General features: G+C 63.3%; 108 protein-coding genes and 1 pseudogene (1 of these 109 running past the window's edge). 53 read left to right on the top strand and 56 right to left on the bottom strand.

Annotated features, from left to right (window positions below):
- The 4 genes and pseudogenes from ACL9RJ_RS00005 to ACL9RJ_RS00020 form a co-directional block, all read right to left on the bottom strand.
- Nucleotides 1–159: pseudogene (locus ACL9RJ_RS00005) on the bottom strand (ribonucleotide-diphosphate reductase subunit beta); the annotation flags it as partial.
- A gap of 278 nt (nt 160–437) precedes the next feature.
- Nucleotides 438–812, bottom strand: a complete 375-nt coding sequence (locus ACL9RJ_RS00010; protein ID WP_103032773.1) for a DUF2784 domain-containing protein — start codon at nt 810–812, stop codon at nt 438–440.
- Between the two features lie 65 nt (nt 813–877).
- A complete protein-coding gene (gene dapA / locus ACL9RJ_RS00015) occupies nt 878–1753 on the bottom strand; it encodes a 4-hydroxy-tetrahydrodipicolinate synthase (protein ID WP_017126118.1) in 876 nt (291 codons plus the stop codon).
- 262 nt (nt 1754–2015) lie between these two features.
- Nucleotides 2016–3164, bottom strand: coding sequence for an FAD-dependent oxidoreductase (locus ACL9RJ_RS00020; protein WP_017126116.1), 1149 nt, complete (start codon nt 3162–3164; stop codon nt 2016–2018).
- A 77-nt stretch (nt 3165–3241) separates the two neighbouring features.
- On the opposite strand from ACL9RJ_RS00020, the gene ACL9RJ_RS00025 reads away from it, so the two are divergent.
- The gene (locus ACL9RJ_RS00025) at nt 3242–3679 is read left to right on the top strand and encodes a MarR family winged helix-turn-helix transcriptional regulator (protein WP_017126115.1); all 438 of its coding nucleotides are present in this window, start codon (nt 3242–3244) and stop codon (nt 3677–3679) included.
- Nucleotides 3680–3752: 73 nt separating this feature from the next.
- Here the strand turns inward: ACL9RJ_RS00025 and ACL9RJ_RS00030 are convergent, their stop codons facing one another.
- Complete coding sequence (locus tag ACL9RJ_RS00030) at nt 3753–4655, bottom strand: LysR substrate-binding domain-containing protein (RefSeq protein ID WP_177118079.1); 903 nt, start codon at nt 4653–4655, stop codon at nt 3753–3755.
- Nucleotides 4656–4765: 110 nt separating this feature from the next.
- Here ACL9RJ_RS00030 and ACL9RJ_RS00035 point away from each other — a divergent pair, with 110 nt between their 5' ends.
- A complete protein-coding gene (locus tag ACL9RJ_RS00035) occupies nt 4766–5140 on the top strand; it encodes a tautomerase family protein (RefSeq protein ID WP_177118078.1) in 375 nt (124 codons plus the stop codon).
- A 119-nt stretch (nt 5141–5259) separates the two neighbouring features.
- Here ACL9RJ_RS00035 and ACL9RJ_RS00040 read toward each other — a convergent pair whose 3' ends face one another.
- Nucleotides 5260–6168: a LysR family transcriptional regulator gene (locus ACL9RJ_RS00040; RefSeq protein WP_422764709.1), complete on the bottom strand. Its 909-nt coding sequence runs from the start codon at nt 6166–6168 to the stop codon at nt 5260–5262.
- 101 nt (nt 6169–6269) lie between these two features.
- Between ACL9RJ_RS00040 and tam the strand changes: the two genes are divergently transcribed.
- The 4 genes from tam (at nt 6270) to ACL9RJ_RS00060 (ending at nt 9395) form a co-directional block, all read left to right on the top strand.
- The gene (tam, locus tag ACL9RJ_RS00045; RefSeq protein WP_017126111.1) at nt 6270–7034 is read left to right on the top strand and encodes a trans-aconitate 2-methyltransferase; all 765 of its coding nucleotides are present in this window, start codon (nt 6270–6272) and stop codon (nt 7032–7034) included.
- A 103-nt stretch (nt 7035–7137) separates the two neighbouring features.
- The gene (locus ACL9RJ_RS00050) at nt 7138–7692 is read left to right on the top strand and encodes a DUF3455 domain-containing protein (RefSeq protein WP_017126110.1); all 555 of its coding nucleotides are present in this window, start codon (nt 7138–7140) and stop codon (nt 7690–7692) included.
- A gap of 149 nt (nt 7693–7841) precedes the next feature.
- Nucleotides 7842–8630 carry an outer membrane protein gene (locus ACL9RJ_RS00055; RefSeq protein WP_017126109.1) on the top strand — a complete coding sequence of 263 codons (789 nt, stop codon included), beginning with the start codon at nt 7842–7844 and terminating at the stop codon, nt 8628–8630.
- Between the two features lie 129 nt (nt 8631–8759).
- Nucleotides 8760–9395 carry a DNA-3-methyladenine glycosylase I gene (locus ACL9RJ_RS00060; RefSeq protein ID WP_017126108.1) on the top strand — a complete coding sequence of 212 codons (636 nt, stop codon included), beginning with the start codon at nt 8760–8762 and terminating at the stop codon, nt 9393–9395.
- Between the two features lies 1 nt (nt 9396).
- Here the strand turns inward: ACL9RJ_RS00060 and ACL9RJ_RS00065 are convergent, their stop codons facing one another.
- The 7 genes from ACL9RJ_RS00065 to ACL9RJ_RS00095 all read right to left on the bottom strand — a co-directional run bounded on the left by ACL9RJ_RS00065 (nt 9397) and on the right by ACL9RJ_RS00095 (nt 15325).
- Nucleotides 9397–9726 (bottom strand): type II toxin-antitoxin system HicB family antitoxin, encoded by a 330-nt coding sequence (locus ACL9RJ_RS00065; RefSeq protein ID WP_218169225.1) that lies wholly within the window; start codon nt 9724–9726, stop codon nt 9397–9399.
- A gap of 8 nt (nt 9727–9734) precedes the next feature.
- Entirely contained in the window at nt 9735–9986 is a 252-nt protein-coding gene (locus ACL9RJ_RS00070) for a type II toxin-antitoxin system HicA family toxin (protein ID WP_017126106.1), read from the bottom strand.
- A gap of 202 nt (nt 9987–10188) precedes the next feature.
- The gene (gene ppnN, locus ACL9RJ_RS00075) at nt 10189–11562 is read right to left on the bottom strand and encodes a nucleotide 5'-monophosphate nucleosidase PpnN (protein WP_017126105.1); all 1374 of its coding nucleotides are present in this window, start codon (nt 11560–11562) and stop codon (nt 10189–10191) included.
- A gap of 103 nt (nt 11563–11665) precedes the next feature.
- Nucleotides 11666–12064, bottom strand: a complete 399-nt coding sequence (locus tag ACL9RJ_RS00080) for a RidA family protein (RefSeq protein WP_017126104.1) — start codon at nt 12062–12064, stop codon at nt 11666–11668.
- Nucleotides 12065–12176: 112 nt separating this feature from the next.
- Nucleotides 12177–13490: a sensor histidine kinase gene (locus ACL9RJ_RS00085; protein ID WP_017126103.1), complete on the bottom strand. Its 1314-nt coding sequence runs from the start codon at nt 13488–13490 to the stop codon at nt 12177–12179.
- Nucleotides 13487–14227, bottom strand: coding sequence for a response regulator (locus ACL9RJ_RS00090; RefSeq protein ID WP_017126102.1), 741 nt, complete (start codon nt 14225–14227; stop codon nt 13487–13489). Before ACL9RJ_RS00090 ends, ACL9RJ_RS00085 begins: the two co-directional genes overlap by 4 nt.
- Before the next feature lie 126 nt (nt 14228–14353).
- Nucleotides 14354–15325 carry an MBL fold metallo-hydrolase gene (locus ACL9RJ_RS00095; RefSeq protein WP_422764710.1) on the bottom strand — a complete coding sequence of 324 codons (972 nt, stop codon included), beginning with the start codon at nt 15323–15325 and terminating at the stop codon, nt 14354–14356.
- Nucleotides 15326–15582: 257 nt separating this feature from the next.
- Between ACL9RJ_RS00095 and ACL9RJ_RS00100 the strand changes: the two genes are divergently transcribed.
- From ACL9RJ_RS00100 to ACL9RJ_RS00115, 4 genes are all read left to right on the top strand, one after another.
- Nucleotides 15583–15846 carry a DUF2790 domain-containing protein gene (locus ACL9RJ_RS00100; RefSeq protein ID WP_017126100.1) on the top strand — a complete coding sequence of 88 codons (264 nt, stop codon included), beginning with the start codon at nt 15583–15585 and terminating at the stop codon, nt 15844–15846.
- Nucleotides 15847–15908: 62 nt separating this feature from the next.
- Complete coding sequence (locus ACL9RJ_RS00105; RefSeq protein ID WP_422764711.1) at nt 15909–16133, top strand: hypothetical protein; 225 nt, start codon at nt 15909–15911, stop codon at nt 16131–16133.
- A gap of 190 nt (nt 16134–16323) precedes the next feature.
- A complete protein-coding gene (locus tag ACL9RJ_RS00110; RefSeq protein ID WP_177118073.1) occupies nt 16324–17250 on the top strand; it encodes an extracellular solute-binding protein in 927 nt (308 codons plus the stop codon).
- 2 nt (nt 17251–17252) lie between these two features.
- Nucleotides 17253–18020 carry a molybdate ABC transporter permease subunit gene (locus tag ACL9RJ_RS00115; RefSeq protein WP_177118072.1) on the top strand — a complete coding sequence of 256 codons (768 nt, stop codon included), beginning with the start codon at nt 17253–17255 and terminating at the stop codon, nt 18018–18020.
- A gap of 78 nt (nt 18021–18098) precedes the next feature.
- On the opposite strand, the gene ACL9RJ_RS00120 is transcribed toward ACL9RJ_RS00115, so the two are convergent.
- Nucleotides 18099–18293, bottom strand: a complete 195-nt coding sequence (locus ACL9RJ_RS00120; RefSeq protein WP_146049170.1) for a hypothetical protein — start codon at nt 18291–18293, stop codon at nt 18099–18101.
- Nucleotides 18294–18549: 256 nt separating this feature from the next.
- Between ACL9RJ_RS00120 and ACL9RJ_RS00125 the strand changes: the two genes are divergently transcribed.
- Nucleotides 18550–19878, top strand: coding sequence for an OprD family outer membrane porin (locus ACL9RJ_RS00125; RefSeq protein WP_177083219.1), 1329 nt, complete (start codon nt 18550–18552; stop codon nt 19876–19878).
- Nucleotides 19879–20028: 150 nt separating this feature from the next.
- On the opposite strand, the gene ACL9RJ_RS00130 is transcribed toward ACL9RJ_RS00125, so the two are convergent.
- On the bottom strand, nt 20029–20973 hold the full coding sequence (locus ACL9RJ_RS00130) for a sensor domain-containing diguanylate cyclase (protein ID WP_422764712.1): 945 nt from the start codon (nt 20971–20973) through the stop codon (nt 20029–20031).
- Between the two features lie 217 nt (nt 20974–21190).
- Between ACL9RJ_RS00130 and fabV the strand changes: the two genes are divergently transcribed.
- Nucleotides 21191–22387 carry an enoyl-ACP reductase FabV gene (gene fabV, locus ACL9RJ_RS00135; protein WP_177127444.1) on the top strand — a complete coding sequence of 399 codons (1197 nt, stop codon included), beginning with the start codon at nt 21191–21193 and terminating at the stop codon, nt 22385–22387.
- 63 nt (nt 22388–22450) lie between these two features.
- Here the strand turns inward: fabV and ACL9RJ_RS00140 are convergent, their stop codons facing one another.
- From ACL9RJ_RS00140 to gltP, 6 genes are all read right to left on the bottom strand, one after another.
- Nucleotides 22451–22828, bottom strand: coding sequence for a cupin domain-containing protein (locus ACL9RJ_RS00140; RefSeq protein ID WP_212809629.1), 378 nt, complete (start codon nt 22826–22828; stop codon nt 22451–22453).
- Nucleotides 22829–22907: 79 nt separating this feature from the next.
- Nucleotides 22908–23735, bottom strand: coding sequence for an AraC family transcriptional regulator (locus ACL9RJ_RS00145; RefSeq protein ID WP_212809628.1), 828 nt, complete (start codon nt 23733–23735; stop codon nt 22908–22910).
- A gap of 120 nt (nt 23736–23855) precedes the next feature.
- Entirely contained in the window at nt 23856–24368 is a 513-nt protein-coding gene (locus ACL9RJ_RS00150) for a RidA family protein (protein ID WP_212809626.1), read from the bottom strand.
- Nucleotides 24358–25266: a PhzF family phenazine biosynthesis protein gene (locus ACL9RJ_RS00155; protein ID WP_212809624.1), complete on the bottom strand. Its 909-nt coding sequence runs from the start codon at nt 25264–25266 to the stop codon at nt 24358–24360. The genes ACL9RJ_RS00150 and ACL9RJ_RS00155 overlap by 11 nt, the downstream gene beginning before the upstream one ends.
- Nucleotides 25267–25365: 99 nt before the next feature.
- Complete coding sequence (locus ACL9RJ_RS00160; protein ID WP_422764713.1) at nt 25366–26205, bottom strand: helix-turn-helix domain-containing protein; 840 nt, start codon at nt 26203–26205, stop codon at nt 25366–25368.
- Between the two features lie 191 nt (nt 26206–26396).
- Nucleotides 26397–27722, bottom strand: coding sequence for a glutamate/aspartate:proton symporter GltP (gene gltP, locus ACL9RJ_RS00165; protein ID WP_212809622.1), 1326 nt, complete (start codon nt 27720–27722; stop codon nt 26397–26399).
- Nucleotides 27723–27947: 225 nt separating this feature from the next.
- On the opposite strand from gltP, the gene selD reads away from it, so the two are divergent.
- Nucleotides 27948–28982, top strand: a complete 1035-nt coding sequence (selD, locus tag ACL9RJ_RS00170) for a selenide, water dikinase SelD (RefSeq protein WP_017126087.1) — start codon at nt 27948–27950, stop codon at nt 28980–28982.
- Nucleotides 28982–30076, top strand: a complete 1095-nt coding sequence (mnmH, locus tag ACL9RJ_RS00175; protein ID WP_212809620.1) for a tRNA 2-selenouridine(34) synthase MnmH — start codon at nt 28982–28984, stop codon at nt 30074–30076. The genes selD and mnmH overlap by 1 nt, the downstream gene beginning before the upstream one ends.
- 138 nt (nt 30077–30214) lie before the next feature.
- Here mnmH and ACL9RJ_RS00180 read toward each other — a convergent pair whose 3' ends face one another.
- Together ACL9RJ_RS00180 and ACL9RJ_RS00185 are read right to left on the bottom strand one after the other, a co-directional pair.
- Nucleotides 30215–31270 (bottom strand): permease, encoded by a 1056-nt coding sequence (locus tag ACL9RJ_RS00180; RefSeq protein ID WP_177118067.1) that lies wholly within the window; start codon nt 31268–31270, stop codon nt 30215–30217.
- Nucleotides 31271–31488: 218 nt separating this feature from the next.
- Entirely contained in the window at nt 31489–31926 is a 438-nt protein-coding gene (locus ACL9RJ_RS00185; protein ID WP_017126084.1) for an Lrp/AsnC family transcriptional regulator, read from the bottom strand.
- Between the two features lie 132 nt (nt 31927–32058).
- On the opposite strand from ACL9RJ_RS00185, the gene ACL9RJ_RS00190 reads away from it, so the two are divergent.
- Nucleotides 32059–32955: a DMT family transporter gene (locus ACL9RJ_RS00190; RefSeq protein ID WP_017126083.1), complete on the top strand. Its 897-nt coding sequence runs from the start codon at nt 32059–32061 to the stop codon at nt 32953–32955.
- 142 nt (nt 32956–33097) lie between these two features.
- On the opposite strand, the gene ACL9RJ_RS00195 is transcribed toward ACL9RJ_RS00190, so the two are convergent.
- Complete coding sequence (locus ACL9RJ_RS00195) at nt 33098–33880, bottom strand: SDR family NAD(P)-dependent oxidoreductase (protein ID WP_017126082.1); 783 nt, start codon at nt 33878–33880, stop codon at nt 33098–33100.
- Between the two features lie 102 nt (nt 33881–33982).
- Here ACL9RJ_RS00195 and ACL9RJ_RS00200 point away from each other — a divergent pair, with 102 nt between their 5' ends.
- Nucleotides 33983–34537, top strand: a complete 555-nt coding sequence (locus tag ACL9RJ_RS00200) for a TetR/AcrR family transcriptional regulator (protein ID WP_103032467.1) — start codon at nt 33983–33985, stop codon at nt 34535–34537.
- Nucleotides 34538–34541: 4 nt separating this feature from the next.
- On the opposite strand, the gene ACL9RJ_RS00205 is transcribed toward ACL9RJ_RS00200, so the two are convergent.
- Nucleotides 34542–36017 (bottom strand): aspartate/glutamate racemase family protein, encoded by a 1476-nt coding sequence (locus tag ACL9RJ_RS00205; RefSeq protein ID WP_017126081.1) that lies wholly within the window; start codon nt 36015–36017, stop codon nt 34542–34544.
- Between the two features lie 11 nt (nt 36018–36028).
- Complete coding sequence (locus ACL9RJ_RS00210; RefSeq protein WP_422764714.1) at nt 36029–37315, bottom strand: dicarboxylate/amino acid:cation symporter; 1287 nt, start codon at nt 37313–37315, stop codon at nt 36029–36031.
- 281 nt (nt 37316–37596) lie between these two features.
- Here ACL9RJ_RS00210 and ACL9RJ_RS00215 point away from each other — a divergent pair, with 281 nt between their 5' ends.
- Complete coding sequence (locus tag ACL9RJ_RS00215; protein ID WP_103032468.1) at nt 37597–38508, top strand: LysR substrate-binding domain-containing protein; 912 nt, start codon at nt 37597–37599, stop codon at nt 38506–38508.
- 29 nt (nt 38509–38537) lie between these two features.
- On the opposite strand, the gene ACL9RJ_RS00220 is transcribed toward ACL9RJ_RS00215, so the two are convergent.
- The 3 genes from ACL9RJ_RS00220 to ACL9RJ_RS00230 form a co-directional block, all read right to left on the bottom strand.
- Complete coding sequence (locus ACL9RJ_RS00220) at nt 38538–39566, bottom strand: polysaccharide deacetylase family protein (protein WP_422764715.1); 1029 nt, start codon at nt 39564–39566, stop codon at nt 38538–38540.
- A 35-nt stretch (nt 39567–39601) separates the two neighbouring features.
- The gene (locus ACL9RJ_RS00225; protein WP_256347501.1) at nt 39602–40912 is read right to left on the bottom strand and encodes an MFS transporter; all 1311 of its coding nucleotides are present in this window, start codon (nt 40910–40912) and stop codon (nt 39602–39604) included.
- Nucleotides 40913–41022: 110 nt separating this feature from the next.
- Nucleotides 41023–41424: a hypothetical protein gene (locus ACL9RJ_RS00230; RefSeq protein ID WP_017126076.1), complete on the bottom strand. Its 402-nt coding sequence runs from the start codon at nt 41422–41424 to the stop codon at nt 41023–41025.
- A 97-nt stretch (nt 41425–41521) separates the two neighbouring features.
- On the opposite strand from ACL9RJ_RS00230, the gene ACL9RJ_RS00235 reads away from it, so the two are divergent.
- Nucleotides 41522–42463 (top strand): LysR substrate-binding domain-containing protein, encoded by a 942-nt coding sequence (locus ACL9RJ_RS00235; RefSeq protein WP_177106319.1) that lies wholly within the window; start codon nt 41522–41524, stop codon nt 42461–42463.
- 40 nt (nt 42464–42503) lie between these two features.
- Here ACL9RJ_RS00235 and ACL9RJ_RS00240 read toward each other — a convergent pair whose 3' ends face one another.
- From ACL9RJ_RS00240 to ACL9RJ_RS00250, 3 genes are all read right to left on the bottom strand, one after another.
- On the bottom strand, nt 42504–43433 hold the full coding sequence (locus tag ACL9RJ_RS00240) for an AEC family transporter (RefSeq protein ID WP_177118061.1): 930 nt from the start codon (nt 43431–43433) through the stop codon (nt 42504–42506).
- Nucleotides 43434–43592: 159 nt separating this feature from the next.
- On the bottom strand, nt 43593–44657 hold the full coding sequence (gene ada, locus ACL9RJ_RS00245) for a bifunctional DNA-binding transcriptional regulator/O6-methylguanine-DNA methyltransferase Ada (protein WP_422764716.1): 1065 nt from the start codon (nt 44655–44657) through the stop codon (nt 43593–43595).
- Nucleotides 44658–44762: 105 nt separating this feature from the next.
- Nucleotides 44763–45464 (bottom strand): 2OG-Fe(II) oxygenase, encoded by a 702-nt coding sequence (locus tag ACL9RJ_RS00250; protein WP_422764717.1) that lies wholly within the window; start codon nt 45462–45464, stop codon nt 44763–44765.
- 233 nt (nt 45465–45697) lie between these two features.
- Between ACL9RJ_RS00250 and ACL9RJ_RS00255 the strand changes: the two genes are divergently transcribed.
- Both ACL9RJ_RS00255 and ACL9RJ_RS00260 read left to right on the top strand, forming a co-directional pair.
- The gene (locus ACL9RJ_RS00255; protein ID WP_177083107.1) at nt 45698–46216 is read left to right on the top strand and encodes an RICIN domain-containing protein; all 519 of its coding nucleotides are present in this window, start codon (nt 45698–45700) and stop codon (nt 46214–46216) included.
- 140 nt (nt 46217–46356) lie between these two features.
- Entirely contained in the window at nt 46357–46956 is a 600-nt protein-coding gene (locus ACL9RJ_RS00260; RefSeq protein WP_177083105.1) for a flavin reductase family protein, read from the top strand.
- A gap of 1 nt (nt 46957) precedes the next feature.
- Here the strand turns inward: ACL9RJ_RS00260 and ACL9RJ_RS00265 are convergent, their stop codons facing one another.
- Both ACL9RJ_RS00265 and ftrA read right to left on the bottom strand, forming a co-directional pair.
- Entirely contained in the window at nt 46958–47599 is a 642-nt protein-coding gene (locus ACL9RJ_RS00265) for a LysE family transporter (RefSeq protein WP_177083103.1), read from the bottom strand.
- A 22-nt stretch (nt 47600–47621) separates the two neighbouring features.
- On the bottom strand, nt 47622–48590 hold the full coding sequence (ftrA, locus tag ACL9RJ_RS00270; RefSeq protein ID WP_177083101.1) for a transcriptional regulator FtrA: 969 nt from the start codon (nt 48588–48590) through the stop codon (nt 47622–47624).
- Nucleotides 48591–48690: 100 nt separating this feature from the next.
- On the opposite strand from ftrA, the gene ACL9RJ_RS00275 reads away from it, so the two are divergent.
- Nucleotides 48691–49125, top strand: a complete 435-nt coding sequence (locus tag ACL9RJ_RS00275) for a rhodanese-like domain-containing protein (protein ID WP_017126068.1) — start codon at nt 48691–48693, stop codon at nt 49123–49125.
- 90 nt (nt 49126–49215) lie between these two features.
- Here the strand turns inward: ACL9RJ_RS00275 and ACL9RJ_RS00280 are convergent, their stop codons facing one another.
- Genes ACL9RJ_RS00280 through ACL9RJ_RS00290 form a run of 3 tightly spaced genes read right to left on the bottom strand, consistent with a single transcriptional unit; the run spans nt 49216 to nt 54995 of the window.
- Nucleotides 49216–50637, bottom strand: coding sequence for an efflux transporter outer membrane subunit (locus ACL9RJ_RS00280; protein ID WP_103032472.1), 1422 nt, complete (start codon nt 50635–50637; stop codon nt 49216–49218).
- A complete protein-coding gene (locus ACL9RJ_RS00285; RefSeq protein ID WP_177083099.1) occupies nt 50621–51784 on the bottom strand; it encodes an efflux RND transporter periplasmic adaptor subunit in 1164 nt (387 codons plus the stop codon). The genes ACL9RJ_RS00280 and ACL9RJ_RS00285 overlap by 17 nt, the downstream gene beginning before the upstream one ends.
- The gene (locus tag ACL9RJ_RS00290; RefSeq protein ID WP_177083097.1) at nt 51777–54995 is read right to left on the bottom strand and encodes an efflux RND transporter permease subunit; all 3219 of its coding nucleotides are present in this window, start codon (nt 54993–54995) and stop codon (nt 51777–51779) included. Before ACL9RJ_RS00290 ends, ACL9RJ_RS00285 begins: the two co-directional genes overlap by 8 nt.
- Before the next feature lie 220 nt (nt 54996–55215).
- On the opposite strand from ACL9RJ_RS00290, the gene ACL9RJ_RS00295 reads away from it, so the two are divergent.
- The 5 genes from ACL9RJ_RS00295 (at nt 55216) to ACL9RJ_RS00315 (ending at nt 58896) form a co-directional block, all read left to right on the top strand.
- Entirely contained in the window at nt 55216–55620 is a 405-nt protein-coding gene (locus ACL9RJ_RS00295; protein ID WP_017126066.1) for a hypothetical protein, read from the top strand.
- A 31-nt stretch (nt 55621–55651) separates the two neighbouring features.
- Nucleotides 55652–56062, top strand: coding sequence for a hypothetical protein (locus ACL9RJ_RS00300; protein ID WP_422764718.1), 411 nt, complete (start codon nt 55652–55654; stop codon nt 56060–56062).
- A gap of 139 nt (nt 56063–56201) precedes the next feature.
- The gene (locus ACL9RJ_RS00305) at nt 56202–57740 is read left to right on the top strand and encodes a tyrosinase family protein (protein WP_017126064.1); all 1539 of its coding nucleotides are present in this window, start codon (nt 56202–56204) and stop codon (nt 57738–57740) included.
- Between the two features lie 2 nt (nt 57741–57742).
- Nucleotides 57743–58504: a DUF2182 domain-containing protein gene (locus tag ACL9RJ_RS00310; protein ID WP_017126063.1), complete on the top strand. Its 762-nt coding sequence runs from the start codon at nt 57743–57745 to the stop codon at nt 58502–58504.
- A gap of 59 nt (nt 58505–58563) precedes the next feature.
- Nucleotides 58564–58896 carry a hypothetical protein gene (locus ACL9RJ_RS00315; RefSeq protein WP_103032978.1) on the top strand — a complete coding sequence of 111 codons (333 nt, stop codon included), beginning with the start codon at nt 58564–58566 and terminating at the stop codon, nt 58894–58896.
- Here ACL9RJ_RS00315 and ACL9RJ_RS00320 read toward each other — a convergent pair whose 3' ends face one another.
- The 4 genes from ACL9RJ_RS00320 to ACL9RJ_RS00335 form a co-directional block, all read right to left on the bottom strand.
- Nucleotides 58897–60912 carry a hypothetical protein gene (locus ACL9RJ_RS00320; protein ID WP_422764719.1) on the bottom strand — a complete coding sequence of 672 codons (2016 nt, stop codon included), beginning with the start codon at nt 60910–60912 and terminating at the stop codon, nt 58897–58899.
- 153 nt (nt 60913–61065) lie between these two features.
- Nucleotides 61066–62748 carry an alpha-keto acid decarboxylase family protein gene (locus ACL9RJ_RS00325; protein WP_103032977.1) on the bottom strand — a complete coding sequence of 561 codons (1683 nt, stop codon included), beginning with the start codon at nt 62746–62748 and terminating at the stop codon, nt 61066–61068.
- The gene (locus ACL9RJ_RS00330; RefSeq protein ID WP_177106304.1) at nt 62735–64492 is read right to left on the bottom strand and encodes a flavin monoamine oxidase family protein; all 1758 of its coding nucleotides are present in this window, start codon (nt 64490–64492) and stop codon (nt 62735–62737) included. Before ACL9RJ_RS00330 ends, ACL9RJ_RS00325 begins: the two co-directional genes overlap by 14 nt.
- A 197-nt stretch (nt 64493–64689) precedes the next feature.
- Nucleotides 64690–65388: a YoaK family protein gene (locus ACL9RJ_RS00335; RefSeq protein ID WP_042935276.1), complete on the bottom strand. Its 699-nt coding sequence runs from the start codon at nt 65386–65388 to the stop codon at nt 64690–64692.
- Between the two features lie 130 nt (nt 65389–65518).
- On the opposite strand from ACL9RJ_RS00335, the gene ACL9RJ_RS00340 reads away from it, so the two are divergent.
- The 3 genes from ACL9RJ_RS00340 to ACL9RJ_RS00350 all read left to right on the top strand — a co-directional run bounded on the left by ACL9RJ_RS00340 (nt 65519) and on the right by ACL9RJ_RS00350 (nt 70403).
- The gene (locus ACL9RJ_RS00340; protein WP_177083087.1) at nt 65519–66169 is read left to right on the top strand and encodes an HD domain-containing protein; all 651 of its coding nucleotides are present in this window, start codon (nt 65519–65521) and stop codon (nt 66167–66169) included.
- A 66-nt stretch (nt 66170–66235) separates the two neighbouring features.
- Nucleotides 66236–67882 (top strand): phospholipase D-like domain-containing protein, encoded by a 1647-nt coding sequence (locus tag ACL9RJ_RS00345; protein WP_177083085.1) that lies wholly within the window; start codon nt 66236–66238, stop codon nt 67880–67882.
- Between the two features lie 97 nt (nt 67883–67979).
- A complete protein-coding gene (locus ACL9RJ_RS00350; protein WP_177083083.1) occupies nt 67980–70403 on the top strand; it encodes a P-loop NTPase fold protein in 2424 nt (807 codons plus the stop codon).
- Here the strand turns inward: ACL9RJ_RS00350 and ACL9RJ_RS00355 are convergent.
- Complete coding sequence (locus tag ACL9RJ_RS00355; RefSeq protein WP_177083081.1) at nt 70400–71638, bottom strand: NADH:flavin oxidoreductase/NADH oxidase family protein; 1239 nt, start codon at nt 71636–71638, stop codon at nt 70400–70402. The two genes, ACL9RJ_RS00350 and ACL9RJ_RS00355, sit on opposite strands and share 4 nt — an antisense overlap.
- Before the next feature lie 78 nt (nt 71639–71716).
- On the opposite strand from ACL9RJ_RS00355, the gene ACL9RJ_RS00360 reads away from it, so the two are divergent.
- Nucleotides 71717–72157 (top strand): MerR family transcriptional regulator, encoded by a 441-nt coding sequence (locus ACL9RJ_RS00360; RefSeq protein ID WP_017126052.1) that lies wholly within the window; start codon nt 71717–71719, stop codon nt 72155–72157.
- 36 nt (nt 72158–72193) lie between these two features.
- On the opposite strand, the gene ACL9RJ_RS00365 is transcribed toward ACL9RJ_RS00360, so the two are convergent.
- Nucleotides 72194–73732, bottom strand: a complete 1539-nt coding sequence (locus ACL9RJ_RS00365; RefSeq protein ID WP_017126051.1) for an MFS transporter — start codon at nt 73730–73732, stop codon at nt 72194–72196.
- A gap of 269 nt (nt 73733–74001) precedes the next feature.
- Here ACL9RJ_RS00365 and ACL9RJ_RS00370 point away from each other — a divergent pair, with 269 nt between their 5' ends.
- The 7 genes from ACL9RJ_RS00370 (at nt 74002) to ACL9RJ_RS00400 (ending at nt 80864) form a co-directional block, all read left to right on the top strand.
- Complete coding sequence (locus ACL9RJ_RS00370; protein ID WP_017126050.1) at nt 74002–74889, top strand: LysR family transcriptional regulator; 888 nt, start codon at nt 74002–74004, stop codon at nt 74887–74889.
- Entirely contained in the window at nt 74882–75781 is a 900-nt protein-coding gene (locus tag ACL9RJ_RS00375; RefSeq protein WP_017126049.1) for a LysR family transcriptional regulator, read from the top strand. Before ACL9RJ_RS00370 ends, ACL9RJ_RS00375 begins: the two co-directional genes overlap by 8 nt.
- A gap of 120 nt (nt 75782–75901) precedes the next feature.
- Nucleotides 75902–77092 carry a CaiB/BaiF CoA transferase family protein gene (locus tag ACL9RJ_RS00380; RefSeq protein ID WP_017126048.1) on the top strand — a complete coding sequence of 397 codons (1191 nt, stop codon included), beginning with the start codon at nt 75902–75904 and terminating at the stop codon, nt 77090–77092.
- A gap of 19 nt (nt 77093–77111) precedes the next feature.
- Entirely contained in the window at nt 77112–78086 is a 975-nt protein-coding gene (locus tag ACL9RJ_RS00385; protein WP_017126047.1) for a hydroxymethylglutaryl-CoA lyase, read from the top strand.
- The gene (locus tag ACL9RJ_RS00390) at nt 78083–78478 is read left to right on the top strand and encodes a VOC family protein (RefSeq protein WP_017126046.1); all 396 of its coding nucleotides are present in this window, start codon (nt 78083–78085) and stop codon (nt 78476–78478) included. Before ACL9RJ_RS00385 ends, ACL9RJ_RS00390 begins: the two co-directional genes overlap by 4 nt.
- On the top strand, nt 78475–79416 hold the full coding sequence (locus ACL9RJ_RS00395; protein ID WP_017126045.1) for a D-2-hydroxyacid dehydrogenase: 942 nt from the start codon (nt 78475–78477) through the stop codon (nt 79414–79416). The genes ACL9RJ_RS00390 and ACL9RJ_RS00395 overlap by 4 nt, the downstream gene beginning before the upstream one ends.
- A 116-nt stretch (nt 79417–79532) precedes the next feature.
- Nucleotides 79533–80864, top strand: a complete 1332-nt coding sequence (locus ACL9RJ_RS00400; RefSeq protein WP_017126044.1) for a dicarboxylate/amino acid:cation symporter — start codon at nt 79533–79535, stop codon at nt 80862–80864.
- Between the two features lie 64 nt (nt 80865–80928).
- Here the strand turns inward: ACL9RJ_RS00400 and ACL9RJ_RS00405 are convergent, their stop codons facing one another.
- Nucleotides 80929–82044: an MDR/zinc-dependent alcohol dehydrogenase-like family protein gene (locus ACL9RJ_RS00405; RefSeq protein ID WP_017126043.1), complete on the bottom strand. Its 1116-nt coding sequence runs from the start codon at nt 82042–82044 to the stop codon at nt 80929–80931.
- A 150-nt stretch (nt 82045–82194) separates the two neighbouring features.
- Nucleotides 82195–83205 carry a substrate-binding domain-containing protein gene (locus ACL9RJ_RS00410; RefSeq protein ID WP_017126042.1) on the bottom strand — a complete coding sequence of 337 codons (1011 nt, stop codon included), beginning with the start codon at nt 83203–83205 and terminating at the stop codon, nt 82195–82197.
- A gap of 338 nt (nt 83206–83543) precedes the next feature.
- Here ACL9RJ_RS00410 and rpiB point away from each other — a divergent pair, with 338 nt between their 5' ends.
- Entirely contained in the window at nt 83544–84005 is a 462-nt protein-coding gene (rpiB, locus tag ACL9RJ_RS00415) for a ribose 5-phosphate isomerase B (RefSeq protein WP_422764720.1), read from the top strand.
- 148 nt (nt 84006–84153) lie between these two features.
- Complete coding sequence (locus ACL9RJ_RS00420; protein ID WP_017126040.1) at nt 84154–86238, top strand: putative bifunctional diguanylate cyclase/phosphodiesterase; 2085 nt, start codon at nt 84154–84156, stop codon at nt 86236–86238.
- Here the strand turns inward: ACL9RJ_RS00420 and ACL9RJ_RS00425 are convergent.
- Complete coding sequence (locus tag ACL9RJ_RS00425) at nt 86235–87695, bottom strand: DHA2 family efflux MFS transporter permease subunit (RefSeq protein ID WP_017126039.1); 1461 nt, start codon at nt 87693–87695, stop codon at nt 86235–86237. The two genes, ACL9RJ_RS00420 and ACL9RJ_RS00425, sit on opposite strands and share 4 nt — an antisense overlap.
- 160 nt (nt 87696–87855) lie before the next feature.
- Entirely contained in the window at nt 87856–88503 is a 648-nt protein-coding gene (locus tag ACL9RJ_RS00430; RefSeq protein WP_042935357.1) for an FMN-dependent NADH-azoreductase, read from the bottom strand.
- Nucleotides 88504–88600: 97 nt separating this feature from the next.
- On the opposite strand from ACL9RJ_RS00430, the gene ACL9RJ_RS00435 reads away from it, so the two are divergent.
- Nucleotides 88601–89455: a LysR substrate-binding domain-containing protein gene (locus ACL9RJ_RS00435; protein WP_422764721.1), complete on the top strand. Its 855-nt coding sequence runs from the start codon at nt 88601–88603 to the stop codon at nt 89453–89455.
- A gap of 16 nt (nt 89456–89471) precedes the next feature.
- Here the strand turns inward: ACL9RJ_RS00435 and ACL9RJ_RS00440 are convergent, their stop codons facing one another.
- The 3 genes from ACL9RJ_RS00440 to ACL9RJ_RS00450 form a co-directional block, all read right to left on the bottom strand.
- Nucleotides 89472–90404, bottom strand: coding sequence for a TIGR03571 family LLM class oxidoreductase (locus ACL9RJ_RS00440; protein WP_177083061.1), 933 nt, complete (start codon nt 90402–90404; stop codon nt 89472–89474).
- Between the two features lie 230 nt (nt 90405–90634).
- Nucleotides 90635–91555, bottom strand: a complete 921-nt coding sequence (gene tal, locus ACL9RJ_RS00445; RefSeq protein WP_017126035.1) for a transaldolase — start codon at nt 91553–91555, stop codon at nt 90635–90637.
- 131 nt (nt 91556–91686) lie between these two features.
- Nucleotides 91687–92580 carry a LysR family transcriptional regulator gene (locus tag ACL9RJ_RS00450; protein WP_017126034.1) on the bottom strand — a complete coding sequence of 298 codons (894 nt, stop codon included), beginning with the start codon at nt 92578–92580 and terminating at the stop codon, nt 91687–91689.
- A gap of 129 nt (nt 92581–92709) precedes the next feature.
- On the opposite strand from ACL9RJ_RS00450, the gene ACL9RJ_RS00455 reads away from it, so the two are divergent.
- The 8 genes from ACL9RJ_RS00455 to dctM all read left to right on the top strand — a co-directional run bounded on the left by ACL9RJ_RS00455 (nt 92710) and on the right by dctM (nt 101469).
- Nucleotides 92710–93537 carry an FAS1-like dehydratase domain-containing protein gene (locus ACL9RJ_RS00455; RefSeq protein ID WP_422764722.1) on the top strand — a complete coding sequence of 276 codons (828 nt, stop codon included), beginning with the start codon at nt 92710–92712 and terminating at the stop codon, nt 93535–93537.
- A 21-nt stretch (nt 93538–93558) separates the two neighbouring features.
- Nucleotides 93559–94722 (top strand): acyl-CoA dehydrogenase family protein, encoded by a 1164-nt coding sequence (locus tag ACL9RJ_RS00460; protein ID WP_017126032.1) that lies wholly within the window; start codon nt 93559–93561, stop codon nt 94720–94722.
- A gap of 10 nt (nt 94723–94732) precedes the next feature.
- Complete coding sequence (locus tag ACL9RJ_RS00465) at nt 94733–96082, top strand: MmgE/PrpD family protein (protein ID WP_177108542.1); 1350 nt, start codon at nt 94733–94735, stop codon at nt 96080–96082.
- Nucleotides 96082–97296 (top strand): CaiB/BaiF CoA transferase family protein, encoded by a 1215-nt coding sequence (locus ACL9RJ_RS00470; RefSeq protein ID WP_177127483.1) that lies wholly within the window; start codon nt 96082–96084, stop codon nt 97294–97296. The genes ACL9RJ_RS00465 and ACL9RJ_RS00470 overlap by 1 nt, the downstream gene beginning before the upstream one ends.
- Before the next feature lie 172 nt (nt 97297–97468).
- Complete coding sequence (locus tag ACL9RJ_RS00475; protein ID WP_017126029.1) at nt 97469–98281, top strand: HpcH/HpaI aldolase/citrate lyase family protein; 813 nt, start codon at nt 97469–97471, stop codon at nt 98279–98281.
- Nucleotides 98282–98371: 90 nt separating this feature from the next.
- Nucleotides 98372–99358: a TRAP transporter substrate-binding protein gene (locus tag ACL9RJ_RS00480; RefSeq protein WP_177106875.1), complete on the top strand. Its 987-nt coding sequence runs from the start codon at nt 98372–98374 to the stop codon at nt 99356–99358.
- 189 nt (nt 99359–99547) lie between these two features.
- Nucleotides 99548–100186, top strand: coding sequence for a TRAP transporter small permease (locus ACL9RJ_RS00485; RefSeq protein ID WP_017126027.1), 639 nt, complete (start codon nt 99548–99550; stop codon nt 100184–100186).
- Nucleotides 100186–101469, top strand: coding sequence for a C4-dicarboxylate TRAP transporter large permease protein DctM (gene dctM / locus ACL9RJ_RS00490; protein ID WP_017126026.1), 1284 nt, complete (start codon nt 100186–100188; stop codon nt 101467–101469). Before ACL9RJ_RS00485 ends, dctM begins: the two co-directional genes overlap by 1 nt.
- A gap of 138 nt (nt 101470–101607) precedes the next feature.
- On the opposite strand, the gene ACL9RJ_RS00495 is transcribed toward dctM, so the two are convergent.
- Nucleotides 101608–102045, bottom strand: a complete 438-nt coding sequence (locus tag ACL9RJ_RS00495) for a hypothetical protein (protein ID WP_017126025.1) — start codon at nt 102043–102045, stop codon at nt 101608–101610.
- A gap of 183 nt (nt 102046–102228) precedes the next feature.
- Nucleotides 102229–102759 carry a winged helix-turn-helix transcriptional regulator gene (locus ACL9RJ_RS00500; protein WP_103032682.1) on the bottom strand — a complete coding sequence of 177 codons (531 nt, stop codon included), beginning with the start codon at nt 102757–102759 and terminating at the stop codon, nt 102229–102231.
- Nucleotides 102760–103003: 244 nt separating this feature from the next.
- Here ACL9RJ_RS00500 and ACL9RJ_RS00505 point away from each other — a divergent pair, with 244 nt between their 5' ends.
- The 3 genes from ACL9RJ_RS00505 to ACL9RJ_RS00515 all read left to right on the top strand — a co-directional run bounded on the left by ACL9RJ_RS00505 (nt 103004) and on the right by ACL9RJ_RS00515 (nt 105695).
- Nucleotides 103004–104098, top strand: a complete 1095-nt coding sequence (locus ACL9RJ_RS00505; protein WP_017126022.1) for an NmrA family NAD(P)-binding protein — start codon at nt 103004–103006, stop codon at nt 104096–104098.
- 191 nt (nt 104099–104289) lie between these two features.
- Nucleotides 104290–104541 carry a transmembrane sensor/regulator PpyR gene (locus tag ACL9RJ_RS00510; protein ID WP_177127486.1) on the top strand — a complete coding sequence of 84 codons (252 nt, stop codon included), beginning with the start codon at nt 104290–104292 and terminating at the stop codon, nt 104539–104541.
- Nucleotides 104538–105695: an NnrS family protein gene (locus tag ACL9RJ_RS00515; protein WP_178989718.1), complete on the top strand. Its 1158-nt coding sequence runs from the start codon at nt 104538–104540 to the stop codon at nt 105693–105695. The genes ACL9RJ_RS00510 and ACL9RJ_RS00515 overlap by 4 nt, the downstream gene beginning before the upstream one ends.
- A gap of 67 nt (nt 105696–105762) precedes the next feature.
- On the opposite strand, the gene ACL9RJ_RS00520 is transcribed toward ACL9RJ_RS00515, so the two are convergent.
- The 3 genes from ACL9RJ_RS00520 to ACL9RJ_RS00530 all read right to left on the bottom strand — a co-directional run bounded on the left by ACL9RJ_RS00520 (nt 105763) and on the right by ACL9RJ_RS00530 (nt 107603).
- Entirely contained in the window at nt 105763–106689 is a 927-nt protein-coding gene (locus tag ACL9RJ_RS00520; RefSeq protein ID WP_083875316.1) for a transglycosylase SLT domain-containing protein, read from the bottom strand.
- Between the two features lie 137 nt (nt 106690–106826).
- Nucleotides 106827–107246, bottom strand: a complete 420-nt coding sequence (locus ACL9RJ_RS00525; RefSeq protein WP_017126018.1) for a cupin domain-containing protein — start codon at nt 107244–107246, stop codon at nt 106827–106829.
- An 81-nt stretch (nt 107247–107327) separates the two neighbouring features.
- Entirely contained in the window at nt 107328–107603 is a 276-nt protein-coding gene (locus ACL9RJ_RS00530; RefSeq protein ID WP_178989715.1) for a putative quinol monooxygenase, read from the bottom strand.
- A gap of 228 nt (nt 107604–107831) precedes the next feature.
- On the opposite strand from ACL9RJ_RS00530, the gene ACL9RJ_RS00535 reads away from it, so the two are divergent.
- Nucleotides 107832–108272, top strand: a complete 441-nt coding sequence (locus ACL9RJ_RS00535; RefSeq protein WP_178989713.1) for a carboxymuconolactone decarboxylase family protein — start codon at nt 107832–107834, stop codon at nt 108270–108272.
- Between the two features lie 44 nt (nt 108273–108316).
- Nucleotides 108317–108952 carry an FMN-dependent NADH-azoreductase gene (locus ACL9RJ_RS00540; RefSeq protein ID WP_178989711.1) on the top strand — a complete coding sequence of 212 codons (636 nt, stop codon included), beginning with the start codon at nt 108317–108319 and terminating at the stop codon, nt 108950–108952.
- 14 nt (nt 108953–108966) lie between these two features.
- Here the strand turns inward: ACL9RJ_RS00540 and ACL9RJ_RS00545 are convergent, their stop codons facing one another.
- On the bottom strand, nt 108967–109271 hold the 3' portion of the coding sequence (locus tag ACL9RJ_RS00545; protein WP_017126014.1) for a hypothetical protein. 22 nt of this gene lie beyond the right edge of the window; only the last 305 of its 327 coding nucleotides appear in the window; its start codon lies off the right edge, out of view; the stop codon is at nt 108967–108969.

Genomic DNA, 109271 nt, shown 5'->3' on the forward strand with positions numbered 1-109271 from the left:
GGCGGCCGAATCGGACGCGGTCACGGCACGGGCCTCGAGGGCGGCGGCACCACCGGCGCTGTCCAGGCGGTCCATGTAGGCTTCGGCGGCATGGCCGGCGTTGGCGCCCTTGATCGCTACTTCGCCTTCTTCCTTGTCGAATTCGTCCCAGCTGAGCATCGGATATTCCTTGTATGGGGTGTTTGTAGGCCTGATTCACTGCCGTTCTGTCAGGCAGGTAGACGCGCGTTTGCAACTCCCGGTCAACAGGATTCACAGCACAAGCAGGCATCGGAAAACCCTGGTTTTCCAGGGGGATGAGAGGTGCCGTAGGAGAAGCATGGCACATCATGTAGTGTTTTTCTTTGGTGTTGGCACACTATATGGTGGTTTTTTCAGAGGGTCAATCCGGGAAAAGGCAACAGTGCTGTTTCGTCGCAGTTCCCTCGGCCAGTCGTTCAGAAGGCGGCTCTCAGGCGTCGGGTCTTGAACACGCGCAGGTAGATCGTGAGGTTGAGCAGCAACACCAGGGCGCCCAGGCCCAGTTGCAGGGTGGGGGTCAGCCCGGCGGGATAAATCAGCGGAATCAGGTAGTGCTCGATAAACCCCTCGCCATAACCGCCTTGTCCGGCGGCCTGGCGAAAGAGGTTTTCCCAGCGGGTCAGCGGGCACTCCAGATGCAGGACTTCGACCGCCACGCCCCAGGTGGCGGCGGGCAGGTGCAACCAGATCAACCAGCGCCACCTGAGCACCAGCAGCCCGCCAAACAGCACGAACAGGATGAACAGCAGGTGAAACGACACCAGCCCGTCGGCCGCTATCCGGTAGAACATCGCGATTCCCTCTGCTGATCCATGGTGTCAGTCCGGACATCCTACCCGGGTGGCTGCCTCGGCCTCTACCGGGAAGAATGCCTGAGTGCCGCCAGGATCTCCCGCAGGCGCCGCGTGGTGCTTTCGCCGCTGGCTTGCATGGGCGCGCGCAGTTCGTCGCGGATCAGTCCCTGCAGGGCCAGGGCGGCTTTCACCGGGCCGGGGTTGGGCTCGACGAACAGGGCCTGGATCAGCGGTGTCAGGCGGAAAAACGTCGTTCTGGCGGCAGTGAGTTGCTGCTCCCGCAGCTGACGATACAACTGCACGAACAGCTCGGGATGGACATGGGCCGAGGCGGCAATCACCCCGGTAGCCCCGAGGCACAGGGCGTTGAAGATCTGGTTGTCCTCGCCACACAAGACATCGACCTGGCCGCTGGCCAGCAGTGCCAGGGTGTTGTTCAGGTTGCCACCACAGTCCTTGATGGCGACGATATTCTCGTGGGCGACGATATTCAGCAGGGTCGCCTGCTCGAAGCTCACCCCGGTGCGATAGGGAATGTCGTAGAGAATGACCGGCACGCTGGAGGCATCGGCGACCGTCTTGAAAAACGCTTCCAGACCGGCCTGGGAGGGGCGGATGTAGTAGGGCGCCGGCACCAGCAGGCCGGCCAGGTGACGCTTGAGTATCTCGCTCTGGAACTGCAGCAGTTCGGTCAGGTTGTTGCCCGCCAGGCCCATCACCACCTGCTGCGGTGGGACCCGTTCCAGCACCGCGTCGAGCACCGCCAGTTGTTCATGCTTGCCCAGCGCGGCGGCTTCCCCGGTGGTGCCGCAGACCACGATACCGTCGACACCGCTTTCCAGCAGATGGCCGACCAGGCGGCGCAGGCCGACGAAGTCGATGGCCTGGTTGATAAACGGCGTGACGATGGGAACCCAGATACCTTGAAACGATGACATGCACTTTCTCCTGATGGTTGACCGTTTCGTCACCGTCAGAAGCGTAGAAGGAAGTTGGGAGGAGGGAGGGTGGTCCGTCGCGCTCAATGTCCTGTCAGCTCATCTGACGGGACAGCGCGCCCCGGTCACATGAGCGACTGTTTCTTCGATTTAGGGGCAAACGCAACGCACACCGGCGCCTTGGCATTCAAGCCAATCGCGACAGTGATGAGGTTGAGCGTTGCGGACATATCTGTTTACACCCTGGATCAGGCGTCCAGTTTTAAAAGCTGGCGCCAGGTTTGTCAATCTTCGACAGGTTTTCTTCTGCCTCGGCGCCCAGGTGGCCTTGCATCAGTTCCTGGACCTGCTCGGCCGAATCCCCCAGCAGCATCTTGTGGGCTTCGGCGGCCGAGAAGGCGGCCCGCTCGAACATCACCTGCTCATGGGCGCGTACCGCGGCTTTCCAGTCCTCGTCGTCCAGCAGCGCTTCAGCCAGGTCCACCGCGTCGCGCAAGGCCAGGTTGGCGCCTTCGCCGGCGGGCGGCATCAGATGCGCGGCATCGCCCAGCAAGGTGACGCCATCCCGGTGCGCCCAGCGATGGCCGACCGGCAGGACGTGAATCGGCCAGGGTCTGACCGGCTCCTGCGCAACCTGGAGCAGTTGCAGCAATGAAGCGTCCCAGCCGTCGAAGTCGTGGAGCAGGTCGGCTTTGGTTTTTTCCCCATGATGGGTTGCCTGCCGGTGCAAGGCTGCATACACGCGGATATGGGCGTTGGCATTGCGTTGCGCGAAGATCGTCTGCTGCCCGCCCTTGGCCACCAGCATGCCGTGCCCGACCTTTTGTGCGACGTCGGGATACCGGGTATCGGCGTCGGGAATCGACAGCTCATGCAGGGTCAGTCCGGTGAAGTCGGGCACTGCCGCCGAAACCAGTGGGCGTACCCGGGACCAGGCTCCGTCAGCGCCGACCACCAGCTCGAAGCGCTGCCTCAGGCCGTTGTCAAAGCGCAGTTCGGTGTAGCCATCGTCCTGTTGCTCCGCGTCCCTGAGGGTATGGCCCCAGCGCAGGGCGTCTTCCGGGATCGACTCCAGCAGCAGTTCCCTGAGCTGACCACGATCGATCTCCGGACGGTCGCCGCTGGCAGCATCGGGTTTTTCCAGCAACAGCGCACCGTGCTTGTCGAACAGGCGAAATCCCTGGTCCTCGTAGCGGGCAAACTGCAGGAACACCTCGAACAGGCCGCCACGGCGGAGCGCGTACTGGCCGGTCTCCACGTGCAGATCGAGCATGCCGCCCTGGGGGCGGTGCGAGGCGGATTCGTCACGGTCGAAAATCAGAAAGGGCACGTCCTTGAGATACAGCATCCGAGCCAGCATCAAGCCGCCGAGACCGGCGCCGACGATGGCGATACGCGGATTCGATACCATGGTGTCATTCCGGAGCGTTGTTTGTCATAGGCACCTATGATGTATTAGCATAGGTGCCTATGACAAGGGGTCGAAACATGAATGATGTGGATCTGTATCAGGTACCTTCTTTCCTGATCAAGCGCGTGTCGCAGGAACTGATTCGTCAGGCTGAAATACGCTTGCGGCCTTTGGCCATCGGCATGGCCAGCATGCCGGTGCTGGGCGCGTTGAAGCGGGGAGAGGCGCGGACCCAGGCCGAGCTCGCGCGGTTGATGCAGGTCGAGCAGCCATCCATGGCCCAGACCCTGGCCCGTCTGGAGCGTGACGGCCTGATTCGGCGCAGGCCCGATCCGCAGCACAAGCGTATCCAGATCGTCGAGCTGACTGAACTGGGGCTGGCCCGGATACCGCAGGCCAAGGACATCCTTTGCGACGGCAACGACAAGGCGCTGGTGGGTTTCAGTGCCGAAGAGGTGGCGTTGTTCGTGGACTTCCTGCAGCGGGCCAATGCCAATCTGCGCAAGGAAGACTGAGGCTCGAGAACCGGCGACGAGAGTGTTGAGTCTTGCGTCGGCTCTTCGATCGTCATCGCCGGCAAGCCGGTTTCTACAGGGTTGGCTTCCAGGGTTGGGCAAGGGTATGGAATGCCTGTTCCTCCAGGCTTGCCTGAATCGCCGCCGCCAACTGCCGGACCGCTGCCGCTGGTTCCTCCACGGCACGATGCAAGACATAACCCAGGCTCGGCACCTCCGGTAGTCCCGGCAGCGCTGCCAGTTGGGCGGGCAGGCCGATGCGGGTGCGCAGGGTGATGCCCAGGCCGGCCGTGACCGCTGCCCAGATCCCGCCGACGCTCGGGCTGGTCAGTGCCACCCGCCAGGGGATGCGTGCCTGGTCCAGCGCCAGGGTGGCGGCGCTGCGCAGCACGCAGGGTGCTTCGAACATCACCAGGGGCAGCGGCGTGCTGTCCTGGTCCGTGGAAAAGGGCATGTCCCTCGGGCCGATCCATTGCATCGGCGTCATGCCGATCCGCCTGGAGTAGGGCGTGTCGGCCGCTGTTTCCCAGGCCAGCGCGAGATCCAGCTGACCGCGCTCGATCAGCCCCAGCAGCTCGGCATTGCGGCCGATCCGTACTTCAAGGCTGACCCGCGGATGAGCCCTGGCGAAACGCCGCAGGATCTCACTGAGCAGATGCTCGCCGAAGTCCTCTTGCAGGCCCAGGCGCACGCAACCTTCGACCTGGGCTTCGTGCAGGCTCGCGAAGATCTCGTCGTTGAGTTCCAGCAAACGGCGGGCGTGGCTGAGCAGGGCTTCACCCTGGGGCGTCAGCACCAGCCCGCGTCCGGATTTCGCCAGCACTGCGCTGCCCACCTGTTCTTCGAGTTTCTTCAGCTGGGCACTGACCGCCGAGGTCGAGCGGCCGAGCCGTTCGGCGGCCTTGGCGAAGCTGTTGAACTCGATGCCGGTGACAAAAGTGCGCAGGACATCAAGGTCGAAGGTCGGACGGCGCATGCTTTGAATGTCCATTAAATCGGGATGATGGGTTCTGTTTAATCTGATATTCGGAACGATCCTCGCTTGTTAATTTCTCCCCGTCAACCCGATCAGCGGAGCTGTCTGTCATGCCTTTCACCCGTATTTCACTGCACCGGGGCAAGTCGCCCGAGTACCTGAAACAGCTTTCCCAAAGTGTCCACGATGCCCTGGTGGAGCGTTTCGAGGTGCCGCCCGCCGATCGCTTCCAGGTCATTCACCAGCATGAGGTGGGAGAGCTGATCTTCGACCCACACTACCTTGGCGGTCCGCGCAGCCAGGACTATGTGCTGATCGCCATTACCGCCGGCCGACAGCGGCAGACTTCGGTCAAGCAGGCGTTCTACCGTACGCTGGTGGAGCGTCTGCAAGCGGCGCCGGGGCTGGACCCGGGGGATGTGATGGTGGTGATCACCACCACCGCTTCGGATGATTGGTCGTTTGCTGGCGGTCGGGGCAATTGAACACATTTCCTGGATGAACGTTGCCTGTGTGGGAGGGGGCTTGCCCCCGAAGAGGCCCGCAAGATCGCTGAAATCTTCGTCGCAATGCCGCTCGGACCAAACCCGCTCCTGCAAGCTGTTCAGCACTCGGTGGCTGCAGCCTGGATGACCATTTCACGGAAACGCTGCAACACTGACGAGCTGTCACCCACGCGGGTCGCCAGGTGCAAGGGCGCAATCAGCCCCGGGCACTCCGTCAGGGCGCGATAGGCGATACCGTCGCCCCGCAGGCGCTGCATCGAGGCCGGCACGATCGATACGCCCAGTCCCGCCGCCACCAGGCTCAGGGTCGCGGCCATGCGCGGTGCTTCCTGGATCACCCGCGGGCTGAAGCCGGCTTCGCGGCACGCCACCAGGATGGCGTCATAGAGGCCCAGGCCGACCCGGCGCCGATACAGGACAAAGGCTTCGCCGGCGAGGGCGGACAAGGGCAGGGCGGTTGCGCTGTCCCGGGCCAGGGGATGATCCATCGGCAGCGCCAGCAGCATCGGTTCGATCAGGATCGGTTCGGCCTGCAGGTTCGGCGTGCCGCTCAATGGCGAACGCACGAAGGCCGCATCTAGTCGCTCGTGTACCAGAGCGTCCATCAGCTCGCCGGTACCGGCTTCTTCCAGGGCCACCGAGACGCCGGAAAAGGTTTCGCGAAAGTGCCGCAGTACCCCCGGTACAAACGGATGCAAGGCCGCCGAACTGGTGAAGCCGACGCCGAGCCGCCCCTGTTCGCCACGGGCGGCGCGGCGCACCACTTCGGTTACGCCTTCGGCCCTGGCCAGCACGGCACGGGCTTCCTCCAGCAGCGCCAGGCCGGCGGTGGTCGGGCGCACGCCACGGGGCAGGCGCTCCATCAGCGCCACGCCCATTTCGGCTTCGAGCTTCTGCAGCAGGCGGGTAAGCGGCGGTTGCTGCATATGCAGACGCTCCGCCGCCCGGGTGATATGTCCTTCCTCGGCGATCACGACAAACGCGTGTAAACGACGCAGCTCAAGCATTTCAATACCTTTGAAGTATGGCAGCTTGTCATTATTGGCATTTGTCATCATGGTTTGCAAAACCTACGCTGTGCTCACTCCCACACACAAGAGGAAGCGTGATGACCTGGTCAGCCAAGCAATATTCGACCTTTGAAGCAGAACGAACCCGTCCCGTCCGTGATCTGGTGGCTGCCATCCCGACGCGTTCGGTGCAGGTGGCCGTCGATCTGGGTTGCGGCCCGGGCAATTCCACCGAGGTCCTTGCCCAGCGTTTCAGCGAGGCACGGGTTACCGGCATGGACAGTTCCGATGACATGCTGGTCAGTGCCCGGGAGCGTTTGCCCGCGCTGAATTTCGAACTGGCGGATATCGCGACCTGGAACCCGGACCAGGCTTTCGATGTGATCCTGGCCAATGCCTCGCTGCAATGGCTGCCGGATCACGCCACCCTTTACCCTCATCTGGTGAGCAAGCTGGTCGCCGGTGGCAGCCTGGCGGTGCAGACCCCGGACAATATGCAAGAGCCGTCCCACCGGCTGGCCCGCGAAGTGGCCGCGGACGGGCCGTGGGCAGCCAGGATCGGGACGGTGCGCCATCCACCACGGCACGACGCGACGTTCTACTATGAGCTGCTGCGGCCGCACTGCACGACGGTGGATGTCTGGCGCACCACGTATCACCATCCACTGGCGGGTGGGCATGCGGCGGTGGTCGAATGGTTCAAGGGCTCCGCCTTGCGACCTTACCTGGCACCGCTCGACGAGGCGGAAAAGGCCGCTTACCTGCAACGTTACCTGGCGGCGATCAGTGAGGCTTATCCGGCGCTGGCCGACGGTACGGTGCTGTTGCCGTTCCCTCGGTTGTTCGTGGTCGCGACCCGTTGAGCATCGATTGCGGAAAAAGTCGCGAATAAAAATCACGAGTGAGTTGTTCTCCTTCCAGACGCCGCCACACTGACCGCGATCCTGACAAGTGGAACTCTCACTCATGCACGACACCGTCCCGATGCAACTCGCTCACAAGCGCAGCCATGGTCCTTCAGGGGCTGTCCGGGTGCTGGCCATCCTGGGGCTGCTGCTCTGTGGGTTCATTACCGGCACCACCTGCGCGGCGGATGCCGCGCCCAATCTGCTGACAGCCGGTGATGCCACGGTGCTCTCGGTGCGGGGTGAAGGCGTGCAGCTCTACAACTGCGCCGCGGACACCTCGGGCAAACTCACCTGGCAGTTTCGCGAACCTCTCGCCACCCTGATCTTCAACGGCAAGACCGTCGGACGGCACTTCGCCGGGCCGACCTGGGAGTTTGCCGACCGCAGCGCGGTGGTCGCCAAGGTGGTGTCCCAGCAACCTGGCGCGACGAAGAAAGACCTGGCGCTGCTCAAGCTGGAGGTGGTCGATCACCAGGGCAGCGGTGCCTTGTCGAAAGTGGTCTCGGTCCAGCGCCTCAACACCCGTGGCGGAGTCTTCTCCGGGGCCTGCACCCAGGCCGGGGCTATCCATGTCGAACCCTACAGCGCGGACTACCTGTTTACCGCCGAATAACCCTTACCGCTGAATAGCCGTGGTCCGCGCCGCTCAGGCACGGGCCGGCAAAACACCCCCTTTGTTCAATCCCCACATGCGGGCCCAGGCCCGTGTGCGGGCAACGCTGTGCCCAAAAAACACTTGACCGACACACCAGGAGCTTTCACATGATCAATCGTCTTCTCGTTGCCACGACCGTGACCCTGCTGGGCAGCCTGGCCGCCCAGGCCGCCGATCTGCCGACCTCGGCCCCGTCTAGCCATGCATCGTCCAACGCTGCCGTGGACTGGACCGGTTTCTACGGTGGCGTCAACGCAGGCGCCGGTTTCGGCGGCGACACCAGCGTGCACACCAAGGGCCAGGCGGCACCGAACATCGCCAATATTGCCGGTGGTGCCCGTCCGGGCTCGGTGGACCTGGATCGCAACGGTTTTGTCGGTGGCGCGCAACTGGGCTACAACTACCAATTCGGCCAGTGGGTGGCCGGTGTCGAGACCGACCTGTCCTATACCGACCTGAATGACAGCCGCAATATCGGCACCCGCCAGTTGAACACCGGCGCCGCGCTGAACAACAAGTTCGAATCGAAGATCAAGTACCTCGGTACCCTGCGTGGGCGTTTCGGCTATGCCTTCGACCGTACCCTGGTCTACGGCACCGCCGGTCTGGCCTATGGCGAAACCAGCCAGAGCGTCGATATGTTCGGTCCGACCGGCAACACCCAGTTCAGCGGCAGCCAGAGCCGGTTCAAGGTCGGCTACACCGTCGGTGCCGGTATCGAGCAGATGCTGACCAGCCAGCTGTCGCTCAAGACCGAATACCTCTACTACGACCTGGGTGAAGACAAGCTCAACGTCAAGGTCATCCCGGGCAGCGGTGGTGCCGGCACCGGTTATGATTCCAGGTTCAAGAACGACGGACAGATGCTGCGAGTGGGCTTGAACTACCGCTTCTGATCCCCGCGAGTGCGTTCGTGCTGCGGCCCGCCCTGGCAACAAGGCGGGCCGTTGTCGCACAAGATCCTCGCAACGGCGTTGCCCGTCGTGTCAGGATTGACCACTACCATTGGCAAGCAAAGGCAGTGCATGGACACGATTTCCCCGGGCCTGATGGTCGACGAGTCGGGTATCACCCGATGCCTCTGGCGTTCTTCCATGCCGGAGTATGTCCATTACCACGATGCGGAGTGGGGGCGTCCCGTCACCGACGATATTCGCCTGTTCGAGAAAATCTGCCTGGAAGGTTTCCAGGCGGGCATGGCCTGGATCACCATTCTGCGCAAGCGCGAGAACTTCCGTGAAGCCTTCGAGGGATTCGATTTCCGGCGTGTGGCCCGCTACACCGACGCCGACGTGGCCCGGCTGATGGATAACCCCGGTATCGTGCGCAATCGCAGCAAGATCCTTTCGGTTCTCAATAATGCCCGCCGCGCCTGCGAACTGGTGGAGGAGAGCGGGTCGCTGGCGGCCTGGATGTGGTCGTTCGAGCCTTCGGCGGATGAGCGGCCCGCCGTGGTGGACTTCGACTACTGGAAGGCCAACCCGACGTCGCCGGCCTCTGTGCGCTTGTCCAGGGCCCTGAAGCAACGCGGCTGGACCTTTGTCGGCCCAACCACGATATATGCCCTGATGCAGGCCACGGGCATGGTCAACGACCACCTCGCCGGCTGTGCCTGCCGGGCTGAAATCGAGCAACTGCGCCAGGGCCTGAGGCGTCCCTGAGTCAGGCGTGGCGCAGCAGGTATTCGCTCAGTGCCTGGCGGGTCAGGTCGTTCAATGTCAGTTTCTGGCGCGTGGCGCTGAGGGCGGCGGCCAGGTGCAGGTCATGGCCGACACGGACGTTGAACGAACCCTTGCACGGTACTTCGGGAGACTGCTTGAGGCGCTGGCAGTTGTCGAGATAGTCCTCCACCGCCTCCTTGAAGGCTGTTTCCAGCTCCGCCACGGTCTGCCCCTCATAGCTCACCAGCGCCCGGATGAACTGAAGTTTGCCGAACAGGCAGTTGTCCTCGACGCTGGCTTCGATGGAGCCGTAATAGCCCTTGTAGTGCATCTGATTGGTCACGGAATCAGTCCTCCTGAGCGTAGATGGTCGATCACCTGACGCCTGATATAGGTTCTCAGCTCATTGCCTGGATGAGGTTTATGCAGGCTGATCGCTGCAAGCGGATCGCCGTTGTCGAACTTGACCCGGCTGCCTGAACCTTCAAGCCGGCGGTAGCCGAAATGGCCCAGCAGCGTGACCAGTTCCGGCCATGTGAAGGCCATCCATGGGTTGAGCAGTTTTGCGAGCAGCTTTTCATTCCTGGACACCGGGTCTCCTGCCTGCAACTAAATATAGTTGCACTGATGTTGAGGGTCAAGAATGAGTGGGTTTGCCCAGGCGATCAAGAGGGGATCAGGCGCTGTTTACGTTTCCTACAGGCCTTGAGGAAAGGGTGCTGCGAGCGTTCGCGGGGATGGGGAGCTGGCGGCTGGAGCAGCCGCCAGAATGATCCTGGCGGATCAGCCGATTTCAGGTAACGACTCGATAGCAAGGCTCGTAGGCTGCGCCGCCCGGCAGTTTCATCCGGTGTTGCGCGACGAAGGCCTGGAGCAGTTTATCCAGCGGCCGCATGACTTCGGCATCGCCGTGGATTTCGTACGGGCCGTGTTCTTCGATCAGGCGAATGCCCTTGTCCTTGACGTTGCCGGCGACGATCCCGGAAAACGCCCGGCGCAGGTTGGCCGCCAACTGATGCGCCGGCTGGTTGCGGTTCAGTTTCAGGCTGGCCATGTTGGCGTGGGTCGGGTCGAACGGACGCTGGAAACCCTCGTCGATCTTCAACAGCCAGTTGAAGTGAAAGGCGTCGTTGCGTTCCCGGCGGAACTGCTTGACGGCCTTGAGGCCCAGGGCCATCTGCCGGGCGACCTGGGCCGGATCGTCGATGATGATCTGGTAGTGCTGGTGCGCCGCTTCGCCCAGGGTGGCGCCGACAAAGGCGTGCAGTTGCTGCAAGTAGGCTTCCGCGCTTTTCGGTCCGGTGAGGATCACCGGGAACGGTAGGTCGCGGTTGTCCGGGTGCATCAGGATGCCCAGCAGGTAGAGGAATTCCTCGGCCGTACCGGCACCGCCCGGGAAGATGATGATGCCATGGCCGACCCGCACGAACGCCTCCAGGCGCTTCTCGATGTCGGGCATGATCACCAGTTCGTTGACGATCGGATTCGGCGCCTCGGCGGCGATGATGCCCGGTTCGGTCAGGCCCAGGTAGCGGCCGGTGGTGATGCGCTGCTTGGCGTGGGAGATGGTCGCGCCTTTCATCGGTCCCTTCATCACGCCGGGACCGCAGCCGGTGCAGATGTCCAGGCTGCGCAGGCCCAGTTCGTGACCGACTTTCTTGGTGTACTGGTACTCCTCGCTGCTGATCGAATGACCGCCCCAGCACACCACCATCTTCGGCTCCAGGCCGGGACGCAGGGTGCGGGCGTTGCGCAGCAGGTGGAAGACGTAGTCGGTGATGCCCTGGGAACTGTCCAGGTCGATGCGCTGGCTTTCCAGCTCGTTCTCGGTGTAGACGATATCGCGCAGGGCGCTGAAGAGCATTTCCCGGGTGCTGGCGATCATCTCGCCGTCGACGAAGGCATCGGCCGGGGCGTTCAGCAGCTCCAGGCGTACGCCGCGGTCCTGCTGGTGAATGCGGATCTCGAAATCCTTGTAGGCTTCGAGGATGGTCTTGGCGTTGTCGACATGCGCGCCGGTATTGAGGATGGCCAGGGCGCACTGGCGGAACAAGGTGTAGATGCTGCCGGAGCCGGCCTCGCTCAGTTGTTGCACTTCACGTTGGGAAAGGGTTTCAAGGCTGCCCTTGGGGCTGACCGAAGCATTGATTACGGATCGTTGGGTCATTCTCTATTCCATGAAAGCGACGCGGCCGGGCGACAAGGTGCCGGCGGCATCAGAAAGGCCGGCGTCGACCGTGGTCGTACGCCAGGGGTGAGGCAAGGCGCGATCATGCGCTGCGTTGTACCGCCACGCACTTGATCTCCGCCAGCAGGCCGGGGTGTGCCAGTTCCGCGACGCCGATGGACGTCCAGGCACAGTGCCCGCGTGGAAACACACGATTCTTGACCTCGCGAAAGACTGCCATGTGCTGGCTCATATTGACATGATAGGTGGTCATCTCGACCACGTCGTCAAATGTACAGCCGCCGGCGGCGAGGACCAGGCGCAGGTTTTCCCAGCAGGCGACGAACTGCGCCTCGGGATCGGCGATCACTTCCAGTTGTGCGGTACGGCCCACCTGGCCGGCACAGTACAGCGTCGCCCCGACCTTGACGGCGGGCGCGTAGCCGGCGCGTTCGACGATCGGACGCATGGATTCTGGAATGATGATCTCGCGGTCTGTCATGGGGCGTTTTCCTGATAATGCTGGAAGCGGGCACTCAAAAAGTGCCCTAGCATAGCTAAATCAGGCGCCCAGGTGTGCCTCGCCGGTCCGAGACACGCCGTCGCGGGAACGGTCAGTGCTGAGCCGTCCCCAGTTGCAGTTCCGCGCACAGGCCGCCGCCTTCGCGGTTGCTCAGGGTCAGCGCACCGCCGAGGGCGACCGCCAGTTGCTGGGCGATTGCCAGCCCCAGGCCGGTGCCGCCGGTGCTGCGATTGCGCGAGCTTTCCACACGGTAGAAAGGCTTGAGCACTTCCTGCAGTTCGTCCTCGGCAATTCCCGGCCCGCGGTCGAGCACCAGGATCGACAGGCCCTGGTTGTCCTTCGAAGTCACCACCAGTTGGGCGGAACCGGCGAACTTCAGGGCGTTGTCCACCAGGTTGACCAGCACCCGGCGCAGGGCGTGGGGGCGAATGTCGATCAGCGCGCCGTTCTTGCCTATCAACTCCACTGCCTGCCCGGTGTCCTGGTAGTCGAATACCAGGCTGTCGAGGAACGAGTCCAGGTCGATGCGGCAACTGACTTCGGTGGCGCCGTGCACACTGCGGGCATAGGCGACGCCTTCGCGCACCAGGTGTTCGATTTCACCCAGGTCCTGCCAGAGCTTGTCCTTTTCCGTGGACTCGTCCATGAACTCGGCGCGCAGTTTCATGCGGGTGATGGGGGTCTGCAGGTCATGGGAAATCGCCGCCAGCAGTTGCATGCGTTCCTTGAGGTAGTCGGCGATCCGTTTTTGCATGGCGTTGAACGCGGCGGCGGCATGGGCGACCTCGGAAGGGCCGGCTTCGTCCAGGTGCACGCCGTGGGTATTGGGGTCGAGGTTTTCCACGGCCTGGGCCAGGCGGGTCAGCGGACGCACGGCGATGCGTACGGCGAGCCAGGTGCAGGCGAGCATCAGCAGCAATTGCCCGAGCAGGACCACCGGCAGCCAGGGCAGCATGGGCATGATCGCCGGCCGTACGTCGATGGTCACCGGACTGCCGTCCTTGAGCGTCAGGTGCGCCTGGAAGTGTTTCTGCGGGCCGGGGATATCGTTGAAGGTCACCGGGTAGTCCGGGCCCAGGGCGTCCTCGATCGAGGGTACGGCAACCGGCAGGTCGCCTGCGCTCATGGGCACGCCCTGGGTCCCTTCGTCCAGCAGGTAGCTGTAGTTGTGCCGCGCCAGGCGGGGCAGCCAGCTGTCGCGCTCCACCGCCGGCAGGCGCTCGAGAATGGCGATGGATGTCGACACATCGGTTTCCAGATTGCCGAGCATGGCGTTCTTCGCGCTTTCGTAGCGCTCATAGGCTTGTGCGGCGAAGGACAGCGCCTGGGCCAGGATCAGGCAGATCAGGAAAATCAGCGACAGCCGCGACGCCAGTGTTCGCGGCCAGTGCAGGACGCGTTTCATGACTCGGCACCGAGGATTTCCACCGGCAGGGAGAACACATAGCCTTCGCTGCGCACGGTCTTGATATAGGCCGGTTCCCGCGCATCATCCAGCAGGCGCTGGCGCAGGCGGCTGACCAGCAGGTCGATGGAGCGGTCGAACAGGTCGGCGTCGCGACCCTGGGTCAGGTTGAGCAACTGGTCGCGATTGAGCACCCGCTGCGGGTGGTCGAGAAACACCCGCAACAGGCGATACTCGGCGCCGCTGAGGGCCACCAGGGTGCCGTCCTCGTCCAGCAGGTGACGGGCGGTGGTGTCCAGTTTCCAGCGGCCGAAGCCCAGCAGGCGGCCGCTTTCGGTCACCACCAGGTTGGGCGGCAGCATCCGTGTGCGGCGCAGCACGGCATTGATCCGGGCCAGCAGTTCGCGGGCGGCGAACGGCTTGACCAGGTAGTCGTCGGCCCCCATTTCCAGGCCGATGATGCGGTCGGTCTCATCGTTGCGGGCGGTCAGCATCAGGACCGGGGTGGTCTTGTGCTTGCCGGCGCGCAGCTCACGGCACAGCAGCAGGCCGTCGTCGCCGGGCATCATGATGTCCAGCACGATCAGGTCGACCGGGGTGGTTTCGAGAAAGGCGCGCATCTGCCGGCCGTCGGCGACGACGGTGGTGCGCAGGCCGTTTTTCTTCAGGTAGTTGCCCACCAGCTCCCTGATCTCCCGGTCATCGTCCACGATCAGAATGTGATCGACATGTTCCATCGTTTCAACCTCTGTCAAAAATGAGTCATGGCCCAGTCTAACCGGGGCCGTGATGCTTGCCTGCGGTGCTTTGTATTGCAGTGTATCTGGTGGGCGGCGGATACATGGATATTCAAAAAAGCCGGCTCAGGGACGGATTCGCTGCCCATCCTCGGCGAAATCCAGCGGGCCGCGATAGTTCTGGCGAATGGAGCGGCTGGCGGCGTAACGGAACTCGTCGGTGTCGTTGGGCAGGTGGCTGAGCAGCAGGTGCGTTATCCCGGCCAGATGGCTGATCCTGCCGATATCGACGGGGGCGCTGTGCAGGGTGTAGAGAATCGGCGGGGCGCTGGGCGGGTCGAGCACCGGATCGTTGAACACCAGCAGTTGCGAGCCCTTGGCGATGCGGGCCAGCGCGGCATGGCCGTGGGTGTCGATATCGCCGCTGAACGTGATGCTCTTGCCCTTGTAGTCGACCCGGTAGATCACGGCTGGCGCGTCGCCGTGATGGCCGATCGTTGCGCTGATCAGCAGGCCGTCCTGGTCGAGGATGACCTGGGGCGTATCGTCGTCGGTACTGGTCGGGGCAGACAGGTCGGTGACGTCGAAATTGACATGCCCGGCAAAATCCTCCAGGTAACTGAAGGCGCCGAAGGTACCGAAGAGCAGGTCGACAAACTGGCTGGTGGCGGGGAAGCGCGCGCCGGGCTTGCCGTTGCCGGCGGTGGTGGGTGTGCTGGCGCCGGGGCCGAAGATCCGGAAGTCGATATCGGTGCGAGTGCTCACGGCGCGGGCCTTGATGATGCCCGGCAGCTCGGCGGCGTGATCGACGTGCAGGTGGGTCAGCAGCACGATATCCAGCTTGCGTAGGTCGAGCCTGGCCTCGCCGATCCGGGCGAAGGTACCGGGGCCGGCATCCACCAGGATGCGTGGCGTGCCATCCAGCAGCAGGGCATAACCCGCGCCTGCCCGGCCGCTGGCACCGGGGCCGCCGGAACCCAGTACCAGCATTTCCAGCGCGGCAGGGGCGGGTGTTTCCTGTGCGGCCAGCAGGCCGCCGCTGCCCAGTAGCAGGCTGAACAGGGTCGCGCCCAGCAGCAGGTTTTTCGGGAAAGGCATTGTCTGATTCCTTGCGTCGATCATGTCGGTGATGCAGTTCACCGCAGTCATGTATCCAGGATATTTCCAGCGCGCATGTTGTTCGCCGTACTTTTTTCGTCGGTGTGTATCGCTGTGTATCCCAGGCGGCTCCAGACACTTGAGGTTTAACAGCCACCGGTTCACGACACACTCGGGATACCTGCCGGGCATTCAATGGGCCCCATCGAGACAACAGCGCTCGCCCCACTGAATCCAACTACCGACGGGAGTCCCTCATGAACACCAAAGCCATCTACGCCGCCTGCCTGTTTGCCGCCCTGAACATCTGCACCCTGTCTGCCCGGGCCGAAGCCCAGGTGCAGCCGCAAACCTACAGCTACGGCACTCACCTGGATGTACGCAAGGTGCTGTCCCTGACCCAGGAAGCCGGTCCGGAGTGCGGCGTGGTCAATGCCCGGATGAGCTACCTCGACTCCCAGGGCCAGCCGCACATCCTCGACTACCGCAAGTTTTCCGATATCTGCCACGAAGGGGGATAAGCCTTGCGTCGTTTTGCCTTTGCCCTGTTTTGCCTTCTATTCCTGATACGAGAGTGCATGCCATGAACCCCATTAAAACCTACCTGAGCGCGATTGCTTTCTCCCTGGCCGGTGCCGCGGTGCACGCCGATGCCGCTACCGAAAAGCGCCAATGCCCGGACGGCGTATGCTTCCAGCTGACACCCGTGGCCGCCCAGCCGTCTGCGCCCTTGCTGAGCGAGAATGGTTCCAGCCATACGCCGCAAGGCCGTTATCTGGAGGAACAACAGGCCAGTGCCCAGGCCTGAACGGTTCCCGCTGACCCAGCGTCCCGGCCCCGAGTGCCGGGCGCCCGGGTCGCCGGCCAAGGCTAACGGACAAAAGATAGCGCCCAAGTCTCAATATCGTGCTTTCCCGCGCCAGCCCCGTTCCCTGCCTTTGTGTGGGGCGTTAGGCTGCGCCGCTATATACATGACCCTATAGCGGTGGAGCGACAGCATGAGCAAGCATCTGTGGAAAATGGCCCTGGGCGGATTGGCGTTGTCGATGTCCCTGGTCGTCCAGGCAGCCGAGACCCTGCACGTCACCTATGCCGGCTCCATGGGCGTGGTCATGGACAAGTCCCTGGGGCCGGCGTTTGCCCGGCAGCACCAGCTGACTTACCAGGGGCAGGGCGAGGGCGCCTATGGCCTGGCGCGCATGCTCGCCTCGAAGAAGGTGGTGGCGGATGTGTTCGTCTCGATCACTCCGGGGCCCATCGAGATTCTTCGCCAGGCCGGGCTGGTGGATGAGGCGGTGCCGGTGGCCAGCACACGCATGGTGATCGCCTATAACCCCAGGAGTTCGTTCGCCAAGGCGTTAGAGGCGAGCAAGGCGGCGAATGCCGAGCAATCCTGGTGGCAGGTGCTGCAGCAGCCGGGGCTGCGTTTTGGCCGGACCGACGCGGCGACCGATCCCCAGGGCCAGAACATCGTGTTCGCCATGCAATTGGCGGAAAAATACTACCGTCAGCCCGGCCTGGCGCAGCGGGTGCTCGGCGATGTACAGAACCCGGCCCAGGTGTTTGGCGAAGGTGGCTTGCTGACACGCCTGGAGGCCGGGCAGGTCGACGCGGCTTCGGGCTACGAGAGTGCGACCTTGTCGGCGGGCCTGCCCTATGTGGCGTTGCCGGACGAGATCAACCTGAGCAACCCGGCGTTCGCCAAGGACTGGTATGACACGGTCAGCCTCAGTCTCAAGGACAAGGCCGGCAAGGATCAGGTCCTGCGTCCGCAACCGCTGGTGTTCTACGCGGCGGTCCTGAAGAATGCGCCGAATCCCGCGCAGGCCAAGGCCTTTGTCGCTTTCATGCAGTCGGCCGAAGGCCAGGCGTTGTTTGCCCATGATGGTTATGGCCGGCCCAAGGGCGATGCGCTGGTCAATTGACGATGTCGATCCTGGGCCTGCGGCTGTCGACCTGGCTGTGCGTGCCGGCGGTCCTGCTGCTGGGCCTGCCGTTTCTGGCGCTGGTACGGGAAACCGCCTGGAGTCATCTGCAACTCGCCTATGGCGACTGGAGTGCGCTGGGTGTGTCGCTGGGGCTGAGTCTGGTATCCAGCGCATTGATCGTGCTGCTGGGCCTGCCCCTGGCCCACTGGCTGGCGCGGACCCGCTCGGCGTTCAAGCGGGGTGTGGAATCATTGGTGCTGATGGCGCTGCTGACCCCGCCGCTGGCCATGGGCATCCTGCTGGTCTCGGCCTATGGGCCCTATGGCACCCTCGGCGGGCCGCTGGCGCGACTGGGCGTATCGCTGACCAACAATGCACCGGCGTTTATCCTGGCCCAGTTGTATGGCGGCCTGTCCTATTTTGTCCTGGCGGCCCGTGGGGCGTTCGAGGCGGTGCCGTTGTCCCTGGAAGAGGCCGCGCGTGGCCTGGGTTGCTCCAGTGTCCAGGTGCTGTGGCGCGTTACCTTGCCCCTGGCGGCGCGGGCGCTGGCCGCCGGGCTGGCGATTGTCTGGGTCCGGGTGATCGGCGAGTTCGGCATCGTCATGGTCTTTGCCTATTTCCCCCAGGGCATTCCGGTCAAACTGTTCGTCAACCTGCAGAACGACGGGGTCGATGCGGTCTATGCCTTGCTCTGGTTGCTGCTGCTGGTGACCTTGCCGTTTCCGCTGTGGTGCCTGTCGGCGTTTGGTCGGACGACCAGAGGGTAGCGCGGGCAAATGTTGTTATTTGCATGGCAACCAGGAATAGCGTCCACGACAAGTTCCTTGAATTGATCAAGTTATGAATTATTGTTTCCGGTTAAAAAAAGCTACTGCACCAGGTACAGTAGCTAAAGTCTTAACCAAAGGATGATGAAGAAGAGTATGGCCCAATAACTGTTCCAGCAACGCACCGGAAAATAATTGAGGCATAACTTTGCCATCGGCGAGAACAGTACCACTGTCGTTCGATGATCGCTTATCACCCGTATCAATAGTCACTATTGATACAAACCTGCCGGATTGTATCGGCGCTCATGCTAAAAAATCGCCACTCGGGGAGCACCCGATACAACAAGAAGGGCATGAGCCTGTCATTGCGTCGTGACCATCGAGCACGACATCGCTGTATTAGCTCGCCTGCCATTACCCGGTTTCCTTCGACCATCCGCCCGGACCCGCAACCTTCTTGCGCAGCCCACGGTTGGCGCTGGATGCCTTATTGATAGAACCAAGGGGAAGTGTAATGAGGAGCGCAATCAAGTCGGCAAAATGGAACCTGGTCACACTGGCGGTTTCACTGGGGCTGAGCCAGATGGCGAGCGCCGCCGCGGTCAGCGATCAGGCCGATAGCAAGGGGTTGGTGGAAGACAGCAGCCTCAATCTTCATCTCAAGAACTACTACTACAACAGCGATCGCAAGAACGGCAACGCGGACCGCAAGGACTGGACCCAGGGCGTGCTCGGCAACTTCAGTTCCGGCTTCACCCAGGGCACGGTCGGCTTTGGCGTGGACGCCTACGGCTTCTGGGGCATCAAGCTCGACGGGGGCGCCGGGACCTCTGGCACGGGCAACCTGCCGGTACGACGCGACGGTTCGCCGGAAGATGACTACGGTACGGCGGGTGGCGCACTCAAGGTGCGGATCTCCAAGACCGAATTGCGTTTCGGCGACCTGCAACCCACCGCGCCGGTGTTCGCCGCCGGCGGCACGCGCCTGATGCCGCAGACCGCCACCGGCTTCAACCTGCTGAGCAGCGAGATCGCCGGGCTGGACCTGGATGCCGGGCACTTCACCGGAGGCAATGGTCCGGTCACCACCAACCACGACCATGACCTGTTTGCTTCCTACGCCAATATAGCCGCCAAGAGCATCGATTATGTCGGCGGCAAGTACACGGTCAATGACAATCTGCTGTTCAGTCTCTACGGCTCCGAACTGGAAGATATCTGGCGCCAGTACTACGCGAACGCCAACTACACCCTGCCATTCTCCGAAGGCAACTCGCTGAACTTCGATTTCAATATCTACCGCACCAATGACGAAGGCCAGGCCAAGGCCGGCAGTATCAATAACACTACTTGGTCGCTGGCGGCCGCTTATACTTTCCTGACGGCCCATACAGTGACCGTGGCCTATCAGAAAGTGCATGGCAATACACCTTTCGATTATGTGGCCTTTGGCACTAACGGCCCTGGCGATACGGGCGATTCGATCTTCCTTGCCAACTCCGTGCAGTATTCGGACTTCAACGGTCCGGGGGAAAAGTCCTGGCAGGGACGTTATGACCTGAACATGGCCAGCTACGGTGTGCCGGGCCTGAGTTTCATGGTCCGTTATGTCTACGGCGATGATATTGACGGTACGAAGATGGCCGCCGACAGCCCGTATCGCAACTACCAGTACGGTGAGGACGGCAGCCATCACGAAACCAACCTGGAAGCCAAGTACATCGTCCAGGCCGGGCCGCTCAAGGATCTCTCGGTGCGCATGCGCCAGGCCTGGCATACCGCCAATAACGACCAGGCCGAGGGCGACGTGAAGGAGTTCCGCCTGATCCTCGACTATCCGATCTCCATTCTGTGATGGATTGACGGGCGCGCACCGCCCGCGCGCCCGACACGTCCCTGTAGGAGCCGGCTTGCCGGCGATGAGGCCCTTGAATTCCGTATCGTTCTTGCGGCCGCCATCGCCGGCAAGCCGGCTCCTACATGTTCTGCATTCCGGGCATGCTCGTCAGTCGCTGAAATTGCCGTACTCGGCACCCATCCGGCCGTTGCGCTTGACCCGGTACAGCAGTTCGTCGACTTTCTCGACAAAGCTCAGTGCCGCCTCATCGACCACGGGCCGGATGGTGCCCACCCCGAGGCTGAGGCTCAACAGTCCGGAAACCGCTGACTTCTCGTGCTCGATCTGCTGCTGGCGCACCAGTTGCAGGCATTTCTCCGCCACTTGCCGGGCCTTGTCCGCCGGCGTTTCCGGCAACAGCCAGATGAACTCCTCGCCGCCGATCCGGGCAATGAAGTCCCGTGGTCGATTGGTCGCCAGGGACAGTGTCTGTGCCACCTGGCGCAGGGCTTCGTCACCCTTGATATGCCCGTAGTGGTCGTTGTACTGCTTGAAGAAATCGATATCGAGGATGATCAGCGACAGCGGCAACTGGTTGTTCTGGGCATACTCCCACTCGCGGGCGAGCACGGTGTCGAACATGCGGCGGTTGGCGATGCCGGTCAGGCCGTCCTGGAACGAGTATTCCTCCAGTTGCTTCTGCAGGCGGATCAGGTGTTCCTCGGTCTTCTTGCGCTCGCTGATATCGAACATGAAGCCGATCAGCGCCTCGACTTCGCCGTCCTTGCGCACCACATGCACCACGTCACGGATCCACACGTAGTCGCCGTCGCTGGTCAGCGCGCGATAATCGGCCTCGTGGTCGACGCCGGCCTTGGATTGCGACACACAGAAGTTCACCACGTATTCGCGATCATCCGGGTGCATGCGCGCCACCCAGTCATCGACCCCGACCCAGCTGTCCGGGGTCCAGCCCAGCAAGGTCTCGATCTGCGGGCCGATATAGCTGAAGGTCATGGTCCGCCAGTCGATTCGCCAGGGAATCGCCTTGGTGGATTCAAGCAGGGTCTTGTACACGTCACTATCGGTTTCGGCGGAAGGCGTGGCGCTCATGGTCGGGTCAGGCTTCGCTGGCGGAGATGGGCGCTAGAATGTTGCGCACACGGCGCGGAATCAAGATCCAGGCGATGCAAGGCAAGGGATTTTGCTTTCCCCGCGCGGGCCTGTGTTGTAAAAGCAGTGACGCATCGGCTTTTTGAACGTCTATGACTAGAATCCGCGACGCTGCAATCGTCAGTGTCGATATCGGCCTAAGAGAAAAGGGGACCTTATGATCATCAAACCACGCGTTCGTGGCTTTATCTGTGTGACCACCCATCCGGTGGGCTGCGAAGCCAACGTCAAGCAACAGATTGACTACGTCACCCAGCAAGGCCCGGTCAATGATGGACCGAAGAACGTCCTGGTGCTCGGCGCCTCCACCGGCTATGGCCTGGCCGCACGCATTACCGCCGCGTTCGGTTGCGGCGCCAAGACCCTCGGGGTGTTCTTCGAGCGTGAAGGCGATGAAGGCAAGCTCGGCACCGCCGGCTGGTACAACAGCGCGGCGTTCCACAAGTTCGCCGACGCCGAGGGCCTGTACGCCAAGAGCATCAATGGCGACGCCTTCTCCGACGAGGTCAAGCGCCTGACCATCGAAACCATCAAGCGCGACCTGGGCAAGATCGACCTGGTGGTCTACAGCCTGGCGGCACCACGCCGTACCGACCCGAAGACCGGCGAAGTCTACAGCTCGACACTCAAGCCGATCGGCAAGTCGATCACCCAGCGTGGCCTGAATACCGACAAGGAAGTGGTTGTCGAGACCACCCTGGAGCAGGCGACCCAGGAAGAAATCGACGGCACCGTCAAGGTCATGGGTGGCGAAGACTGGCAACTGTGGATCGATGCCCTGGACGAAGCCGGCGTGCTGGCTGACGGCGCAAAAACCACCGCCTTCACCTACCTGGGCGAAAAGCTGACCCACGACATCTACTGGAACGGTTCCATTGGCGCGGCCAAGAAGGACCTGGACCAGAAGGTCCTGAAGATTCGCGAGCGTCTGGCGGCCAAGGGCGGCGACGCACGGGTATCGGTACTCAAGGCCGTGGTGACCCAGGCCAGCTCGGCGATCCCGATCATGCCGCTGTACCTGTCGCTGCTGTTCAAGGTGATGAAGGAGCAGGGCGTCCACGAAGGCTGCATCGAGCAGGTCTATGGCCTGTACAAGGACAGCCTGTACTCGCCGACGCCGATTCTCGACGAAGACGGTCGCCTGCGTGCCGACTACAAGGAACTGGCGCCTGAAGTGCAGGATCTGGTCGGCAAGCTGTGGGACCAGGTGACCACCGAAAACCTCAATGAACTGACCGACTTCGCCGGCTACAAGGCCGAGTTCCTGCGTCTGTTCGGCTTCGGTATCGAAGGCGTGGACTACGAGGCGGACACCAGCCCGGACGTGGCTATCCCCAACGTGATCCAGGCTTGAGAAAGGCCTGCGGGGCGGACTTGAGTTCGCCCCGCAGGAGGTTGTGGCGTCAGTCCTGGCGTCTCAGATCCACAGGTCGTTGACAGCAGTGCGCTCGCCGCCCTCGGTCCCGGTGTTCAATACGCCACGAGGTTCCACCAGTAGCATCTTCACTTCCTTTTCCGCGTAAGGCTTGTGCTCGACGCCCTTGGGCACTACCACCATCTCTCCCTGTCCCAGGGTTACCTGGCCGTCGCGAAAATCGATGCGCAGTACGCCTTCCAGCACGATAAAGGTTTCATCGGTCTCGGCATGGGCATGCCAGAGAAAGTCCCCCTCGATCTTCACCACCTTGAACTGATAGTCGTTCATTTCGGCGACGACCCTGGGCTGCCATTGATCAGTGAACAGGCCAAGTTTTTCGGCGAAGTTGACGGGTAAGAGTGTCTGCGGGGTATTCATGGGACCGGCCTCCGGGGAAATCACGAACCGCCAGCCTAGCGCCGTCCACCCGGGGATTATTGTACGATCGTGCAACGCCTCAGCGGCGTGGGTTGCCGGCCAGTCGCTGCATTTTCTGCCAGTGTCCCGGGGCCAGGCCGAAGGTGGTACGGAACTGGCGGGTCATGTGGCTCTGGTCGGTGAACCCGGCCATCAGCGCGGCCTCGCTCAGCGAGTGGCCCTGCACCAGCAGCGAACGGACCAGGTCCAGCCGGCGCATGCTCAGGTAGCGATAGGGGCTGGTGCCGAACAGCAGGCGGAAGTCGCGGCACAGGTTCCAGCGGTCGCGACCGCTGTGCTCGGCCAGTTCATCGAGGGTTACGGTGCGGTCCAGCGCGCTGTGAATGAACTCGCGGGCCCGCTCCGCCGCCTGGTAGTCGAAGCTGCGACGTTTGCCCGGCGCACCGCAGACCGCGTTCAGGGCCTGGGCCAGGTCGAAGATCGCATCCTGTTCTTCCAGCGGGTCGAGGGCGTTGTCCATGCTCTGCAGCAAGGCTTCGGTGGCGACCCGCAGACGCGGATCGGCACTCAGCCCGCCGGGCACGAAGGGCAGGGGCTGGCCGCCGAGGGCCGACTGGATCAGCGAAGGCTGCAGGTAGATCATCCGGTACTTGAAGCCGTCGCGGGTTCCGGCCTCGCCGTCGTGCACCTCGTCCGGGTGCAGCACCATGGTGCCGCCGGGCAGGCTGTGACGCTGGCTGCCGCGATACTTGAAACTCTGCACGCCGCTCAGGGTGCGGCCGATGGCGTAGGTGTCGTGGCGGTGGAGCGTGAAGCCGTGCCCGGAAAAGAACGCTTCGAAGCGTTCCATCTGGTTGGACTGCGGTGCGCGCTGCACCCAGTCGACATTCGGCGTTTGCTTGCCCATGGCCCTGCCTGCCCTTTTCCTGACCGAGATACGCGGCACCGGCCTGGCCGAATGTCCGCGTCCTCGGATAGTAAAGGAAAATGCCGGGCTCTGCTTGGCGCCAAGCTCCAGTGCCGCCCTCTAGTCCCGCAGGCGCACCACCCCCTCGATCTCGACTGCCGCGCCACCGGGCAGGGAATGCACGCCGATGGCCGAACGGGCGTGCCGGCCGCGCTCGCCGAATACCTGGGTCAGCACCTCGGAAGCGGCATTGATCACGTCGGACTGGGCACCGAACTCGGCCTGGGCACGCACGTAACCGGTGATCCGCACCACCTGCCCGACCCGTTCCAGGTCACCGTCACAGGCCGCCGCGACAATCGACAGGAAGTTCGCCAGGCACAGGCGCGCGGCTTCCCGGGCCTGCTCGATCGACAGTTGCTGGCCGACGATCCCGGTATGGCGGATTTCCTCGTTGTAGCGCGGCACCTGGCCGGACACCCACAGCAGGTTGCCGTCGCGCAGGCCCAGCTGGAAGTGCAGGGGGGCCACGAAACGCTGCGGCGGATCGGGGTAGAGTGCCTCCAGCCGGGCCTTGAACGGCGGCAGGAGGTCACTGAACGGCAGCCACTGGGGCTTCGGATCAGGCGCCATGAACGTCTCCCGCCGGCTGTTGCTCGGTGGCAAAGGCGCTGTAGCCGCCGACAAAACAGCCGGTCGGTGTGGTGCCGCCGTGGCCCAGGTCGAAGCGTACGTAGATATCCGAAGGACGCCCCATGGCGCGGCCCTGATGCACCAGGATCGGCGTTTCACCGGCCTCGATCATCCCGTACTCCAGCAGGCCGAAGGCCAGGGCCGTCGCGGCGATGCCGGTGGCGGCGTCTTCGGGGTAACCCGAGGCCTTGGGGAACTGGCGGCTGTCGAACTGGCGCTCGACGCCAGGGTGCGGGCAGAACAGGTAGAAACCGGTGGAGTCCAGCAGCTCGCACAAGGCTTCGATCCGTGGCGAGTCGGGCCGGGCGGCGTCCAGCAACTCGGGGCTTCTCACCGGAATCAGGGTCTTGACCCGGCTGGTGGCGGCGTTGAGGAACGGCAGATCGAGGATATCGGCGGGCTGCAGGCCGATGGCTTCAATGATCTGCCCGCGCAGCTCCGGACGCTTCAGCGTTTCCACGGTGCCCAGGGGCTGGGAAATCTCGATAAACGGGTCTTCGAGTCCGCCGTCCTGGACATGGGCGGTCACGGTGCCGCTGAGGGTCTCGATGGACAGCCGGCTGCGGTCCAGCTTGCCGAGCTTGTGCAGCAGCCAGACCGTGCCGATGGTGGCGTGGCCGCACATGTTCATTTCGTGCAGCGGGACGAAAAAGCGGAAGCGGTAGTCGTTGGCGCCGGGTTGTTCGGGGTTGAACGCAAAACCGCTTTCATGACCGTAGGCGCGGGCGATGGCGGTCATCTGCTCGGCCGCGAGGCCTTCGGCATCGACGACGATGGGCGCCGGGTTGCCGCCGCCGCGCTTGGACTTGAACACTTCTACAACCTGTACATCACTCATACCAGACCTCGAAAGACGGGAGACGAGGTCGATTGTGGCAATGGCGCCGGGACGGCTCTAGGTCGATCGGGTCGACGATGCGGACATTTGGGCCATGCCTCAATGAGGCTTGCGCAGATCGCTGGGCACCAGCCCCAGGTAACGCTTGAACAGGCGGGCCAGGTAGGAAGGTGAATCGATGCCTACCGCCAGGCTGACTTCCAGGATCGACAGCGAGGTGCTGGAAATCAGCCGGGCGGCCGTCTCCACCCGCGTGCGGTTGGTGAAGTCCACCAGGGTTTCCTCGGCAAAGGCCTTGAACAGACGGGTCAGGTGGCGGCGCGACAAGTGGAACTGGTAGCCGATGGTGTCGACATCGAGGTTGTCCTGCAGGTGATCGCGCACGTACATCTGGATGTCGCGCACCAGCAGGGCGTTGCGATGGCTCTCGGTGCCTTGCAGCGTCGGTTGCTGGCGCGCGATCAGTCGTGCGCATTCCTCGAACAGCAGGTGATTGAGATGCGGCAACTGGCGATTGAAGGCTTCGGCGGACGAGGCCCGGGCGAGCTGGTCGTGCAGGCGCAGGATGCTGTCCAGTGCTTCGCTGCCCTGCCAGATCCCGGAGCGCGTGGCCTGGGTGGCGAAGCGGTCGTAGCCGGCGAGCTGCCCATGGTGGGCGATGTAGTTCGAGTCGATATACAGCGTGATATGTCTTTCCCGGCCGGGGGCGGCCTGGGTCGAGTGGGCGAAGTCCGCCGGTACCAGGGAAAACGCCTGGCGCGAGACGTGCACCGCGTTGCTCGTGCTTTCGGTCGACAGGAACAACCCGCCCTGACGCGGCAACAGCAGCATATGACAGTCGTGGGCGTGCCAGTCCTGGGCATAGCCGGTGCTTTCGCTGATCTCGAAACGGAACACATCGGGCGACATGCCGCTGAGCTTGGGCGATAAATGGGCCATGGGATTGACCTCCAGAGTGGTCATTCAGGGGGATCGCGTTATCGTTCACGTCCATCGCCAGCAAGCCGGCTCCTACAGGCTGGCGTTCCACTACGAAGATAGTGTCGTGCGCAAAACTTGTAGGAGCCGGCTTGCTGGCGATAGGGCCCGCCAGAACACCGAAGGCCTCTGTGGCGAGCCTAGTCTATCCGTTAACGCACCGGGACAAACGCCTGCTCGTCGTCTGGTTGTGGCTTCGACAGCGATTTCCAGTAGCGCTCGCCAACGGCATCGTCGTACATGCCTTCCCAGCGGGCCACCACCAGCACCGCCAGGGCATTGCCGACGATGTTCAGGGCGGTGCGGGCCATGTCCATGATCCGGTCGACACCGGCGATAAAGGCCAGTCCTTCCAGGGGAATCCCGACGCTGCCCAGCGTCGCCAGCAGCACCACGAAGGATACCCCCGGCACCCCGGCAATACCCTTGGACGTGACCATCAGCGTCAGCACCAGGGTGACCTGTTGCCCCAGGGACAAGTCGATGCCGTACAACTGCGCGATAAAGACCGCCGCGATGCTCTGGTACAGGGTCGAACCGTCGAGGTTGAACGAGTAGCCGGTCGGCACCACGAAGCGGCTGATGGCTCGCGGTGCACCGTAGGCTTCCATCTTCTCGATGATCCGTGGCAACACGGTTTCCGAACTGGCGGTGGAATAGCCGAGGATCATCTCGGCCTTGAGGATCCGCATCAGCTTGAATACCGAGAAGCCGCAGGCGCGGGCCACCAGGCCGAACACCACCACGCCGAAAAAGGCGATGGCGGCATAGACCAGACTGACCAGGCGCGCCAGCGGCCACAGCGAGGCGAAGCCGAAGTTGGCGACCGTCACCGAAATCAGCGCGAACACCCCCAGCGGGGCATAACGCATGATCATGTGGGTGACCTTGAACATGCTCTGGGACACCCCTTCCAGCACACTCACCAGCGGCAGGCGCAACTCGTCCTTGAGGCTCGACAGGCCCAGGCCGAACATCACCGAGAAAAAGATGATCGGCAACATGTCGCCGCGCACGATGGCCGCGAAGACATTGGACGGCACCAGGTTCAGCAGGGTGGTGATAAAGGCGTGGTTTGCCTGGACCTCGTTGGTGGTCTTCTCGTACTGCGAGATATCGGTGGTGCCCAGCAGGCTCATGTCGATGCCATGGCCCGGCTGGAACAGGTTGGCCAGGACCAGCCCGACAATGATCGCCAGGGTGGTGATGATCTCGAAATAGACCATGGTCTTGAAGCCGATGCGTCCGAGCTTCTTGCCGTCGCCGACCCCGGCGATGCCGACGATCAGCGAGGAAATGACGATCGGGATGACGATCATCTTGATCAGGCGGATAAACAGGTCGCCCGCCGGTTGCAGGATCGTGCCGATCCACCAGGTCTTGTCGCTGCCTGCGTGATGGAGTAGCGCGCCGACGGCGATGCCCAGGATCAGACCGATCACGATCTGCCAGGCGAGGCTCAGTTTTGCCTTGGTCATAGTAGGTGGGTTCCCATGTTGTTAGATGTAGATGCGGGGCGCCGGGGTGAGCAGAGGCTCGCCGCTTGTGCCGTGCAGCGGTAGCGCAGTTCGATGTTGAGCTTCGGATCGGCACTCATGGATGCCGATCGGGCCGGCCATGCTCACGATTGGGCCATGGCTCGTACGGGCTGAGCGACGGCGGCTCTGTTAGACTCGGTGAATTTGAGATCGCGAGGTGTACCGATGAGCGAACCGATTCGCCTGACCCAGTACAGCCACGGCGCAGGCTGTGGTTGCAAGATTTCGCCCCAGGTGCTGGAAGTGATCCTCGCCGGCAGTGGCGCCCAGAACCTGGACCCGAAGCTCTGGGTCGGCAACGCCTCCCGCGACGACGCGGCGGTGTATGCCATTGATGAGGAACGTGGGGTGGTCTCGACCACCGACTTTTTCATGCCGATCGTCGACGATCCCTTCGATTTCGGTCGGATTGCCGCCACCAATGCCATCAGCGACATCTACGCCATGGGCGGCGACCCGCTGATGGCCATCGCCATTCTCGGCTGGCCGGTGAATGTCCTGGCGCCGGAAATCGCCCGTGAAGTGATCCGTGGCGGCCGCGCCGTCTGCGACGCCGCCGGTATCCCGCTGGCCGGCGGGCACTCGATCGATGCCCCCGAGCCGATCTTCGGCCTGGCCGTCACCGGCCTGGTGGACAAGCGCCATATGAAGCGCAACGACACCGCCACCGCCGGTTGCACCCTGTACCTGACCAAGCCCCTGGGCATCGGCGTGCTGACCACCGCGGAAAAGAAGGGCAAGCTGCGCAACGAGGACGTCGGCGTGGCCCGCGACTGGATGTGCACCCTGAACAAGCCTGGCAGCCGCTTCGGCAAGCTGGCGGGCGTGACCGCGATGACCGATGTCACCGGCTTCGGCCTGTTGGGGCATCTGGTGGAGATGGCCGACGGCAGCGGTCTCACCGCGCGCATCGTGTATGAACAGGTGCCGCGCCTGCCGGCGGTGGAGTACTACCTGGACCAGGGTTGCGTGCCCGGCGGTACGCTGCGCAATTTCGACAGCTATGCGAGCAAGGTCGGCCCCCTGCGCGAACTGCACAAGCGCGTGCTGTGCGACCCGCAGACCAGCGGCGGCCTGCTGGTGGCGGTCACGACCGAAGGCCAGGCGGAGTTTCTTGCCGTCGCCGCCGAACTGGGCCTGGCCCTGGAGCCCATCGGCCAGTTGGTGGAGCGACAGAGCCACGCGGTAGAGGTGCTCTGATGTCCGGCGATATCACCGACTACCGCGAACTGTTTCTCAACGATGTGCCGATGATGGACACCCGGGCCCCGGTCGAATTCGCCAAGGGCTCCTTTCCCGGCGTGATCAACCTGCCGCTGATGACCGACCTGGAACGCCAGCGGGTCGGCACCTGCTACAAGCAGCACGGCCAGCAGGCGGCCATTGTCCTCGGTCACCAGCTGGTGTCCGGCGATATCAAGGCGGACCGGCTGCAGGCCTGGGCCGATTTCACCCGGGCCCATCCCGATGGCGTGCTGTATTGCTTCCGTGGCGGCCTGCGCTCGCAGATCGTCCAGCAATGGCTCAAGGAAGCCGGGATCGACTATCCGCGTGTGACCGGCGGCTACAAGGCCATGCGTACCTTCCTGCTGCAGAGTATCGAGCAGGCGGTGGCGCAAGCCGACTTCCTGCTGTTGGGCGGCATGACCGGGACCGGCAAGACCGATGTGATCGTCCAGTTGGACAACAGCCTGGACCTGGAGGGACACGCCAATCATCGCGGTTCCAGTTTCGGCAAGCGCGCCACCGGGCAGCCATCCAATATCGACTTCGAAAACCGCCTGGCCGTGGACCTGCTGAAGAAGCGTGCCCGGGGTATCGGGCAGTTCGTGCTGGAAGACGAGAGCCGCATGGTCGGACGTTGTGCCTTGCCGCTGGCGCTGTACCAGGGCATGCAGCAGTTCTCCATGGTCTGGCTCGAAGACACCCTGGAAAGCCGGGTCGAGCGGATCCTGCGCGACTATGTGGTGCAGCTCTGCGCGGAATTTGTCGAGGTGCATGGGGAGCAGGGGTTCAAGCTGTTCGCCGAGCGGTTGCTGGCGAGCCTCGACAACATCCACAAGCGCCTGGGCGGCGAGCGTCATCAGCGCATGCGCGGGTTGATGGCCGATGCCCTGGCGGAGCAGGAGCGCAGCGGCAGTGTCGACCTGCACCGCGCCTGGATCCAGGGCCTGCTCAACGAATACTACGACCCGATGTATGCCTTCCAGCGGGAAAGCAAAGGTGCGCGCATCGAGTTTGCCGGCGAGCAGGCGGCGGTGCTGGAGTACCTCAGCGCCCGTCGGCGCACCTGAGAGTCTGAAGATGCCGCCTATGGGAACGGGCTTGTGTCGGAGCAGAACCTGTGGGAGCGGGCTTGCCCGCGAAGAGGGCCTGGAGGCCGCCAGAAGCTTCGCGGGCAGGCACCGCTCCCATACGGGGCCTCGGTGGGTCTAGAGAATCACCACCGCCACCAGGCCGCTGACGACCCCCACCAGCATGGTCAGCACGGCCACGGTAACCAGGACCCGGGCATCGAAGTCCTTGCGCAGCATCAGCAGCGACGGCAGGCTGATGCTCGGCAGGGTCATCAGCAGCGCGACAGCGGGGGCGGTGCCCAGGCCCAGGGTCATCATGGTCTGCACGATAGGGATTTCCGCTGCCGTCGGAATCACGAACAATGTCCCGATGATCGCCAGCGGCACCAGCCACAGCAGGCTGTTGCCCATCGCCCCGTCGACATGGGGAAACAGCCAGACCCGTGCCGCGCCCAGCAGCAGGACCGCCAGGATATAGATCGGAATGGTGCTCCAGAACAATTGCCAGAGGGTCTTGCCCCAGCGGGCGAAGAAGCCCCGGGTGTCCGCGTTGCTGGCTTCGGCCACCGCTTCCACGGCCGGTTCGGGCAGGGTTTGCGGGCGCGAAATGCGCTGGGCGATCAGTGATACCCCGAGCACCAGCACCAGGCCGGCCACCAGGCGGATCGCACTGAAGCCCCAGCCCAGTACAAAGCCCATGAACACCAACGTGGCCGGGTTGAGCACCGGGTTGGCGATCCAGAATGCCAGTGCCGCGCCGACCGAGACATTCTGCCGGCGCATCCCCGCGGCCACCGGGGCCGCGCAGCACGAGCACATCATGCCGGGCAGGGCGAACAGCCCGCCGCGCAGGGTCGAACCGAAGCCGGCGCGACCGAACAGGCGCAGCAGCCAGTCCTTGGGAATCAGCACCTGCAGCAACGAGCCGAGGATCACCGCCAGGACCGCGGCTTTCCAGATCGCCAGGAAATACACCTGGGCATAGGCCAGCGCGGCGGCGACCGGCGAGGCCGGATTGTCATTGATGATCGACGCGCCGATGCTGTGGCTGTCGGCGGCGACAAAGGCCTTGGCGTAATAGGGCGACCACTTGACGTAGTACAGGCCGATGGCGGCGATGGCGAGAAACAGCAACGGTTTCCACCAGAGCGACCAACCCCGGGCAGGGGTGGTGGAGGTAAGTGAAGTCATGGGGCGCGGTGTCCGGAAGCGAGTGAAGGATGATGGGTGAATGATAACCCAGGCCCTGGCCTTCGCCACGTCATTCCCCGCCGAAAGCCTTGTAGGAGCGGGCTTGCCGGCTTGACACCGTGGGAGCGGGCTTGCCCGCGAAGCTTTTGAGCGGACGCGAAGCGTCCCATAAGGCATGCCCACGCCGGAGCATGGCCACGATCAAAACCTGTGCGGGATCAGGTCATCGGTGGCAGGCGCCGCTTGACCGGGGTTTTCTTGACGATGGCGGTGTTGGTCTCGGCATGGCTGTTGAGGCGGTCGAGCAGGGTATCCAGCTGTTCCATGTCACGCACATGCAGGCGGGCGATAAAGCAGTCGTCGCCGGTGACCTTGTCGCATTCGGTGAATTCCGGGATGGCCTGGATCTGTCGCTCCACCACCTGCAACTGCCCGGGCAGCGGCCGGATACGCACGATGGCCTGCAACAGGTAACCGAAGGACTTGGGCTCGACTTCGACGGTGTAGCCCCTGATCACCCCGCGTTCCTCCAGGCGACGCAGGCGTTCGGCGACGCTGGGCGAGGACAGCCCGCTGATCTGCGCCAGGGCCTTGAGGGAGCGCCGCGAGTCTTCCATCAGCGCCGTGAGCAAGAGTTGGTCAATCGCGTCAGTCATACTGGCCTCGTAAGGTGATATGAAGATTCTGCCTTGATAAAAAAGGCAAGTTCGATATTCAGCCTGTCATAGGCGCTGGAGAAGCGCCAGGCCCGCTTGGCATACTTTTGTCATCTGCCAAGGAGTCGAATCATGCATCAATCACTGCATCGCGGGTCGCTGGAAATGGTCGCGGCCATGTTGATCTCGGGAACCATCGGCTGGTTCGTGCTGGTGTCCGGCCAGCCGGTACTGGACGTGGTGTTCTGGCGTTGCCTGTTCGGCGCGCTGACCCTGCTGGCGATCTGCGCCGCCATGGGCTTTTTGCGGCCGGGCATGCTGACCCGGACCACCTTCCTGCTGGCGGTGCTCAGCGGGGTGGCGATCGTCGGCAACTGGGTGCTGTTGTTCGCTTCCTACTCGCGGGCCTCGATTGCCATCGGCACGGCGGTCTACAACGTCCAGCCCTTCATGCTGGTGGGGCTGGCCGCGCTGTTTCTCGGCGAGAAGATCACCGTGCAGAAACTGTTCTGGCTGACCCTGGCCTTTGCCGGAATGCTGGCGATTGTCAGTGCCCATGGGCAACAGGGGGAAAGTGGCGGCGACTACCTGCTGGGCATCGGCCTGGCCCTGGGGGCGGCGCTGCTGTATGCCTTTGCCGCGCTGATCATCAAGCGCCTGGCGGGGACGCCGCCGCATCTGATCGCACTGATCCAGGTCTGTACCGGCGTGCTGTTGCTGGCGCCATGGGCGAATGTGTCAGGCCTGCCGGCGCAGGCCAGTGCCTGGGGTAGCCTGCTGACCCTGGGTATCGTCCATACCGGCGTGATGTATGTGCTGTTGTATGGGGCGATCCAGAAGTTGCCGACGGCCCTGACCGGAGCGCTGTCGTTCATCTATCCGATTGCGGCCATCTTCGTCGACTGGTTCGCCTTCGGCCATCGCCTGGAGCTGTTGCAGTGGCTCGGCGTGATCGCGATCCTGCTGGCGGCCGCGGGCATGCAACAGGGCTGGACGCCCTGGGCACGCCGGGTTGCAGCGCGCGGATAATGATCGTTCCCACTGATCGTACTGATCGTTCCCACGCTCCGCGTGGGAATGCAGCCCGTGACGCTCTGCGTCACAAGAGCGGACGCAGAGCGTCCGCAAAGGCATTCCCCCGCTGGAGCGTGGGAACGATCATGCCCCTGAATCAGTTGCGATAACGCGCCGCCGGCAGCACCTGCATGTAGTTCGGCAACATCGCCAGGCGCGCGGCTTCCAGGGCTTGCCATTGGCCTTCGTCCGGCAGTGGCGGAATGGTCACGGTTTCGCGGCGATCAAAGCCCACCAGCGCCGCATCCACCAGGTCATCGACCTCCATCACGGCTGACAGATCCTCGACCCGCTTGCCGGAACGCTCCCAGATCTCGGTGCGGGTGGCCGACGGCAACACCGCCTGCACATACAGCCCCTGGGCGCCCAGTTCGATATTCAGCCCCTGGCTGAGGAACAGCACGAAGGCCTTGGTCGCCCCGTAGACCGTCAACTGGATTTCCGGGGCCAGGCCGACCACCGACGCCACGTTGATGATCGAGCCGCCACCGGCCTTGACCAGGCGTGGGGTGATGGCGCTGGTCAGACGGGCGAGGGCGGTGATGTTGAGGTTGATGATCTGGCTCACCACGTCCGGCGTCTGCTCGATAAAGGTACCGGTGCCGTTCATGCCGGCGTTGTTGATCAGGATACCGATGCTGGCATCGTCCTTGACCCGTGTTTCGATGCGGGCCAGGTCGTTGGCATCGGTCAGGTCGGCCTGCAGCACGTCCACCGTCACGCCGGTTTCGCCGCGCAGGCGCTCGGCCAGCACATCCATGCGGGCCTTGTCCCGGGCAACCAAGACCAGATTGTGTCCACGCTTGGCGAAACGGTCGGCATAGACGGCGCCGATACCGGTGGAGGCGCCTGTGATCAGGACGGCAGGTTTGACGGTCATGGCAAGTAATCCTCGTTGCGTTGATTTAATCATGATGTATGTCATGTTTAGTAAATATGATCGCTGTCATGTATACTGTCAAGCCTATCAGCGGAGGTTCGGATGAAAGTCAGTCGCGAGCAGGTTGCGCAAAACCGCGTGAATATCCTCGAGGCCGCCAGCCGGCTGTTTCGGGCCCACGGCTATGAGGCGGTCACGGTTGCGCAGGTGATGAAGGCCGCGGGCTTGACCCATGGTGGTTTCTACGGGTATTTCGCCTCGAAGGACGATCTGGTGGCCCAGTCCCTGGCCCATGTGTTTTCCACGGCGCCGCCGGCGGGAGCCGATGTGGCGGCTTATGTCACGCAGTACCTGAGTACCGCGCACCGCGAAGACTGTGCCGGCGGTTGTCCGATGGCCGGCCTGGCCTCGGAAACCAGCCGCCAGGCCCCCGAGGCGCGGGCGCAGATGAGCAGCAGCATCCGGCGCCAGATCGCCCGCCTGAGCGAAGGCTTGCCCGGTGCCACCGCCGGGGAAAAACGCCGCGCCGCCACCGGCAACTGGGCGGCGATGGTCGGTGCCATGGTGCTGGCGCGGGTGTGTGACGATCCGCTGATGGCCGATGAACTACTCAAGGACACCCGCGACTGGTTGCTGGAGAAAGACCGGCCCGCCTGACGGCTCAGGCGCCGGGTTGCGGCTCGCAGGCCAGCGCCTGGCGCACGCAGCATCGGGCGAGCAGGGTGGTCGGGTCGATCAGGCTGACCACGCCGCTGTCCAGGGCAAACCGCTCGGCATGGGGCAGGATCAGGGGCAGTTCGGTGCACCCGAGGATCAGCACCGATGCCCCGGCCTGGCACAAATGGTCGGCGGCTTCGAGCAACTGCTCGCGGCAAAGGCCGTCGGTGTACCCGGCCTTGACGCCCCGTTCGCCATAGATGGCCGCCATGACCAGCGCCTGCACCGCCGGTTCGGGCTCGATCAGCCGCAGTCCCAGCTGCTGCGCAACCTCATGGTAGACACGACTCTGCAGGGTGCCCGAAGTGGCGAGCAAGCCGACGATTTTCCCCGCGCCATGCCGATCGGCGATATGGCGGACGGTCTCGCTGAGCATATTGATGATCGGCGTGCGCAGGTAAGGCTGGATGCGCTCGACAAAGGCATGGGCGGTGTTGCAGGGAATGGCGATGGCGTGGGCGCCTTCCTGCTCCAGGCGTTTGCAGGTGGCGTACAGCGCCATGCTCGGGTCGGTGGCCTGGTGCAGCAGGTTGGCGGTGCGGTCGGGAATCTGCGGGTTCTGCTCGACCACCATCCTGATATGGTCCTGATCCTTGTCCGCCGGTGTGTGCCGGATCACCTTGGCCATGAAGTCGACCGTCGCCGCCGGGCCGACACCGCCGACGATGCCCAGCTTGAACCGCGGCGGCGGACGCTGGTCGCTGGCCCGGGTCGCGTAGTCGGCGTAGAGCTGGTTGGCATCGAGCAACGGAACGCCGCGGCGTTGCAGATCGAGGCTGACCAGCGACAGCTCGGTCATGCCTGGCAGGATCAGCGCCACGTCCTGCTCCAGCAGTTCCAGGCAGGCCTGGTGCAGGTGTTCCAGGGGCGGTCCGTCGAAACAGCCATCCTTGATCCCGTCGACACCGTACATGGCGTCCATCAGGCGGGCCTGAGTGGCATCGCCGGGATAGACCAGTTCATGGTCGGCGCCGAAGTAGCGCTCGAACAACCCGCCATGGCGCACATAGTCCGAGGTCAGCACGCCCAGCCGGCTGCCCCGGGGCAATGTCCGCTCGACCTGCTGGCGCAACGCGCCGAGCAGGTCGAATACCGGGATGTCCAGCTCGGCCTGGATCTCCTCGCGAAAGGTATGGCTGGCAAAGCACGGCAGCAGAATGGCATCGGCACCGCCACTCTCCAGGGACTGGCACATCTGGAACGCATAGAACTTGCGTGAGCTCATGCTGGCGTCGCGGTCCAGTGGCAGCAGCACATCCTTGAATGGGTGTTGCTCGAACAGAAAGTGATAGCGGCCCTGATCGGCCAGTACCGAACGGCTCCTGATCAGCTTGAAGAACAGGTCGCCTCCGGCCAGCGAGCCGAGGCCCCCGACGATGCCGAAGGTCTTGCCGGGTGTGCTGGGGTTGTTTGCTTTCATGATGACCAGACTCAAGCCAGGGACGATACGGTGGGTGCGCTGCGAACGGGGGCATCGGCGGGCGTGTCCGTTTGCACACCGTCTTCCATCTTCGCCACCACGGCGGTGGCGATGCTGTTGCCGACGATGTTGGTCGCGGTACGGCCCATGTCGAGGAACTGGTCGATGCCGATGATTAGCAACAGGCCGGCCTCGGGCAGGTTGAACATCGGCAGGGTCGCGGCAACCACCACTACCGAGGCCCGGGCCACGCCGGCCATGCCCTTGCTGGTGACCATCAGGGTCAACAGGATCAGTGCCTGCTGGGTGAAGCTCAGGTCGATGTTGTAGGCCTGGGCGATAAACATGATCGCGAAGGCCTGGTACATCATCGAACCGTCGAGGTTGAACGAATAACCCAGGGGCAATACAAAGCTGGAGACGCGCTTGGGCGTGCCGAATTTCTCCAGGGCCTCGATGGTCTTGGGATAGGCCGATTCGCTGCTGGCGGTGGAGAAGGCCAGCAAGACCGGTTCGCGGATCAGTTTGCCCAGGCGCCATACCGAACGGCCGAGGAACAGGTAGCCGGCACTGAACAGCAGGGCCCAGAGCAGCAGGATGCCGAGGTAGAACTCACCGATCAGCTTGCCGTAGTCCAGCAACAGGCCAAGACCCTCGGTGGTGATTGCGGCGGCGATGGCGCAGAACACGCCGATGGGCGCGAAACACATCACGTAGTCGGTGATGCGGAACATGATTTTCGCCAGTTCATCCACCAGGTTGCCAATGCCGCTGTAGCCCTGTTTCTTGAGGAAGGACAGGGCAAAGCCGAAGAACAGCGAGAAGATCACGATCTGCAGGATCTCGTTGTTGGCCATGGCTTCGGCGATGCTGCGGGGAAACACGTGGCCGATAAAGGTCTTGAGGCTGAAGTCGCCGATATTCACCGGTACCGCGGCCGCGCCGGCCTGTACTTGCAGGTTGAGGCCCGCACCGGGCTGGAACAGATTCACCAGCAACATGCCGATCAGCAGGGACAGCACCGAGGCACTGACAAACCAGGTCATCGCCTTCAGGCCGATCCGGCCCACGGAGCGCGAGCTGCCCATGCTGGCGATCCCACCCACCAGGGTGGCGAATACCAGCGGGGCGATGATCATCTTGATCATGCGCAGGAAGATATCGGTCACCAGGCTGAAATAGCCGGCCAGTTCCCTGGCGGCCCTGGCGTCGCCGGCGTAGCGGTGGCACGCCCAGCCCACCAGGATGCCGAGGACAATCGCCAGAGCGATTTGTTTTGGAAGTCGTTTGCTGTTCACAGGAACACCCTCAAGGACAGATCGTTGTTTTTTTCATCACGTGGCGACACGTTGGATGGGGTTTCAGCAGGGGCAAGTCGAAGCAGCGGCCGCTTGTTCTTGTCGTGTGTGGCAAGGGCCGATGTCGCCAGTCTATGAGCGACCGCGGGACTCGATGATGAGTAAATGCCATACACTCATGCGTAATCGGAATAGTTTGCCGGCGCTGATTGCCCGACACTGGCGCCTGTCTCCGACTACCCGTCCTCATCATCGCCCAATAGCCATTGTCGGGAGCCACCATGCAGATCAAGTGGATAGACGACATCCTCGCGGTTGCCGAACTGAAGAACTTTTCCCGCGCGGCTGAAGTGCGCTGCATCACCCAGTCAGCGCTGTCGCGGCGGATTCGTTCCCTGGAGGAGTGGGTCGGGGTGGAACTGGTGGATCGCGGCACCTATCCGGTGCAACTGACCCCGGCGGGCCGGACTTTTTGCGAGCAGGGCCGGGAAACCCTCGCCGACCTCATGGAACTGCGCTCGACCCTGCGCCATGGCGACCGCATGCCCGGACGGTCGATCCAGGTCGCGGCCGGGCACAGCCTGTCGATGACCTTCCTGCCCAAGTGGCTGATGCGCTTCCAGCGCGGCAACGCCGGCTTCAATGCCCGGGTCGTGGCGGCCAATATCCATGACGCGGTCATCGCGCTGGCGGAAGGCGGCTGCGACCTGATGATCGGGTATCACCATCCCCAGGCACCGATCCTGCTCGACCCGGAGAAGTTCATCAGCCTGACCCTCGGGCATGACTCGTTCATCCCGGTGTCGGCGCCGGACAAGCGCGGGGCGCCGCTGTATGCCTTGCCCGGCAAGAAGAGCGCACCGTTGCCTTACCTGGCCTACACCGCCACGACCTTTCTCGGGCGGGTGGTGGAGGTGATCCTGAAAAACGCCGACAGCCCCTGCGAACTGAACCGCTGCTATGAAGCCGACATGGCCATGCTGCTGATGAAGATGGCCCAGGAAGGCTACGGCATCACCTGGCTGCCCGAGAGTGCGGTGCTCGACGAGTTGCACAAGGGCACGCTGGTCCGCGCCGGCGGCCCGGCCTGGAGCGCCGACCTGGAAATCCGTTCCTATTGTTCGGTGGCCAATGCCAACCCGACCATGCGCGAGTTGTGGAAATCCCTGGAGGCCGAGCGGCGCCCGATCTGAACGCGCTCGCCCGTTGCCGCGCGCAAACCTCAGATCGTCTCGGTTTCCCTGAACGAAAGCGGGCTGCCCAGGGTGTAGCGGGCGATTTCATCCTTGCGCATGAACTTCACCCCATGATGACTGTTGGCGTATTTCAGGAACTCATCCCAGACCCTGACCATCTGGGGTGAGCCGCTGATGCGATCGTGGGCGCTGATGGACATCATCCGACGGCGCGTGCTGCCTTCTTCGTAAAGCTGGTCGAAGTCGAGCTTGACCTGTTCCAGGAACTGGCTCGGCGAGTAGTTGCGACCTTCGATCAGGAGGATGTCGTTGTTGCGCAGGGTATAGGGCACCACCACGAAATCCTTGTCGTTCACGGGCTCTATAAAGGGTTCGTCGCGACTGAGATCGTCGATATGGTAGAGGTAGCCGAGTTCCTGGAGCAGCGCCAGGGTGTTCGGGCCGCGTCGCAGCCAGTTGCAGTTGTAGCCGACGGGTTTCTGGCCGGTGACCTCTTCGATCATGTCCCGCGCCTGTTGCAGGAACAGCCGCTCTTCGTCACGGCTCATGGCGTATTGCGAACTCCAGCGTGGCCCGTGCCCCGCCGCTTCGTGACCGCGCCTGACGATCTCCCGGGCCAGTTCGGGATGATGTCGGGCCGCCTCGCCGATCATGTGGCAGGTGACCTTGACCCCATGGCGATCCCAGAGGTCCAGCATCCGTGGGATACCCTCCCGGTAGCCGTAGGCGAACCAGGTATTGGTGGCCGCGTCCGAGGGGACGCTGTCGGGAAAGTCGACACGGGGGAAGGGGCTGTCAGTGCCTTTTGGCGGTTGGCCACCGGCTTCGAACTGCATGGACACCGACACCACCAGGCGGGCATCGGCGGGCCAGAACCGGCCTTCGCCGCTTCGCGCCTTGCCGGCGGCGGTGCTGCCCGTCGCCGCCATTGCCGGAGGTATCAACGCGCCGGCCGCTAGAATGGCCGCCCCGGCCCCGGCCTGCTGGATGAAGGTCCGCCGCTGGGGATTTTCGGGCAGGTGCTGGGCGTCGGTGGTCGAGTCGTTCGGTTTCATGGGGTTGCCTCGGGGTTGGGCGTGACAAGGCACTGTCACGACATCGGTTTGAATGCTGGGGTGCGTGCGGGCCTGTTGTTCGCGCCGTGGCTCAGCGTCAGCAGGCCCGCCAGCAGGGCCGTGACACTCAGGAACACGATGGCGGTGCCGGTGTGTTGGCTCCGGTCGATCAGCCAGCCCATGACGCTGGGGCCGACAAACCCGGAAAGGTTGCCGACGGAGTTGATGAACGCGATGCCGGCTGCGGCCGCCACACCGTTCAGGCGTTGGGTGGGCAGGTTCCAGAACAGCGGCAATGCGGACAGGATGCCCGCGCTGGCCAGCGTCAGGCCGAACAGCGACAGGACCATCTGCTGGTCGCTGAGGACCGTGACGAGGAAGCCCGCGCTGGCGACCAATGCCGCGAGTCCCACATGCAGGCCCCAGCGGCGGGTCCTGTCGGCACTGCGTGCCACCAGGTTCATCGCCACCGCCGCGCACAGGTACGGGATTGCCGATAGCCAGCCGATGGTCAGCGTGTCATTGACGCCAGCGCCCTTGATGATCGTGGGCAGCCAGAAATTGATCCCGTACAACCCCATCAGCAGCAGAAAATAGATCAGCGAAAACATCAGGGTGATGGGGTTGAGCAGTTCCTTGAAACGATGGGCATGTGGTTGGCGGTCGGGCGTGGCCATGTCGTTCAGCAGCAGGGCTTTTTCCTCACTCGACAACCAGGCGGCCTGCTTGGGCGTGCTTGGCAGCAGCCAGTAGACCAGGCCCGCCACCAGTACCGATGGCAGCCCCTCGACGAGGAACATCCAGCGCCAGCCTGCCAGGCCGTGGGTTCCGTCCGTCACCGACATGATCCAGCCCGAGACGGGGCCACTGATTACTCCCGCCAGCGCGCTGGCTGTCATGAACAGGGTGGTCATGCGGCCACGCCGCTGTGCCGGAAACCAATAGGTCAGGTACAGGATCACCCCAGGAAAGAAACCGGCCTCGGCCACACCGAGAAAGAAACGCTGGAGATAGAAGGCTGTCGGTGTCTGGATAAACATGGCAGCGGCCGAGACCAGTCCCCAGGTCAGCATGATGCGGGCGATCCATCCCCGCGCGCCCAGGCGGTGCAACAGCAGGTTGCTCGGTACTTCGAAGAGGAAATAACCGAGGAAAAAAATCCCGGCGCCGAGTCCATAGGCACTGGCACTCAGTTGCAGGTCGGTCGCCATCTGCAATTTTGCCGTGCCGACGTTGACTCGATCGAGAAACGCCAGGACCTGGGCCAGCAGCAACACCGGCATCAAGCGCCAGGTGACACGCAGGTAGACCGGGTCCAGTCGCCGGGACGGCTCGCTGGGAGGCAAGACGGTATCCGGGCTGCCGTCTTGGGGTGGGAGCAAGGGATCGCTGGAGAATGACGAATTATTCGAGTTGTATGTCATGACGACTTTCCAAGAGAGGGCAGGGAGACAGGTCAGGAAATCGGCGCGGCGTTGAATGTCAGGCCGCTCTGTTGTCGCGAATCGGTTTTCAGGTAGGAAGAGCGCTCGGCACTTTCGATGAATACGCAGCATTGCCACCAGAAAGGGCTATCGAATGCGTTGATCGCCGCCACCAGGCGGTCGTGGATGATCTGCGCCATTTGCCGCTGGACTTCCCTGGGGCGGGGGTTGGTGGTGATCAGCCTGGCAATCACGAATTCCGCGTGCGGATCGTTGCCGGCCAGTGCCGCGTGGCAGGCATGAACGCGACTCTTGAAATCGCCCAACTGCGCATGGCCGGTCGCGGCGAGGTCGATATGGATCGTGTGCATGATCTGCATGAAATCCAGGCGGCTTAAAAGTCCGGCCGTGCTTTCAACGACGATGTGGGGCATGGCGACTTTCTCTCGAACGGCAGGTGAGGCTTCATTTAAGCAAGCGTGCGCCGCATAATAAAATTATGTCTGTCTTGCTGAAATATAAGGCTGCCTTATGAATACCGCCGCTATCGACCTTCGCCTGCTGCGCAGTTTTATTGCCACCGCCCGCCTGGGCAGCGTGACCCGGGCCGCCGACCTGCTGCATCTGACCCAGCCGGCGCTGTCGCAGCATCTACGTGAATTGAGGGGCTTGATGGGAGTGCAACTGCTGGATCGGGTCGGGCGCGGCGTGGCCCTGACGCCGGCGGGTATCGAGCTGTTTGGCCTGGTGGAGCCGTTGCTCGAGGATCTGGACACGGCCCTGGCTTCGGTGCACGGGTTATCGAGGGAAGTGAAGGGACGGTTGCGGATCGGGGCCATCGACACCTACTCACGGGCGCTGGTGATTCCGGCGGTCGCCGAACTGCTGGCCGCTCACCCGGAACTGAAGGTCTCGATTGAAGAAATGCCCGCTGCGCAGATCGACAGGGCGCTGATTGAAAACGAGATCGACATTGGTCTGGCGTTTTCCAACCTGTCCAGTCCCGACATCAACCAGTGCACGCTGTTCGAAGAGGTCCTGGCGCTGATCCGCCTGCGCGCGGATGACGACAGTGGCGGTGCGCGCGTTTCGATGCAAGAGTTGGCAGGCATGCGGTTGGCCTTGCTCAATCGCAACTTTGCCATGCGACGGCAAATCGACTCGGCGTTCTCGCGAGCCGGACTGCCGTTGGATGTACGTGTAGAAGCGGCCAACGTCGATTCACTGGTGCGACTGGTTGACCGAGGCGATTGGGCGATCATTGCCAGTCCGCTGGCCATCGATGACGTCGAGCGATTTGAGGTGCGGCAAATCGACCACGGCGACCTGAGTCGTATCGCGGCATTGCGCTGGCGCCGCGGTCGCTCTTTCTCCGCCGCCACTCTGGCGTTCAATCACGTGCTGATGGGGCGACTCCAGCGATTGCCAGGCATCCGCTTGTCCGATGAGGCGCAAGCGATGTCGCAAGCCTGATGCGCCTTGTTCAGTCTCGACAGTGGCCGGGACGCGGTCGTCAGTTGCCGATCAGGTAGAGGCAGATCGACAGGGTCACCAGCGATCCCAGGGTGGAAATCAGGATCGCGCTCGACACCACCGAGGCTTCGCGCTTGTAGTACTCGGCCAGCATGAACGGCCCGGTGCCGGTGGGCAGGGCGCTCAGCAGCAGGGCCGAATTGGCCCACAGCGGTGGCAGGTGGAAAACCTTGAAGGCAAGGAACCAGGTCAGCAGCGGGTGGGCGATCAGCTTGATCAGCACCAGCAGTGTCACGCCCTGACGCGGGCCCTGTTGCTTGTGGGCGAGGAACAGCCCGAGGGAAATCAGCGCGCACGGAATGGTCGCGGCGCCCAGCAGGCCGAGGAACTTCTCGAACGGTGCCGGCAACGGCGCACCGCCCCAGGCCCACAGCGCGCCGAGCAGCGGCGACACCACCAGCGGGTTTTTCGCCAGGGCCAGCAGTACCTTGAAGATGATCCGATGCACCTGGCGCTCGGTCTGCAGGCCGATCTCGATACACACCAGGGCCAGTCCGAACAGCACGCAGACCACCAGCAGGGAGGCGATCAATGCCGGTTCCAGGCCATTCTGACCCAGCACCATCACGCACAGCGGAATGCCGATATAGCCGGTATTGGCATAGGACGCACTGAGGGCGTCGATGCTCGCATCGGCGAAATGCCCGGCCTTGCGCCAGCGCAGCAACAGGGTCAGGACAAACATCGCCAGCGTACTGAGAGTGAATGCGAGGACAAAACCCGGGTGCCAGATCTGCTCCCAGGTGGCCGTTGCCGTGGCCTTGAACAGCAAAGCCGGTAGGCACAGCCAGACCACCATGCGATTGATCTCGGAGGCTGCGTTGGGCCCCAGGCGATTGGTGCGACGGCAGATGAAACCGACCAGGATCAGGGCAAAGATGGGCAGCAGAACGCTTAATACGGAAGACATTGAAGCGGGAGCCTTGGACATGCGCGGGTGGGTGGGGAAGGGTAAAGGGGGAAATCGTTAGCTTGCAATCTTTATCCGCGATGTTTCATGAGAAAGCGACCCGGCGCAATCGCGGTTCCCGGGCCGGTCGCGCCGGGTCGGCGGCGCGACCTTGTCGTGTCAACGGGCTTCGCGGTCCAGCAACTGCCGCTTGCGTTCCACCCCCCAGCGATAACCGGACAACTCGCCATCGCTGCGCACCACCCGATGGCAGGGGATCGCCACCGCCAGGTTGTTGGCGCCGCAGGCCTGGGCCACGGCGCGAAAGGAGGTCGGCGCGCCGATCATCCGGGCGATCTCGGCATAACTCGCGGTACTGCCCACCGGAATGCTGCGCAATGCCTGCCAGACCCGTTCCTGGAAGGCTGTGCCGCGCAGGTCCAGTGGCAGGTCGAGGCCGATGGCTGGCGCCTCGATAAAGCCCACCACCTTGGCCACCAGTTGCTCGAACTCGCTGTCGCCGCCGATGAAATGGGCCTGGGGGAACTTGTCCTGCAGATCCCTGGCCAGAGCATCCGGATCATCGCCGAGGAGGATCGCGCAAACGCCGCGTTCGCTCTGTGCCACCAGGATCGCGCCGAGGGAGCACTGGCCGATGGCAAAGCGGATGGCGGTATTGGCGCCGCCGGCGCGGTAGTCGGAGGGTTTCATGCCGAGCACGCCGTTGGAAGCTTCGTAGAAACGGCTGCTGGCATTGAAGCCGGCCTCGTACAGGGCCTCGGTGACCGAACCGCCGCGGGCCAGTTGCGCCCGCAGCTTGCCGGCCCGGTGGGCCGCCGCGTAGGCATTGGGCGTCAGGCCGGTGACCGCCTTGAACACCCGGTGGAAGTGAAACGGACTCAGGCCCAGTTGTTCCGCCAGGGGATTGAGCGAAGGCGTGCTGTCCGACGCCTCGATCAACTGGCAGGCGCGGGTCACCAGGGCCACGTGCTGCTCATTGGCCGAGGTCTGGTCGGCGGCGGCGCGGCGGCTGGGCCGGTAGCCGGCGGCCTCGGCCTGCTCGGCCGTGTCGAAGAATTCGACATTCTCCGGCCGGGGCCGGCGGGCGCCACTGCTGGGCCGGCAATACACGCCCGTGGTGCGCACGCCATAGACAAAGTCGCCATCGGCACTGGCGTCGCGCGTCAGCACGGCCTGCCAGCGTGGATCGCGTTCCACCGGGGTTGCCTGGATCGAAGTATTCATGGTGCTCTCCTATCGGAAGATTCAGTTCTCGCTCAGCTTAAGGGCGCTACGAGACCGGAAAACTCCGAGTCTTGCGGTTGAATTCTACTGTTTGTGAGCGGGATGTCAGGTGGCGTCATGAAAGATGATGCCCAGGGTATGCCGTCGCCCCGTGTGCACGCGGCTGACACCATGGCGCATGTTGACCCGATAGGAACCGCGACTGCCCTGCACCGGTCGTTGCGACACGGCAAAGATCAGTGCGTCGCCCTGTTTCAGCGGTGCCACCTGTGGGCGGCTCTGCATGCGCGGACGTTGTTCGGTCAGGACGAACTCGCCGCCACTGAAGTCATCTCCCGGGCGCGACAGCAGTATCGCCACCTGCAAGGGAAACACCTGCTCGCCATACAGGTCCTGATGCAGGCAGTTGTAGTCCCCGGCGTCATATTGCAGCAGTAGCGGTGTAGGACGTTGCTGGCCGGCTTCATGGCAATGCTGGAGCAGCGCCGGGTGGGTCACGGGAAAGATAGTGGCGACCTGCATGCGCTGGTTCCAGTCATTGGCGATCAGCGCCAGCGGCGGATAAAGCGCCGTGCGCAGTTGCTGCACGGGGTCCGGCAACGGGTAGGCGAAATACTGGTATTCACCCTGGCCGAAACCGTGGCGGGCCATGACTACCCGCGAACGAAATACCTCCTTGCGCGGGTAAAGGGCCGCCAGTTCCTGGCATTCTTCGGGACTGAGCAGGTTGGGCAGCAGCGCGTTGCCTTGCTGGTCCAGGTCGTCGCGGATCGCCTGCCAATCCAGGGCGCGTATTCGGCTGTGCATGATGAGGTGGCCTCGAACTGTCTGCGGAACCGGCAGTCTGGCGAGCTGACGGGGCACGGACACTCCGACTCTTGCGGTCGAATTGGCAGGAGTGGGCCAGTTATAGGGAAAGATACTACGTGCTATTCGGAAACTGTCTATAAACCTGTCATTTCTGACAGTAGATCGACTTGTAACTCGTGACCAAGATATTCAGTAACTATCTCTCGGGCACAATAACAAGGAGCACTGTCATGCAAGATGAACATACCCCAGATGATCGTGAAAACCCTGAGCAGGCAATTCAGGGCGCCCCAGGGTCGCCTGTAAAAATCCAGCAGGGCGTCTACAAGATTTACACCCATTTAAGTGGCAGCAAGCTAGTTAGCATGTCTTTGAGCGGAAACGACCCGGATTCTCGTAATGTCAGGTTGTATCAGGATAGCAGCGCTGCGGAGTCCACCTGGAGTATCAGCCCCCTGAGCAACGATGCCTATTTGATGCGCAACGGAAAAATGCCTCAGTTGGCGATCCGCCAGGTCAGCGGAAATAATATATATGCTGAATATCAGGCATCCCCCATCAGTTTTTCTGCCTTTTATTGGTTTTTCAAGAATGCGGGTAATGGTTATATGTATATCGAAAATAGATCCTATGGCCATGTAATGGAGGTGAAAGGGTCGAATACGGCCGATAATACCGACATTATCGGCTGGCCCTATGCTGGAACGGCAAGCCAGAAGTTCAGGTTGGTAAAAATCGGAGATCTTTAACGTCATGTTGACGCTGTGGTGGTGACGCAGGGATATCGGCGCAAGATGAATGTCAGGGCGTCTGGATCGAGGGGGGCTGTGCTTCCCCGGCGCGCTCGCCTAGGATGCTCGCTCTGTACCCTTGCCAGGAATCCTCGTCCATGTCCGCCGCCCATCGTCTTGCCGTGCCGTTGTCCAAAGCCTACCGCCTGCTCAATCACGGCCCGACCGTACTGGTCAGCGCCGCCCACGACGGCCAGCGCAATATCATGGCGGCCGCCTGGGCCATGCCGCTGGATTTCGAGCCACCGAAGATCGCGGTGGTGGTCGACAAATCGACCTGGACCCGACGCCTGCTGGAAGCTTCGGGAACCTTCGTGGTGAACGTGCCCTGTGTCGCCCAGGCCGATATCGTTCAGACCGTGGGCACCACTTCCGGCCTTGAGCTGACCCAGAGTCACAGTCGCGACAAGTTCGATGCCTACGGCCTGGAAACCTTTACCGGCGAGAAAATCGCTGCACCGATGCTGGAGGGCTGCGTGGCCTGGCTGGAGTGCCGGTTGTTGCCGGAGCCACGCAACCATGAACAGTACGACCTGTTCCTCGCCGAAGTGATCGCGGCCCAGGCCGACTCACGGGTGTTCAGCGAGGGCCGTTGGCATTTCGAAGGGCATGACGCCTTGCGGACCTTGCACCATGTCGCCGGCGGACATTTCCTGAAGATCGGCGACGCGGTGGACGGCGAGTTGCTGCAATCCTGATTCAGCGATTGGCCATCAGGTGGGCGCCGAACAGCAGGTAGCAGGTGCCGGCGAAGCGGTCCAGACCCTTGCGGCAGCGACTGTAGAACGCCGACATACGCGTGCTGGCAAACACCAGGGCGACGCTGCAATACCAGCAGAAGGACAGGCTCGCCATGGTCGCGACGGCCATCGCCAGCAACGGCGCCGGGGGGGAGCTGGGCATGGTGGTGGCGAAGATCGTCGCGACGAACAGCGCCGACTTGGGGTTGGTCATGTTGCCCAGCAGACCGCGCATGTAGGCGTAACCCAGGCTGCGGCGCGGTTCGCCGAGGGTCGGTTGCTGCCCGGCCACGGTCGGTTGCCGGCGCAGGAACAGCTTCACGCCGAGATAGACCAGGTAAGCGCCGCCGGCGATCTTCAGGATCAGGTACAGGGCCGGCGCCGCGGTAAACAACGACTTGATACCCAGGCCACCGGCCAGCCCCCAGAGCACCGTGCCGGTGGCGACGCCAAGGGCACAGGCCACGCCATGCTTGCGCGAATTGCCGGCGGCGAGCTGGGCGGTGGTGAAGAAGTTCGGGCCGGGCGTCACCACGGCGACCGCCCAGAGCAGGGCGAGGGAAATCAGGGGGCCGGCATACATCAGGTGCTGGGTATCCATGGGGTAGGGATCTCGGTGCTGTTCAAGATTTTTGCGCCCGCCCGAAGCGTTCGCGATAAACCGATGGGGGCAGGCCCACCACGCTGCGAAAGGCCACGCGGAAACTCTCGACGGAGCGATAACCGCATCGCTCGGCGATACGATCGCTGCTTTCGTCGCCACTTTCCAGCAATTCCCGGGCCCTGGCCAGCCGTTCCTGCTGCAGCCAGGTCTTTGGGGTGATGCCAGTGGCTTCGCTGAAGCGGCGCAGGAAGGTGCGTTCGCTCATGGCCGCCTGGCTGGCGAGCTGGCGCACTTCCAGTGGTTCATGCAGACGTTCGCGGGCCCACTGCATGATCAACGACAGATCATTGCGCGGGGTCCGGCCGACCGGCGCGGGAATGAACTGCGCCTGGCCTCCGCTGCGCTGGGGCGACATCACCAGGCGCCGGGCCACGGTATTGGCCACCTGGGTGCCGAAATCCCGGGCCACCAGGTGCAGGCAGGCGTCGATACCGGCCGCGCTGCCGGCCGAGGTGATGACCTGCCCGGCATCGACGTAAAGCACGTCGGGATTCACTTCGATGGCGGGGAAGCGCTCGGAGAGCTCCTGCGTGTATCGCCAGTGGGTGGTCGCCTGGCGGCCATTCAACAACCCGGCGGCGGCCAGCACGAAGACCCCGGAACAGATCGAGACGATCCGCGTGCCACGAGCATGGGCCCGTTGCAGGGCTTCGAGCAATGCGGCCGGCGGCGGCTCGCTGCGACTGCGCCAGCCGGGCACGATCAGCGTGCGGGCATCTTCCAGCGTTTCCAGGCCGCCATCGGCCAGCACCTGGATGCCGCCCATGGCGCGCATCGGGCCGGGGTCGACACCGACGATCCGGTGCTCATACCAGGGGAAGTCGAATTCCGGACGCGGCAGGCCGAAAATCTCCACGGCGATACCGAATTCGAAGGTGCAGAGGCCATCGTAGGCCAGGATCGCAACCAGACCGGGGAAAACAGGCATTTGGCGGAAACTTACCAGTGAGTGTCTTGTCCGCCACTGTAGCGATAACACCGGGCTGGATAAAGTGTTTCCACACCCACCGATTGAAAAGGTTCACACCATGACCAGCCTGGTTCGCAGTATCCCCGCGGCGCCTTCGGCGATTGCCCTGATGCATTTCAGCAGTCGCCTGACGTTCGAAACCGATTGCTCTGACGTACAGGCCAGCCAGCAAGGCGGCGAGGTCGATTTTGTCCTGGTGGATGTGCGCGGCGAAGCCGCCTTCGCCCGTGGGCATGTGCCGGGGGCGATCAATATCCCGCACCGGCTGATGACCGCCGGGTTCCTCGCGCACTACCCGAAAGGCACCTTGTTCGTGGTGTATTGCGCGGGGCCTCATTGCAACGGCGCCCAGCGTGCGGCGCTGAAGCTGGCCGCGCTGGAGTATTCCGTGAAAGAGATGATCGGCGGGCTGACCGGTTGGCTGGACGAGGGCTTTGCCCTGGCGGGAGAAGCGCCGGCGCAACCCCGGGACGGGATTGCCTGCGCCTGTTGAGGTCGTCCGCAGGCAGGTCCCCAGGTGCTCTGCCGTGTACCCGGCATGGGTGATGGGCGTTCCCACGCCGCGAACGTGGGAACGCTCAACTCAGGCGTCCGGTTGCCAGCCACCTCCCAGCGCCGCCATCAACCCCACGCTGGCCTGCAACTGCCGGGTCTGCAGGGCCTGCAACTGCCGCTGCGCCTGCAAGGCGGCGGTCTGCGCGGTGACCACGTCGAGGTAGTTCACGGCTCCGGCCTGGTAGCTGTTCATCGCCAGGGTCTGGGTATGCTGCGCGGCGTTCACGGCGGCCTGTTCATCCTGCGCCTCCTGTTGCAGGTCGCGCAGTTGCGCCAGGTTGTCCTCGACTTCCCGTACGGCCCGCAGCACATGGCTGCGGTACTGCGCCGAAGCTTCCTCGAACTCGGCCCTGGCCTGCTGTTCCTGGGCATCGAGCCGACCGCCGTCAAAGATCGGCAGGTTGACCAGCGGCCCCAGCGCCCAATAGCGATTGCCGGCCGAGAGCAGGTTGCCGACCCCCTGGGTCTGTCCGCCGAGCAGGCCGGTCAGGCTGAAGTCCGGGTACCAGGCTGCCTTGGCCACGCCGATCCCGGCGTTGGCGGCAAACACCCGGCGCTCGGCGGCGGCGATATCCGCACGGCGTTGCAGCAGGTTACTGGGCAAGGCAGCCGGCACTTTGGGAATCGCCAGGATCTGCACGGTCGGCGCCAGTTGGAAATCGCTCGCCGACTCACCCACCAATTCGGCAATCGCATGCTCGGCCAGGTTGCGCTGACCGCGCACTTCATCCAGCTGGGCCTCGGCCTCGGCCAGTTGGCTCTGGGCGCGGGTCAGGTCCAGTTCGGAAGCGATCTTGCCTTCATACCGGTCACGGGTCAGTTGCAGGGCCTGGCTGTAGTCGTCCAGCGAACTGGAGAGAATCCGGCTCTGCGCATCCAGGCCGTTGAGCTGGATATACAAGGTCGCCAGTTGCTGTTGCAGGCTCAGTCGGGCCACCGCCAGGTCGTCGCCCGAAGCCTGGGCCTGGGCATCGCCGGCGGCGACCTGGTTGCGGATCCGGCCCCACAGGTCGAGGTCGAAGTTCAGGGCGAAACCCGCCGTGTTGCTGTTGTACACCGACGGCTGGGTACTGCCGCGCAGCGGTCGCGTGTCCGACTGTCGCTGGCGTTCGGGTTGCGCGCTGGCGGTGATCTGCGGGAACAGCCCGGCATGCAACTGGCTGGCGAAGGCCTGGGCGCCGTCATAGTGGGCGAGGGCGGCGGCGAGGTCCGGGTTGGCCTTGAGCAGCCTCTGTTGCAGGTCGTTCAGGTGCTCATCCTGGAACAGCAGCCACCATTGCCCGGACAACTGATTGCCGGGCCTGGCCAGGTGCCACGGGCCGTCGCTGGTCTGCTCGCGGTAGTGCTCCGGCAGGTCGATCCGCGGTGGCTTGTAGGTCGGCGCCAGCGAGCAGCCCTGCAAGCTGGCGATCAACAGCAGCCAGGCGCTGCGCTTAAGCCTTGGGGACATGCTGGCCTCCGGCGTCGGCAAGCTTGACCTGGTCGCCTTCGCGCAACGCATCCGGCGGGTTGTCGATCACGGTATCGGCCGGCTTCAGCCCCTGGTCGATCACTAGCCGTTCACCGAGGTCGAGGCCGATATGGATATCACGCAGGTGCACATGCTGCTGCGTGTCCATGACCGCCACCTGGGTACCGGCGGATCGAAAGATCAGGGCGCTGGCGGGGATGCTCACCCCATGGGTGTCGGCGGGGATCGGGATGGTTGCCTCGGCGTAGTCGCCGGGCAGCAGGGCGTTGTCCGGGTTGTCGGCGACGAACTGCGCCAGCAGGGTGCCGGAGCGCGAATCGACGGCGGTCGAGTTGCCCACCAGGCGCGCGGTAAAAGTCTTGCCCGGATGCTCCGGCACGCTCAACCGCACCTGCAGGCCGGGACGGATCACGCTGGCGTAGTTCTGCGGGATCGGCACGTAGAGACGCAATTGGTGTGTGTCGGCGATATCGAACAGTTCCGGGTCGCTGTCACTGTCGGCCTTGATCAACTGGCCGATATCGGTGTTGCGCGCGGTAATGGTGCCGGCAAACGGCGCGCGGATGGTCTTGTAGGCCTCCAGCGCCGACAGTCGGGCGTAGTCGGCCTGGGCAGCTTCGGCATTGGCCTGGGCGGCCGCGGCGTTGGAGCTCTTCTCATCGGCTTCCTGTTGCGAGACTGAGTGGGTGCTCACCAGGTTTTTCCAACGGGTCGCGGTGGTTTGCGCCAGGCGCGCATTGGCCTGTTCCTGGAGCATATGGGCATGGGCCTGGGCGACCTGCTGGTCGAGGTCCGGGCTGTCGATCCGGGCCAGCACCTGGCCGGCCTGGACCTGGCTGCCGATATCGCTGTTCCACTCCTTCAGGTAACCGCTGACCCGTGCATGGATCGGTGCCTTGCTCCAGGCCTCGAGGTGGGCGGGCAGGCGCAGGGTGTCGCCGGCGGCGTTCTGCCTGGGCTGGAACACACTGACCAGGGGCACGGCGGCGGTTTCGGTCCAGGCGGTCACCGCCTGTTCATGGCGGGTTCGCGCGGCAATCCCGTTGGCCACCAGCAGGGCGGCCAGGGTCAGGCCGCCAACGCCCATGTAGAGCAGGCGTTTGCCTGAGGGTTTGCGATCAGTCATGGGTACTTTCTCCAGCAACGGCGCGAGTAGGGTGACGTCCGTGCACCAGGCTGAACACCACGGGGACGAACAATAGAGTGGCAGTGGTCGCCAGGATCAGACCGCCGATCACGGCGCGTCCGAGGGGGGCGTTCTGTTCTTCGGAAATGGCCAGCGGCAACATGCCGATGATCATCGCCAGGGCGGTCATGCACACCGGGCGGAAACGGGTATAGCCGGCTTCCAGCGCGGCCTTGAGGGCATCGCCGTGCTCGGCCAGGCGTTCGCGACAGAAACTCACCACCAGGATCGAGTTGGCGGTGGCCACGCCCATGCACAGGATGGCCCCGGTCAATGCCGGGACCGACAGCGAGGTGCCGCTGAGGAACAGCATCCAGACGATCCCGGCCAGGGCCGCGGGCAGGGCGGTGATGATCACGAACGGGTCGACCCAGGACTGGAAGTTGACCACGATCAGCAGGTAGATCAGCACCACGGCGCCGAGCAGGCCGAAGCTCAGGCCACTGAAGGCTTCATGCAGGGCATCGATCTGGCCATGCAGGCTGACAATCGCGCCCTTGGGCCGGAGCGACGAGGCATCGTCGAGGATCTTCTGGATGTCATGGGCCACCGAACCGAGGTCGCGGCCCTGGACGCTGGCGTAGATATCCAGGGTCGGCTGGATGTTGTAGTGGGTGACCACCGCCGGGCTCTGCACCCGGCTGATGGTTGCCAGGCCGCCGAGGATCTGCGACTGGCCGTTACTGCCGGTGACCGGCAAGGCTTCCAGCGACGGCAGGCTGTCGAGACGGTATTGCGGGGTGGCCGCGACCACGCCGTAGGACACGCCGTTGGCCGGGTTGAGCCAGAAGGTCGGCGCTACCTGGGAACTGCCGGCCAGGGAGGCGACCATGCTGTTGGTCACGTCACGCTCGGTGATGCCCAGGCCCTTGGCGCGCATCCGGTCGACCTTGACCTGCAACGATGGATAACCCACCGACTGCTGGATTCGCAGGTCGGCGATGCCCGGCACATGTTGCAGGCGTCGTTGCAGTTCGAGGGCGAACACGCGGTTCTCCTCGGCACTGCGTCCGGAGATCTTCACATCCAGCGGCGCCGGGGCACCGAAGTTGAGGATCTGGCTGCTGATGTCTGCCGGGAGGAAGGCGAAGTGGCTGCCGGGGAAGCTTTCCGGCAGGGCGCTGCGCAGTTTCTTCACGTAGTCGGCGGTCGGCTGGTGGTCCGCCTTGAGGGTGACCTGGATATCGCCGTCCTGCGGGCCGATGGTGCCGCTGCTGCTATAGGCCATGTCGATGCCGCTCAGCGGGATACCGATGTTGTCGACGATATTGTCCAGTTCCTCGGCGGGAATGATCTCGCGGATGCGTGCTTCGATGCGGTCGAAGGCCGCCGCGCTTTCCTCGATCCGCGTGCCCAGCGGCAGGCGCACATGCAAGGCCAGGGCGCCGGCGTCGGTGGCCGGGAAGAAGTCCTGGCCCAGGCTCGGCAACAAGGCGAAGGACGCCAGCACGCAGGCCAGGAAACCCAGCAGGAAACGTTTGCGGCAGCCCAGGGCGAGGGTCAGCAGGCCATGATAGACGTCCCGCACGCTGGAGAAGCCGCGTTCGAAACCCTGCTGGAAATTCAATACGCCCTGCAGCAGCGCATTGCGTGGGCGGGCGTGCTGCTCGCCTTCGTGATGGTTGATGAATTCATCCTCGGGATGATGGCCGGCACCGCCTTCGACGACATGGGGCTTGAGCAGGAACATCGCCAGGGTCGGGACCAGGGTCCGCGAGAGGATGAAAGAGGAGGCCATGGCAAAGATCACCGCCAGGGCCATCGGCCGGAACAGGAAGCCGGCAATGCCCTGGAGCATGAACATCGGCACGAACACGATGCAGATACACAATAGCGAGACAAAGGCCGGGCCGACGATCTGCCTGGCGCCGTCGAGGATCGCGTCCTTCACCGCCTTGCCTTGTTCCAGGTGCCAGTTGATGTTCTCGATGGTCACCGTGGCATCGTCCACCAGGATCCCCACCGCCAGCGCCAGCCCGCCCAGGGTCATGACGTTGAGGGTCTGGCCGGTGGCCGCGAGCAGGGCGATGGCCGAGAGCACCGCGAGGGGAATCGAGGCGGCGATGATCAGGGTCGAGCGCCAGCTGCCGAGGAACAGCAGGATCATCGCACTGGTCAGCAGGGCGGCGATGATCCCTTCGCGAGCGACGCTGCCCACCGACTGCTTGACGAACACCGAGGCGTCTCCCAGCAGCGAGGTCTTGAGTTCCGGCGGCAGGGTTTCGTTGATCAGCGGCAGCATGTTGCGGATGCCGTCGACGATCGACAGGGTGGAGATATTGCCGTTCTTCATCGCCGGCATCAGTACCGCGCGGCGACCATCGACCCGCACGATATTGGTTTGCGGCGGCGAGCCGTCACGCACGTGGGCCACCTGGCCGATGGTGATCAGGGCGCCGTCGACGGTCTTGATCGGCAGGTCGTTGAGTTCTTCGATGACTTTCGGGCTGTTGTTCAGCAGCACCGTGTATTCGTAGGGGCCGAGTTTGGCGGTGCCCACCGGAATGATCTGGTTCTGCGCGGCCAGGGCATTGCCCACGTCCTGGGCCGACAGACCCTTGGCGGCCAGCGCCTGGGGATCGAGGTCAAGGGTGATCTGGCGTTGCTTGCCGCCCATCGGCGTGGGGATCGCCAGGCCGGGAACGGCGGTCAGCGGCAGGCGGATGTTGTTCTGTACCAGGTCGCGGATCTTCGCTTCCGACAGGGTCGGGCTGGAAAACGCCATCTGCAGGATCGGCACCGTCGAGGCGCTGTAGTTGAGGATCAGCGGCGGGGTGATACCCGGTGGCATCTGTTTCAGCACGGTCTGCGAGACCGCCGTCACCTGGGCGTTGGCGGTGCGGATGTCCACTCCCGGTTGAAAGAAGATCTTGACGATGCCCATGCCGGGCAGCGATTGCGATTCGATATGTTCGATGTCGTTGACCGTGGTGCTCAGGGAGCGTTCGTAGGTGTAGATCACCCGGCCGGCCATGTCCTCGGGGGACAGGCCGTTGTACTGCCAGACCACCGCGACCACCGGGATGCCGATGTCGGGAAACACGTCGGTGGGGGTACGCAGGGCCGCCAGTGGCCCGATGATGCAGATGAAAATCGCCAACACGATAAATGTGTACGGCTTGAGCAATGCGGTCTTTACCAGCCCGAGCATGCGTTGAACCTCCGGAGAGTGGAATTGCAGACCCCGGCAGTCTTGCCGCTGGAACTTAACGTTTGGCTTTCACCAACATGAAGGATCTTTTAGATAAGGACTGAAATTCCCTTCATCTCTATTCATTTGTTCAAAACGCTCTGCCTCGCCACTCTTGACCTCGATTCGACGGCCGGTCCGTCCATGAAAACAACAGATCAATGTGAGAGGAATTCATACGATGACACTTAAGCCGCTGATGCTGATCCCGACCCTCGGCCTGGTTTGCCTGCTGTCCGCCTGTGCCGGTCCCGTTCCCAAGGCCGACCCGAGCCAGGCTTGGATCGGCCTGCAGGGCGAGTCCAGCGACGACTTGCTGGCCGAGCGTGTGGATGGCAAGCGTGTGGATGATGGCCGCTACTTCGAAGTGACACCGGGCAAGCACAACCTGGAAGTGACCCTGATCCAGGGCGCCAATGGTGACGACGACCAGCCCGAGTGTTCCGGGCATGTGGTGTACGACCAGTTCAAGGCGGGTCGGCAGTACCACCTGGTGGAGTCGGGCTCGGGCACCGATGTCGGCGCGGTACTGATGAATGACCACGGCAAGCAAGTGGCCGAGTCCCATCTCTTCTCCTGTATCTGAGCAACGAATTTCCCATTCGAGGTAATGCGTCATGACACTCAAACCCCTGATGTTGCTGCCAACCCTGGGTCTGGCTTTTCTCCTGTCGGCCTGTGCCGGCCCCATGCCCAAGGCCGATCCGAGCCAGGCCTGGATCGGGCTGCAACAGGAGACACCGAATGATCTGCTGGCGGAAAAGGTCGATGGCAAGTCGATCGATGACGGGCGCTTTTTCGAGGTGAGCCCGGGGGCGCACAAGCTCGATGTGATGCTGGTGGAAATCCCCACGGGCGACGCCAACCAGGAAGACTGCTCGGGGCAGGTGTCCTATGACCAGTTCAAGGCCGGTGAGCACTACAGACTGGTGGAATCAAGCCTGGGCCAGGAAGTCAGCGCACGGCTGATGGATTCCCATGGCAAGGAAGTGGCGGACACCGGCGACTTCCAGTGCATGCCGGGCTGAGGTCGTCGGGCGCCTGATGTGCCGCGGGGACCGCCGGTCTGGTTCATGGGCGCGCTCAAGGCAGATTGACATCACCTGATCTACTGTTGCTCTCGGGCCAGCCAGTCCCCGGCCCGATGGAGGTTCAGGGAGATCGATCATGGCACATGTACGTCGCGATGTATGGAAGCTGGAGCCGGGCTGGAACGACACCTTGTTGTGGTATGCCCGTGCGGTTGAAGCACTGCGTAAAAAACCGATCACCGATCCTGCCAGCTGGCTGTTCCTGGCGGCGATACATGGCATTACCCGGCCGCTCTGGGAAAATGCCGGTTATGTAACCGCGCAGACGCCGTTTCCGCCGCCAGCGCAGCAGAAGCTCTACTGGAACCAGTGCCAGCATCAGAACTGGTACTTCTTTCCCTGGCACCGAGGGTACCTCGGTGCGTTCGAGCAGATCGTGCGCGCCACTATCGTCGATCTCGGAGGCCCGCCAGGCTGGTCGCTACCTTACTGGAACTACAACGGCAGTACCCAGGCACAGGAGTTGCCGAAGTGCTTTGCACAGCAGAACTGGCCGGACGGTGCGCATAACCCGTTGTATGTCGAGCGTCGTTATGGGTTGAACAAGACCCCGATTGTCATCCCTGCGCAGTACATCCGGCTGAAAGCACTGCGCGATCACACCTTTGCCGGCTCTGAAACCGGCGTTCCTCCCGGTTTTGGTGGGCCGGAATCGCTCTTTATCCAGCATGGCGTCGCCAACGGACTGCTCGAGTCCGAGCCCCATAACAACGTCCACGGTGTCGTGGGCGGCAGTTCAGGCAAAACCAGTGGTTTGATGAGCAATCCCAATACCGCGGCGCTGGACCCGATTTTCTGGTTGCACCACGCCAATATCGATCGTCTCTGGGAGGTTTGGCTCAAAGCCTATGGTGGTAATCACAACCCCCCGAATCCGGACTGGGTGGACGGTCCCCTGGATGCCGGACCACCGTTCATCATGCCGCAGGCCGGTGGCGCCGCGCCCTGGAAATACAAGGTGCGCGATGTATTGGATACACGTGTGCCCAAGTTGGACTACACCTATGAAGACACGACCGCGCCGCAGGATAAACACCCCCTGCTCCAGCGCCGTCTGTTGAATCTTGGAGCCATAATCGCAGCGCCGATCCCGGAGGTGCTGATGACCCGTGATACCGATGTCGAACTGATCGGTGCCAATTCCTCGGTGCTCAACCTCTCGGGCGGCAGCGTCGACACCTCCGTGCACCTGGACAAACCAGGCTCGCAGAAAGTGCTGAACAGCCTGAGATCGGTCGCGAATTTTTCCCTGGCGGTTCCGACGTTGCCGGATCGGGTGTTCCTGAACCTGGAGCATATCCGCGGCAACAAGGATTCGGCGCTGTTTGAGGTCTACGTCAATCTCGCTCCGGAGGCCGTTCCCGACGAGCATCCGGAGTTGCATGTCGGGACGATCTCGCTCTTCGGTGTCGAGCAGGCCAGCCAGGCCGATGGTCACCATGCTGGCAATGGTGTCAGCCAGGTATTGGATATCACTGAAGTGGTGGATGCCCTGCATCTCGGCGGAATCCAGGACCTGAGCAAGCTGAATGTACGTTTTGTGCCCGTCACGCCTGTCGGTCCCGACGACAAGATCACGATCGGTCGAGTGAGTCTCTACCGTCAAGGCGATTGAGCATGGGACGGTATCTGCTGCTTTTCCTGACCCGGGGCAGCCGGCCGTGGCTGATAGTGATCAGCCTGGCCGGTTGGGGCTGGCTGGTGGGGGGCGTACAGAGGCTTTCGGTCCCGGCGTTCTGCGGGACCTGGCCTACCCTGGGTTATGCAGCAAGCTGGCAAGGTATTGAACAGGCGCTGCTGTTCAACCCGCCAGGGCAACTGCTGGGCGGCTGGAGCCTGATGCTGGTGGCGATGATGCCCTTGTTGATGGTGCATCCGCTGGAGTATCTATGGCGGACCAGTCTGTCGAGAAAGCGCTGGCAGGCGCTGGGCCTGTTCGTGATCGGTTTCGGCAGCGTCTGGGTCCTGGCGGGGGTGGGGCTGTTGAGCCTGGTGGTGAGCGTGCGGGTGCTGCTGGGTATCGAGCCCTCAGGCGTTTTTCTGCTTGGTTTGTCGATCTGCCTGTTATGGCAGGCCTCTCCCGTCAAGCAGCACAGCCTGAATCGTTGCCATCATCAACCCCGCATTTCGGCCTTCGGTTTTGGTTTCGTCACGGACTGCCTGAGGTTCGGAGTTGTCAGTGGTGTCTGGTGTGTGAGTTCGTGCTGGGCGTTGATGCTGCTGCCGATGTTGATGGAACAAGGGCATCTGGTCTTGATGGCGTTCGTCATGGTCTGGATGCTGCTGGAGCGTTTCCTGAGAAATCGACCTCCACACTGGCGCTGGCCTTTTCTGGCCGAGATCGATGCGTTGAGGGCGCGAGCGTTGAAGCAGAGATGATATCGTAAGGCCATCTATTGCACGGATGCGCCGCCATGAACTGTCCTTCTCGTTCCCGAATGTTTTCCCGACTGCGTCACCTGACCCTGGTAGCGCTGCTGCTGGGCAGCAGCGCCGTGCTGGCCGCCAATACACCCTGTTCCGGCAGCAAGGGCGGGATCGCCGGGTGCGATGGCGAGACCTTCCTGTGCAATGACGGCTCGATCAGTGGCTCGAAGAAGAACTGCTCGGCGGTGCTGGGTATCCGCGAGGACGCCCGGCCGGCGCGCCCGCAGGGCTTGCTGCAGGGCGCCGAGGGTTGCCAGTGTGGCAGCGGCAGTTACTGCACCGGGCCCCGGGGTGGGGTCTATTGCCTGACGCCCGGTGGCAGTAAAAGCTACAAGCGCAAATAGTCAGTAGGGCGCGGCACTGATGGTCGCGTTGCGCCAGGCGGTCTGCAGTTGTTCATTCAGCAGGGGCGGAACGCTTTTCCCCGGCTGCTTCTCCAGGCTGAGTTTCAAGCCATTGAGCGAACGACCGCTGAGACGATTGCCCGCCAGGTCCTCGCGGAACACCCGCTCCGCGTCGGCATACTGGCCCTGGTCGAGCAATGCGTAGCCGAGGGATTCACGCAGGGTGTAGTACCAGTCCGGTGGCTCGTTGTAGCTGAGGTTGTCCTGGATCTCGACGGCCTTGCGCCAGGCGTCGATCACCTGGGCCTTGTTGTCCCCCTGCAGGGCCTTGAGGTCGGTGAGCAGCGCCTGTGGCGAATCCTTGGTGAACACTTGCACGGCGGCCTCCTTGAGCGCCATCAGGTCCAGCTTGCCCTGGCTGCTGTCCTGGGCCTTGTTCAGAAGGATCAGGTCGGCAATGCGAAACAGCTCGATGGCCTTGTTGCTGCCGTAGTTCAAGTCCGGGGTGTCCTTGAGGCTGGCATTGACCGCCTGCCAGTAACCCTTGAGCGCGTCGCGCGCGGCGGCGGTGTCGAGCCCCGGCTTCGCCACTTGCCGATAGGCTTCGGCATAGGCGGCCATGGCCTGGGTGTAGGGATTGGTCAAGGCTTTCCAGGACGTCTTGCTGTCCTTGTTGGCCGCGGTACAGGTGTCGTTGATGGTCTGCAGGCCGGCCTTGATCTTCGGCTCGATACGCTGCAGCGTGTCCCAGTCCTGGAAGCGCACGGCGAAGTAATAGGGCACCGCATAGAAGTAGTCGGACTTGACGCGGATCTCATCGGGATACTGTTTGCAGAGGAAATCCAGCGCCGCGTAGCGGGTGGTGTTTTCCACCAGTTCCTCGGCCATGTTCATGGCTTCGTTCTGCCGGCCTTCGATGGACAGGGTCCAGACCAGGAAGTGGATGTTGTGCCCCAGGTAATGCAGCGGGTAGGGGCTCTGCGGGTTGACCTGGTGGGTGTAGGCACGGTCCACCGAGACCGCGGTGTAGTTGGCGACGCTGGCCAGGGCATTGTTGCCGGTGCGCTGGTAGATATGCGAGGCCATGTGCACCAGGTGGCCGATCGCCGGGTTCTGGTCGCGGAAGCGGTCGGCCATGGGCAGGCCGCTGGTGGGGAAGGGCGACTCTTCTATGGCATGGATATAGAAGTGGTTGGCGCCGGTATGGAACTGGTCCTGCACCAGTACCCGGTTGAGCACCTGCAAGGCCTCGTAGGCCGCGGGAGTGGGACGCACTTCATCGGAGATCGCTTCGGCGCCTTGCCACCATTTCCACGGGGTGAGGTTGAGCAGGGCGTCGGCATACAGCGTGGCAGCGTCGAGATCGTCGAAATAGGTCTGCGACAGGTTCTTCATGGCGTCGGCATAGCGCTGGTTGCCTTCCTTGCTCAGGAATACCTTGCCGTCCCTGGCCGTGTACAGGGTCAGGAAGGCATCGGCGTAGTCGACCTCGCGCTGCAATTGCCGGTCGCTGAAACGCTCTTTGCCGGCCGGGTTCTTGAGGCGGGCCCTGGCGTTGTCCCGGGCGATCTGCGCCGAACGATAGGCCAGGCGATCGCAGCCGGTGGTGGCATCGCTGTTGATATTGGAGTTGGCCGACAAGGCGATCCCCCAGTAGGGCATCGCCGCGCCTTCGTCGAAGCGACTGGCCTGGTAGAAGGCCCGAATGGCTTCGGAAAAGTTGAAACCATATTGCAAGGCAATGCCCTGGCTGTAGAACGCCTCGACCTGGTCGGCGTCCTTGAAGCTGACCAACGGATAACGGGTGCCGCCCAGGCCCGAGAGCAGGTGATCCTTGGCGGTGTCCTGCTCGCTGACACACTCGTGCAGCACATCGAGGTAGGGTTCGTCCGGCGTCGCCGGGATGAAGCTTTTCGGTTCTGCGGGGGCCTCATGACCCAGGGTGTGGGCCTGGGCCGTGCCGGCCAGCAGGAGCAGGGCCATCAGTGGCGTGTGGATCAGGTTGCGGACGTCCATGCAGCAATTACTCCGAACGGGGTGTCAGTTGTGTATGCAGAGGGTTGCCGGCCTCTTCGCTGGCAAGCCAGTTCCCACCAGTGCCCGGTTATACGGGCTCGGACACTGTGGGAGCGGGCTTGCCCGCGAAAGGGCCCGCAAGGTGGACACTGTCTAACCGGCCAGACGGGCAATCTGCGGCGCCAGGTCCTTCTGTGGAATGACCACCTGTACCAGCACGGTCTTGCGGTTGTCGAGCAGCTTCGGCAACAACTCGTCCAGCTCGCCCTGGGTCGAGACCCGATGGCCCTCGGCGCCGAATCCCTTGGCCAGCGCCAGGTAGTCCCAGGTCGGCAGGATATCGAACGGAGCGAACTCTCCGTCCTCCTTGAACGCATCGATATCCACGAATGCCTGCTCGATGGCATAGACCTCGTTGCTCATGACAAACACCACGGCATTCACCTGGTTGCGCACCAGGGTCGAGAGCGACTGGCACATCATCATGAAGCCGCCGTCACCGGCCACCACGAACGGCCGGCGGCCGCTGCCCATGGCCACGCCCAGCGCGCAACCGGTCTCATGGCCGAGAGAGCCCCAGATCGCATCGGCGACAAAGCTGTCCCGGGGCATGTCCATCAGGTTGCTGGCGGCATAGAGCGACGAACTCTCGCCGAGGATCAGGCTGCCGTTTTTCCACCAGCCATGGGCACGGGCGAAGCCGTCCAGGGTTTCGAGAAAGCGCGTGTAGCCCAGCAGCGGGTCGTCGCCGTGGGCGGCTTTCAACAAGGACGGCACGGGCTCACGGAGCACGGGTGGTTGCGGGAACTCGTCATCCAGGCCCAGGGCCCGAGTCAGGGCCGTCAGGTACTGGGGCAGCGGCACATGGGGGTAGTACTGCAAGCCGGTACGGGCCAATTGGGTATTGACCAGCGTGATCTTGTCGAACTTGTTGTCCAGCAGTTGCAGGTAGTCGTCGGTGAAAATCACCCCCAGGGCGAGGATGCAGTCGGTCTGCTCCATCAGGGCCTGGGTCTGCGGCAGTGACGCCGTGCCGGCATAGGTGCCGATAAATTGCGGATGGCTTTCGTCGAGAACGGTCTTGGCTTCCAGCGACGTGGTAAACGGCAGGCCGCTGGCTTCGATCAGGTGCAGGGCCTGTTGCTGCAGACCGAAGCGAGCGATCTCGATGCCGAGCATGATGATCGGTTTGCCGGCTGCCCGCAGGCGTTCCACCGAGGTTTCCACGGCGGCTTTCAGGGACGTCTCGTTGCACCGCGTCGGTAGCGGCAGCAGGCTGCCGACCGGGCGCTCGCAACAGCCGCCCCAGACATCCTGCCAGGCTTCCAGGTAGACCGGCCGCCGCTCGCTGATGGCGGCGACCAGGGCCTTGTCGATCAGGGCCGGGGCGGTCTTTCTGTCACTGAGCAACTCGCAGGCGACGGTGATGTTTTCGAAGACCTTGCGCCCCACCTCGAGATCACCGGTGGAGTGATGGAACAGGACATCCTCGGACCAGATCCGCTGGCGATTCTTCGCATTGGGGCTGGCGCTGATCACCACCACCGGGTTGCGTTCCACATAGGCGCCGGCAATGGCGTTCACTGCACTGAACGTGCCGACGCCATACTGCAGCGAGACTGCGCCAATCCCCGTGTAGCGGGCATAGCCATCGGCGGCATAGGCGGCGCTCATTTCATTGATTTCGCCCACGGGGTGGATATCCGGATCGCGCTCCAGGGCATCCATGAACTTCGAGACATAGTCGCCCGGCACCTGGAAGACCTTGTCCACCCCCAGTTCCTTGAGGCGGGCCAGCAGGTAGTCGGCGACGCTGAAATCATCAGTCTTTTCCATGATCGATCCCCTTGTACGCGAACTCGGTCACGTCATTGAGCGTCTTCGCGCAATCCTTGCAGGGCGGACGGTGGTCCGGGTCTAGGTTGCAGCCATCGGGTGTCGGCACTGGCAGCAGGGCATAGTCCTTGGGCAGCCAGGCCGGACGCTTGAGACCGAAGAAGTCCTGCAGCGTCGATTCGGCCACGGTGACCGCGCCTTCGACCCAGCCCTGGCCGATGGAATAGGCTTCGCCGACGATATAGATCTGCTGTTGTTCCACCGGGTGGCGCATGCGACAGATGATCCGGTCGATCCGGTAGTTGGCCTTCCACTCGTGCCAGCCGCCGCCATACGGATCGCTGTCCCAGGCGTGGTAGACCGCCGAATAGGGCCGCGGCAGCTCGACCTGGTCGTGGACCTGGGTCACCTGCATCTGCGCGACGCGGACCATTTCGTCGCTGACCGGGAACTGGGTCCTGGGCACCACGGGTTCGGCCTTGAGCTTGCCGGCCAGGCTGGCCGGAGTGAAGCCGACAAAGGGGGCGCCATCCTCCAGGCCTTTCCAGAACGGCACGGTCCCGATGTCGTTGTAGGAGGCCATCAGCAGCGAGTTGAGCGTGTGCTCGCCGCCTTTCTGCTCGCACTCGGTGCCCATGTAGTAGATCTGCCGCACCGGCAGGTCGGTGACCGAACGCCCTGCCACCAGGCCGAGGGCGCGCCACCAGGGTTGTTCGTAGGCCAGGAACAGCTTGAAGGCCGATTGCACCAGCACCGAGCCGAGGTTTTCCTTGAGCCACGGGTCGCTGAAGAACGGCGAGTCGATCAACTCCAGTGCGCGGCGAGGCATGGCGAGGATGATTTTTTTCGCCTTGACCACCTGGCCGCCGCTGCTGTCGCGAGTGGCGCCGTCGACGCTGATGGTGTTCTGGAAATGCAGGCGATAAGGGAAGTCGGCGTCCTTGGCGTAGAGGATACTGGCCAGGCGCTGGTTCATCTGCACCCGCTGCTGGCCTGGCAGCTTGCCCGGCAGTTTGGCGAACTTGGCGGCGAGGGTCAGCGGCAGGCTCTGGAAACCCTTGGTCAGGGTCAGGAACTCGGTGGTGTCGCTGTATTCGGTGGCCGGCAACTGGGTCACGGCGCTGGCGTTGGCGACGTTGGCGTCATAACCGCCGGCGTCCTTCATGAACTGGTAGCCCTCGTTGCTCATCACCCGGTACAGCAGGTCCCAGAAGCCGTACTTCCAGATCTCCTTGCCGAACACCTTGACCTGCATCTGCTGGCACAGGCTGAGCTTGTCGAAACCGGGATAGACATAGTTCATCACCTTGACCTGCAGGTCCTCGGGGCAGAAGCCGCGCTCCGACCAGGCCAGGTCATAGGGGATTTTTTCCGGCGCCTCGACGAAGTCGCGGTAACGGAAACGCTTGCCCCGCAGGTAGAACAGGTTGTTCTTCGAATACACCGGCTTGGGCGCGCCCATGGGGAAGTCCTGGCTTGGCAGCTTGAGGTGCTTGACCAGGTTGTCCACCAGTACGTGGCCGTCCTTGCCGGGGATGTAACGCATGCCGCCGACCTCGGCGACCACGTTCGGCAGGCCCGGTAGATTGATGCTGAAGAGCCGGCCGCCAATGCGGTCGCTGTATTCGAACAGGGCAATGTCCTGCGTATCGCCATGGGTCTGTTGCAGACGCCAGGCGCTGTAGGTGCCTGACACTCCGCCGCCGATCACGGCAACGTCCAGTTCCAGTTCTTGCGACTTCATGACGAACTCCATTTCGGGAAGGAGAGGGACCGCGTTTTCCGGTCGCGACCTAGTATCGTCGAGTTTTGGCGGAATGCCAGTTTGCCATCATCGGGGTTTCGAGGCGGCGGGTGACCTGTCCGTCGATGGACGAAGAAAGGCTGGGAGAGAGAGGGGGATCAGGTCCTTTCGATGCGTTGAAAGGACCTTTGCAGCCGTTACGCCTGGGGCTGGCGCCGGTCGCTGCGGTAAACCCGCAGGCAGACGCCGGTGGCGACCAGTACCGGCAGGATCAGTGCCCACAAGCCACAGGCCAGGTAGAGCAGGGCCGCACCGATACAGCCGAGGGCAAAACCCAGCAGGGTGGTGCAGATCGGCTTGAGGCGTTGCTTGATGACGAGCCGCTGGGCGTCATCATGCTCGGTCCACAGGGCGAATACATCGACGGCGAACTGGGTGACATTGCCGGTCATCAATGTGGTCGGTGGCGTGCCTTTCATATGTTGGCGGGAAATGGCGTTCTGGATCGCCATGGCGGTGACCCCGGTCATGCCGGTGATCAGCGCCGTGGCGCTGTCGCCATCGGTAAACGGCCCCCAGACAATCGCCAGCAGGGCAAAGGCCGCAAGCATCAGGGTATGGGCGATCAGCAACAGGCGCAGCGGTACCCATCCGCGCCGATGGATCGCCACGGCGGCCAGGTGGGTCAGTCCCACCACCAGGACGAACACCGGCAGGGCGATCAACTTGGGCAAGGCGCCGGAAGTGCCATGGACGATACTCACCCCCAAGGTTACGAAGTTGCCGGTGACATGGGCGGTAAACAGACCCTGCAGGGCGAGGAAGCCCAGGGTGTCGACAAAGCCGCCGTTGAAACTGAGGGCCGGGCCCACACTGGGGTGCAAGGGGGATTCCATGGCCTGTCCTCGGGTTTGGGTGACGCAGGATTGATCGGGGTTGCCGGGTGGCAGCAGACGGTAACTCGCCGCTGGTCGTCGATCAAGGTAGAGTCCGGCTCCTGTGTCGTTGCCACTTCGAGGCCCGTGAATGACTGCCGTGTGTTTTGCTCCCTGCCACTCCTTGGCCGGGCGCTTGCTGGAACTGTTGCCCGTGGTCCAGGGGGACGGTTCCCATGACCTGTCGCATATCCATCGGGTATGGAAAAACGTCTGTGCGATCCAGCGCGAGGAAGGCGGTGACCTGGACATCCTGATCGCCGCGACGCTGTTGCATGATTGCGTGGCGGTGGAGAAGGACTCGCCGCTGCGGGCCCGTGCTTCGCGCCTGTCGGCGGAAAAAGCCTCGACCCTGTTGACGCAACTGGACTGGCCGGAACCGAAGATAGCCGCCACCGCCCATGCCATCGAAGCCCACAGCTTCTCGGCGGCGATCGCCCCGACCACCCTCGAAGCCCGGATCCTGCAGGATGCCGACCGACTGGACGCGCTTGGCATGATCGGCGTGGCGCGCTGTTTCCATGTCGGCGGGCGCCTTGGGCTCAGCCTGTACGATCCGGCGGATCCGCTGGCGCAACACCGTGGGTATGACGATCAACGCTTCAGCCTCGATCATTTCCAGACCAAGCTGCTGCACCTGGCCTCGGGTTTCCAGACCGCCACGGGGGCACGCTTGGCGGCGATCAGGCATGAGCGTCTGCAGCGTTTCATGGAAGATTTCATGGAAGAAATAGGCGTGTGAACTGCCTGGCGCTATGAAAATTCGCTACGCTCGATGGCCACAGCAAACGGCTCAAGGATGTGATTCATGCGCGTACTGCAAACCAACGCCCAGGACGATTTCCGGGTCAAGGCGTATGCCGGCACCAGCGGGGTGCTGCTGGCAATGGACCTGGCGGAGTCGAAGCGGGCTGGCCTGCTGGGTTTTGCCATCGAGCGCCAGGTGGGGACCAAGCCCTGGCTGTTTCTCTTCAACAGCCTGACCTTTCCCGGCAAGGAGCACACCTTTCCCCAGTACCACGCCACCCCCAGCGATCTGGCGCCGTTGCAGAAATTCCGCTGGGCCGACTACAACGTCGAGCCCGGCACCACCTGCAATTACCGCGTGCACCTGGCCTACGGCACGCCCGATGCGCCACAACTGGGCGAGTCGCTGGCGGTCACGGTAACCACCGACAACGGCCTGCCGAAAAACCAGCGGGTGATCTTCAATCGCGCGGTGGCGGCGAGCCAGGGTTTCGAACGCAAGTTTCCCGACCTGGACAAGCAGCTCACCACCCAGAAAGACCTGCCTATCGAGGCCTGGCCCGACGCCGCGCGCCTGTGGCTGGAGAATGGCCTGCTGGAAGAACTGCTCGGTTTTATCGCCCGTGCCACGGATGCACAGTGGGGGCTGGATATCGCCATCTACGAGTACCAGTTGAAGGCGATTGTCGATGCCGTCAACGCCGCCCAACAGCGCGGCGCGCGGATCCGTGTGCTGTACCACGCCAAGGTCGGTGACGACGACACCACCCTGAACGAACAGAACCTGGCGGCGATTCCCGCCGAGGGCAAGCGCGGGCGGGTGACCAGCAATATCTTCCACGACAAGTTCATCGTCCTCAGCCAGCGCGATGCCGCCGGCGAGTATCGGCCCGAAGCGGTACTGTGCGGCAGTACCAACTTCACCGCCAATGGCGTCTACCGCCAGGCCAACGTTGTGCACATACTCGACGACAGTCGCCTGGCCGGCGAGTACATCCAGGTCTTCGAACAGATCTGGGCGGCGCCGGCGAATGTGGCGGCGACCCGCAAGTGGATTACCCAGAACAATCCGATGGACCCGGCCCAACCCTTGTTCGCCGGGTTTTCCCCGCGCACCGGCCAGGGCGACCTGAAGGAATTCGAGCAGATCATCACCGCGGCGCGCAAGGACCTGCTGTTCGCCACGGCCTTCGCCTTGCCCCAGCAGATTCTCGATGCCTTGCTCGGCCAGCCCCATGACGATGTCTTGCGTTATGGCCTGCAGAACACGGCCAGCAGTATTTCCGGCATCCACGCCGACCGCACCGATGACTTTGTCGCCACGGCGCTGCTCAATACCGGCCTGGAAGGCTGGATCAAGGAAGGGCTCAACGGTCAGAAGGGGCGGCTGCTGGTGCACACCAAGGCCATCGTCACCGACTTCACCACCGATTCGCCGACCATCATCAGCGGCAGCCACAACCTCAGCGTCGGTGCCAGTGACGGTAATGACGAAAACTTCCTGGTGATACGTGGCGATGTCGACCTGGCGGACCGTTATGGCCTGGAGATCCTGCGTTTCTACGAGCATTACCGGTTTCGCTATTACGCGAAGAAACTGGCGCTCAAGCAGGTCCAGCCGCTGTCGCCGGACAATAGCTGGAGCGACGGGTATTACCAGGACGGGGACCTGAAGATGTTGTCGCGGTTGCGGTTTGCCGGGCGTTGAAGTGGATTCGATGATTGCCAGGTTCAAGACTGGATGATATTAAAGGGCCATTTTTATTTCGGGCCTTGCCCGGCAATCGAGCAAGGAATCGCCAGGCATGGACAGCAGTGATGGATCGAGTGGCAATGAAGAGCTGATTCCACTCAGCAGTGTCATTAAAAATACCGTTCTGAGCGGCCTTTCCTACCCGGTCCCCAAGGATAAGGAAAACGTCGAGAAAAACCCGGCTCTTGCCCCCGTTCACTTCGTCACCACGCACAATGATGATCCCTGGTCGGCAGGTCTGGATGATCGTCTGGGAGTGGCTGAAGAAGCCAAGGCATTTGCCCGCATGGCGTTAGCCAAGGCGTTTACACCGCCCTTGGCCATCGGCTTGTTTGGCGACTGGGGCAGCGGCAAGTCGTTTTTCATGAGGTTGGTGTACGAGCATATCGAGCGTCTGACCTCAGCGACGCTTCCGGTCAAGGGCGCGCCAGAGGCTGGCTCATCGGACTTTCACCGTGAGGTGGTGCAGATCCGCTTCAATGCCTGGCACTACGCCGAGACCAACTTGTGGGCCAGCCTGGTCGAGCACCTTTTTACGGAGCTGGATCGTTGGTATGGCGCCAACCATCACGATGATCCCCATGCACTCCTCGATGGCTTGTCAACGGCAAGGGCGTTGACGCTGGAGGCCGCGAAAGAACTGGTGGAGCAGCGGCTCGAGCAGCGCAAGGCCTCCCAACGGTTGAGTGAGGCCGAGACGCAACTGGCGGTGGCCCGTGCGTCATTGAAAACGTCTGCTGACCTCTATGTGGGAGCCGTGATCTCTGTATTCGCTGATCCGAAGTCTGATTCTGAGTCTGATCCGGGCATCGAAGAAATCAAGACTGAATTCAAGGCGGCGGTAAGCGAGCTGGGTATTGCACATCTGGCCGGAGAGGTTGAAAGCTTCCAAAAGGTCTCATCGTCACTGCAGGGCGAAGCTACACGGGCTCGCCTCTTGTTTGACGGCTTCAAGTACCAATTGCAATCGGGTTTTTTCATCGGACTTTTCGCAGTGATCGTATTGGCGACGCCCTTTGTTGCGGCGGCGGCAGTGAAGCTCATTCCGTTTCTACAGGGATTGCACGAGGGCGTTTTCGCGCTGGCGTTCGGATTGGCAGGCGTGACCGGGTTGGCCACAAAACTGTTGAAAACGGTCAGGGGCTCCCTGGATAAACTGGAAAGATCCAAGCGTGCGCTGGATATTGCCGTAGAGAAGAAACTCAAGGCTGAAGTGGCGCAGGTGCAGAAGGCGCAAGCGAACCTTGGCAAGATCAGCGCCGATGTGGAAGCGGCCAAGGCCCGTGTGCAAGTAACCAGTGCGAAGCTGGCGCAGGCAACGCAGGACTTTCAGGAGGGCACCGGCGCCGGGCGCCTGAAGCAGTTCATTCGTGAGCGGGCTGATGGGCGCTATGCGCAGCACCTTGGCTTGATCGCAACCATTCGCAAGGACTTTGAGCAGTTGGCGTCCAATATCGCCCAACTTGCAGGTAATGCTGTCGCCACCGGTAGCGATGGAAGCCGGGAAAAACCTCCCTCTGCGGTCCTGGCTGCGGAGCGTGCTTTCAGGGCAGAAATGGGCCGATTCCTGTGGCGCTATCGGCATGAGCTTGAAGCGGATGAGCTTCTGAAACTGCGCAAACCTCTTTCCTTGTCTTCACGAACTGCAGACGAGATCTCTTTCAAGCGGATCGTGATTTACATCGATGACCTTGATCGCTGCCCGCCAGAGAAGGTCGTGGATGTGCTGCAGGCGGTTCACCTGTTGCTGACATTTCCGATTTTTGTCGTCATGGTCGCCGTGGATGTGCGCTGGGTCAGCAATGCGCTGCTCAAGCACTATCGGGGAATGATGTCCGGTGTTCGAGACTCAGGAAAAGACATCGCGTCGGCTACCGACTACCTGGAGAAAATTTTCCAGATACCCTACTGGATGAGGCCAATGGACGAGCCGGCGAGCCGACTCTTCCTGAGCGATCGCCTGCAAGGCATTACACCTTCCTCCTTGGGGCTGCCTCCTCTGGCGAACGATTCCGGGAGCACGCGGGAGGAGGCGGTGCATCGTGTTACCAGGAACTTGTCGATCAACAATCGTGAAATCGACCTGTTCAATCAGTTGGCTCCCTATATCGGCGGTTCTCCCAGACGAACCTTGAGGTTCTTGAATATCTACCGGTTGATCAAGGTCAGCCTGAAAAGCATTGACCTGAAGGAATTTGAGGACAATGGGTTCATCGCACTCATGGCACAGATTGCCTTGGCTACAGGCCACCCGGATACGTTCGAAAGGTCGTGTTCGTTACTGGTTGAGGATGTTGGCTGGACGGAGCTGCGTCATGACCTGCTTGGAAAGGAAGAGGGACGCAGCCTGCAGATCAGGCAGGTCGCCAATATCCTGGATATCTACTTCAAGACGTCTCAACTGATTGAGGGGCGGCGGATGAGGCTGCTGAAAAAATACGCCGCCATTGCCCGCCGCTACTCCTTTGTCGGCTAGGCACCGGCCTTCAATCGGCTCATCTCGCGGCGATACTGCTTCGTCCGCCGCCCGATAAACAACCGATCCAGCACCAAAGCCCACACCGCCGAAACCTCGGGCTGCGGACGGCGGCCCTTGCTCAGGCGCTTGAGCTGGAATTTGACCACCGCCATGCTCGCCAGCGAGGCCAGCGGTTTTTGCTTCCAGCGGATCGGCTGTAACTGAGGATGGGTGTCACGGCCTTCGCGCCAGTGCCGGGGCAGGTGCGGTTCCAGCGCCAGGGCGGTACCGATACCGGCCATGGCGATGCCGCTGTCCAGCACCTGCTCGACAACGGGTAGGCGGCGGATGCCGCCGGTGACCATCACCGGCATCGTCGCCACCTTCGCCAGTTCGCCGGCCATTTCCATGAAGTAGGCTTCCCGCGCCAGCGTCCGGCCATCCCGGGCTTCGCCTTGCATGGCCGGGGCCTCGTAGCTGCCGCCGGAGAGTTCGACCAGGTCCACCGGCAGCTCATTGAGCCATTCGATCACCTGGCGCGCATCGTCGGCATCGAAGCCGCCGCGCTGGAAGTCCGCCGAGTTGAGCTTGACCGCCACGCAGAAGGTCGGCGCCACCTCGGCCCGAACGGCCTTGACCACCGACAATAGCAACCGGGCGCGGTTTTCCAGGGAGCCGCCCCAGCGATCGGTACGTTGATTGCTCAGCGGCGAGAGGAACTGGCTCAGCAGATAGCCATGGGCCGCATGAATCTGCACGCCGGTAAAACCCGCCTGTTCGGCAAGCCGGGCGCTGCGGGCAAAGCGTCCGATGACGTCCTCGATATCCGCTTCGCTCATGGGGCGCGGCTCGGCGAACATCTTCGAGAATCCACCCAGCTCCAGCGGAACCGCCGAGGGAGCCCAGGCGATCTGGCCGAGATTGGCCATGGTCTGGCGCCCGGGATGGTTGATCTGCATCCAGAACTGCGCACCCTTGGCCCGGCCGATCTCAGCCCACTGGCGGAACTTGCGCAGATGCCGCTCATCTTCCAGCACCACGCCGCCGGGGCCGGTCATGGCGCGCCGGTCGATCATTACGTTGCCGGTCAGCAGCAGTCCGGGCTCGCCATCGGCCCAGGCGCGGTAGAGTTCCATCAGGTGGGACGAAGGGGCGTTGTCCAGGTCGGCCATGTTCTCTTCCATGGCAGCCTTGGCAATGCGATTCGGGATCTGTACGCCGTTGGGTAGCGGCAATGCTTGGAAGGGTGACATGCTTGACTCCGGGGTAGTGGGGAGTTCAGGCTAAGCTTAAAGTAAACTTTAATGTCAAGCCCCGATGCGAGGATTTCCATGAAGATCGGTGAACTGGCTCAACGCAGTGGCCTGGCGGCCTCGAAGATCAGGTTCTATGAAGCCCAGGGCCTGATCCGCAAGGTGCATCGCCAGGCCAATGGCTATCGGGAGTATCCGTCCGAGGTGTTGCAGACCTTGTCGATCATCCAGTGCGCCCAGCAGGCTGGCTTCAGCCTGGAGGAGCTGCGAGCGCTGGTGCCGGCTTCCGAACCGGGAGTCTGGGATCATGCGGAAATGATCGAGAGCCTGGAACGCAAGATCGCTCAGATCGAGGCCATGCAGGCCCGTCTGGCCCAGAGCAAGCTGCAACTGCTCGGGGTGGTGAACAGTATCAGGAGCAAGCCGGCGGACATGCCGTGCGCGGAAAACGCCGAGCGCTTGATGGCGTCGCTGAATGTGCCGCAGGTAAACGCCAAGGGGCGCGGCGTCGAGCAGTAGCTCGTCGAACCGCGCCTTTCCCTCAGCGCGCCGGTGTTATTCCCCGGCCAGGGAAAATGGTTGCGCTCCGGGGAGCGGATTGCGCATCAATGTGCCCACCACCAGCGCGCCGAACAGCGCCAGCAGACCCGCGACCCAGAGCACCGTGCCAAAGCCGCCGACGAAAGCCTGGCGGGCCAGTGGCTGCACCACGGCGCGTGCCGACTCCGGCAGTACGGCCATCGCCGCCGACATATCGCCGGCCACCACCCGCGAAGCAATGGCCTGGGCCTGATCGCGCCACGGTGCGGCCTGCGCGCCGAGACTGGCCTGGAGCAGGTCCTGGGTATGGCCGGCGAGCAACGCACCGAACACGCCGATGGCCAGCATGATCGCGCTGAAGCGCATGGTGGTGCTCATGCCCGAGGCCATGCCGGAGCGCTCCCGGGGGACGCAGGCCATGATGTTTTTCTGGGTATCGCCATTGAGCAGTCCGGCACCGGCGCCCGTCACGGCAATCGCCAGGCCGAAGGCCAGGTAGCCGCCGCTGCTGACCGCCCAGGCACTGAGCAGATTGCCGCAGCCGACCAGGGTCAGCCCGCTGGCCATCACGGTCGCGGGCTCCAGGCGCGAGGCCAGTCGCACGCCGATACGCGGGCAGATCAGCATGGTCAGGGCAAAGGGCAGCATGCCCAGGCCAGAGGCGATGGCCGACAGGCCCAGGCCGTTCTGCAGGTAGAACGGCAGCAGCGTCATCATCACCTGGGCGCAGCCGGCGTAGGCGAACATCCCCAGCAAGGCCCCGATAAAGCGCGGATGACGGAACAACTGCAAGTCGACCATGGGGCGTTGCTGCACCCGCTCGACCACCACGAACACACCGAGCAGAGCGACCCCTCCCAGCAGTCGGGCGTAGGTCAGCGGATGGCTCCAGCCAATCTGGTTCGCTTCGATCAGGCCCCAGATCAGGCACAGCAGCGCGCCGCTGAAGGCCAGGCTGCCCCAGGGGTCGAGACGGGCCGACTGGCTGTCGCGGGACTCGGGTACCGCATGCCGGACCATCGCCATCAGCAGCAGGCCGATGGGCAGGTTGATAAAGAAGATCCAGCGCCAGCCCAGGTACTGGGTGATCAGTCCACCAACCGTCGGCGCGGCGGTCATCGCCACGCCCATGCAGGCGCCCCAGAAGGCCCAGGCCTTGGCCCGCTCGACTTCATCGTGGAAGGTGTGGCCGATGGAGGCGAGGGCGGAAGTCAGCAGCAGCGCGGCCCCGACGCCTTTGATCGCCCGGGCGATATCGAGGAACAGGCTGCTGGGCGCGGCGCCGCAGCCGAGGGAGGCGAGAATGAACAGGCTCAGGCCCCAGAGCAGGGTCTTCTTGCGGCCGAAGCGGTCGGCGATGCTGCCGGCGGGCAGCAGCAGGGCGGCGAACGCCAGCATATAGGCGCTGACCACCCACTCGATATCGGCAAAGTTCGCCACCAGGTCACGGGCGATGCTCGGCAGGGTGACGGCGACGATATTGGTGTCGAGGACAATCAGCGAGCAGACGCCGGACGCCGTCAGCAGCGTCAGGCGCGGGCTGACCCGGCTCATGGGCGTACCTGCGCCGGCAGCCTGGTCGTGGCTGTCCCGATCAGGCGGCGGTCCGGTTGCCGTCGGAAGATTGCCTCGGGGGCAACGATGGGCGTCGGATCAGCCGCCGCGACCAACGGTATGCCCGAACAGGTACAAGGCAACGGCGCAAGGAATTTGACGGACATGCTCAAGGCTCTCTACTGTGACGGTAAGACAGCTTAACGCGGGGTCGGCCCGGCTTTGTTAGGCCAGTCCTGGTACTTCATTACCTTTGAGCTAATGCCCGTATGGAAATCCGCCATTTCCGTTATTTCCTGGCTGTTGCCCAGCAGCGCAATTTCACCCGCGCGGCAGAACAGCTGGATATCGCCCCGCCAACCCTGAGCCGGCAGATCCAGGACATGGAAAATGCCCTGGGCACCCGGCTGTTCCTGCGGGGGCAGCGCGAGGTCAGCCTGACCGAGGCGGGCGCGGCGCTGCTGCCGGAGGCCGAGGCGACCGTGCGCCAGTTCGAGCATGCGCAGCGCAACGCCCAGCGAGCCGGGCGCGGCGAGATCGGTCATATCGAACTGGGCTATGTCGCCGGGGCGGTGTATTCCGGGGTGTTGCAGCGCCAGGTCAAGGCCTTTGTCCGGGCCTTCACCGATGTCAGCCTCAATGTGCGGGAAACCCCCATGGCGACATTGCCCGGGCTGATCGCCGAAGGGCGTTTCGATATCGGTTACGTGCGCTCGCCGATGTCCCTGCCCGAGGGCGTGGACGCCGTGCGTCTGAATACCGAGGGCTTTGTGCTGGCGATGGCCGACGACAGCTGGTTGTGCCGCCTGAAAAATATCGGCGCCGAGCACCTGCAGAACGAGACCTTCGTGCTGCCGGAGCAGATCAGCGGTACCCTGCAGGTCGCCGCCCAGGGCGGTTACGCGCCGAAGCTGGGGCCGCAGCCCGGCGGGCTGGTGGCGGTGATCGCCGCGATATCCCTGGGCCAGGGTGTGGCGGTGGTGCCGGAATCGGTGATCGGCCATATCAACCTGCCGAATGTGGTCTATCGGCCCATCGAGGGTTGCCAGGCCACGTCCTGGTTGTCGCTGATCCATCGCCGCTTCGAGAAGGCACCGGCCGTGGCCTGCTACATCGAGCGGGTCAAACGTGAATTCCCGGAGAGGCAGCATGATTAATCCCGCGCATTTCGACCTGCAGTCCCTGCGGGTATTCCTGCTGGCCGCCGAGCACGGCAGCCTGACCAAGGCGGCCGAACACGCCAACATGACCCTGTCGGCCCTGAGCAAGCGGATCGCCGAACTGGAGCGCACCACCGACTGCCCGTTGTTTACCCGTTTGCCCCGGGGGCTGGAGCTGACCTCGGCGGGGCACGGATTGCTGGTCCATGTGCGCAGCATTCTCGACGGAGTCAACCGCATGGCCGTGGAGGTCGGCGATTTCGCCGTCGGCGTTCGCGGGCATATCAAGGTCTGGGCCAACACCTCCGCGGTGGTGCAGTTCCTGCCCCAGGACCTGGCCCGGTTCCTGTCCCACAACCGGCAGGTGCGCATCAGCCTGGAGGAAGCGCTGAGCGAGGCGACCATCGACGCGGTGGAAACCGGCCGGGCCGATATCGGCGTGTTTGCCGACAATGTCCCGTCCCCGGGGCTGGAGACCTTTGCCTACCGCACCGACCAGTTGGTGCTGCTGGTGCCCTCGGCTCATCCGCTGGCCGGCCTGGACAGCATCGCCTTCGTCGACACCCTGGACTTCGACTATGTAGCGCTGAACCAGGGCAGTTCATTGCTGCGCCGGATTACCGATGCGGCTCATCGGGCGAGCAGGGTGCTCAACGTGCGAATCCAGGTCAGCAGCTTCGACGGCATCTGCCGGATGATCGAGGCCGGGTTGGGCATCGGCATCCTGCCCCGGGCCGCGGTGCGTGCCGAACTGCTTGGCGCGGGTTTGCACGCGATCGAATTGAGCGATGCCTGGGCGCGACGGACCTTGTACCTGGGGGTGAAGTCCCGGGCCGGCCTGGCGCCGGAGGCCCTGCGCCTGTTCGAGTTCCTGCGCACGCCGCTATAGCGGGTGGCCGATGACCCTTTCCTGAATGGAAAGGGTCATGGATCAATCACGGATTTTCATGTCGCCTGTCCCCGCTGACAATCCCCCTCACTTCTTCAGGAACAGGTTAAAGGGGGCGCCATGCAAAAGCCGTTGCAGGGGATCCGGGTGATCGAACTCGGGCAACTGATCGCCGGGCCGTTCGCCGCCAGGATACTCGGCGAGTTCGGCGCCGAGGTGATCAAGATCGAACCGCCGGTCACCGGCGATCCCCTGCGCAAATGGCGCCTGCTGCACGACGGCACTTCGGTGTGGTGGGCCGCGCAGTCGCGCAACAAACGCTCGCTGACCCTCGATCTGCGCCAGCCCGAGGGCCAGGAACTGGTCCGGCGCCTGATCGCCGACGCCGATGTACTGATCGAGAACTTTCGCCCCGGCACCCTGGAAGGCTGGGGGCTCGGCTGGGATGCGCTACATGCCTTGAACCCGCGCCTGGTGATGCTGCGGGTCTCCGGCTACGGCCAGACCGGACCTTATCGCGACCGTCCCGGCTTCGGCGTGATCGGTGAAGCCATGGGCGGCTTGCGCCATTTGTCCGGCGAGCCGGGGCGGACCCCGGTACGGGTGGGCGTCTCCATCGGCGATTCACTGGCGGCGCTGCACGGGGTGATCGGTATCCTGCTGGCCTTGCGTCACCGCGATCAGCAGGACGGGGAAGGGCAACAGATCGACGTCGCCCTCTACGAGTCGGTGTTCAACATGATGGAAAGCCTGTTGCCGGAATACTCGGTGTTCAACGCCGTGCGCGAACCGGCCGGCAGCAGCCTGCCGGGGATCGCGCCGACCAACGCCTATCGTTGTCGCGATGGCGGGTTTGCGCTGATCGCCGGCAATGGCGACAGCATTTACCAGCGGTTGATGGAGGTGATCCGGCGCCCCGACCTGGCCGCCGATCCGCGCTTGGCGCAGAACGACGGTCGTGTACTTCACGTGGAACGCATCGATACGGCGATCTCCCAATGGACCGCGCGGCTGCCCCTCGACGAGGTGCTGTCGATTCTCACCGAGGCACGGATTCCCGCCGGCAAGATCTACAACGTCGCCGACATCGCCCAGGATCCGCATTACCGGGCGCGGAACATGCTGCTCGACAGCCACCTCGATGACGGCACGCCGGTGACCCTGCCGGGCATCGTGCCCAAGCTCAGTCTTACGCCGGGGGAGGTCAGCCGTCCGGCACCGAGACTCGGCGAGCACACCACGCAGATTCTCGACGCACTCGGCATCGAACCGGACCGGCAGGCCGACTGGCGCCAGCGCGGTATCATCTGATCACAAGGAGCCCCATCCCATGCATCCGCAACGCCTGTACTTGCAGGAGGTCGCGCCCCGCGACGGCTTCCAGAACGAAGCCCGCTTCATCGACACCGCCGACAAGATCGCCCTGGTCGACGCCCTGGGCCTGTGTGGCTACGCCAAGATCGAAGTCACCTCGTTCACCTCGCCCAAGGCCATACCGGTGTTGCGCGACGCCGAGGCGCTGATGGCCGGTATCCAGCGCCGGCCCGGGGTCGAATACACCGTGCTGGTGCCCAATGTGCGGGGCGCCGAGCGGGCCCTGGCGTGCGCCATCGACGAGGCCAACCTGGTGATGTCGGTGAGCGAGGCGCATAACCGTTCGAACCTGCGCATGAGTCGCGAGCAGTCTTTCAGCCAGTTGTGCGAAGTGGTCCAGGTGATCGGCGCGGGGCCGGTGGCGGTCAATGTGTCGTTGTCGACGGTCTTCGGCTGCCCGATGCAGGGCGATATCGAGATCGACGAGGTGCTGCGCTGGGTCGAACGTTTTGCCCGTCTCGGAGTGCGTGGCGTGACGCTCTGCGACACCACGGGCATGGCCTATCCGAGCCAGGTCGAGGCGCTGTGCCGGGTGGTGCGCGAGCGTTTTTCCGACCTGCAGCTGACCCTGCATTTCCACAACACCCGGGGCATGGCCCAGGCCAACGCCCTGGCGGCGATTGCGGCCGGTATCGACCGCTTCGATGCATCCCTCGGCGGCCTTGGCGGTTGTCCCTATGCCCCGGGGGCCAGCGGCAATGTCTGTACCGAGGACCTGGCGCACATGCTGCAACTGATGGGCTTCGACACCGGTCTCGACCTGGACCGGGTCCTGGCGGCCGCGGCCCGTCTGCCCGGACTGGTGGGTCATGAAGTTCCCAGTCAGATACTCAAGGCTGGCAAGCGCCTGGACCTGCATCCGATTCCGGCCCACGTCGCCAGCCTCGATAAACAACTGCCTTCCAACCGCCTTCAGGAGTTGAACCCATGATCGACCATCTCGACCACCTGGTGCTGACCACCATCGATCCCGTTGCCGCCGAGGACTTCTATGTCCGGGTATTGGGCATGCAGTTGGAAACCTTCGCCGGAGGACGCAAGGCGTTCCGCTTCGGTAACCAGAAGATCAACCTGCATGTGCGTGGCCATGAGTTCGAGCCCAAGGCCCACCTGCCGGTACCGGGTGCGCTGGACCTGTGCTTTATCGCCGCGATTCCCCTGGAGGCGGTGATCGAACGGTTGCGCCAGGCCGACTGGCCGATCATCGAGGGGCCGGTGATGCGCACGGGCGCCACCGCGCCGATACGCTCGGTGTATGTACGCGATCCGGACCTGAACCTGATCGAGATTTCCGAACTGGCCGGGGAGAGTGACGCCCGATGAACATCGTCTTTCTCGACAGTGCCAGCTTGCCGTCGAGTATCGCTCGTCCGGCCTGGGTCACCTCCTGGATCGATCGGCCCGATACCGCCCCGGACCTCCTGGCGCGGGTGGCGGCCGACGCCGAAATACTGATTACCAACAAGGTCCGTCTGGGCGCCGCGGAACTGGAGCGCCTGCCGAAGCTGCGCTTTATCTGTGTCGCCGCGACCGGCTATGACTGTATCGACCTGGCGGCCTGTCGGGATCGTGGCGTGATGGTCTCCAATGTGCCGGCCTATTCGGCGCAGAGTGTCGCCGAGGCGGTGATTGCCTCGATATTCGCCCTGCGTCGACAGCTGTTCGCCTACCGTGAGGCGGCCCTGCGGCAATGGCCGGAGTCCCGTCACTTCTGCGTGCACGACCAGTCGGTCCTGGATGTGCGTGGCAGTGTGCTGGGCGTCGTCGGCAAGGGCGGCATCGGTTCGTTGACCGCACGTATCGCCGAGGCGGTGGGCATGCGCGTGATCTTTGCCGAGCATCGTGGCGCGAGCCAGGTCCGCCAGGGCTATCTACCGTTCGAGGCGGTGCTGGAGCAAAGCGATGTGATTTCCCTGCATTGCCCGCTGACCGAGCACACCCGCCATCTGATCGGGGCCGCCGAACTGCGGCAGATGAAACCCACGGCCTTGCTGATCAATACCGCACGAGGGCCGTTGGTGGACGAAGCGGCACTGCTGGAAAGCTTGCGCAGCGGCCGGTTGGGCGGTGCGGCGCTGGATGTGCTGGCGGTCGAACCGCCGGAGGCCAATCATGCGCTGCTCGCCTGCCGGCACCCGAACCTGATCATCACCCCTCATGTCGCCTGGGCCAGCCAGAGCAGTCTGCGACGCCTGGCCCAGGCGATTGTCGCCAACCTGGAAGCCTTCCAGGCGGGAGCGCCGATCAACCGAGTGGCCTGAGTGGCCCGGCGGCACCCGTCTTCAAAACAATAACAAGCGTGCTCCCTACGGGGTTGGCCGATTCAGGGCCCGGCCCCCTGCTGCCCGGGGAACGCCCATGCTGACGAGGACCTACCATGACAAAAACAATCGCTCCCTCGCTGACTGCCGCCACACCCCGTCGACTCCGCTGGCTGTCGATCCTGCGTCATCTCTATGTGCAGGTGCTCGTCGCCATTGTCCTGGGTATCCTCTTCGGGCACTTCTATCCGCAATTGGGGGCCGACATGAAACCCCTGGGCGACTCGTTCATCAAGCTGATCAAGATGCTGATCGCGCCGATCATTTTCTGCACCGTGGTCAGTGGGATCGCCAGCATGCAGAGTCTCAAGCGCATCGGTCGGGTCGGGTTCAAGTCACTGCTGTACTTCGAAGTACTGACGACCCTGGCCCTGGTGGTCGGCCTGATAGGTGTCAACCTGCTCAAGCCCGGTGTCGGCCTGCATATCGATCCGGCCAGTCTCGATGTCCATGCCATCGAGTCCTACAGCAAGGTGGCCCATGAACAATCCGTGGTGGGCTTTCTCACCCACATCATCCCTGCCACGGTGTTCGGTGCCTTTGCCGAGGGTGACATCCTGCAAGTGCTATTCATCTCGATCCTCTTCGCCTTTGCCCTGCAGATGCTGGGGGCAGCCGGCAAGCCTGTGCTGGAGTTGATCGACCTGATCGCCCAGGCGTTCTTTCGCATGGTCAGGATCGTGATGTATGTCTCGCCATTGGGAGCCTTCGGCGGTATGGCGTTTACCATCGGCCAGTATGGGGTTGGTTCCCTCGGCCACTACGGCAGCTTGCTGCTCTGCTATTACCTGACGGCTCTGTTTTTCGTGTTCGTGATTCTGAATCTCGTCGCGCGACTCGCCGGCTTCAGCCTCTGGAGTTTCCTGAAGTACATTCGCGACGAGTTGTTCCTGGTGCTGGGCACCTCTTCATCGGAGTCGGCGTTGCCACGTCTGATGGGCAAGCTGGAACGCCTGGGCTGTGAGAAGTCAGTGGTGGGCCTGGTGGTGCCGTCGGGCTACTGCTTCAACCTGGATGGCAGTTGCATCAACATGACGGTGCTGGCGATCTTCATTGCTCAGGCCCTGGACATCCAGTTGTCCCTCGGGCAGCAGGTCACGCTGTTGCTGATCCTGTTGTTGACCTCCAAGGGCGCGGCCAGCGTCACCGGTGGCGCGTTTATCACGCTGGCGGCGACCCTCGGCAGCCTGGGGGTGATCCCGGCGGCGGGGTTGGTGCTGGTATTGGGGATCTACCGGTTCATTTCCGAAGGTGGCGCGCTGATCAATGTGATAGGTAATGGCATTGCGACTTTGTTTATCGCCAGGTGGGAAGGCGCTCTGGATAAGCAACAGCTGGCCTCGGAGTTGTGCAAGGGAGCGCCCCACGAGGTGGATGCACAGCCTTGACCGAATCGTCCAAGGGCGGTCCCGCGACCACCCGGTCCACGAAAGCCGGGTGGTCGAGCACGGCTCAGGGTTCCAGTACGACTTTCAGGGAGCGATCGCCGCGCTCCATCACCGCGAAGGCATCCATGAAGTCCGCCAGGGCGAACTTGTGGGTCACCACGTCGCGCATGTCGATCTTGCGTTGGCCGATAAAGTCGATGGCCCGCGGGTACATGTAGGGCCCCAGGTGCGAGCCGAGCACATCCAGTTCCTTGCGGTCGCCGATGATCGACCAGTCCACCGTGGCCTCGTCGTTGAACACGCTGAATTCGACGAAGCGTCCGAGCTTGCGCAGCATCGCCAGGCCCTGGTTGACCGCCTTGTGATGGCCGGTGGCTTCGATATAGATATCGCAGCCGTAGCCGTCGGTAATGGCGCGGATCTTTTCCAGGACGTCCTCACGGGCCGGGTTCCACACTTCGTCGGCGCCCATGCGCAAGGCCAGTTCGGCGCGTTCGGGCTTCATGTCGAGGACGATCAGGCGCTTGGGGTTGCGCAGACGCACCGCGCCGATGATGCCCAGGCCGAGGGTCCCGGCACCGGCCACGACGACGATATCGTCGAAACCGACATCCGCACGATCGGCGGCATGCAGCGAACAGGCGAGGGGTTCGATCAGGATCGCCTCGTCCGGCGGGATGCTGTCCGGCACCTTGTGCACGATGCCTTCCCTGGTGAAGATCATGTACTGGGCCATGGCGCCCTGGACGTTGTTCTGGAAACCGTACAGGTCGTGTTTCTGGCACATCCAGTACTGGCCGTGGTTGCAGAAGCGGCAGCCCCAGCACGGCACGATCTGTTCGGAAATCACCCGGTCGCCGATCTTCACGCCACGTTTTTCCGCACCCGGGCCGAGGGCGACCACGCGGCAGACGAACTCATGGCCGGGGATCATCGGCGGCTTGACGTAGCGCGGTTGTTCGGCGTCGCCCCAGAACGACGGCGCGCCGCGAAAGGTCTTGATGTCGCCCATGCAGATGCCGCACAGCTCGACCTTGGTGAGAATCTCGTCGGGGCCGGGTGTCGGCACCGCGACTTCTTCCAGGCGGTAGTCCTCGGGGCCGTAGCAGACCACGGCCTGCATGGTGGCGGGGATGACCGGCTGGTCGTGGCGGGAAGGTTGCTCGATAACACGGGTCATGGCAGTGGACCTCGGAAAACGCGGGGTGACGGCGTGCGGCAGTGGTCGATCGGCCGATATGCACGGGCGATCACCGGCGCCGCGACGCGGGGGTGGCACCAGCCCGGTGACTGCGCGGGGCTGGGCTCGGTGGTTCCTGATGGCTCGGGGCTACTTGGCGGTGCCGGAAACCTGCAGGTACAGCGCGTCGGCATTGGCGTTGGTGACCGGCACCCATGGCAGGATGTAGGTCTTGTCGGTGCCGTCACCCCACTTCAGGTCCTTGGCGTAGCGCTGCCAGATCACTGACTGCGGCTTGTAGTCCTTGCCGACGAGGGTTCGCAGGGCCACGTCGAGAGCGCCCTGGGACTGCGCCTGGGCATCCTGCAGGAAGGTGGTGACTTCGTCTTTCTTCGCCGCCTGGATGGCATCGGGCATGCCGTCGATCGCGGTGATGGGGACGTCGTTTGGCGACAGGCCACGGGATTTCACCGCTTGCAGGGCACCCAGGGCCATGTCGTCGTTCTGCGCGATGATGCCGGAGATGCCGCCGTTGGGGTGGGCGTTGAGCCAGTCCTCGGTCAACGAAAGGGCTTCGGCGCGCGACCAGTTGGCGGTCTTCATCTCGATGACCTTGATGCCCGGGTTCTTCAGCAACACTTCGACTTCGCCCTTTTGCCGATCGATCTGCGCCGACTGGCCGATCGGGCCCTGGATGATCACCACGTTACCCTTGCCCTTGAGCTTGTCGACCATGGCCTGGGCCTGGAGGCGCCCGCCCTCGATATCGTCGTTGCCGATGTAGGGCACATTGGCGCTGGCGACCTTGGTGTTGGAGGCGATCACCGGCACGTCGCTTTCCTGGGCGCGGGCCACGGTGGCAACCCCGGCCTTGGTGTCGATCGGCACGAAGATGATCGCGTCGTAGTGCTGGGTGACCATGGTCTCGATCTGGTTGTTCTGGGTCAGGGCGTCGTAGTTGCCGTCGAACACGGTGATCTGCACCGTGCCGTCCTTGACCGCCGGGTGCTCCTTCAATTCGCGGACCCAGTTCTGCATGAACTGACCCTTGAGGCCATAGACGGCGGCACCGATCTTGTAGGTCTTGCCCTGGGCGAAGCTGACGCTGCTGGCGAGCAGGGAGACGGCCAGCAGGGCGAGTACTGTTTTACCTGACTTCATGGAGAACACCTTTATTGTTGTTGTCGTTCGTTTTTGGCGAAGGCAAATGGCGGGTCAGCGTTTTCTCTTGCTGTGAAATTCCTGTGGGTCGCAGCGTCATGTCTCGCTGTGAATCTATGTGTATCAAATGAAATTCTGATCAGTCAATGGGTTTTTGTTCAAAAAATCATGAGGGGCTGCCGGAGGCGTTGTGCTGATGGTTTGCCCTTTTTTCTAGTGGCTAAAGCAAATCATGCTTGACAGTAGGGGGTGTAATGCCTGAGAAATGGTTGATCAAATTCTCATATGCAGATCATATGATCAGTTTTTGCCTCATCACGGCAGCGGAGTGAAACGCCATGAATACAGCATTCTCGGTGGCCATCGGGTGTGACGAAGCGGGTTATGAGCTCAAGGAGGTGCTCAAGCGGTATATCGAGACCCTGGGGCATCCGGTTGAAGACTTCGGCACCCATTCGCTCGACCCGGTGCTCTATCCGGACATCGCCCTGGCCGTGGCCAATGCGATCAAGGGCGGCGCCCATCGACTGGGAGTGCTGGTCTGTGGCACGGGAATCGGCATGGCCATTTCCGCCAACAAGGTGTTCGGAATCCGCGCGGCCCAGGCCCATGACACCTATTCCGCCGAGCGCGCGCGCAAGAGCAACGATGCGCAGATCCTGTCCATCGGCGCGCGGGTGGTGGGCGCCGAGCTGGCCAAGAGCGTGGTCAAGTCGTTCCTGGAATCGGAGTTCGAGGCGGAGCGTTCCGGAGCCAAGGTCGAGCGCATCAACGCCATCGAGCGCGACGGGCATCCCTAGCGGGTATTCCCCGACCTGCGGGCTCGCACCGGATGATGCAGCACGTCGCAGCGAATTTCTAAACCCGTGCGTTCGTAAATGAAGCAGGTACAATCCGGGGTTTTAACGGGCTGATATGCCGTCCGGTCCGCTGCTCCAGAGAATTTCGATGCTCATTGGTAGTTATTCCCCCGCGCTGGTCTTCATCTCGCTCTGTGTGGCGATCCTGGCCTCCTATACCGCCCTGGACCTGACCGGGCGCATTGCCACCGCCCGTGGCCGCGCCGTCTATCTGTGGATGGCCGGCGGCGCCCTGGCGATGGGCGTCGGGGTCTGGTCGATGCACTTCATCGGCATGCTCGCATTCCGCCTGCCGATCGAGCTCGGCTACGACGCGCCGCTCACCGCGCTGTCGCTGCTGATCGCGATCCTGTCCTGCGGTTTTGCCCTGTGGCTGGTCAGCCAGCCGCGCCTGCCGTTGTGGCAGCTGGCATTTGGCGCGCTGGTCATGGGGGCCGGTATCAGTGCCATGCATTACTGCGGCATGGCGGCATTGAGGATGCAGCCCGGCATCGACTACGACCCGACCCTGTTCAGTGCGTCGCTGGTGATTGCGGTGGTGGCCTCCGCGGCGGCACTGTGGATTGCCTTCCACCTGCGGCACAACACTCCCCATGTGCGCCTGGCGCGCAGCGGGGCGGCGGTGGTCATGGGGATTGCGATTGTCGGCATGCATTACACCGGCATGGCGGCGGCGAATTTCGCCGAAGGCAGCTTCTGTGGCGCGGCTGCCAGCGGCCTGGCGCTGAAGGGCCTGGACCTGCTGGTGTTGGTGACCAGTCTGGCGGTGCTGTCGATTGCCTTGTTGACCTCGATCCTCGATGCCCGGCTGGAGGCGCGCACCGCCGATCTGGCCGATTCGCTGACCCTGGCCAACCAGGAACTGACCCAGTTGGCGCTGCATGACACCCTGACCAGCCTGCCGAACCGGGTGTTGCTGGCGGACCGCATCGACCAGGCGATGCACAAGGTGAGCGCCGATGGCGGCTGTTTTGCCCTGATGTTTATCGACCTGGATGGCTTCAAGCCGGTGAACGATGCCTTTGGCCACCACATGGGCGATCAGTTGTTGCGTGAAGTCGCGCTGCGCCTGCGTGAGGACCTGCGGACCCAGGACACCCTGGCGCGGATCGGCGGCGATGAGTTCGTCCTGCTGGCGCAACTGGCGGAGCCGGACGATGCGCTGCAGGTGGCGTCACGCCAGGTCAATCTGCTGTCCCAGGCGTTCCGGGTATCCGGTCATGACCTGCAGATCTCCGCCAGCATCGGCATCGTGATGTACCCCGGCAACGGCCAGACCGCCGAAGAATTGCTGATGAACGCCGATGCGGCGATGTATCACGCCAAGGGCGCGGGCAAGAACGGCCACAGTTTCTTCGATGCCTCGATGAACGGTAATGCACGCAAGCAACTGCAATTGCTCCAGGACCTGCGCCAGGCGCTGGAGTGCGACCAGTTCCGCCTGCACTACCAGCCCAAGTTCGATGCGCGGGGCGGCTTGCCCATCGGTGCCGAAGCCCTGTTGCGCTGGGAGCATCCCGAGCAGGGCCTGTTGCCGCCGGACACCTTTATCACCCTGGCGGAAAAGAGCGGCCTGATCATCCCCATCGGCGAGTGGGTGTTGAACGAGGCTTGCCGGCAAATGCGGCTCTGGTACGAACAGGGCTACCAGCACTGGCGTATCGCGGTGAACCTCTCGGCCCTGCAGTTCTGCCATGGCGGCCTGGTCGCCAGCGTTGCCGGCGCCCTGGAACGGCACCGGTTGCCGGCCAACAGCCTGACCCTGGAAATCACCGAAACCACCGCCATGAGCGATGCCGATGCGAGCATGACGGTGTTGCAGCAACTGTCGGACATGGGCGTGGACCTGTCCATCGACGACTTCGGCACCGGCTATTCGAGCCTGATGTACCTCAAGCGGCTGCCGGCCAACGAGCTGAAGATCGACCGCGGTTTTGTCCGCGACCTGGAGCACGACACCGACGACGCGGCGATCGTTTCGGCGATTGTCGCGCTGGGTCAGGCGCTGGGCTTGCGGATTGTCGCCGAAGGTGTCGAGACCGACATGCAGCAGGACTTCCTGACCCGGCTGGGCTGCGACTCCCTGCAGGGTTATCTGCTGGGACACCCGTTGCCGGCCGATCGCTTCATGGCGGACATCAGCCGGGCCGAGCAGCAGAAAGTGCTGGGTTAATGACCGCTGACCAGCGGTGCCTCGCCGCCAAGGCTGCTGCCGGTTTTCGTGCGCATCAGGGTCGCGGCGATGCCGGCGCCCAGCGCGGAAAACAGCGCGCCCGCCAGGAAGGCTGCCTGATAGCCGTCATTGAGGGCATCCAGGGGCGGCAACCCGGCACTCAGGTGCAAGTGGGTGCGCGCCGCCGCGAGACTGGCGAGCGCGGCCAGGCCCAGTGCGCCGCCCATCATGAACGCGGTATTGACCACTCCGGACGCCAGGCCTGATTCGGATGGCGCGACATCGTTCATCGCTGCCAGCAGCAGTGGGTTGAACGCAATGCCGGCCCCCAGCCCCAGCAGCACCATGCCCGGCAGGATATGGTGCATGAAGGTGCCGTTCACGGGCGCCTGGGCAAACAGCAGCAGGCCGATGGTCGCCAGTGCCAGCCCTGCCGCGAGGGGCAGGCGGATACCGAAGCGCATCACCAGCCTGGCCGAGATACCCAGCGAGAAAACCGCCATGATCAGGTTCGCCGGCAGGAAGGCCAGGCCGACTTCCAGCGGCGTGTAGCCCAGCACCAGTTGCATGTACAAGGCCGAGAGGAAGAACCAGGCAAACATCGCCGCGGCCCAGAGCACGCCGACGACATTGGCGATGGCCAGGTTGCGCAGGCGAAACAGGCGCAACGGCATCAGCGGCACCCTGACCCGGGTTTCGATCACCAGGAAGGCCACCAGCAGGCCGGCGGCCAGGACCAGTTGCCCGACGGTGCGGGTCGAGCCCCAGCCCATCTCGTTGCCATTGACGATGGCGTACACCGCCAGCATCAGCGCGGCGGTCACCGTCAGGGCGCCGGCCACGTCGAGGTCGCGGGAGGGATGTTCGTTGAGGGTTTTCGACAGCAGGCGCAGGGACAGCAGGATCACCGCCACGCCGATCGGCAGGTTGACCAGGAAAATCCAGTGCCAGCTCAAGGTACTGGTCAGGACCCCGCCGAGCATCGCGCCCAGGCTGCCGCCGCCGGCACAGACAAAACCATAGACACCCATGGCCTTGGCGCGGTCGGCCGGTTCGCTGAACAGATCCATGATCAGCGACAGGGCCACGGCGGTGACCACGGCAGCGGCCAGGCCCTGGAAGGCGCGGGCCCAGACCAGCACCACCTGGGTCTGGGCGATGCCGCAGGCCAGGGAGGCCAGGGTGAAGAAGCCGATCCCCAGCAGGAACAGCCGGCGATGTCCGTACAGGTCGCCCAGGCGTCCTCCGAGCAGCAGGAAGCCGCCGAAGGTCAGCATATAGGCGTTCACCACCCAGGCCAGGGAGGTTTCGGAAAACTGCAGGTCGGTCTTGATCGACGGCAGGGCGACGTTGACGATGGTGGTGTCGAGCACAATCATCAGGACCCCGAGGCACAGCACGATCAGGGCGATCCAGCGTTGTCGGGCGTCGTGGGCAGGGGTATCGGGGGCAGTCATGATGATCTCTCACTGGGGCAGGCGCGAGAGTGTAGGCACCCACGGGTGCCGGGCTCAATGGTGAGATTGTAGTGGGGTTGTGAAGGGTTGTTGCAAGGATGTAAGCGCATCACCCGGGGCGTCATTGCAAGGATCTGCCGATGACGCCGGGGTGAGTTCATCAGCGTTGTCCGGCCAGCCTGTCCGCCAGGGCATGCGCCTGTTCCGCGCCCGCGCGGCGTGATGCTTCATCCATGTCCTGGCCGAGCAGGGTCTTTTCGACCGTCACCGAATGCACCTCGGTAATCCCGACGAATTGCAGCCATGCCTCGACATAGGGTTTCTGGAAATCGAAGCGTTCGGCGGGGGTGGCCGATTGCGCGGAAAAGTCCAGGCCGCGGGCGTAGGTGACCACGGCGATCCTGCCGCCGAGCAGGCCTTCGAGCCCGCGCTCGGGACTGAATTCGAACAGGATGCCCTTGTGGGACACCAGGTCGATAAAGTGCTTGAGCTTGTAGGGAATGCCGAAATTCCACAGTGGCACCGACAATACGATCAGATCGGCCTTGAGCAGGGGCGCGCCGAGTGCCTCCAGTCGTTGCCACGCTTTGGCCTGTTCCGGGCTCAGGGCGAGGCCGGCAAGGGCGGCGTACTTGGCGTCCATGGCGGGCTGGTCGAGGTCCGGCAACGGCTCGCTCCACAGGTCCAGGGTCATCACTTCGGTTGCGGGGCGGTGGTGCCGGTAGCGTTCGATAAAACCGTGGGCCGCTTCGAGGGAGGCGGAGCGGTGTTTGCGCGGCGAGCATTCGATATGCAGCAGGGTGGTCATGACGGCCTCGGTTCGGTGGGAGGAGGCGGACATTGCAACATAGTTATTTTCATTCTATAAATCGTAAATATATGAATGATTGATCACGGTTATCACTATGTTCGACCCCTTGCTGTTGCGCACCTTCGTCGCCGTGGTGGATGAAGGCGGTTTCACCCGCGCCGCGGAGAAGCTGCACCTGACCCAGTCGGCGGTCAGCGGGCATCTGCGTCGCCTGGAAGGCCAGGTCGGCAAGCCTCTGCTCAAGCGCACCACCCGTTCCCAGCAGATGACCGGGGAGGGGGAGCGGCTGATGACCTATGCGCGGAGCATTCTTTCCCTCAATCGCGATGCCTGGGCCGAACTCACGCGCTTGCCGTTCCAGGGCCGGGTGCGGATCGGCGTCTCGGAAGATTTTGCCGAACCCCGGTTGTTGCGCGCGGTGCAGGAGTTTGCCGCCCAGTACCCGGGCATCGACATCGAAGTGCAGGTGAATATTCCCGGCACGCTACTGGGGCTGATGGCGCAGGGGGAACTGGAGCTGGTCATCGGCTCCTTGTGCGAAACCCGCCAGGCCGGGCAACTGCTCTGGCAGGAACCCCTGGTCTGGGCCATTTCCGCCCAGGCGTCGACGACCTTGCCCACGCCCTTGCCGCTGGCGCTGTTCCCCGAGCCCTGTCCGTATCGCGAGGTGGCGCTGACCCGGCTGGCCCAGGCCGGTATCGCCCAGCGCACCGCGATGCTCTGCACCAGCAACAATGCCTTGCGCGCCGCTGCCGTATCGGGATTCGCCGTGGCCCCGATGGCCTTGAACCAACTCGGTCCGGGCTTGTCGATACTGGGCCCCGAATCAGGACTGCCGGCGTTGCCTGACGCGGAGTTTCGCCTGTTCGCCTCGCCGCAGGCCGATCAGGCCATTATCGCGGCCCTCGGCGAAGTGATCGTGGCGTACTGCGCGGCACGACGGAGCTGATCGGGGCAGGTGGGACTCAACGCGGGTCGTGAAACATCGGCAGCACGTGTTCCGCCAGTTCCTCGATCACCTCGTCCAGGGGGCGTTCGCTGTAGCGCAGATGCAGTCCGACATGCTGCACGCCGACCTCGCGCAGTGCCTGCAATTCATCGATCAGGGCCAGTCGTCCGGCGCGCCCGCCAAACCGCAGGCGCTGCATCGGCGCATGGGGATTGGCCGCCAGGTCGAGGTGGAAGAAGGTGACATAGGGTTTGTCGTCGCCGACTTCGCGCCACAGGCCGACGCGCCGACGATGGTCTTCCGGGGTACCCGGGTAGCTCAGCCAGCCGTCCATATGCTCGCCGATCCAGGCCGGCGATTGCTGGCCGAGACCCGCCACCAGCAGCGGCAGGGCTTGCTCGGGTCGTGGCAGCAATTGCGCACCCTCGGGCAGGCGTTCCCGGCCCTGGCTGCGGAGCAGTTCGACGGTGTCGCGGAACGATTCGCCACGCTGTTGGTAATCGACACCGAACAGCGGGTATTCCATCGGCCGGTCGCCGCTGGCGACACCGAGCAACAAGCGGCCGCCGCTCAGGTGGTCGATGCTGTTGGCGGCCTTGAGGGTCAGCCAGGGCTGGCGCAGCGGCAGGACCACGGCGGCGGTGCCGAGCATGATCTGGTCGGTGATGCCGGCCAGGTAGCCGAGGTAGGAGAAGGTTTCGAAAACCTGGGCCGCGTCGCCGAAATTCGGGTCGTAGACCGGCACGTCGCGTACCCACAGGGCGCGGAAGCCGGCCTGGTCCGCCGCACGGGCGAGCTGGGCATGGAGGGCCAGGTCGGGAACGCCGAAGGGGCGTTGCTGTTCGTTGCGCGAGCGCTGGCCGTGACTGGACCAGTCATTGTCCAGGGGCAGTTCGAGACCGATGGAGAATTGCTGGCTGCCGAGCAGTCGTTGAAAGCGAGGGTGCATGACACGGGCCTGTAGGTGACTGGAGATGACAGCCAGTATCACAGGGCTCGTTTGTGAGAAAAATGCAGGAACAGGAACAACGCTTTTGCGTTCAGGGCAAAGCACCATAGATCGTTCCCACGCTCCGCGTGGTAACGCAGCCCGTGACGCTCTGCGTCACAAGAGCGGACGCAAAGCGTGCACAAAGGTATTCCCACGCGGAGCGTGGGAACGATCATCAGTGGCAGGGATTACCTGGAGAGCAGGGCTTCCAGTTTTTCCTGGTCGCGGGCGAACTGGCGAATGCCTTCGGCCAGTTTCTCGGTGGCCATGGCGTCTTCGTTGGAGGCCCAGCGGAATTGCGCCTCGCTCAGGTTCAGGCGCGCTTCGCCGGCATTGCCCGGAGCCAGCTTGCGGGCCAGGGTGCCCTGGTCCTGGGCCAGCTTCTCCAGCAGGTCCGGGCTGATGGTCAGGCGGTCGCAACCGGCCAGTTGTTCGATCTGGTTGATATTGCGGAAGCTGGCGCCCATGACCACGGTCTTGTAGTCATTGGACTTGTAGTAGTTGTAGATGCGGGTCACCGACTGCACGCCCGGATCGTCGGCACCGGTGTATTCGTTGCCGGTGGACTTCTTGTACCAGTCGTAGATGCGGCCCACGAACGGCGAGATCAGGAACACCCCGGCATCGGCGCAGGCGGCGGCCTGGGCGAAGGAGAACAGCAGGGTCAGGTTGGTCTGGATACCGGCCTTTTCCAGTTTCTCGGCGGCACGGATGCCTTCCCAGGTGGACGCCAGCTTGATCAGCACGCGGTCACGGCCGACGCCGGCCTTGTCATACAGCTCGATCAGCTGGTTGGCCTTGCTCAGCAGGGCGGCTTCGTCGAACGACAGGCGGGCATCGACCTCGGTGGAGATGCGCCCCGGAATCGCCTTCAGGATGCCGCTGCCGACCGACACGGCAAAGTGATCGCAGGCCAGGCCGACATCGCCCTTGGCGTGGGCCACGGCGCTTTTCAGCAGCTCGGCGTAACCCGGCAGCGCCGCGGCCTTGAGCAGCAGGGACGGGTTGGTGGTGGCGTCGACCGGCTTGAGGCGGGTGATGGCGTCGAGGTCGCCGGTGTCCGCGACCACGGTGGTGAACTGCTTGAGTTGTTCCAGCTTCGAAGTCATGAGCGTCTCTGTCGGGAAGGGCGTGGATCAATGCACTGATTGAGTGCCTGTGGCGTAAAAAGTTCTGTCGGGGGAATATCCCAAGAATGCCGCCGAACGCAGGTGTTGTGCAACCCAAAACGTCGGACAATTCATGCGGGCGTCGTCGGCATCAGGGTCGCGATCAGGGCCCGGATGGTGCCGGGCAGGGCCTCCAGTTCACGCACCAGAATGCTGCGCTCGCGGATCGCCCAGGGTTCGTCGAGGGCCACTGTCACCAGTTGCATGGTCCGGCTGTGCCGCAGGGCGGCGGACTCGGGAATGATGCCGATACCCACGCCGGCCTCGACCATCCGGCAGATCGCTTCGAAGCTGGAGACCTGGATCCGCAGCGACAGCGTCTTGCCCAGCCGCTCGACGTGTTCGCGCAGGAAACTCAGCAGGGTGCTGCCTTCATGCAGGCCGATATGCTGGTAGGCCAGGGTCTTGCCCAGTGTCACCGATTGCTGGGTCGCCAGTGGGTGATCCACCGGCACGATCAGTACCAGGCGGTCGGTGCTGAAATGCATCACCTGCAAGCCGCTGGCCTCCACGGGGCCGGCGATGATGCCCATGTCGCTGGTGCCGTCGAGCACGCCGCGCACGATATCCCGCGACAGGCGCTCCTGCAGGTCCACTGTCACCCCGGGGCGTTTCGAGAGGAACCCGGCGAGCACCTCCGGCAGGAATTCGGTGACCGCCGTGGTGTTGGCGAAGATCCGGATATGTCCGGCGGAATCACCGCCATAGCTGGTGAACTCGCTTTTCAGGTAGTCGACCTGGCGCATGATCAGCCGCGCATGTTGCAGCAGCCGCTGGCCCGCCGGGGTCACTTCGACGCCGCGACTGTCGCGGTACAGCAGGCGGGTGTCGAGCTGCGCTTCCAGGGCCTTGATCCGCGCGCTGGCGGCGGCCGGCGAAAGAAAGGCACGCCTGGCGCCCTGGGTCAGGCTCGGCGATTCGGCGATATGGATGAAGAGACGCAAATCCGCCAGGTCGAAATGCATGGGCGACTCCAGTCAACGGCTAGGCGTTCAGCATAACTGAACGCCGGCTTATTGAAATGCAAATTCTCGGAACGGCGATCAGCTTGCATCATCGGCACACAACGACAATCGGCAAGGGGAAACCTTCCAATGAGTGTGACGGATCTGAGTGCCTGGCTGGGACGGACCGAAGAAGCCCACGACCAACTGAGTCGCAACCTGCTCAAGCGGATTGCCGCGACCTTTGGTGAAAGCGCGCCTTCCCACGGCGAGGCTCTGCCGCCGCTCTGGCAGTGGTGCTTTTTCCAGGATCCGGTAGCCGAGAGCCAGTTGGGCGGCGACGGTCACCCGGCCCGCGGTGGCTTCCTGCCGCCGGCGGACAATCGCAACCGCATGTGGGCCGGTGGTCGCCTGGAGTTCTTCCACGAGCTGCGCGCCGGTCACGATGCCACCCGGGTCTCGACCATCACCCGGATCGAGGAAAAGCAGGGGCGTACCGGTTCGCTGCTGTTCGTCACCGTGCAGCATGAGTATTCCCAGGATGGCCGGGTGGCGATCCGCGAGGAACAGGACATCGTCTACCGCGAACCCACGCCGCCCAAGCAGGGCAGTGGCGAGGCGCTGGTCGAAGGCGAGTGGCGCGAAGCCGTCGAGCCGACACCGACCCTGCTGTTCCGCTACAGCGCCGTGACCTTCAACGGCCATCGCATCCACTACGACTACCCCTATGTCACCGCCACCGAAGGCTATCCGGGCCTGGTGGTACACGGGCCGATGATCGCCACCCTGAACCTGCGGGCCTTCTGCCGGGCCCATCCCGAGGCGAACCTGCGGCGCTTCGCCTATCGCGGCTTGCGCCCCCTGATCGCTCCGCAGCCCTTCGAGGTCGGCGGGCGGATCGTCAGCCCCGGCGTCGCCGAACTCTGGGCCGGCAATGCCGGCGGTATCGCCCAGCGCGCCGAAGTGCACTTCGACTGACAAGAAAAAGGACATCCAACGATGAATCCGAATCACAACGAAGAACTCAATGCCATCCGCGAGGGCGTGCGCGCCCTGTGCGCCGAATTCGATGCCGCCTACTGGCGCAGGATCGATGAAGAGAAGGGGTTTCCCGAAGCCTTCGTCAAGGCCCTGACCGACGCCGGCTGGCTGTCGGCAATGATTCCCGAAGAGTACGGCGGCTCCGGCCTGGGCCTGGCCGAAGCCTCGGTGATCCTCGAGGAAGTCAACCGCTGCGGCGGCAACTCCGGCACCGTGCACGGCCAGATGTACAACATGTTCACCCTGTTGCGCCACGGCAGCGAGGCTCAGAAACGTTTCTACCTGCCGAAGCTGGCCAGCGGCGAGTTGCGCCTGCAATCGATGGGGGTGACCGAGCCGACCACGGGCACCGATACCACCAAGATCAAGACCACCGCGATCAAGCGCGGCGACAAGTACGTGATCAACGGCCAGAAGGTATGGATCTCGCGGATCCAGCACTCCGACCTGATGATCCTGCTGGCCCGCACCACACCCCTGCCCGAGGTCAAGAAGAAGTCCGAAGGCATGTCGATCTTCCTCGTCGACCTGCGCGAAGCCATCGGCAACGGCCTGACCGTGCAGCCGATCGCCAACATGGTCAACCACGAGACCAACGAGCTGTTCTTCGACAACCTCGAACTGCCGGCCGACAGCCTGATCGGCGAGGAAGGCAAGGGCTTCAAGTACATCCTCGACGGCCTCAATGCCGAGCGCACGCTGATTGCCGCCGAATGCATCGGCGACGGTCGCTGGTTTATCGAGAAGGCCAGCGCCTATGCCCGCGACCGCGTAGTGTTCGGCCGGCCCATCGGTCAGAACCAGGGCGTGCAGTTCCCGATTGCCGAGGCGCATATCGAGATCGAGGCCGCCGACCTGATGCGCTGGCGCGCCTGCGAGGAGTACGACTCGGGCCAGAACGCCGGGGCCAGCGCCAACATGGCCAAGTACCTGGCGGCCAAGGCCTCCTGGGAAGCCGCCAATGCCTGCCTGCAGACCCACGGCGGTTTCGGCTTCGCCTGCGAGTACGACGTCGAGCGCAAATTCCGCGAGACCCGCCTGTACCAGGTGGCGCCGATCTCCACCAACCTGATCCTGTCCTACGTGGCCGAGCACCTGCTCGAACTGCCACGCAGCTTCTGAGGAGCACGCCATGAGCCATACCCGAGTCCTGGCCGCCTTCCTCGCCGAGCTGCGTTACGAGCAGGTGCCCGAGGCCGTGTTCGAGCGCACCGAAGACCTGTTCCTCGACTGGCTGGCCTCGGCCCTGGCCAGCCAGGGCGCCCATCCGATCCCGCTGTTCGAGGCCTATGCGCGCAAGATGGGCCCGGTCTGCGGTCCGGCGCGGATCCTGGTCAACGGCCAGAGCAGTTCGGCGTACTTCGCCGCCCTGGTCAATGCCGCTTCGTCCCATCTGGTGGAGCAGGACGACCTGCACAACAGCTCCGTGCTGCACCCGGCCACCGTGGTCTTCCCGGCCGCCCTGGCGGCAGCCCAGGACCTTGGCAAGTCCGGTCGCGAACTGCTGCTGGCATCGGTTGCCGGCTACGAGGCGGGGATTCGCATCGGCGAGTTCCTGGGGCGTTCCCACTACCGGATCTTCCACACCACGGCCACCGTTGGCACCCTGGCAGCCGCCGTGGCCGTGGGCAAGCTGATGGACTTCGACGAGGAACAATTCATCAACCTGCTCGGCAGCGCCGGCACCCAGGCCGCCGGGCTCTGGGAGTTCCTGCGCGATGCCGCCGACTCCAAGCAACTGCACACCGCCAAGGCCGCCGCCGATGGCCTGCTGGCCGCCTACCTGACCGCGGACGGCCTGACCGGTGCGCGCAATATCCTCGAAGGCGACCAGGGCATGGCCGCCGGGATGTCCAGCGATGCCGATCCGACCCGGCTGTCCGACCGCCTGGGCAGTCGCTGGGCGCTGGTGGAAACCTCGTTCAAGTTCCACGCTTCCTGCCGCCATACCCATCCGGCCGCCGATGCGCTGCTGGACCTGATGTGGCAGCAAGGCCTGGAGCATCAGCAGATCCGGCACGTGGAAACCCGCGTGCACCAGGGCGCCATCGACGTCCTGGGACGGGTCAAGGTGCCGCAGACCGTGCACCAGGCCAAATTCTCCATGGGCACCGTGCTCGGCCTGATCGCCGTGCATGGCAAGGCCGGCTTGCCGGAATTCCACCAGCTGTCCCTGACCGATCCGGCTGTCTCGGCCTTTCGCGACAAGGTCAGCATGACGCTCGACCCCGAGGTCGATGGTGCCTATCCCCAGCGCTGGTTGGGCCGGGTACGGGTCACCACGGTCGATGGCCGCACGCTGCACGGGGCGATCGACGAACCCAAGGGCGATCCGGGCAACAGCCTGTCGCGGACCGAACTGGAAGACAAGTTCCGCCGCCTGCTGCAGTTCTCCGGCGCGCGCACACCCGAGCAGGGCGAAGCCCTGATCCGCCAGGTCTGGGACCTGCGCAACACCACTGATCTGAAGGAGCTGCGCTGATGAACACGGCAGCAGGCAACACCCCGGCCCCCCGTCCGCTGGACGGCATCACGGTCATCAGCCTGGAACACGCCATCGCCGCGCCGTTCTGTACCCGGCAACTGGCGGACCTCGGTGCGCGGGTGGTGAAGATCGAACGTCCCGGCAGCGGTGACTTCGCCCGTGGCTACGACCAGCGGGTGCGCGGCCTGGCCTCGCATTTCGTCTGGACCAACCGCTCGAAGGAAAGTCTGACCCTGGATCTCAAGCAGGACCAGGCCGGCGACATTCTCGAAGACCTGCTGGGCCAGGCCGACGTGCTGGTACAGAACCTCGCACCGGGGGCGGCCGCGCGCATGGGCCTGTCCTTCGAGGCGCTGCACGAGCGTTTTCCGCGGCTGATCGTCTGCGATATCTCCGGTTATGGCGAAGGCGGTCCCTATGAAAAGAAAAAGGCCTACGACCTGCTGATCCAGAGCGAAGGCGGCTTCCTGTCGGTGACCGGCGGTCCGGGTGACGACCAACTGGCCAAGGCCGGCTGCTCCATCGCCGATATCGCCGCCGGCATGTATGCCTACAGCGGCATCCTCTCGGCGCTGCTGCTGCGGGGCAAGACCGGGGAGGGCAGCCGGGTCGACGTCAGCATGCTGGAAAGCCTGGTGGAGTGGATGGGCTACCCGATGTACTACGCCTTCGATGGCGCGGCGCAGCCACCACGGGCCGGCGCGGCACATTCGACGATCTACCCCTACGGCCCGTTCCCGGCGGGCGATGGCGGCACGGTGATGCTCGGCCTGCAGAACGAGCGCGAATGGGCGGCGTTCTGCGACAAGGTGCTGCTGATGCCGGAACTGGCGGTGGATGAGCGCTTCTCGGCCAACTTCAAGCGCTCGGCCAATCGTGAAGTGCTGCGCCAGATCATCGTCGACAGCTTTGCCCGGCTCAGCGTCGAGCAACTGATCGCCCGGCTGGAAGAGGCGCAGATCGCCAATGCCCGGGTCAACGACATGCAAGGTGTATGGGATCACCCGCAGCTCAAGGCGCGCGATGGCTGGCGTGAAGTCGACAGCCCTTCGGGAAAACTGCCGTCGCTGCTGCCGCCGGCGCGCAATGCCGCCTTCGCGCCGCGGATGGACGCGGTGCCGGGGCTGGGCCAGCACACCGAGGCGATTCTCGGCGAACTGGGTTTCTCCGCCGAGGCGGTGGAGCAGTTGCGGGCGGGTGGGGTGGTCTGATTGATGTGCTGCTCTCACTGGCCTCTTCGCGGGCGAGCCCGGCTCCCACAGGTTTTATGCCGTTCGCAGGATTTGAGTCCGACTCGAACCTTGTAGGCGCCGGGCCTGCCCGCGAAGAACGATAACGCGGCCTCCCGGATACCCCGCACAACCGAACAACAAGGACCATGACATGTCTTCATCCATTGCCCGCTCCGCGCTTTTCGTGCCCGGCAGCCGTCCCGAGCGTTTTGCCAAGGCCCTGGCCAGTGGCGCCGATGCGGTGATCGTCGACTTCGAGGATGCCGTCGAGGAACCGCTCAAGCGCATCGCCCGCGATCACCTCGGGCAGTTCCTCACGGCCAACCCCCAGGCCCGGGTCCTGGTGCGCGTGAATGCTCCGGATCATGCCGAACACAGGGCCGACCTGGCCTTCTGCAAACAGCATCCCGGTGTGGCCGGCGTGCTGCTGCCCAAGGTGGAAAGCGCCGCCCAGGTCCAGGCCGTGGCAGATACCGGCAAGGCGGTCTGGCCGATCATCGAAAGCGCCCGTGGACTGTTGGCCCTGGCGCAGATCGCCGCGGCACCAGGGGTCGAGCGCCTGTCCTTCGGCGGTCTCGACCTGGCCCTGGACCTCAACCTGAGCAGCGGTTCGGCCGCCGCGCAATTCGCCCTCGACCAGGCGCGCATGGCGCTGATCGTCCACTCGCGGGTCGCTGGCCTGGTGGCGCCGCTGGACGGCGTGCATCCGGCGATCGATGATCCCGAGGGCCTGCGCCAGTCGATTCGTCACGCCTACGAGATGGGTTTTGCCGGGGCCTTGTGCATTCATCCCCGCCAGGTCCCGGTGATTCATGCCGCCCTGGCCCCCAGCGCCGAGGACCTGGCCTGGGCGCAACGGGTGGTGGATGCCGGCAGTCACGGCGCCGGCGCCTATCAGGTCGACGGGCAGATGGTCGACGCGCCGGTGCTGCTGCGGGCGCGTCGTTTGCTGGCGTTCGTCTGAACCGAACGCAGGTACTCAAAATTCGAAATTCACTACACGCATTGCTTTAGGCAACCTGCCTGACAACACAACAATAAGAAGGTGATTTCCATGCTCAAGCTGACCCGGGCGCTGTTCTGCGCCGCCACCTTGATCACCGCCAGCCTCGCGCAGGCGGCCGATCCCATCGTTATCAAGTTCGCCCATGTGGTTGCGGAAAACACCCCGAAGGGGCAGGGCGCGCTGCTGTTCAAGAAGCTCGCCGAAGAACGCCTGCCGGGTCGGGTCAAGGTCGAGGTCTACCCGAACTCCTCGCTGTTCGGCGACGGCAAGGAAATGGAGGCCCTGCTGCTCGGCGACGTGCAGATGCTGGCACCGTCCCTGGCCAAGTTCGAGCAGTACACCAAGCAGGTGCAGATCTATGACCTGCCGTTCCTGTTCAACGACCTGGCCGCCGTCGACCGCTTCCAGGCCGCCCAGGGCAAGGCGCTGCTGACCTCGATGACGGACAAGGGCATTCTCGGCCTGGCCTATTGGCACAACGGTCTCAAGCAACTGTCGGCGAACAAGGCGCTGCGGGTGCCGGGCGATGCCCGTGGCCTGAAGTTCCGCGTGCAGGCTTCCAGCGTGCTCGAAGAGCAGTTCAAGGCGATCCGCGCCAACCCGCGCAAGATGAGCTTCGCCGAGGTCTACCAGGGCCTGCAGACCGGTACCGTCAACGGCACCGAGAACACCTGGTCGAACTATGAGAGCCAGAAGGTCAACGAAGTGCAGAAGTACTTCACCGAGACCAACCACGGCCTGATCGACTACATGGTGATCACCAACAGCAAGTTCTGGGACGGCCTGCCACCGGATGTCCGCGGCGTGCTGGAAAAGACCATGGCTGAAGTCACCGTCGAGGTGAACAAGCAGGCCGAAGAACTGAACCAGACCGCCCGGCAGAAAATCATCGACTCCAAGACCAGCGAGATCATTCCGCTGACAGCGCAGGAGCGCGGGCAATGGCGCGAAGCGATGAAACCGGTGTGGAAGAAGTTCGAGGGTGAAATCGGTGCCGACCTGATCAATGCGGCGGACAAGTCCAACCAGCCTTGATACGCAGTTGCGAACACCGAATACCTGCAGGAGCCGGCTTGCCGGCGATGGCGGCCGATCATGGGCCGCAAGGCTCACGGGCCCCATCGCCGGCAAGCCGGCTCCCACAAGGGACCGTGTCCGGCCTTGATTGATCGGCATCGCGGCTCACGCCCGGTACCTCCTTTTCTCTCTCGCGGAGTCCTGTCCATGCAAGCGCAATCCTTGCGACGCATCTGGGAACATTTCGAGGAAGGCCTGATCGCCTTTCTCCTGGCCGCCATGACATTGGTGACTTTCGTCTACGTGATGGCCAACAACGTCTACACCCTGTTCTTCAGCCTGGCCGACCGTTGGGCCTGGAGCAGCGGCTTCTTCAACACCCTGGGCGACGCGACCATGACCGTGGCCCAGGACATGACCTGGAGCGTGGCGCTGACCAAGGCCATGTTCGGCTGGCTGATCTTCTTCGGTATCTCCTATGGCGTGCGCACCGCCGGCCATCTCGGCGTGGACGCACTGGTCAAGCTCACCCCGCGCCCGGTGCAACGCTACCTGGCGCTGCTGGCCTGCACCTGCTGCCTGGCTTACGCCGGGTTGTTCATGGTGGCCAGCTACAAGTGGCTGAGCGCGGTCCTCACTGCCGGTATCGGCGCCGAGGACCTCGATCAGTTCGGGGTCAAGGTCGGCTACATCGTGGTGATCGTGCCCATCGGCTTTGCCCTGGTACTGATCCGCTACCTGGAAATCTTCTATCGCATCTTTACCCGTCGCCAGAGCGGTCTCGGCTTGGCCGATGAAGCCGGCGAAGCCAGCAAGCTTGCCGGCGAGCACAAGGAGCAGCATTGATGGCCGTACTCTGTCTGTTCCTGCTGTTGTTCACCTTCATGTTCCTTGGGGTGCCCATCGCGATTTCCCTGGGCCTGTCCGGGGCGGTATCGATCCTGATCTTCAGCCAGGACTCCCTCAGTTCCCTGGCGATCAAGCTGTTCGAAACCTCCGACGCCTACACCTTCCTGGCGATTCCGTTCTTCCTGCTGTCCGGGGCCTTCATGACCACCGGCGGCGTGGCCAAGCGCCTGATCGATTTTGCCAACGCCTGCGTCGGGCATATTCGCGGCGGCCTGGCGATTGCCGCGGTGCTGGCGTGCATGCTGTTCGCGGCCTTGTCCGGTTCGTCGCCGGCGACCGTGGCGGCGGTGGGATCGATTGCCGTGGCGGGCATGGTGCGTTCCGGTTACCCGAAGGAATTCGGCGCCGGGATCATCTGCAACGCCGGCACCCTGGGTATCCTGATTCCGCCGTCGATCGTGATGGTGGTGTACTCGGCGGCGACCGAAACCTCGGTGGGCAAGCTGTTCATGGCCGGGGTGATTCCCGGGCTGCTGCTGGGCCTGATGCTGATGGTCGCGATCTATATCGTCGCGCGCATCAAGAAGCTGCCGGCGCAACCGCGGGCGACCTTCCGTGAATGGCTGTCGGCGGCGCGCCGGGCGTTCTGGGGCCTGCTGTTGCTGGTGATCATCCTGGGCGGGATCTACAGCGGCCTGTTCACCCCGACCGAAGCGGCGGCAGTGGCGGCGGTGTATTCGGCGTTTGTCGCGCTGTTCATCTACAAGGACATGAAGATCCGCGATTGCCCGAAGGTGCTGATGGAGTCCGGCCGCCTGGCGATCATGCTGATGTTCATCATCGCCAACGCGATCCTCTTCGCCCACGTGCTGACCACCGAGCAGATCCCGCAACAGATCACCAACTGGGTGATCTCCGAAGGCCTGACGCCCATCGGCTTCCTGCTGATGGTCAACGTCGTGCTGCTGGTGGCGGGCAGCTTCATGGAGCCGTCGGCCATCGTGTTGATCCTTGCGCCGATCTTCTTCCCGATCGCCATGAAGCTGGGCATCGACCCGATCCACCTGGGCATCGTCATGGTGGTCAACATGGAGATCGGCCTGGTGCATCCACCGGTGGGCCTGAACCTGTTCGTGACCTCGGCGGTGACCGGCCTGACCCTCGGCCAGACCATCCGCGCGGCGCTGCCGTGGTTGATGATCCTGCTGGCGTTCCTGATCCTGGTGACCTACGTGCCGATCATCTCGCTGGCCCTGCCGCACTGGCTGGGGATGCCGTGAAAAAGTCGCGCGTTATCGGCTGATCGAAATCGCCGCCAGCAGAGTGCCAGGCTCTGCTGGCGGCGATTTTGCCTGGTATGCCGACAGGCATGGCGCAAGGTTGCGTTTTGCGACAGCTGTATTACCGGGCTTTCGGAGTTACCCGGTGATTTCGAAATTGTTGATCCTTACCTGATAATGAAAGGAATCAACCGTTTCGGTATCGAAGATCAAGTCGCCCGAGATGTAGGGCCTCGAGTCGTTTTCCCTGATGGTCAATCTGGCGCGTTCGGCCCGGTAGATCAGCTCGGGAAAACCTGGCTGCACCATCATGTAGTAGATGTGATCCACTTCGTCGCCGGGAAACTCATACTCACCCGGTGGCAGTTGTCCGTTGCCGAGTGTGAAGCTTACCGAGTGCCGGACACCCCCCTCCAGCATGACGCCGAGGATGCGTGTGCCTTGCGTGTCGCGAAAGACATCGTCAGCGACAAAGTTCTTTTCGTCGCTTACAAACAGATTTTCGATCACCCCGATCATGACGCCTTCTGCCTTGGCGGAGCCCTTTTTGTGCTTGGCGTTCTGGAAGTCAGACATGTCGTTTCACCCTTCAATTGAAATATTGATGATGTTGATGCCCGGCTCATGTCTGAAGAACGGCGAAGTGTTTTTTCTGCTTCGAGCCAAGAAGCCCAGCTTCTTCCCGTTCCCGCGCAAGGGCTACTGTCAGAAATGACAGTTCAAAAGGCCGCCGGTCGGAAACCGGCCGGGCTCCACGGGTCAAACGCTTGGCGAGGCGACCGTGTCGTCGACCTTGTGGCGGCGTTCGGCATGGGACAGCCTCCAGCGGATCAGTTCGTCCGCTCCCGGGCCTGCCTCGATAGCCAGGTCCCTGGGGCTGATGGGCTCGCCGGTATCCTGGTCGATGAAACTCCACCCCACATCGCCCCCGGTCTTTCGATTCACGACCTTCAGCGGCGGTGTCGAAGCGCCCGAGACTCCCAGGCGATCGCCGATCTGCGCGAGTATCGGCAGGATCACGGCGATCTGCCGGCCCTTTGCGGTCAGCAGATATTCGAAGCGCTCGGGATTCGTCTGGTAACGCTGCCGCTCGACCAGATCGTGAGCCTCAAGGTGCTTGAGGCGGTCGCTGAGCGTCGCGTTGGTCACGCCGGATGACTGGCGAAAGTCGTCATAGCGGCTGAGACCGAGAACCAGATCGCGCAGGATGAGCAGGCCCCAGCGATCACCGATCGCGGCCATCACGCCGGCGATCGGACATACCATTCCGTCGAAACCTTTCGAACGCATAAGTCATTTCCTCGGGGGGCAGGGGAGGTTCGGTGCATCACTCTCTTCATAAGAGTCTAACTGATTCGCGGTGCCGACACAGGCATGCCGGCCCAGGACGTGGATCGTGTTCGAGTTTCTTCGAGCAGAAAGGGTGCTTGTTCACCTAGTAACTCTTATTATAAGATCGACTTGGGCCGTTACCGATGAAACCCTCGCCGCGAATGCCCGGATGCCCCTTTTCGTCATGTTCAAGGAGATATCGATGCCTTCCCAAACCCCTTCCAGGATCTTTGTTGTCGGCGGTACCGGTGCCCAGGGCTTGCCCGTCATCCGTGCCCTGGTCGCCGACGGTAAATACACCGTCCGGGCCCTCAGTCGCGATGCCAACTCGCGTCGGGCCAAGGCCTTGCTCGCGCTGGGTAATGTTTCGATCCTCGAGGGCACGTTTGCCGATGAGGCCACCCTGCGGGAAGGCTTTCGCGGGTGCGACGGCGCCTATATCAACATCGACGGGTTCAACACCGGCGAGAAGACCGAGATCTACTGGGCCATCCGCAGCTATGAGATCGCCATCGAAGAAGGCGTCCGCTTCTTCGTCTACGGCAATCTCGACTACGCGCTCAAGAAGGCCGGTTATGACTCCAGGTTCCGGACCGGTCACTACGACGGCAAGGGGCGAATCGGTGAGTGGATCCTGTTCCAGAACCAGGTCAACAGGGACCGGATGGGGGCGGCCGTGTTCACCACGGGGCCCTACATGGAAATGGCGATCTCGGCGATGACACCCATGACGCCTTCGGTAGAAGACGGTGTGGTGACCTGGCGGGTGCCGCTCGGCACCGGTGCCATACCCCATGTAGCACTCGAGGACTGCGGGTATTACGCCCGCTGGTTGTTCGACAATCAGCAGCAGGCGAACGGCATGAACCTGGAGGTTGCCATCGAACATGTCGACTATCACGCCCTGGCCGCGGCGTTCGAGAAGGTCACCGGGCATCCGGCGCGCTACATCGACACGGAGCTGGAAACCTACTGGAACGGTCCGCTGAAGATGGCCGCCCAGTTGCCTGCCGGTTACAACGCCGATCCCAACGACAAAAGCACCATGAGTTTCCGCGACAACTTCACCGGCTTCTGGAATGTCTGGAAGCATGGAATCGTCGAGCGCGACTACGCGCTGCTGGATGAAATCCATCCCAACCGCATCAAGAGCGTCGAGCAATGGCTCCAGCGCGAAGATCAGGCGGGCAGGGCTTTGGGCAAGGGCGGCCTCTGGGAACGGCTCCAGCCGGAAAACCTGTACACCGCGCCACCGCTGCTCAAGCTGGCCGAGGACAAGCGGCAGGGTCGCTTGTAATCGCCGGATTCGGTCGCGGCAGCCGAACGGGTAGAGTCATAGTGACCTCTTTTCGTGTCTTTATGACTATGCTTTGGTTGTGGTCAAATTGACTTGTATGCCTCTAACTGTTTGATTTTAATTGATTATATGACTGGCACGATTCGTGATGCAGTTCAGGTGTCACTGAACTGCACCGGGAGTGCCATGTCATGTTCGCCTTTCTCGAATCCCCGCTGAATGTCCTGCACCTGTCCACTCGTATCCTTGTCCTCGGGCTGCTCCTCTTAAGCCTGGGCATCTATGGTGCCTACCTCTACGACGGTCATCTCGGCCTGCCGGTGCTGGTGTCGATGCACGCCATGGTGATTCTCGGCCCGACCCTGTTGAAGATCGGCTATGTGATGCGCCTGCTCGCCCAGCGCCAGTTGGGTCTTGCCGGCCAGCGGCTGCAAATGGCATGAAGTCGCTACCGCTCTGGAGCCTGGGCTTTCGACCATTCTTTCTCGGTGGGGCGCTGTTCGCCTGTATCGCCCTGGCGGGCTGGGGTGTCTGGCTGTACGGCGGTTTCGGCAACTGGCAGCCGTTCGCCGGCGGACTGGCCTGGCACCGGCACGAGATGCCGTTCGGCTTCACCGGCGCGCTGATTGCGGGCTTTCTGCTGACCGCCGTGCCCAACTGGACCGGAGGCCCTGGTACCCATGGCTGGCCGTTGATCGGCTTGTTCGCGCTCTGGTCATTGGCGCGTATCGCCTGGTGGCTGCCGCTGCCCGGTACCTGGGTGATTGCCCTGCAACTGCCGTTCCTGCCCACGCTGGCCTGGTTGCTCGGGCAGCAGTTGCTGGCGGCGAAGAAGCGCAACAACTATCCCATTGTCGCGGTGCTGGGCTTGTTGGCTGTCTGTCAGGGACTGACGCTGTGGGGCATCGTGGAGCAGGACGACGGCTTGCAGCGTCGTGGGGTACTGGCCGGAATATGGTTGGTTGCCGCCCTTATGAGCGTGATCGGCGGGCGGGTCATACCGTTCTTCATCCAGCGCGGGCTCGGTAGCAGCGTGCCGTTCGTGGCCCTGGCCCATGAGGACAAGGTGCTGTTGCTCGGCACGTTGCTGGTGGCCTTGTTGACGGCCTGTGGTCTCGGCGAGTCTGCCCATTCATGGTTGGCGGCGCTCTACCTGCCGTTGGCCGGGTTGCATGGCCTGCGCCTGTGGCGCTGGCATGATCGCGGACTCTGGCGGGTGCCGCTGCTCTGGTCGCTGTACCTGGCCTATGGCTGGCTGTTGATGGCCACGCTGGGCATGGCCGCCTGGCATCTGGGGTGGCTGGTGCAACAGAGCCTGGTCAGTCATGGCCTGGCGGTTGGCGGTATCGGTGGGATGATCCTGGCGATGATCGCCCGGGTCAGCCTGGGACATACCGGACGTGCCCTGCAGCCGCCTCGGGCGCTGGGCTGGGCATTTGCCACGTTGCAACTGGGGGCGCTGTGCCGCATTGTCCTGGTGCCGTTCCTCGATCTCGGCCTGGGGATCGCCGCAGCGCTCTGGAGCCTGTCGTTCGCGCTGTTCCTGATCCATTACACGGGCATGCTGCTGCAGCCACGGATCGCGTCCCGGGCGTAGCGCCACGCCGGCACTTCAACGGGCTCGAAATGCCGGCAGGACCTAACCTATAGGACGGCGGGCATCCTCAAGCTACGTTGTTGCGCAACTGCTGGGCAATCTTTTCTACACTGGCGGCGTACTCGTCGGCCTTGATCACCCGGCCATAGGAGTCCGTCGCGCCCGGCTTCCAGTTATCACCGCCGTTGTACTTCTGCAGTTGGGAGGTCGTGTCGCCCCCTTTGCTGCCCATGATCAGCGCGGCCATTGCCACCTGATCCGACTGGCTGCCATGGTTGTAGGCGTGCCCGGTCTTTTCCTGGAACTGGCTGGCGTAGGCGGCCCGTGTGCTCGGTTCCACCTGCATGACGCCGTCGCCGCCGCTGGGGCCGGAAAGATCCTTGCCGAAGTTGCTTTCCTGCTTCGACTGCGCCGCCAGCACGTAGGGATCGACGCCGAATTTCTTGCCGGACTCCACGCAATCTTTCCAGAGGCTCTGGGGCATGCCTTTGGGGGCGTTGCCGACATCGGCCGTACTGGCGGCGCCGTCGGCACCTTGCGCTTTCTGCGGGCTGTTGCCGGGTTGAGCCGCGAGGTTCTGCGGCGCGGGCGAAGCGCCGCTGCCTGATGGACGGCTGTTGCCGGCTCCGGCAGCGCCCCCGGCTTTGTCCGAGTCGCTGTCGCTATCGTCCGCGTTGCTACCGCCCATCATTTTCATCAAGGCTTGCAACAGGGACTGCAGCAGCTTGATGACTTCGTCCATGCCACCGGCTTCGCCCTCGTTGCCGGGCGATTGCACCGAGCGGTTATGGGCTGCCGAGGCGTGTGAGGCGTCATGTGTGCCCTCGATTCGCGACGAGGGCGGGGCAAAGTTCACCGCACCACCGTTGCCACTGCCGAACAGCAAGGAGGCGGCAAGGTTGTTCTGTCCGTTGTGGCCAGCCGTTGCGGAGTGTTCGTGTGGCGTGAGGTTCTGCGGAATGAACGCAGATCCTCCGTTTACGGATAACGACATATGTGTGCTCCCTTGTTATCGCAGTGGTGAGATACCCGTCACGCAAGCGGATCTGAAAGGCTCATCGGAACGAGGTCAGAGCCTGTAGAAATACCGCTTGCGTATCGGTGAGTGGTCGGGAGCGTGAATCAGGTTCCTTACTGATTCAGCGGAATCAGCACCGCGTCCTTCTCGTCCATGAACATGAACACCAGCAACCTGGCGGGCTTCTTGTCGCTGGCGTTCTTCGATACCAGGTGTTCGGAGCCGGCCGGTTCGTACCAGGATTGCCCGGCCTTGTAGGTGATCGCCTGTTCACCCTTGACCTGGGAGGTGATCTCGCCTTCCAGCACATAGGCCATGGCCGTGCCCTGGTGCTTGTGGGCAATCGAGGACTGTCCCGGCAGGTAGTCGACCGTCAGCATCATGGCTTTCTTGCCCGGCGCATTGAGCAGCGGGTGTTCTTGCAGCACGGTGATCTTTTCCTGACTGGAACCGGCTTCATGGGCAAAGGCGCCGGTGCTGGCGAGCAGGGTCGCGGCGATCAGGGTCGAGGTGACGAACTTCAGGGTTTTCATGATGTGTTCTCGCGTGGGAGGTGAATGCTGGAGTGCTCATGACTTGAGCGCTCGGAAATCAGGCACTCGGAAATCAAGCGCTCAGTGCTGGAAATCGATGCCGCAAGCCAGGCTGCCCAGCAGGTCGATAAAGCCCTGCAACGCCGGCAACTGGAAATGCGCTTGCAGCGCCGCGGGAGAGTGCCAGTGCCCGGTCACGGTCCAGTCGCCCGCCTCAGCGCCGCACACCACCGAATAGTCCAGGCAGCCGGGTGCCGAGCGCAGTGTTTCGACCAGGGCGTTCAACTGCTGTCCGAGCGCTTCGCTATGCCCCGGGACCGCCTTGAACCGGACAATGTTGATCACGTGAGCGGGCATTCTGGATTCTCCTGTGTGACGGCCGACCCGACGGCAGGGCGGTGTCGACAAAGAGTAGGGCGCGGGGCCGGCCGGACCTATAGCCAATTCCCGGCAAATCCCACGGGCCAATCCGGAGGCGCAGTTGGCCTCCGCAAAAAAGCCGGGATTGGCTATCCGTCATTTGGCGTCCGGGCCTTAGGCTGGGCGTCACTGAATCACGTCAACGAACCACGAGGGAGTCGCGCCTTGGAGCCACGCCTGGATTTCTATACCGCGTCACCCCAGGCTCTCAAGGGGTTGCTGTTGCTGGAAGAGGCCACCTTCGGCCTGTCCATCGAAAAGCCGCTGCTGGACCTGGTGAAGCTGCGGGTCTCGCAACTCAACCATTGCGCGTTCTGCTCCGACCTGCACAGCCAGGAGGCCCGCGGCGGGGGCGAGAGCGAACGGCGCCTGTACGGCATCCCGGCCTGGCGCGACTCGCCGCTGTACAGCGCCCGCGAGCAGGCCGCGCTGGCCTGGAGCGAGGCCCTGACCCTGCTGGCCCACGATCCGGTCAGTGACGAGTTGTATGCCCAGGCCCGCCTGCAGTTCAGCGAGCGCGAACTGGTGGACCTGAGCATGGCGATTGCCGCGATCAATTGCTGGAACCGCCTGGCCGTGGCGTTTCGCCAACCGCTGGCGGTCTGAAGCCACCTTCTTCTCTTACATCTGTACCAAAGAGGTTATCTGCAATGAAACTGATGCACGTCGACGCCAGCGCGAAAGGTGAATGGTCCAACTCCCGGGCGTTGTCCCGGCACTTTATCGAGCAGTTGCGCGAGCTGGGGGTCGAGCTGGAAGTCGATTACCTGGATCTGAGCGTCGAAACCCCGCCCCATGTCACCGAGGCATTCGCGGTGGCGACCTATACCCATCCGCAGGCCCGCACGGAGGCGATGAAGCAGACGCTGGCGTCCTCCGATGCCCTGTGCAAGCGGGTCATGGCTGCCGATGCCTGTCTGTTCGCGATGCCGATGTACAACTGGTCGATGCCTTCGACCTTCAAGGCCTTTATCGACAGCATCACCCGTACCGAACTGACCTACCTGAATACCCCGGAAGGCATCGTCGGCCAGTTGACCCAGCAGAAGGTGCTGTTCCTGACCAGTCGCGGCGCCGACCTGCGGCCGGGCAATCCCATGGCCTGGATGGATGCGCTGACCCCGGCGCTGAAAGCGGCGTTTGCCTTTATCGGTGTGCGGGACCCGCAGTTCGTCGACGCGCAGCCATTGCAGTTTTCCGATGCCGAGGCTCGTCTTGAAGCCCTGGAGCGGGCCAAGGCAGAGCTGGCGGTCGTGGCCCGGCAGTGGGCGCTGCAGGCCGCCTGATCAGGCCGCCGGGCCTACTGCCCCGATGGCGGCCGTTGTGGCTTTACCGAGGTACCGAAGGTATTGCCCATGCGGATACTGGTCGCCGCCGGGGTGGCCAGGCCGACCTGGTTCGGCGCTTTTTTGCTGATGCCGGCCTTCAGGGCTTCCTGGTTTTTCTGATTGGCTTCGGCACTCTCCGGGCTGCTCATCTGCTGACTCAGGCAGTTGTAGTCCGGCGCCTTGTAGCCACCGACACTGACTTCGACGCAGCCGACCGGCGTGGCTTCCGCGGCCTGGCCCGGGCCGGACACACCGGCGGCGAGCAGAAGGATGCAGG

The organism is Pseudomonas sp. Mn2068, from assembly GCF_049319725.1.
GTDB lineage: Bacteria > Pseudomonadota > Gammaproteobacteria > Pseudomonadales > Pseudomonadaceae > Aquipseudomonas > Aquipseudomonas gingeri.

Excerpts from the sequence above, each read along its gene's own strand:
- ACL9RJ_RS00010 (WP_103032773.1), bottom strand. The coding sequence starts at position 812 with ATGTTCTACCGGATAGCGGCCGACGGGCTGGTGTCGTTTCACCTGCTG.
- dapA (WP_017126118.1), bottom strand. The coding sequence starts at position 1,753 with ATGTCATCGTTTCAAGGTATCTGGGTTCCCATCGTCACGCCGTTTATC.
- ACL9RJ_RS00020 (WP_017126116.1), bottom strand. The coding sequence starts at position 3,164 with ATGGTATCGAATCCGCGTATCGCCATCGTCGGCGCCGGTCTCGGCGGC.
- ACL9RJ_RS00025 (WP_017126115.1), top strand. The coding sequence starts at position 3,242 with ATGAATGATGTGGATCTGTATCAGGTACCTTCTTTCCTGATCAAGCGC.
- ACL9RJ_RS00030 (WP_177118079.1), bottom strand. The coding sequence starts at position 4,655 with ATGCGCCGTCCGACCTTCGACCTTGATGTCCTGCGCACTTTTGTCACC.
- ACL9RJ_RS00035 (WP_177118078.1), top strand. The coding sequence starts at position 4,766 with ATGCCTTTCACCCGTATTTCACTGCACCGGGGCAAGTCGCCCGAGTAC.
- ACL9RJ_RS00040 (WP_422764709.1), bottom strand. The coding sequence starts at position 6,168 with ATGCTTGAGCTGCGTCGTTTACACGCGTTTGTCGTGATCGCCGAGGAA.
- tam (WP_017126111.1), top strand. The coding sequence starts at position 6,270 with ATGACCTGGTCAGCCAAGCAATATTCGACCTTTGAAGCAGAACGAACC.
- ACL9RJ_RS00050 (WP_017126110.1), top strand. The coding sequence starts at position 7,138 with ATGCACGACACCGTCCCGATGCAACTCGCTCACAAGCGCAGCCATGGT.
- ACL9RJ_RS00055 (WP_017126109.1), top strand. The coding sequence starts at position 7,842 with ATGATCAATCGTCTTCTCGTTGCCACGACCGTGACCCTGCTGGGCAGC.
- ACL9RJ_RS00060 (WP_017126108.1), top strand. The coding sequence starts at position 8,760 with ATGGACACGATTTCCCCGGGCCTGATGGTCGACGAGTCGGGTATCACC.
- ACL9RJ_RS00065 (WP_218169225.1), bottom strand. The coding sequence starts at position 9,726 with ATGCACTACAAGGGCTATTACGGCTCCATCGAAGCCAGCGTCGAGGAC.
- ppnN (WP_017126105.1), bottom strand. The coding sequence starts at position 11,562 with ATGACCCAACGATCCGTAATCAATGCTTCGGTCAGCCCCAAGGGCAGC.
- ACL9RJ_RS00080 (WP_017126104.1), bottom strand. The coding sequence starts at position 12,064 with ATGACAGACCGCGAGATCATCATTCCAGAATCCATGCGTCCGATCGTC.
- ACL9RJ_RS00085 (WP_017126103.1), bottom strand. The coding sequence starts at position 13,490 with ATGAAACGCGTCCTGCACTGGCCGCGAACACTGGCGTCGCGGCTGTCG.
- ACL9RJ_RS00090 (WP_017126102.1), bottom strand. The coding sequence starts at position 14,227 with ATGGAACATGTCGATCACATTCTGATCGTGGACGATGACCGGGAGATC.
- ACL9RJ_RS00095 (WP_422764710.1), bottom strand. The coding sequence starts at position 15,325 with ATGCCTTTCCCGAAAAACCTGCTGCTGGGCGCGACCCTGTTCAGCCTG.
- ACL9RJ_RS00100 (WP_017126100.1), top strand. The coding sequence starts at position 15,583 with ATGAACACCAAAGCCATCTACGCCGCCTGCCTGTTTGCCGCCCTGAAC.
- ACL9RJ_RS00105 (WP_422764711.1), top strand. The coding sequence starts at position 15,909 with ATGAACCCCATTAAAACCTACCTGAGCGCGATTGCTTTCTCCCTGGCC.
- ACL9RJ_RS00110 (WP_177118073.1), top strand. The coding sequence starts at position 16,324 with ATGAGCAAGCATCTGTGGAAAATGGCCCTGGGCGGATTGGCGTTGTCG.
- ACL9RJ_RS00115 (WP_177118072.1), top strand. The coding sequence starts at position 17,253 with ATGTCGATCCTGGGCCTGCGGCTGTCGACCTGGCTGTGCGTGCCGGCG.
- ACL9RJ_RS00130 (WP_422764712.1), bottom strand. The coding sequence starts at position 20,973 with ATGAGCGCCACGCCTTCCGCCGAAACCGATAGTGACGTGTACAAGACC.
- fabV (WP_177127444.1), top strand. The coding sequence starts at position 21,191 with ATGATCATCAAACCACGCGTTCGTGGCTTTATCTGTGTGACCACCCAT.
- ACL9RJ_RS00140 (WP_212809629.1), bottom strand. The coding sequence starts at position 22,828 with ATGAATACCCCGCAGACACTCTTACCCGTCAACTTCGCCGAAAAACTT.
- ACL9RJ_RS00145 (WP_212809628.1), bottom strand. The coding sequence starts at position 23,735 with ATGGGCAAGCAAACGCCGAATGTCGACTGGGTGCAGCGCGCACCGCAG.
- ACL9RJ_RS00150 (WP_212809626.1), bottom strand. The coding sequence starts at position 24,368 with ATGGCGCCTGATCCGAAGCCCCAGTGGCTGCCGTTCAGTGACCTCCTG.
- ACL9RJ_RS00155 (WP_212809624.1), bottom strand. The coding sequence starts at position 25,266 with ATGAGTGATGTACAGGTTGTAGAAGTGTTCAAGTCCAAGCGCGGCGGC.
- ACL9RJ_RS00160 (WP_422764713.1), bottom strand. The coding sequence starts at position 26,205 with ATGGCCCATTTATCGCCCAAGCTCAGCGGCATGTCGCCCGATGTGTTC.
- gltP (WP_212809622.1), bottom strand. The coding sequence starts at position 27,722 with ATGACCAAGGCAAAACTGAGCCTCGCCTGGCAGATCGTGATCGGTCTG.
- selD (WP_017126087.1), top strand. The coding sequence starts at position 27,948 with ATGAGCGAACCGATTCGCCTGACCCAGTACAGCCACGGCGCAGGCTGT.
- mnmH (WP_212809620.1), top strand. The coding sequence starts at position 28,982 with ATGTCCGGCGATATCACCGACTACCGCGAACTGTTTCTCAACGATGTG.
- ACL9RJ_RS00180 (WP_177118067.1), bottom strand. The coding sequence starts at position 31,270 with ATGACTTCACTTACCTCCACCACCCCTGCCCGGGGTTGGTCGCTCTGG.
- ACL9RJ_RS00185 (WP_017126084.1), bottom strand. The coding sequence starts at position 31,926 with ATGACTGACGCGATTGACCAACTCTTGCTCACGGCGCTGATGGAAGAC.
- ACL9RJ_RS00190 (WP_017126083.1), top strand. The coding sequence starts at position 32,059 with ATGCATCAATCACTGCATCGCGGGTCGCTGGAAATGGTCGCGGCCATG.
- ACL9RJ_RS00195 (WP_017126082.1), bottom strand. The coding sequence starts at position 33,880 with ATGACCGTCAAACCTGCCGTCCTGATCACAGGCGCCTCCACCGGTATC.
- ACL9RJ_RS00200 (WP_103032467.1), top strand. The coding sequence starts at position 33,983 with ATGAAAGTCAGTCGCGAGCAGGTTGCGCAAAACCGCGTGAATATCCTC.
- ACL9RJ_RS00205 (WP_017126081.1), bottom strand. The coding sequence starts at position 36,017 with ATGAAAGCAAACAACCCCAGCACACCCGGCAAGACCTTCGGCATCGTC.
- ACL9RJ_RS00215 (WP_103032468.1), top strand. The coding sequence starts at position 37,597 with ATGCAGATCAAGTGGATAGACGACATCCTCGCGGTTGCCGAACTGAAG.
- ACL9RJ_RS00220 (WP_422764715.1), bottom strand. The coding sequence starts at position 39,566 with ATGAAACCGAACGACTCGACCACCGACGCCCAGCACCTGCCCGAAAAT.
- ACL9RJ_RS00230 (WP_017126076.1), bottom strand. The coding sequence starts at position 41,424 with ATGCCCCACATCGTCGTTGAAAGCACGGCCGGACTTTTAAGCCGCCTG.
- ACL9RJ_RS00235 (WP_177106319.1), top strand. The coding sequence starts at position 41,522 with ATGAATACCGCCGCTATCGACCTTCGCCTGCTGCGCAGTTTTATTGCC.
- ACL9RJ_RS00240 (WP_177118061.1), bottom strand. The coding sequence starts at position 43,433 with ATGTCTTCCGTATTAAGCGTTCTGCTGCCCATCTTTGCCCTGATCCTG.
- ada (WP_422764716.1), bottom strand. The coding sequence starts at position 44,657 with ATGAATACTTCGATCCAGGCAACCCCGGTGGAACGCGATCCACGCTGG.
- ACL9RJ_RS00250 (WP_422764717.1), bottom strand. The coding sequence starts at position 45,464 with ATGCACAGCCGAATACGCGCCCTGGATTGGCAGGCGATCCGCGACGAC.
- ACL9RJ_RS00255 (WP_177083107.1), top strand. The coding sequence starts at position 45,698 with ATGCAAGATGAACATACCCCAGATGATCGTGAAAACCCTGAGCAGGCA.
- ACL9RJ_RS00260 (WP_177083105.1), top strand. The coding sequence starts at position 46,357 with ATGTCCGCCGCCCATCGTCTTGCCGTGCCGTTGTCCAAAGCCTACCGC.
- ACL9RJ_RS00265 (WP_177083103.1), bottom strand. The coding sequence starts at position 47,599 with ATGGATACCCAGCACCTGATGTATGCCGGCCCCCTGATTTCCCTCGCC.
- ftrA (WP_177083101.1), bottom strand. The coding sequence starts at position 48,590 with ATGCCTGTTTTCCCCGGTCTGGTTGCGATCCTGGCCTACGATGGCCTC.
- ACL9RJ_RS00275 (WP_017126068.1), top strand. The coding sequence starts at position 48,691 with ATGACCAGCCTGGTTCGCAGTATCCCCGCGGCGCCTTCGGCGATTGCC.
- ACL9RJ_RS00280 (WP_103032472.1), bottom strand. The coding sequence starts at position 50,637 with ATGTCCCCAAGGCTTAAGCGCAGCGCCTGGCTGCTGTTGATCGCCAGC.
- ACL9RJ_RS00285 (WP_177083099.1), bottom strand. The coding sequence starts at position 51,784 with ATGACTGATCGCAAACCCTCAGGCAAACGCCTGCTCTACATGGGCGTT.
- ACL9RJ_RS00290 (WP_177083097.1), bottom strand. The coding sequence starts at position 54,995 with ATGCTCGGGCTGGTAAAGACCGCATTGCTCAAGCCGTACACATTTATC.
- ACL9RJ_RS00295 (WP_017126066.1), top strand. The coding sequence starts at position 55,216 with ATGACACTTAAGCCGCTGATGCTGATCCCGACCCTCGGCCTGGTTTGC.
- ACL9RJ_RS00300 (WP_422764718.1), top strand. The coding sequence starts at position 55,652 with ATGACACTCAAACCCCTGATGTTGCTGCCAACCCTGGGTCTGGCTTTT.
- ACL9RJ_RS00305 (WP_017126064.1), top strand. The coding sequence starts at position 56,202 with ATGGCACATGTACGTCGCGATGTATGGAAGCTGGAGCCGGGCTGGAAC.
- ACL9RJ_RS00310 (WP_017126063.1), top strand. The coding sequence starts at position 57,743 with ATGGGACGGTATCTGCTGCTTTTCCTGACCCGGGGCAGCCGGCCGTGG.
- ACL9RJ_RS00315 (WP_103032978.1), top strand. The coding sequence starts at position 58,564 with ATGTTTTCCCGACTGCGTCACCTGACCCTGGTAGCGCTGCTGCTGGGC.
- ACL9RJ_RS00320 (WP_422764719.1), bottom strand. The coding sequence starts at position 60,912 with ATGGACGTCCGCAACCTGATCCACACGCCACTGATGGCCCTGCTCCTG.
- ACL9RJ_RS00325 (WP_103032977.1), bottom strand. The coding sequence starts at position 62,748 with ATGGAAAAGACTGATGATTTCAGCGTCGCCGACTACCTGCTGGCCCGC.
- ACL9RJ_RS00330 (WP_177106304.1), bottom strand. The coding sequence starts at position 64,492 with ATGAAGTCGCAAGAACTGGAACTGGACGTTGCCGTGATCGGCGGCGGA.
- ACL9RJ_RS00335 (WP_042935276.1), bottom strand. The coding sequence starts at position 65,388 with ATGGAATCCCCCTTGCACCCCAGTGTGGGCCCGGCCCTCAGTTTCAAC.
- ACL9RJ_RS00340 (WP_177083087.1), top strand. The coding sequence starts at position 65,519 with ATGACTGCCGTGTGTTTTGCTCCCTGCCACTCCTTGGCCGGGCGCTTG.
- ACL9RJ_RS00345 (WP_177083085.1), top strand. The coding sequence starts at position 66,236 with ATGCGCGTACTGCAAACCAACGCCCAGGACGATTTCCGGGTCAAGGCG.
- ACL9RJ_RS00350 (WP_177083083.1), top strand. The coding sequence starts at position 67,980 with ATGGACAGCAGTGATGGATCGAGTGGCAATGAAGAGCTGATTCCACTC.
- ACL9RJ_RS00355 (WP_177083081.1), bottom strand. The coding sequence starts at position 71,638 with ATGTCACCCTTCCAAGCATTGCCGCTACCCAACGGCGTACAGATCCCG.
- ACL9RJ_RS00360 (WP_017126052.1), top strand. The coding sequence starts at position 71,717 with ATGAAGATCGGTGAACTGGCTCAACGCAGTGGCCTGGCGGCCTCGAAG.
- ACL9RJ_RS00365 (WP_017126051.1), bottom strand. The coding sequence starts at position 73,732 with ATGAGCCGGGTCAGCCCGCGCCTGACGCTGCTGACGGCGTCCGGCGTC.
- ACL9RJ_RS00370 (WP_017126050.1), top strand. The coding sequence starts at position 74,002 with ATGGAAATCCGCCATTTCCGTTATTTCCTGGCTGTTGCCCAGCAGCGC.
- ACL9RJ_RS00375 (WP_017126049.1), top strand. The coding sequence starts at position 74,882 with ATGATTAATCCCGCGCATTTCGACCTGCAGTCCCTGCGGGTATTCCTG.
- ACL9RJ_RS00380 (WP_017126048.1), top strand. The coding sequence starts at position 75,902 with ATGCAAAAGCCGTTGCAGGGGATCCGGGTGATCGAACTCGGGCAACTG.
- ACL9RJ_RS00385 (WP_017126047.1), top strand. The coding sequence starts at position 77,112 with ATGCATCCGCAACGCCTGTACTTGCAGGAGGTCGCGCCCCGCGACGGC.
- ACL9RJ_RS00390 (WP_017126046.1), top strand. The coding sequence starts at position 78,083 with ATGATCGACCATCTCGACCACCTGGTGCTGACCACCATCGATCCCGTT.
- ACL9RJ_RS00395 (WP_017126045.1), top strand. The coding sequence starts at position 78,475 with ATGAACATCGTCTTTCTCGACAGTGCCAGCTTGCCGTCGAGTATCGCT.
- ACL9RJ_RS00400 (WP_017126044.1), top strand. The coding sequence starts at position 79,533 with ATGACAAAAACAATCGCTCCCTCGCTGACTGCCGCCACACCCCGTCGA.
- ACL9RJ_RS00405 (WP_017126043.1), bottom strand. The coding sequence starts at position 82,044 with ATGACCCGTGTTATCGAGCAACCTTCCCGCCACGACCAGCCGGTCATC.
- ACL9RJ_RS00410 (WP_017126042.1), bottom strand. The coding sequence starts at position 83,205 with ATGAAGTCAGGTAAAACAGTACTCGCCCTGCTGGCCGTCTCCCTGCTC.
- rpiB (WP_422764720.1), top strand. The coding sequence starts at position 83,544 with ATGAATACAGCATTCTCGGTGGCCATCGGGTGTGACGAAGCGGGTTAT.
- ACL9RJ_RS00420 (WP_017126040.1), top strand. The coding sequence starts at position 84,154 with ATGCTCATTGGTAGTTATTCCCCCGCGCTGGTCTTCATCTCGCTCTGT.
- ACL9RJ_RS00425 (WP_017126039.1), bottom strand. The coding sequence starts at position 87,695 with ATGACTGCCCCCGATACCCCTGCCCACGACGCCCGACAACGCTGGATC.
- ACL9RJ_RS00430 (WP_042935357.1), bottom strand. The coding sequence starts at position 88,503 with ATGACCACCCTGCTGCATATCGAATGCTCGCCGCGCAAACACCGCTCC.
- ACL9RJ_RS00435 (WP_422764721.1), top strand. The coding sequence starts at position 88,601 with ATGTTCGACCCCTTGCTGTTGCGCACCTTCGTCGCCGTGGTGGATGAA.
- ACL9RJ_RS00440 (WP_177083061.1), bottom strand. The coding sequence starts at position 90,404 with ATGCACCCTCGCTTTCAACGACTGCTCGGCAGCCAGCAATTCTCCATC.
- tal (WP_017126035.1), bottom strand. The coding sequence starts at position 91,555 with ATGACTTCGAAGCTGGAACAACTCAAGCAGTTCACCACCGTGGTCGCG.
- ACL9RJ_RS00450 (WP_017126034.1), bottom strand. The coding sequence starts at position 92,580 with ATGCATTTCGACCTGGCGGATTTGCGTCTCTTCATCCATATCGCCGAA.
- ACL9RJ_RS00455 (WP_422764722.1), top strand. The coding sequence starts at position 92,710 with ATGAGTGTGACGGATCTGAGTGCCTGGCTGGGACGGACCGAAGAAGCC.
- ACL9RJ_RS00460 (WP_017126032.1), top strand. The coding sequence starts at position 93,559 with ATGAATCCGAATCACAACGAAGAACTCAATGCCATCCGCGAGGGCGTG.
- ACL9RJ_RS00465 (WP_177108542.1), top strand. The coding sequence starts at position 94,733 with ATGAGCCATACCCGAGTCCTGGCCGCCTTCCTCGCCGAGCTGCGTTAC.
- ACL9RJ_RS00470 (WP_177127483.1), top strand. The coding sequence starts at position 96,082 with ATGAACACGGCAGCAGGCAACACCCCGGCCCCCCGTCCGCTGGACGGC.
- ACL9RJ_RS00475 (WP_017126029.1), top strand. The coding sequence starts at position 97,469 with ATGTCTTCATCCATTGCCCGCTCCGCGCTTTTCGTGCCCGGCAGCCGT.
- ACL9RJ_RS00480 (WP_177106875.1), top strand. The coding sequence starts at position 98,372 with ATGCTCAAGCTGACCCGGGCGCTGTTCTGCGCCGCCACCTTGATCACC.
- ACL9RJ_RS00485 (WP_017126027.1), top strand. The coding sequence starts at position 99,548 with ATGCAAGCGCAATCCTTGCGACGCATCTGGGAACATTTCGAGGAAGGC.
- dctM (WP_017126026.1), top strand. The coding sequence starts at position 100,186 with ATGGCCGTACTCTGTCTGTTCCTGCTGTTGTTCACCTTCATGTTCCTT.
- ACL9RJ_RS00495 (WP_017126025.1), bottom strand. The coding sequence starts at position 102,045 with ATGTCTGACTTCCAGAACGCCAAGCACAAAAAGGGCTCCGCCAAGGCA.
- ACL9RJ_RS00500 (WP_103032682.1), bottom strand. The coding sequence starts at position 102,759 with ATGCGTTCGAAAGGTTTCGACGGAATGGTATGTCCGATCGCCGGCGTG.
- ACL9RJ_RS00505 (WP_017126022.1), top strand. The coding sequence starts at position 103,004 with ATGCCTTCCCAAACCCCTTCCAGGATCTTTGTTGTCGGCGGTACCGGT.
- ACL9RJ_RS00510 (WP_177127486.1), top strand. The coding sequence starts at position 104,290 with ATGTTCGCCTTTCTCGAATCCCCGCTGAATGTCCTGCACCTGTCCACT.
- ACL9RJ_RS00515 (WP_178989718.1), top strand. The coding sequence starts at position 104,538 with ATGAAGTCGCTACCGCTCTGGAGCCTGGGCTTTCGACCATTCTTTCTC.
- ACL9RJ_RS00520 (WP_083875316.1), bottom strand. The coding sequence starts at position 106,689 with ATGTCGTTATCCGTAAACGGAGGATCTGCGTTCATTCCGCAGAACCTC.
- ACL9RJ_RS00525 (WP_017126018.1), bottom strand. The coding sequence starts at position 107,246 with ATGAAAACCCTGAAGTTCGTCACCTCGACCCTGATCGCCGCGACCCTG.
- ACL9RJ_RS00530 (WP_178989715.1), bottom strand. The coding sequence starts at position 107,603 with ATGCCCGCTCACGTGATCAACATTGTCCGGTTCAAGGCGGTCCCGGGG.
- ACL9RJ_RS00540 (WP_178989711.1), top strand. The coding sequence starts at position 108,317 with ATGAAACTGATGCACGTCGACGCCAGCGCGAAAGGTGAATGGTCCAAC.